This window comes from Streptomyces sp. NPDC041814, assembly GCF_055590565.1.
On sequence record NZ_JBVJAM010000002.1, the window covers coordinates 115,344 to 228,844 of the forward strand.

Genomic DNA, 113,501 nt, shown 5'->3' on the forward strand with positions numbered 1-113,501 from the left:
TAGGAGAGCCGGCGTGAGCTTGAGGATCGTTGTCTGTGTGAAGTACGTGCCCGACGCGACCGGTGACCGGCATTTCGCCGATGACCTGACGTTGGACCGTGAGGATGTCGACGGTCTGCTGTCGGAGCTGGACGAGTACGCGGTCGAGCAGGCGTTGCAGATCGCGGAGGCGGCCGATGACGCGGAGGTCACCGTGTTGACGGTGGGTCCGGAGGATGCCAAGGACGCGTTGCGCAAGGCGTTGTCGATGGGTGCGGACAAGGCGGTTCACGTCGAGGACGACGATCTGCACGGTACGGACGCGCTGGGCACGTCGTTGGTGCTGGCGAAGGCGGTCGAGGAGACCGGGTACGACCTGGTGATCTCGGGGATGGCGTCGACGGACGGGACGATGGGTGTGGTCCCGGCGCTGCTCGCGGAGCGGCTGGGTGTGCCGCAGGTGACGCTGCTTTCGCAGGTGTCCGTCGAGGGCGGTGTGGTGCGTGGGCGTCGTGACGGGGACAGTGCGTCGGAGGAGCTGGAGGCGTCGCTTCCGGCGGTGGTGTCGGTGACCGACCAGTCCGGTGAGGCCCGCTACCCGTCGTTCAAGGGGATCATGGCGGCGAAGAAGAAGCCGGTGAAGTCCCTGGACCTGGACGACCTGGGCATCGACGCGGACGAGGTGGGTCTGGCGGGTGCGTGGACCGCGGTCGACTCCGCGACGGAGCGTCCGGCCCGTACCGCGGGCACGATCGTGAAGGACGAGGGCGAGGGCGGCAAGCAGCTGGCCGAGTTCCTGGCCGGCCAGAAGTTCATCTGAGCCCCGGCGTTCCCTCCCACCCCCGCCTACCTCGCACACGCAGGAGATTGAAGTCCCATGGCTGAAGTTCTCGTCTATGTCGACCACGTGGACGGTGCCGTCCGCAAGCCCACCCTGGAGCTGCTGACGCTCGCCCGCCGCATCGGCGAGCCCGTCGCCGTCGCCCTGGGCAACGGCGCCGCGGACACCGCCGGTGTGCTCGCCGAGCACGGTGCGGTCAAGGTGCTGACCGCCGACGCCCCCGAGTTCGCCGACTACCTGGTCGTACCGAAGGTGGACGCGCTCCAGGCCGCCTTCGACGCCGTGTCCCCGGCCGCCGTACTGCTGTCCTCCTCCGCGGAGGCCAAGGAGATCGCGGCCCGCCTCGCGGTCCGCATCGGCTCCGGCATCATCACCGACGCCGTCGACCTGGAAGCCGGTGACCAGGGTCCGGTCGCGACGCAGTCCGCGTTCGCCGCCTCGTACACCACCAAGTCCCGTGTTTCCAAGGGCGTTCCGGTCATCACGGTCAAGCCGAACTCGGCCCCGGTCGAGCCGGCCGCGGCCGCCGGGACCGTCGAGACCCTCGCGGTCTCCTTCTCGGCGCAGGCCACCGGTACGAAGGTGCTGTCGCGTACGCCGCGTGAGTCGACGGGCCGCCCGGAGCTGACGGAGGCCGCGATCGTGGTCTCCGGTGGCCGTGGCGTCAACGGTGCGGAGAACTTCGCCGTCATCGAGGCCCTCGCCGACTCGCTGGGTGCCGCGGTGGGCGCGTCGCGTGCGGCGGTGGACGCCGGCTGGTACCCGCACACCAACCAGGTCGGCCAGACCGGCAAGTCCGTCTCCCCGCAGCTCTACATCGCCTCGGGCATCTCCGGCGCGATCCAGCACCGGGCCGGGATGCAGACCTCGAAGACGATCGTCGCCGTCAACAAGGACGCCGAGGCCCCGATCTTCGACCTCGTGGACTACGGAGTCGTCGGCGACCTCTTCGACGTCGTCCCCCAGCTCACCGAGGAGATCAACACCCGCAAGGGCTGATCGCCGGACGGTTCGTACGAGCAACGGCCCGGGGCCGCACGGTGCACGCACCGTGCGGCCCCGTGGCGTTCCCGGACACCGTTGACTCGGATGCGAGCGCCTTATAACTTCACTATACGGATTGTTGTTTCCGGGAAGCGGAAATGGCTGGAGTGTGGAGGGTGCGGACGATGGGTCAGCAGGAGAAGGTGGCGACGAGCCTCGCCGGTGCGGTCAGCGACGGGATCAGCGCGTCCCTCGCCCCGGTGGACGCCGAACTCGCCCGCCGCTACCCGGGCGACCCCGGCACCCGCCAGCCCGTGCACACGGTCTACGTACCGGGCGACACCTTCACGGCCGGCACCCTGCGCACCTGGGGCGACGAGGCGCTGAAGGCGCTCGACGAGCACGCCCCCGACGCGGCGGCCCTCGCCGGAGTGCTCGGCATCCCGGACGAGCTGGCCGGGCCCGTCCACGACCGGGTCCGGGCCAAGCTGGAGCGCGAGCCGGTCGAGGACCTGAGGATCGACTTCGAGGACGGCTACGGACCCCGTTCCGACGCCGAGGAGGACGAGGCGGCGGCCCGCGCGGCCCGGCTCGTCTCGGAGGCGTACGCCGACGGCACCGCCGCCCCGTACATGGGCATCCGGATGAAGTGCATGGAAGCCGCCGTCCGCGACCGGGGCATCCGCACCACGGACGTCTTCCTGACCGGCCTCATGCGGGCGGGCGGGCTCCCCGACGGGCTCGTCCTCACCCTGCCGAAGGTGACGTACCCCGAGCAGGTCGCCGCCTTCGTCCAGCTCCTCGAAGCCTTCGAGCGGGCGCACGGGCTGCCCGAGGGGCGCATCGGCTTCGAGATCCAGATCGAGACCAGCCAGTCCATCCTGGCCGCCGACGGCACCGCCGCCGTGGCCCGCATGATCGACGCGGCACGGGGGCGGGCGACCGGGCTGCACTACGGCACGTTCGACTACAGCGCCTGCGTCGGCGTCAGCGCCGCGTACCAGGCGAGCGACCACCCGGCCGCCGACCACGCCAAGGCCGTCATGCAGGTCGCCGCCGCGGGCACCGGCGTACGTGTCTCCGACGGCTCGACCAACGTCCTGCCCGTCGGCCCCACCCCGCAGGTCCACGAGGCATGGCGGCTGCACTACGGCCTCACACGGCGCGCCCTGGCCCGCGCCTACTACCAGGGCTGGGACATGCACCCGGGTCACCTGCCGACCCGCTACGCGGCCGTCTACACGTTCTACCGCGAGGGCCTGGAGCAGGCCGCCGCCCGGCTGGCCGCGTACGTCTCCAAGGCCGGCGGCGACGTGATGGACGAACCGGCCACCGCCAAGGCGCTCAGCGGCTACCTGCTGCGCGGCATCGACTGCGGAGCCCTGGACACCGGCGAGGTGGCGAAGCTGACCGGACTGACCCGCGCCGACCTCGACGCCTTCGCCTCGCCCCGGCGCGGCACCCTGACGGTCACGGCGCCGTAGCGGCCGGACGGGGCGTCAGGCGGGGACCCCGTCGCCTGCGGCGCTCATCGGCGGCTCGGGGGCGGGCGCCGACGCGCCCCGCTCCGGGACGAGGGACTCCAGGCCGGAGCGCATGGTGCGTCCCTCGTCCCGGAGCAGACGCGTGCCCCTCTCGCAGAGCCGGGCGTCGCCGAGCGCGCGGGCGCTGAACTCCTCCGGAGTGCCGCCGAACCACTCGCGCAGCAGCTTCGACCGGGCGACCAGTTCCGTGAGCACCTGCCGCTCCCCGGGATGGGCCCAGGGTGCGCCTGTGCCGTCGGCGAGCACGCCCAGGCGGTGGACATACGCGTGGACGCCGTTCAGGAGCTCACCGGACGGCATCTCCACGGGGAAGCGGTCGGCCGGCAGGAAGACCCGGTCGTACGCGCCCTCCGGGAGGAAGACGCCCTCGCTGTGATCGACGTGTTCCAGCTGGGCCGCGTCCAGCCACGTGACGAACAGGTCACGGGTCCGTCCCGGCGCGTGGAACGGCGACGCCGAGACGTAGCCGAGCGGGCTCACATGGGCGGAGACGCCGGACTCGATGCCTGTCACGCGCGCCATGACCATCGGGATCACCGCGGAGAGGCCCCGTTCCGCCATCTTGTACCGGAGCTGCCCCGGGCAGGCATTGGAGCCGATCGCCAGCACCGGGGTTCGCTCGTCGACCGGCGGCGCACCCGTGCCGGCGAGCACCTCGGCGAGCGGCACCCCGCTCCCCGGCACGTCGCACTCCACCGGCCACCGCTCCAGGCCCGTGTCCGGTTCCGGCGACAGCCGCAGATAGGTGTCCCCGAGCAGCAGGCCCGACTCGGTGGGCCATGCCCCCGGGTAGGTCAGCGGATGCTCGCGCGGTGCCGTGGCGAGACCGAGAGCCTCCAGTGTGCGTTCCCTCATCCGAATTCCGGACCTTCCCCGAGCGGCCGCATGGCGCGTCAGGGTACCAACTCCGTTCAGGCCGGAGGGATTTCGCCGGAACCACGGGCGATCAGCCGGGTCGGGAGCTCCACGCGCGCCGGGGGGTGGCCGGCCCCGTCCAGGCGCCGGAAGAGGTGCTCGGCGGCGGTGCGGCCCACCGCCGCCGCGTCCTGGGAGATGACGGTGATGCCGAGCAGGTCCGCCAGCTCGATGTCGTCGAAGCCGACCAGGGCGACCGGCCGCTCCCGGTCCGCGAGGACGCGCACCGCCGTCACCGTCACCCGGTTGTTGCCGGAGAACAGCGCCGTCACCGGCTCCGGACCCGAGAGCATCGCCTCGGCGGCGGCGCGGACGCGGCCGGGGTCCGTGGAGCCCAGCGAGACCCAGGAGTCCTGGACGGTCGTCCCCGCCTCCGCCATCGCCGCGTGGTAGCCGCGCAGACGCTCGGTCGCGGTGTGGATGCGCGGCTGGTCGCCGATGAAGCCGATCCGGCGGTGGCCGTGCGCGATCAGATGGGCGACGCCCTCCCGCGCCCCGCCGAAGCTGTCCGAGAGCACCATGTCCGCCTGGATCTGCCCGGCCGGGCGGTCCACGAAGACGGTTGCGACCCCGGCCTTGATCTCCGGCTCCAGATAGCGGTGGTCGTCGGCTGCCGGGATCACGATCAGTCCGTCGACCCGGCGCGCGCACAGGGCGAGGACCAGCTCCTGCTCGCGCTCCGGGTCCTCGGCGCTGGAGCCGTTGATGAGCAGCGCGCCGTGTGCGCGGGCCACTTCCTCGATCGCGCGGCTCAGCGGTCCGTAGAAGGGGTCGGCCAGATCCTCCAGGACCAGGCCGATGGAGGCGGTCCGGCCCTTGCGCAGCACCCGCGCGCTGTCGTTGCGGCGGAAGCCCAGCGCCTCGATGGCCTCCTGTACGCGGCGCTCGGTGTCCGGGGTGACCCCGGGCTCGCTGTTGACCACGCGCGAAACCGTCTTCAGGCCCACCCCGGCCCGGGCGGCCACGTCCTTCATGGTCGGCCGGTTGCCGTAACGGGGCTCGGGATGACGGGCGGTCTCGGCCACGGTGCGCTGTCCTGTCGTCGGTCGGCTGTCCCGGCGGGCCACGGCGGGCTGCCGTGGGGGTCCCGGAGGGTGTGGCGTCGAGCATAGGCCCTGGACAACGTTGTCAAGGGAATGGAGACTGGGCAGACTGTGCACCTGAGCCGCAGGTCCCGTCCACACCACCCGGAGCCACACCGATGCAGAACCACCTCGTCGCCGCCCTGGACATCGGGGGCACCAAGATCGCCGGCGCGTTGGTGGACCGGGACGGCGCGCTCGTGGCGCGGGCCCAGCGGCCGACGCCCGCACGGGAGAGCGGCGAACGCGTCATGGCGGCGGTCGGCGGCGTCCTGGCCGAGCTGGCCGCGTCCCCGTACTGGGGCGACGCGACGGCCGTCGGCATCGGCAGCGCGGGCCCGGTGGACGCCGCCGAGGGGACGGTCAGCCCGGTCAACGTGCCCGGCTGGCGGGGCTTCCCCCTGGTCGAGCGGGTCGCCGAGGCCACGGGAGGCCTTCCGGTCACACTGGTCGGCGACGGGGTCGCGATCACGGCGGCGGAGCACTGGCTCGGCGCGGCGCGCGGCCATGACAACGCCCTGTGCATGGTGGTCTCGACCGGGGTCGGCGGCGGCCTCGTCCTCGGCGGCGCCCTGCACCCCGGGCCCAGCGGGAACGCCGGCCACATCGGGCACATCAGCGTGGACCTCGACGGCGACCTCTGCCCGTGCGGGGCGCGCGGCTGCGTCGAGCGCATCGCGAGCGGCCCCAACATCGCGCGCCGCGCGCTGGACGCCGGCTGGCGGCCCGGCCCCGACGGCGACGCGACCGCGGTCGGCGTCGCGGCTGCCGCGCGGGCCGGTGACCCGGTCGCCCTGGCCTCCTTCGAACGGGCCGCGCAGGCCCTGGCGGCGGGCATCGCGGCGACGGCGACCCTGGTCGAGATCGACATCGCGGTGATCGGCGGCGGGGTGGCCGGCGCCGGCGACCTGCTGTTCGCGCCGCTGCGCCAGGCTCTGCGCCGGTACGCCACGCTCTCCTTCGTCCAGCATCTGACAGTGGTGCCCGCGGTCATGGGCAACGACGCGGGCCTGGTCGGTGCGGCGGCGGCCGCGCTGGCCGCCACCGCCCGGCCGCTCGTGGACCCGCTCAGCAGGTGATCCGCAGGTCCCCCCAGTCCGCGTGGTCCGAGTCGACGCCGTCGCCGCCGTCCGTGACCACCAGCCGGACGACCTGGGCCCCGGTCACGTCCGCCGAGAGGGGCTGCGGGGCCATCGCGTTGGTCAGGACTCCGGTGGACGCGGCCTTCTTGCCGTCCGCCCAGACCTCGAAGGTCACGCTGCCCTTGGTGCCTTTCTCGTCGTCCACTCCCACCTGCGCCGTCACGGCGGTGCACGCGCCGCCCGCGTAGTACTCGATGCTGCTCGCCGCGTGCGCGCCGAGCCCCTTGGCGTACACCTGGCCGCCGATGGTCAGCGGATGGCCGTCGCCCGCGGCGCTCTCGCCGTTGCTGGTGTCCTTCTCGACGGGGCCGTAGCCGTTGGAGGCGCTGAGCTGCGGCAGGTCGCTGAGGTAGCCGCCGCCGGAGGGGGGCGGCACCACCACATGGACGTTGAACGGGACGGCGGACCGGACCCGCTCACCGGTGGGGGAGCGGTACTGCGCGGTGAGCGTCAGGTCGTAGCTGCCCGGGGCCGTCCCCGCGGGGGCTGCCACCCGCCACCGGGTGGCCAGGGCGCCGCCGGTGGGCAGCGCGGGTGTCCGCGTGGGCGATGCGGACTCGACCCGCCAGCCGTCCGGGCCGGTGAGCGCGGCGGACACCGTGAGCGCGGGGGTGCGGCCCAGGTCGGTGACCTCGGTCGACAGGGTGGCGGTGCGGCCCGCCTCGACCAGCGGGCTGCCCTCCAGGGCGAGTCCGACGGCTGGCGGGTGCGCGGCCCAGCGGCTGTCGGCGGCGACGCGCAGCAGCACGGTGCCGTGGGCGGGGACGGTCGCCGAGATGCCGCCCGCGGTGTTGCGGGTGGTGCGCTCCCACAGGTCGCGCATGGTGTACCCGTCGGCGTCCGGCAGACCCGCCGCGGCGGCCGTGGTGGCGATCCGCTGCGCGCTGCCGGTCTCGTTGAACAGCGCCACGGCCCGGGAGCCGTCCGCCATCTCCTTGGCGACGACCCAGCGTCCGTCCTGCGAGGAGATCACCTCGCCCTGCTTGCCCAGTGGGTCCTGGTCGACGGCGATGACCTCCTTGTTGGAGAGGATGTCGAACGTCTCCTGGGAAGCGGTGCGCAGGTCGGAGCCGATGAGCAGCGGCGCCGCCATCACCGACCACATCGAGAAGTGGGTGCGGTACTCGGTGTCCGTCATTCCGCCGTTGCCGACCTCCAGCATGTCGGGGTCGTTCCAGTGGCCCGGTCCCGCCGCGGCGGCGAGCGGGAGGTTCTGCTTCATGATCGACAGCATGCTGCCCCAGCTGTCGTTGATGTCGCCCGTGGTGCGCCAGAGGTTGCCCAGGTCCGCGGCCCATTCCCAGGGCTTGTTCTGCCCCCATTCGCAGATGCTGTAGACCATGGGCCGCCCGGTCGCGACGAGCGCGTCGCGCATCGTCGTATAGCGCTCCTTCGCGTCCACGCCCTGGTTGTTGCAGTTGTCGTACTTGAGATAGTCGACGCCCCAGTCCGCGAACTGCTGGGCGTCGCTGTACTCGTGGCCGAGCGCTCCGGGAAGCCCGACGCTGTCGCAGGTCTTGGTCCCGGCACTGGTGTAGATCCCCAGCTTGAGGCCCTTCGCGTGCACATAGTCCGCCACCGCCTTGATGCCGTGCGGAAAGCGCACCGGATCGGCTTCCAGCTTTCCTTCCGCGTTGCGGTGCGGAACGGCCCAGCAGTCGTCCAGATTGACGTACTCGTACCCGGCGGCCTTCAGCCCTTTTTCGACGAAGATGTCGGCGATTCCCTTGACCATCGCCTCGTTGAATTCCGCGCGGCAATGCGTGGAGTTCCAGTTGTTGAAGCCCATGGGCGGGGTGAGGGCCAGTCCGTTCCCGGCCCGGGTCTGGGCTGCCGGTGCCGGGGACTGTGCGGCGGCGGGCACCGCGACCCCCGCCGTACACAGGAGGCCCGCGGCCAGGGCTCCGAGGATTCTGCGGTGGCTCGCTCGGGTGGGACGGCTTGGAAGATGACGCATCGTTACGTTCCTCCGTACTCGTGCCGGATCAAGTGGCGACATGTGCACGCCAGGACGAGCGAATACGTTAGAGCGTGTTGAAGTCTGTTGGAAGAGGGCGGGTCTCCGGTCGGCCGCATCTCGTCAAAACCCTTGACTGCGCCCCATGTTGGGGGTGAGATCCAAGCGCACGTTCGGTTGTGTTCGGTTGCCTTCCGGAGGACGGGGTCATGGCACACTCGTACAACAGATCGGATCTGCCCGGCAGTGTCACGGGGCATCGGATGTCCCGGCGGAGCCTGCTGCGCGGCGCGGCGCTCGGTGCCGGTGCGGTCACTCTTCCCGCCCTGCTCACCGCGTGCGGCGGCGGTCCCGGCGGGGACGGCAAGACCGTCACCCTGGGATCCAACGCGTCCGACCCCGTTCCCAAGAAGGCGTTCGCCGACGCGTTCAAGGCGTACGCGGCACAGTCCGACGGCCGGAAGGTGAAGGTCAACACGGTCGACCACAACACCTTCCAGGAAAACATCAACCGCTATCTCCAGGGCAAGCCCGACGACGTCTTCATGTGGTTCGCCGGGTATCGCATGCAGTTCTTCGCGAAGAAGGGCCTGCTGTACGACATCAGCGACAACTGGCAGCACTACACGGGATTCTCCGACGCCCTGAAGCAGCAGTCCAGCGGCGAGGACGGCAAGCAGTACCTCACCCCGTACTACTACTATCCGTGGGCCGTCTTCCATCGGAAGAGCCTGTTCACCGAGCGCGGCTATCAGGTGCCCGGAACGCTGGACGAGTACGTGGCGCTCGCCAAGCAGATGAAGAAGGACAAGCTGGACCCCATCGCGTTCTGCGACAAGGACGGCTGGCCCGCCATGGGCACCTTCGACTACATCAACATGCGCACCAACGGATACGAATTCCACAAGAGCCTCATGGCCGGTGAGGAAGCCTGGACCGACAAGCGCGTCCGGGACGTCTTCGACACCTGGCGGCGCCTCCTCCCGTACTGCCAGCCCGGCGCCAACGGCCGTACCTGGCAGGAGGCCGCCACCAGCCTTCAGAAGCGCGAGGCGGGCATGACCGTGCTCGGACTCCCGCACCCCGGGCAGCAGTTCCCCAAGGACGAACAGGGCGACCTGGACTTCTTCCCGTTCCCCGAGATCAGCCCCGAGCACGGCCAGGACGCCGTGGAGGCGCCCATCGACGGGTTCCTGCTGGCCAAGAAGTCCAAGAACCTGAAGAACAAGAAGACGCTGGAGAGCGCCAAGGACCTGGTGAAGTGGCTCGCCACCGGCAAGGCCGAGGACATCTACCTCAAGAGCGACCCCAACAACATCGCGGTCAGCGAGGAGGCGGACACCTCCGGGTACTCCGCGATCCAGAAGAAGGCCGTCGAACTCGTCTCGGGTGCCAAGCAGATCTCGCAGTTCCTCGACCGGGACACCCGTCCTGACTTCGCGTCCACGGTCATGATCCCCGCGATCCAGAAGTTCATCAGCAGCCCGAACGACGTGGACGGCCTGGTCAACGACATCGAACGGCAGAAGAAGACCATCTTCGCCTCGGACTGAACCGGGAGTACGCACCGTGCCGTTCATCTCGGGGAGGCGCACCGGGCGACGGGGCATGCGGCGGTACACCCGCCGCGACCTCGTCGTGCTCGGTGTGCTGCTCGGCCTGCCCGTCCTGCTCGACCTCGCCATCGTCTGGGGCCCGACCCTGGCCTCCGTCGTCCTCTCGTTCACCAGCTGGGACGGGATCGGCGACATCAAGTGGGTCGGGACCCGCAATTACTCGAACCTCTTCACGAACTACCCGCAGTTCTGGCCCGCCGCCCGGCACAACCTGCTCTGGCTCGCCTTCCTCGGCCTCGTCGCCACCCCGTTCGGGCTGCTCCTGGCCGTACTGATCGACCGGGGCGTGCGGTTCAGCCGCTTCTACCAGTCCACGCTGTACATGCCCGTCGTGCTCTCGCTCGCGGTGGTCGGCTTCATCGCCCAGCTCGTGTTCTCGCGGGACCAGGGCGCGCTCAACGCCGTCATCGGCGACACGGAGAACCCGACGGACTGGCTCGGCGATCCGGACCTCAACATCTGGATGGTCCTGCTGGCCGCCGCCTGGCGGCACACCGGCTATGTGATGATCCTCTACCTCGCCGGGCTCAAGGCCGTCGACCAGTCCCTCAAGGAGGCGGCGGCGATCGACGGGGCGAGCGAGGCACAGACCTTCTTCCGCGTCGTCTTCCCGACCCTGCGGCCGGTCAACGTCATCGTCGGTGTCATCACCGTCATCGAGTCGCTGCGCGCCTTCGACATCGTGTACGCGGTCAACCACGGCCGCAACGGCCTCGAACTGCTCTCCGTGCTCGTCACCGACAACATCATCGGCGAGGCGAGCCGGATCGGGTTCGGCTCCGCGATCGCCGTCGTCCTGCTGACCGTCTCCCTCGGATTCGTGGTGACGTACCTGGTCCAGGAGCTCCGAGGGGAGAAAGACCGATGACCACCACGCAGGCCACCCCCGTACGCCCGGCACCCGCCGCCCCCGTCGCGGCCCGCCGCAGGCTCCGCCCCGGCCGGCTCGGTGTGCACGTCTTCCTGACGGCGGTCTCGCTGGCCTTCCTCGCCCCGCTGCTCCTAGCGGTCTACGCCTCGCTGCGGCCGTACGACGAGACCTCCGAGTACGGCTACTTCTCGCTGCCGCGCCATCTCTCGCTGGACTACTACCGGCAGGCCTTCACCGACTCCGGGATGACGAAGTACTTCGTCAACACCCTGATCATCGCGGTGCCGGGCGTCCTGATCACCCTCTTTCTCGCCTCGTTCGTGGCCTTCGCGCTCGCCCGGCTCAAAATGCGTGGCGGCCTGGTCCTGCTGATGCTCTTCACGGCCGGCAACCTGCTCCCGCAGCAGGTGATCGTCACCCCGCTGTACGTCGTCTTCAACCGGATCCCGCTGCCGTACTGGATGTCCGACTCGATGACGATGTTCGACTCCTACTGGGCCGTCGTGCTGGTGCAGATCGGCTTCCAGATCGGTTTCTGCGTGTTCGTCCTGGCCAACTTCATGCGCACCCTCCCGCCGGAGATCCTGGAGGCGGCGGTCGTGGACGGAGCCGGGGTCTGGACGCGGTTCTGGCGGATCACCCTGCCGCTGTGCCGCCCGGCGCTCGCCGCGCTGGGCACGCTCCAGTTCACCTGGATGTACAACGACTTCCTGTGGGCGCTGGTCTTCATCTCCGACGGAGACAAACTGCCCATCACCTCCGCGCTGAACAACCTGCGCGGGCAGTTCTTCACCGACTACAACCTGCTCGCCGCCGGTTCGGTGATCGTCGCGCTGCCGACACTCATCGTGTTCCTGCTGCTCCAGCGGCACTTCATCGCCGGACTCACGCTGGGGTCCGGAAAGGGCTGACGGGGTGCCCGGCGAAACGGCCGGGCACCCCGTCACCACCCCCTACTCGCAGGCCACGCCGTCCCCGTCACGGTCGAGGTGACGGCCGTACCCCGGGTCGCCCCGGTGGATCGGGGCGGCGCCGGCCGCGCGGACGGCGGTGCAGTTCGCGTAGTACGCCGAGCCGCCCCCGCCCGAGCCTCCGCCATCCGAACCGGAGTCGTCCGAACCGGAGTCGTCCGAGGGGCCGGCCGGGGCCTCGGGGGCGACGGTGACCTTGACGGTCTTCGTCTTCGTGACGGTCGGCACCGCCTTGGGGCTCGCGGTGACCGTCTCGGTCACGGCCGGCTCCGGGGCGGGCGTGACCGACACCGTGGTGGTCACGGTCGGCGCCGGCGAGGACTTCGCCGCGGCCTCGCTCCTGTCCGCACCGGAGTCCCCGCCGGTGGCGCCCATGCCCACACCGATGAAGAAGAGAACGGTCGCCGCCGGGATGACGATCCGCTTCCTCGCCCAGCGGGGCGCGCCGCCCCCGGGGCCGCCGGGGCCCTGCGGGCCGAACGGGGACGGCTGCGGCGGCGGCCCCCAAGGCGGCGGCTGCGGCGGCGGGTTGTGCGACATGGGGCCCCCAAGGTTGCGTGGAGGGACGACCGTAACCAGGGCGCCGGACGCATGGGAGGGCAATCCTCCGCAAGTGATGGAGTTGTGACCATTGCGTGAAGCCGGAGGCCCGCCACGGTCTGCGCGGACCGGCCGTTGTCAGTGGCGGGTGCGATCCTGCATGCATGGACGAGATCATGCGACGGCGGGTGTACGGCGCCGACCACGAAGACCCCGACCCGGGCCCCCGGCCCGGCCGTGAGTACCGGGAACTGGTCGGCGGACCGCTCGACGGCCTGCTCCTCGACGTGACGGGGTGGACGGAGGTGGCCCTCGCGGACGGCTCCGCCCTGGTCACCGAAATCGGTGCGTACGGACCGGGCGGCCGCGCCGAGTACGGCCCGCGCCCGGACGAGCCGGACAAGTGGGACTGGCGGGGCGATACGCCGTAGCCCGGGAGGCGCCTGCCGGCCCGTCCGCGTAACGCATCGCCCCGGGCGGGTTTTCGCGGCAGGGTGTTGCGGGCAAGCCACAGGGGGCTGCTACGGAAGAGGGGGAACCGTGATCGTCTGGATCAACGGTGCGTTCGGCGCCGGAAAGACCAGCGCCGCGCGTGAACTGATCGATCTGATCCCGAACAGCACCTTGTACGACCCGGAACTCACCGGGACGGGGCTCAGAAGCCTGCTGCCCCAGAAGAAGCTGGCCGAGGTGGCGGACTTCCAGGACCTGCCGATCTGGCGGCGCCTCGTGGTGGACACCGCCGCAGCGCTCCTCGCCGAGCTGGGCGGGGTCCTCGTCGTACCGATGACGCTCCTGCGGCAGGAGTACCGCGACGAGATATTCGGCGGCCTCGCCGCCCGGCGCATACCGGTGCGCCATGTACTGCTCTCACCTGAGGAAACGATCCTGCGCGAGCGCATCGCCCACCGGGCCGAATTCCCCGGTGACGCGGAGGGCGTGGACCCGACCGGCCGCTGGGCGTACGACCGCATCGAACCGTACCGATCGGCCCTCGGCTGGATCACCGGGGACGCCCACCCCATCGACAACGGCGCGCTCACCCCGCGCGAGACGGCGGAGCGCATCGCGGAGGCCGTACGCACCGACGCCGCCCCCGCCTGCGAGATCGTCCAGACCCCCGAGCCCACGGCGGAGACCGTCGCCGCAGGGGTGCTGCTGTTCGACGAGCACGACCGGTTCCTGCTCGTCGACCCCACGTACAAGCCGGGCTGGGAGTTCCCCGGCGGCGTCGTGGAGGCGGGCGAGGCCCCCGCACAGGCCGGCATCCGGGAGGTCGCCGAGGAGATCGGCATCCAGCTCGACCGGGTGCCCAAGCTGCTCGTCATCGACTGGGAGGCGCCCGACCCGCCCGGGTACGGGGGTCTGCGCCTCCTCTTCGACGGCGGACTGCTGCCCCGGGCGGACGCGGAACGGCTGCTGCTCCCCGGCTCCGAGCTGCGCGGCTGGCGGTTCGTCACCGAGGCGGAGGCGGCCACCCTGCTGCCGCCCACCCGCTACGAACGGCTCTGCTGGGCGTTGCGGGCCCGCGAACGCTCAGCCGTGCTCAACCTGGAGGCCGGCGTCCCCGTCGGCTGAGGCCCGCAGAGTCGCGGCGGCGTCCTCGGTGAGGGGGTCGCCGTGGCCGAAGCAGACCGTGGCCGGTGCCAGCCGGGCCAGCCGCCGGAACGAGGCCACGGCCTGCTCCCGGTCGATGTTGAAGACACCCAGCATCACCTGCCCCACCCCGGCCACGCAGTCGCCGGTGAACAGCACGCCGTGCCGGGGGAGGTGCACACCGATGGAGCCCGGCGTGTGCCCGGGGGAGTGGACCACCCGCGCCCCGCCCCCGAACGGCAGCACCACCCCGTCGGACAGTTCGGTGTCGACCCGGGTCGGGGGCGCCGGAGGAACGGTCAGCGCGTGCTCGTACAGCGGGCGTTCCCAGTCCAGGAGCACCGGCTCCCCGACCTCCTCCTCGCCCCGGATCACCGGCGCGTCCAGCTGGTGCGCCAGAATCTCGGCACCGTGGCGGTCGGCCAGCTCCTGCGCGGCGCCGTAGTGGTCCCGGTGGCCGTGGGTGATGACGATCCGGGCGATGCCGGCGGGGTCGAGGCCGAGGCCGCGCACCGCCTCCTCGATGGCGGACGCCGCGTTCACGTCGCCCGCGTCGATCAGGGTCAGCTCCGCCCCGTCGCGCCAGAGATACGCCTGGCCGATCGGGAAGCGGAACATGTGCAACTGCGGAAGCACCTCTACGAGATCCATGCGGTGAACGTACGGCGGGCCGCCCGGTCATCGCATGGATCTACGCTCTCGGCGAGCTTCGCTCAACGCGTAGCCCGGTCGCGAGGCGGACTCAGACCGCCTTCGACGCCGCGTAGTTGCGCAGGAACAGCGCCTCGGCCACGGAGAGCCGCTCCAGCTCCTCGGGCGACACGCTCTCGTTCACCGCGTGGATCTGCGCCTCCGGCTCGCTGAGCCCGATCAGCAGGATCTCCGCTTCCGGGTACAGCCCGGCCAGCGTGTTGCACAGCGGAATCGATCCGCCCATGCCGGAGGACTGCATCTCCTGGCCCGGGTACGCGACCCGCATGGCGTCGGCCATCGCGGTGTACGCCGGGCTCGCGATGTCCGCGCGGAACGGCTGCCCCTGGCCGACCTGTTCGACGGAGACCTTCGCACCCCAGGGGGCGTGCGCGAGCAGATGTGCGGTCAGGAGCTTCGTGGCCTGCTCCGCGTCCTGGCCCGGCGGCACCCGCAGGCTGATCTGCGCACGGGCGCTCGCCTGCACGGACGGCGTCGCGCCGACCACCGCGGGGCAGTCGATGCCGATCACGGTCACCGACGGCCGCGCCCAGATCCGGTCGGCGACCGTGCCCGTACCCACGAGTCCCACCCCGTCGAGGACCTTGGCGTCCTTGCGGAATTCCTCCTCCGGGTACTGCAGCCCGTCCCACTGCTCGTCCGCGGTCAGACCGTCGACCGTGGTCGAGCCGTCCTCGGCGCGCAGCGAGGCGAGCAGCTGGATCATCGCGGCCAGCGCGTCGGGGGCGGCACCGCCGAACTGCCCGGAGTGCAGATTGCCCTCCAGGGTGTCCAGCTGCACCCGCAGCATCGTCATCCCGCGCAGCGTCGACGTCACGGTCGGCAGCCCGGCCCGGAAGTTGCCGGTGTCGCCGATCACGATGGTGTCCGCGGCGAGCAGTGCGGGGTGAACCTCGGCGTACCGCTGCAGACCGCCGGTGCCCTGCTCCTCCGAACCCTCCACGATCACCTTGACCGAGACGGGGACCCCGCCGTCCGCCTTCAGGGCGCGGAGCGCGAGGAGATGCATGATGAAGCCGCCCTTGCAGTCGGCCGTACCCCGGCCGAACCAGCGCCCGTCACGCTCCGTCAGCTCGAACGGCGGGGAGATCCAGGCGGCCTCGTCCAGCGGCGGCTGCACGTCGTAGTGCGCGTAGAGCAGCACGGTCGGCGCGCCCTCGGGCCCGGGCAGGAAACCGTAGACGGACTTGGTGCCGTCCGGGGTGTCGAGCAGGGCCACGTCCTGGAAGTCCTCGGCACGCAGCGCGGCGGCGACCCACTCGGCGGCGCCCTCGCACTCGCTCCTCGGATAGACCGCGGGGTCCGCCACCGACTGGAAGGCCACCAGCTCGGTCAGCTCCGCCTTGGCGCGGGGCATCAACGAGGCGACGGTCTCGGGAATCGGGTGGCCGGTCATGGGGCACGCTCCTGGTAGGTGCGACGTTATGTGTACGTTTCCGGTTACTCGCCCGCCTGGAGTGCGGCGTCGCGGGTACGTCGGAGACTCGGCCGATCCTCCCACAGCGGTTCTCGGCCACGACGCGCCGTAGGATGCCGTGAGCAGCTTGGGCCACTGGTGGGATCGGGAGCAGAAGCACATCGTGAGCAGCGAGAACGCAGACGCCGGACATGAGCACGAAGAGTCGTCCGTGTGGGACGTCGTCGTAGTCGGCGCCGGACCGGCGGGAGCCTCCGCGGCATACGCGGCGGCCGTCGCCGGCCGCAAGGTACTGCTCCTGGAGAAGGCGGAGCTGCCCCGTTACAAGACGTGCGGCGGCGGCATCATCGGATTTTCGCGCGACGCGTTGCCGCCCGGGTTCGAACTGCCCCTGAAGGACCGGATCCACGCGGTCACCTTCTCGCTCAACGGCAGACTGGCGCGCACCCGCCACTCGAAGCGGATGCTCTTCGGGCTCATCAACCGCCCCGAGTTCGACGCGGGGCTGGTCGAGCAGGCGCAGAAGGCCGGTGCCGAACTGCGCACCGGGGCGACCGTCTCGCGGGTGGAGCAGCACGGTGCCGCGGTGCCTGACCGGCGCACCGTCGCCGTGGTGCTGGCCGGCGGCGAGACCGTCCTGGCCCGCGCGGTGGTCGGCGCGGATGGCAGCGCCGGGCGGATAGGAGCCCATGTCGGCGTCAAGCTCGACCAGGTCGACCTCGGCCTGGAGGCGGAGATCCCGGTGCCGCCCACCGTGGCGGAGGACTGGGCGGGCCGCGTCCTCATCGACTGGGGCCCGATGCCCGGCAGTTACGGCTGGGTCTTCCCCAAGGGCGACACCCTGACGGTCGGCGTGATCTCCGCGCGCGGCGACGGCGCCGGCACCAAGCGGTATCTGGAGGACTTCGTCGCGCGGCTCGGCCTCGCCGGCTTCGAGCCGAAGATCTCCTCCGGCCACCTCACGCGCTGCCGCAGCGAGGACTCGCCGCTCTCGCGCGGCCGGGTGCTGGTGTGCGGTGACGCGGCCGGTCTGCTGGAGCCGTGGACGCGTGAGGGCATTTCTTTCGCACTGCGCTCGGGACGGCTCGCCGGTGAGTGGGCGGTGCGCGTCGCGGAGGCGCACGACGCGGTGGACGCCCGCCGCCAGGCGCTCAACTACGCCTTCGCCATCAAGGCCGGGCTCGGCGTCGAGATGAGCGTGGGCCGCCGCATGCTGAAGCTGTTCGAGCGGCGCCCGGGTCTGCTGCACGCAGTCCTGACTGGCTTCCGCCCTGCGTGGAACGCGTTCGCGGGCATCACACGCGGCACGACCTCGCTGGCCGAACTGGTTCGTTCGCACCCGCTGGCCCAGCGGGCGCTCTCGGCGATGGACCGTTAGAACGCGGGCTTTCGGGGGCTGGCGCGCCGTACGGTGCGTCAGCCCTTCTCGCTGATCAGGAAGACCGGGTGGTCGGGGCAGGCCGCCAGGATCTCGGCGTCCGTGGATTTCGCCGTGACGCCCCGGAAGTACTGGTTGACCTCCCAGCCCCACCGCTTCAGGTAGGTGCGGAGGACGGCCGCCTTGTGCGCGTCGTCCGCGATCTCCACGGCCGAGAAGGGCTGTGTCCGGCGGCCGCGGCGCAGTTCCCCGCCGCCCGCCGCCCGCATGTTGCGCACCCACTGCGAGTGGCCGCGGGCGGAGACCAGGTACCGCGCACCCTCGTAGGTGTGCGGGTTGACGGGGACGCGCTGCATCTGGCCGCTCTTGCGGCCCCGCACCGAGAGCTCCCGTGAGCCGAGCAGGCTGATTCCGTGGCGCGCGAGCCAGCCGACAAGGCTGTTGAAGCGGACGTTGAGCGGGCTGCCCTGCAGGTAGTACGGCTGCGTCTGCGACGAAGACATGGTGTGTGACCCCCACGGTTGAGAAAGCGTTTTGGAGAGCAGTGCTCTCGCTTGAGATCAGTGTGCACGGGAGCGGTGCACAAAAGCAAGAGCACTGCTCTCGTTATTGGTCGCCGCTCTGCGCGCATGGCAGACTGAGCCCCATGAGCGCTGTCCGGGGAGCCAGGGAGCGGGCCCGTATCGAGGTCACCGCCGCCATCAAGGACGAGGCGAGGAAACAGCTCGCCGCCGAGGGCGCGGCGAAGCTGTCGCTGCGCGCCGTCGCGCGCGAACTGGGCATGGTCTCCTCGGCCCTCTACCGCTACTTCCCCAGCCGGGACGACCTGCTGACCGCTCTCATCGTCGACGCGTACGACGCGGTCGGTGAGGCCGCCGAGCGCGCCCGGCGCGCCGCCGGGTCGTCCGGCGCCCCCGCCACCGGTCTCGCCCGCTGGGTCGCGGTCGCCTGCGCCGTACGCGACTGGGCGCTGGCCCACCCCCACGAGTACGCGCTCATCTACGGTTCACCCGTGCCCGGTTACTCGGCGCCGCAGGACACCGTCGGCCCTGCCGCACGCGTCGGCATGGTGCTCATCGGCATCGTGGAGGAGGCGCGCCGCGACGAGGGCCTGGCGCTGCCGCCGCTCCCGGACGAACTGCGCCCGGAGGCCGAACGGCTCGCCGCGGACGTGTCCCCGGGGCTGGCTCCGGCGGTGGCCGCCCCGCTCGTCGCGGCCTGGTCCCAGATGTTCGGGCTCATCTCCTTCGAGGTGTTCGGCCAGTTCAACCGGGTGGTGGAGGCCCGCGAGGTCTTCTTCCGCCACGCCGTCACGGAACTGGCCCGCACCGTCGGCCTCCTGGGCCGCCGCGGCTGAGCCGGTACGGCGTCAGGACCAGGTGATCGCGGAGTTCTCGCGCCAGATCCGCGCCGGTTCCTCGTCGCCCGTCACCGTGAGGGCCGACAGCGGGAGCCGGTTCCACAGGGCGAGGTAGAGCGTCCCGGCCGGCGCGCTCAGCTCGCAGTCCACGGCGGATGCCCCGCCCTGCCCCTCCTCCCGCACCGCCACCGGCGGCTCGGCGGACAGCCGTACGGTCCACACGGTGTCCGTGTCCGTCGCCCGGATCCGCAGCGTGCGCGGGGTCGCGGTGCGCACCCGGCTCTTCGGGCGGGCGTGCATCCCCCGCAGCAGTTCGTCGATGCCGTCCACCGCGTGTCCGGCGTCGACGGGGGAGAGGCCGCCACCGCGCGCGGACTCGGCGTCCACCCGGTGGATCGTCGTCTCATGGGCCTGGCGGCGGGCCCAGAAGGCGAGCGGCGACGGCGCCGGGAGGAACGACCAGCACTCCACGTCCTGCGGCGCGTTCTCCAGCGTCTCCACCAGGAGCCGGTGTCCTTCGCGGAAACGGGCAAGCAGCTCCGGGCCGTCCAGCCGCGGCTCCCCGCCGTCGGGGACGTACGAGGTGTGGCCCTCGCGCACGAAGGCCGCGGCCCAGGAGTGCACCATCGCGGTGTGCCGGAGCAGATCGCGCACCCGCCAGTCGGGACAGGTGGGGACCGGGGCCCCGGCCCCCGCCTCTTCGGCAGCGTCCGCCATCAGGCGGCCCTCGGCGGCCAGGGCCGCTATGTGATCCGTGATCTTCATGGACGGATTGTGCCAGCCGGCCGGGCGTCCCTGGGGGCGGTGCGTCAGGTCCGCCCGGTCAGGTGTGCGCCGCCCTTCGGGCCCCGTACCCCAGGGCCGCCGCGCCACCCGCCAGCACCGCCACCGTGGTCAGGGCCACCGGCAGCGAGAACCAGTCGGCCAGGAAACCGATCGCGGGCGGCCCGAGCAGCATGCCGCCGTAACCGAGCGTCGAGGCCGCGGCGACCCCGCCCGGTCCGGCCAGCTCGCCGGCCCGGCCGACCGCCACCGGGAAGATGTTGGCGAGGCCGATCCCGGTGACCGCGAAGCCGAGCAGCGCCAGCCAGGCCGTCGGGGCGAGCGAGCCCAGGAGCATCCCGGCGGCCGCCGTGGCGCCGCCCGCCACCAGCGTGCGGGTCTGCCCGAGCCGTTCGAGGAGGGCGGTGCCGCTGAGCCGGCCCGCCGTCATGGCCAGCGCGAACAGCGAGTATCCGGCGGCGGCGACCCCGGGACGGGCGTGCAGGTCCTGCTCCAGGTGGAGGGCGCCCCAGTCGGCCAGCGCGCCTTCCCCGTACGCGGTGCAGAGCGCGATCAGGCCGAACAGCAGCACCACCCTGCGTGCCCGCCCGGACAGCCGCTGTCCGGACCGGGTGGGCGGGGCGTCCGCCCGCTCCGGGGGTACGGGCGCCGGGTGCCGCAGCAGGACCGGGCCGGCGAGCGCGGTGACGACCAGTCCGATTCCGGTCAGAAGGGAGAGGTGCACGGACGGCGAGAGGCCGCCCGCGACGAGCCCGCCGAGCCCCGCGCCGAGCATCCCGCCGAGGCTGAACGCGGCGTGGAAGCTGGGCATCACGGGGCGGCGCAGGGCGGCGACCAGGTCCACCGCAGCGCTGTTCATCGCCACGTTCATCCCGCCGTACGCGGCACCGAAGACCAGCAGCACGAGCCCCAGCGACAGGGCCGAGTGCGTCCGGGCGGGCAGCGCGATGCTGAGCGAGAGGAGAACACCGCAGGCCACGGTCACCGCGTGGCTGCCGAACCGGCGGCAGAGCCGGCCGGTGAGCGTCATGGTGATCACGGCACCGGCGGAGACGCCGAGGAGTGCGAGGCCGAGGGTGGCGGCCGAGGCGCCGGTCTGGTGCTTGATGGCCGGGATACGGACCACCCAGCCGGCGAAGAGGAAACCGTCGAGGGCGAAGAACACGGTCAGCGCGGTACGGAGACGGGCCGACGAGAGCGGGGCGGTGTTGCCGCCAAGTCCCCCCGGGAGTGCCGTCCGCAGTTTGTTTAGTTGCGGCACAAACTCAGCATAGGGGTGGCCCGGCGGCCGGTGCAAGACGGCCGGCCCGCCCGGCCCGGAGCGCTCCGTTCCGGGGCGCGCCAGGGCCCGGCGCCCGGGGCGAATCGGCCACCACGGCGTCAAAGGCACCGCCGGGATCATGGGAGACTCGCCCCCATGAACGGCAAGGCGACCACCACCCGGACGAAGTTGGAGAGGGGCCGCAGCGCGCTCGGACCCGCCCTTGAACTGGTCCACACCGGGCGCGCGCCCACGCGCGCCGTCCTCACCTCCGAGCTGGGGGTCACCCGGGCGACGGCGGGCGCGGTCGCCGCCGAGCTGGAAGCCCTCGGCCTGATCCGGGTCGACTCCAGCCCCGGTTCGGCGGCGGGTTCGCAGGGCCGGCCCTCGCACCGGCTGGCCGTACGGGAGTCGGGCCCGGTGGCCGTCGCCGCCCAGGTGCACGCGGACGGCTTCCGCGCCGCGCTCGTCGGCCTCGGCGGCCGGCTCGTCGCGACCGCCCCCGGCTGCGTCACCATCACCGCCGACCCGGCCCAGGTCATCGGCGAGGTCGTGGACCACTGCGCGCGGCTGCTCCGGGACAGCGGACTGCGGTGCGTCGGGGCCGGGCTCGCGGTGCCGTCGGCGGTCGCCGAGCCGGAGGGCACCGCCCTCAACCCGCTGCACATCGCCTGGCCCGCCGGTGCCCCGGTCCGCGAGATCTTCGCCACCTGCGTACGCGAAGCGGGCATCGGGGGACCGGCGTTCACCGGCAACGACGTCAACCTCGCCGCGCTCGCCGAGCACCGGCACGGCGCCGGTCGCGAGGCCCAGCACCTGCTGTGCGTCGCCACCGGGCACCGGGGCGTGGGCGGAGCGCTCGTCCTCGACGGCCGCCTGCACACCGGGAGTTCGGGCCTCGCCCTGGAGGTCGGCCACCTCACCGTCAACCCCGAGGGCCGTCCCTGCCACTGCGGCGGGCGCGGCTGCCTCGACGTGGAGACCGACCCGCTCGCCTTCCTCACCGCCGCGGGGCGTACCCCGGGCCCCGAGGAGTCCCTGCTCAAGCAGTCCGGCGACCTGCTGCGCAACGAGTACGGGGACCCGGCCGTGCGCACCGCGGCCGAGGAGCTGATCGACCGGCTCGGCCTGGGGCTCGCCGGTCTCGTCAACATCCTCAACCCGGACCGGATCATCCTCGGCGGGCTGCACCGCGCCCTGCTCGACGCCGACCCCGAGCGGCTGCGGGCGGTGGTGGCCGACCGCAGCCTGTGGGGGCGCAGCGGGAGCGTGCCGATCCTGCCCTGCACCCTCGACCACAACAGCCTGGTCGGGGCGGCGGAGCTGGCCTGGCAGCCGGTCCTGGACGACCCGCTGGGGGCGCTCGCCTGAGAGGTCAGGCCCCTCGCGCCGACCCGCTCTCCACCGGCGGTTCGAAGGCGAACGCCCGCGCCGGATTGGCCACCAGCACCGTCCCCATCGCCTCGGCGCCGAGCACCTCCTCCAGGCGGGGCCGGAGCCGGCGCAGCAGGAACGGCATACCGGGGGTCTCCGGGACCGTCGTGTCGCCGCCCAGCAGCAACTGCCCGGTGAACCCCGCCCCGGCCAGCTCCGCCAGCTCCTCCGGAAGCCGCCAGTCCGTGGCGTGGTTGGCCCGCGACGGCCCGTCGAACGCCAGGAAGGCACCCGCCCGCGCCGCCTCCCGCTGCACCGCCCCGTCCGGGGAGCGGCCGAGGTGGCCGAGGATCACCCGGTGCGGCGGGACGCCCAACTCCCCGCACAGCAGCTCCAGGACGTCGAGCGCGGCCGTGCCCAGCTCCAGGTGGACGGCGATCGGCGCGCCCGTGCGGTGATGCGCCCCGGCCGCCGCGGTCATGGTGAGCCGGGCGTGCGCGTCGATGGTGTGGAAGGCGCCGGCCACCTTGATCAGGCCCGCCCGCACCCCGCTGGCGCCGATGCCCTCGGTCAGCTCCGTGACGAAGAGCGCGGCGAGGTCGTCCTTGACGCGGTCCAGCAGTTCCGGTGGGTAGTGCGCCGCCTGGTGCAGCCCCGTCGCGGCGACCACGTGCGTGCCCGTCGCCCGGGCCAGCCCGGCCAGCGCACCGGCCCCGCGCCCCATGCCGTGCGGCGTCCACTGCACCACGGCCCGGCCGCCCAGTGCGTGGAAGGCGCGCAGCCGCCCGGCCGCCCACTCCGGGTCGTCCAGCTCCTGGCCCGGCAGCACCGGGCTGCGCAGGAAGAGGTGGTCGTGGGCGTCGCAGACCCCCAGCTCCCCGGGTGCGATGTCCCCGAGGACGGTACGGACGACGGCTACCACTGGCGCCCCCTGGTGATCCGGTCCTGCTCGGGGCGGCTGAGGTGGAGCACCTGGTAGCGCTCGCCGGGCGCGGCCGGGGCCTCGTGGTCCCAGAGCGTGAAGTGCAGGAGCTCCCAGTGGCGGGGATCGGCGGCCAGCGCCGAGGCGACGGCGCCCGGTGCCTCCGCGAGCCGGCGGTTCTCCTCCAGCGCCGCCTCCACCGCGTCCGCCGGGGCGACCGACGGCGGTACGGGCGAGCGGTGGCGGGTCGCCGAGCGGGGGAGCGCCGACGACGCGGGCCCGTCCTCGTACGACAGTCCGGTCCAGTGCTGCACCGCGGGGCGGCCGAAGTCCTGGACCATGCCCTGGAATCCGGAGCCCCAGAGGAAGGCGTTCATGCCCTCGGGCCGGGTCCACAGGTAGAACGGCGCGTACTGGTTGACCGGCGAGTCCTCGCCCCGCTCCCGCATCAGGTACGCCTTCAGCCCGAGCCCCGGGAAGTCGTCCAGGAGATGGCCGCGGGTCGCCACCCGGCGGCGGATGATGTCCATGTCGTAATCGGCGGGCAGGGTGATCTCGTACTGCGTGGCATGCATCGAAGGGCTCCTCAGGACGCCGGATAGTCGGCGACGTGCGTGTCGGAGTGCCAGTGGATGGTGCTGCCGTCCCCGGCGGCCTCGACCACGGCGAGATGGGTCATGAACGTGCGCGGTGACGCCCCGTGCCAGTGCCATTCGTCCGGCTCGATCCATACGGTGTCGCCGGCCCGGATCGTCTCGACCGGGCCGCCCCTGCGCTGCACCAGCCCCTCGCCCTCGGTGACGTGCAGGACCTGGCCGTGCGGGTGGGTGTGCCACGCGGTGTGGCCGCCGGGTGCGAAGTGCACGCTGAACATCCGCAGCCGGGAGGGCGGTTCGGGGGCGGCGATCTCGTCCAGCCACACCGTGCCGTTGAAGTGTGCGGAGGAACCCGGTTCGGTGTCGGGGCGGTTCCTGGTGATGCGCATGTGCGGCTGCTCCTGAAGCGGTCGAAAGGTCAGGCGGGCGGGGCGAGCAGACTGAGCAGTCCCCGTGCGCCCGCGTCGAAGGCGTCCGTCGAACCCGAGGCGCGGGCCAGCACATAGCCGCCCTGCACCGTCGCGACGATCGAGGCGGCGATGTCCTCGGGCACCACGCCGGAGCCGAACTCGCCCCGGTCGACGCCCTCGCGGACGATGCCGGCGAGCCTGCCGCGCAGCCAGGCGATGGTCTCGTCCACCGGCTCCCGCAGCTCGTCGCTCGCGACGATGTCCGGGTCCATGGTCAGCCGCCCCACCGGGCAGCCGCGCAGCACGTCGCGCTCGCGCAGCAGATAGGCCGAGATCCGCTCGTACGCCGATCCGGGCGTGTCGAGCAGCTGGTCCACGGACTCCCGAAGCTCGTCGGCCGTGCGGCGGATGGCGGTCAGGGCCAGATCCGGTTTGCCGGTGAAGTGGTGGTACATGCTGCCCTGGCCCACACCGGCGTGCTGCTGGATGGCCTTGGGGCTCATCCCCACGTAGCCGCGCTCCCACAGGAGCTCCCGGGTGGCTTCGATCAGACGGTCCGGAGTGCTCATGCGGACAGTGTACATACTAGTAGGTACAGAAAAGGGGCCCGGCGCATACGTGAGCGGGGCATCCCAGGCAGGGATGCCCCGCTCCTGTCGTGGCCGGTCGGGTCAGCCCACCACGGCCGACCGGGACGCCGAGGGCGGTGAGCCCTCCAGATGCTTCAGGACGCTCAGGTCGAACGGCCCGTCCGTCGTCGCCCCGTACACCACGTGCGACGGCGGGGCGAGCGGCGCCGGTGCGGGAAGCGTGAACCACACGGCCTTCCCCGCGCCCTCCCGGGGGCGCACCCCCCAGCTTTCGCTGACCGCGGCGATCAGTGCGAGCCCGCGCCCCGACGTACTGGAGTCGTCGGCCTCGCGCACGGTGGGCAGCCGTGGATCGTGGTCGTGGACGGACACCGTGAGCCGGTCGAGCAGCAGCTCGATCTCGACGGTGCATGACTTGTCCGGCTGTGCGTGCCGGTGCACGTTGGTGAGGAGCTCGGTGACGCCCAGCGCTGTCTGGTCGATCAGAGAATCGAGATGCCAGTAGCGCAGTTGCGCCGAGATGATTCTGCGGACCTGACCGATCCGCGACGGCAGGGCTTGGAGCTCCACCGTGCAGTGCCTGCTTGGCTCGCTGATCACGGCTGCGACTCCCCGAAATAGGTCCGGAAGAAGACGAAGGAACGGATCCAGCACATGGCTTGCTGCTGAGTCCGGGCCGGCGGCCTGGATCACAGTGTCACCGCCGGTACACCATGAGTGACGTGACTCCAATGTCGCTCAGGGCATACGGCTCCGCAACTCGCGGTGTCCCGCGGCCCGCCGGACTCAGAAGCGGCGGCCCCCCGCGCTGTACAGCACCTCCAGGAACCGGTGCGAGGGCGCGGCGTCACCGGGTTTGCCGTCCGGCCGCCGCATTGTCAGCCGGTACCGCGTCCCGTTGACCCGCGCCACCGTGGCGTCCGCCCCCGCGAACCACGGTCTGCCCGCGCTCACCGTGCCCACCGGCGCGCTGTCGATCTCCCGCCCGTAACTCGTCAGGAGGGCCACCCGCCCGTCCTTCACGGTCACCTGCCCCGCCCTGGTGACCGAGCGCGCCCACCGGTCGATGCGCACACCGGTCGCGCTGAACTCCGTCACGCCTGTCGTGCCGAACTCCGTTTCCGACATGGCCCCTTCGCCCCCTTCGTCATGCCTCTGAGACGAAGTGTGCCCATCCCGGGGCCTGCACACCAGAGCGGGACGGTACGCAAACGGCGCATTCGGGCCGTGCGGGGGCGCAGGCGCCCGACCGCGACACCAAGGCACTGCTATGGACCATCAAAGTCAACGTTTGTGCAGGTGGGGGGCATATCGTGGGCCCGGCCGAGACCCGCCGTACGAGGAGAAGCGCGCAGATGGACACCACCGAGCAGGGGCACGGCGGCGCAGCCGTGCCGACCGTCGACGTCGACCGCTCCGACCCGGCCTACCGCGCCTGGCTCAAGGAAGCCGTCCGCAAGGTCCAGGCCGACGCCAACCGCTCCGCCGACACCCATCTGCTGCTCTTCCCGCTGCCGGAGAGCTGGGGGATCGACCTCTACCTCAAGGACGAGTCGACGCACCCCACCGGCAGCCTGAAGCACCGGCTGGCGCGCTCGCTCTTCCTCTACGGGCTCTGTAACGGCTGGATCAGGCCCGGCAAACCGGTCATCGAGGCGTCCAGCGGCTCGACCGCCGTCTCAGAGGCGTACTTCGCCAAACTGATCGGCGTTCCGTTCATCGCGGTGATGCCCCGCACCACCAGCCCGGAGAAGTGCCGGCTCATCGAATTCCACGGCGGGCGCTGCCACTTCGTGGACGACTCGCGCCGGATGTACGAGGAATCGGCGCGCCTCGCCGCCGAGACCGGCGGCCACTACATGGACCAGTTCACCTACGCCGAGCGGGCCACCGACTGGCGGGGCAACAACAACATCGCGGAGTCGGTCTACCAGCAGCTGCGGCTCGAACGCTATCCCGAGCCCACCTGGATCGTCGCCACCGCCGGCACCGGCGGCACCTCGGCGACCATCGCGCGCTACGTGCACTACATGCAGCACGACACCCGGATCTGCGTGCCCGACCCGGAGAACTCCTGCTTCTTCGACGGCTGGACGCACCACGACCCCGAAGCCACCAGCGACTGCGGCTCCCGCATCGAGGGCATCGGCCGGCCCCGGATGGAGCCCAGCTTCGTCCCGGGCGCCATCGACCGGATGATGAAGGTCCCGGACGCTGCGAGCGTCGCCGCCGTGCGCGCCCTGGAACGGGCCATCGGCCGCAAGGCCGGCGGCTCCACCGGCACCGGGCTGTGGAGCGCCTTCAAACTGATCGCCGAGATGGTCGCCCGGGGCGAGCGGGGCAGCGTCGTCACCCTGATCTGCGACCCCGGCGACCGCTACCTCGACAAGTACTACTCCGACGGCTGGCTGGCCGCGCAGGGCCTCGACATCGCCCCGTACACCCGGACCATCGACCGGTTCCTGGCCACCGGCGGCTGGCCGGAGGTGTGACCACTCAGCCGTACGGGCCCGCCGGGCGGTCCAGCATGGCGTCGAGCACCCGGCCGAACACCCGCTTCCCGGCACCGGCCAGCACCGGGTCGGCCCAGCGCGGCAGCAGCCGTACGCTCAGCTCCTCCACCCACACCACATGGGAGCCGGCCCGGTTCGGATACACATCGATCGACGCGCGGCCCAGCACCACCCGGCCGCGCTTCTCCAGCCGGCACATGCCCGCCCGGCTCCCCGCCGGCGGAGACCAGCGGACCACTTCCATCGGATCGTCGAACGCCAGCGGACCCACCCCGGTGCGCGCCACGAACACCGTCCCGACCCGGGTCGGCAGCCCCGTCGGCACCGTGATCGTGGTCAGCGGCACCTGCGCGGCATGCCGCTCCCAGTCCGTCACCCGGCGCCAGGACTCGGCTGCGGGCAAGGAGGAGAAGCGCTCGATCCGGAACACGGCCACACCGCGATCCTAGAGCGTGCGAGCGGTGCCGCGAACGGAGCGGAATGCTCAGCCCTCGGCGGGCGCGGTGTCGCCCGCCACCAGCAGCCCCGGCAGATACTCCTCGATCTCCGCCCGGTCACCCGCGGGCAGCCCCGCGTCCGTGACGAACGTGCTCACCTCGTCCAGCGAGGCGAAGGAGCTCAGACCGACGGTGCCCCACTTGGTGTGGTCGGCGACCACCACCACCCGGCGCGCCGACCGCACGAACCGGCGGTTCGTCTCCGCCTCCGCGAGGTTCGGCGTGGACAGCCCGGCCTCCACCGAGATCCCGTGGACCCCGAGGAACAGCACATCGAAGTGGAGCTCCGCGATGGCCCGGTCCGCGACCGGGCCGACCAGCGAGTCGGACGGCGTCCGCACCCCGCCGGTGAGGACGACCGTCGCGGCACCCGGCCGGCCGCCCGGAGAGCCGGGCCGCTGCGCCGCGTGGAACACGTCCGCGACCCGCACCGAATTCGTCACGACCGTCAGGTCCGGTACGTCCAGCAGATGCTGGGCCAGCGCGTACGTGGTGGTGCCCCCGGACAGGGCGATCGCACTGCCGGGCACCGCCATCGCGGCGGCGGCCCGGGCGATGTCCTCCTTGGCGGTCAGCTCCAGCGCCGACTTCGCCTCGAAACCGGGCTCGTGGGTACTCGCCTCGACCACCGGCACGGCACCGCCGTGCACCTTCTCGATCACGCCCTGCCGGGCCAGCGCGTCCAGATCCCGGCGGACGGTCATGTCCGAGACGTTCAGCTTCCGGGTCAGCTCGTTGACCCGCACCCCGCCGCGCCGGCGCACCTCGTCAAGGATCAGCGCGCGCCGCTGCTCCGCGAGCAGATTCTGATTCTCGCTCAACGCCGGGCCTCGCCCTTCCCTCTGGCCGTACAGGAGTCCGTATCGACGGACTCATCCTGCCACGCCCGGTGTCGCGGGCCCCCGCCCGGGGGAGATTCGTCAGTAACGGTGACCGGCCATCAGCCGCCTTCCCTCCTGCGAGAGCGAGACGCACGTGCCCCCTCCCACCCCTGCCCCGCGCAGCCCCGGCCCCGCGCTGGAACTACTGGTCCACGGGGTGGGCGGGACCACCCCCCAGGACATGCTGACCGACCCGCGCACGGTCCGGGTCACCGGCGACACGACTGCCGCCATCTACCGGCGCTCGGCCGACGTCGACGCCGAACAGCACCCCGAGCGGTACCGCGAGAAGCCCATCGCCGAGGCGTACTGCTGGTCCAACCTCACCTCCGGCAACGGCTCCCGGGCGCTGTGGCTGGTGCTGCTCCCGTTCATGGTGATCAACCTCGCCCACTGGATGCGCCCCACCGCACGGCGCCGCCCCCGCGCCGTCCGGCTCTACGGCGTCCTCGTGCGGCTCATCGCGCTCAGCCTCACCGTGCTGCTGACCGCCGCGGCCTGCGAGGTCGCCCTCGACCTCACCGCCTGGCAGTGCGCGGGCGTCGCAGCCTGCTCCGACAAGCGCTCCTGGCTCGGCTTCCTCTCCGCCGAGCAGGGCGGCTGGTGGTCCCAGCCCGGCCGCCGCTTGGCGCTGGCCGCGCTGGTGCCTACCGCGCTGGTCGGGCTGCTCTGGTTCCTGTCCAACCGCACCTGGAGCGCCTACGAGTCCCAGCGCCCGCTGACCGAGGCGGACCCGGACGACGAGGGCGACGACGGCCCCGCACCCGCCGCCGAACCCGTCCGCCCCGCCCTCGGACGGCCCGGATTCTGGTACGGGCGCCGTCTCGTCGCCCGGCTGCGCGCCGCCCACACCGCGGCCGGCTTCCTCACCGTCGCCGCCGCCGTCACCGAGGCCGCCGCCCGCCACGACCGCGCCCTCACCGGACCGGTCGCCCCGCTTCTGGGCCGGCTCATCGAAGGGGCCCTCGCCCTCGGGCTCGTCGCCGTGCTCTGGGTGGTCTGCCGCCGGGGCCGCAGCGAACGGCGCCTCGACAACCGGCTCGACCGGGCCGTCATCACCTGGCTGCCCGGCGCGGCGCTGGCCCTCCTCGTGCTCGCGGCCGTCCACGCCGCCTGGTCGCGCCCCGGCTGGACCTCCTCCGGGAGGCTGCCGGGCGACACCACGCTGTTCCGGGCGGTCAGCGTCGCCGAGGGCATTCTGGTGGTCCTCCTCGCGGCGATCTCCCTCTACCTGTACCGGCGCTGCCCGGAGCCGCGCACCGTCCTGCGCGGCCTCGGCGGACCGGCCGTCGCGATGCTCGCCTGCGCGCTCGGCGGCGTGATGACCGGAGGCGTAGCCCAGCGCGTCGCCGACTGGCTCGACGGGCCCGGCAGCCCGGGCATGGGGCGCAGCGCGCTGATAGAGGGGCCGCCGGTGCTGCTCAGCTGGCAGGCCTCGGTCATCCCCGTCCTCCTCGTGCTGCTCCTGGTCCCGGCCGCCGTACTCGGCCTGCGCACCTGGCTGGTCGCCCGGCGGCTGGAACCCGTGGTCGACGCCGAGTACGGCGAACGCTTCCCCGATCCCTCGCGGACCAAGCGGATCGCCCGCATCCGGGCCACCGCCGCGCTCACCGACTCGGCGCCCCGCGTGGTGGGGATCGTCTCCGGCGCCACCCTGGTCCTGGGCGCGGGGGCGGTCGCCGGGTCCTGGGCCACCGGTGAGGTCCCCGGACTCGCGCTGGACGGCAGCGGTCCGTTCCTCGAATCGGTGGCCGAGGCGGCGCAGTCCACCGGCTCCTGGCTCATCGGCTTCGGCTTCCTCGTCTTCGTCGCCTGCGGCAGGCGCGCCTACCGGGACCCGTCCGCCCGGCGCACGATCGGCATCCTCTGGGACGTCGGTACGTTCTGGCCGCGCGCCGCCCACCCCTTCGCCCCGCCCTGCTACGCGGAGCGCGCCGTGCCCGACCTGGCCTCGCGCATGTCCGGCTGGACCGGCCGCACCCGGGGCCGGCTCGTCATCTCCGGCCACTCGCAGGGCAGCGTCCTCGCGGCCTCCGCCGTCTGGCAGCTGCCCGCCCGCACCCGCTCCCGGGTCGCCCTGCTCACGTACGGATCGCCGATCGAACGGCTCTACGCCCGCTGGTTCCCGGCCTACTTCGGGGCCGGGCAGCTCCACGGGCTGCACCGCTCCGTGCACTGCTGGCGCAATCTGTGGCGGGCCACCGACCCCATCGGCGGGGAGATCCGGCTCGGCGAGGAATCCGGCCCCGAGGTCGACCGGGGCCCGCTCAGGGACCCGCTGGTCTACGGACGGACGCCCGAACACCCGCTGCCCGAACCGGTGCTCGGCCACTCCGACTACCAGGCCGACCCCGTCTTCGCCGAGGAGCGTGCCGCCCTCCTGGAACGGCTCGCCCCCGTCCTGCCCCAGCAGGCGGAGCCCGTCGGCGAGGACGTCAGGGCAGTTCCGGGAGGTCCTCCGGATACAGCAGAGTGAGGTCGTCCGTGCTCGGATCGGCGAGCTGGGCGACCCGGCCGGCGTGCCGCTCGACCATCGACTCGAAAGTCTGGCGAGCGGTGCGCCCGTTGCCGAAGGCGGGCCCCTTGGGCAGCTCCGCGAAGTACTTCAGCAGCGCCTCACCGGTGCCCGACGCCAGGCTGTACTCGTGTTCCTGGGACTGCTGCTCGACGATGCGCAGCAGCTCGGCCGGCTCGTAGTCGCTGAACGTGATGGTCCGCGAGAAGCGCGACGCGACCCCGGGGTTGACGGTCAGGAACCGCTCCATCTCCTGGGTGTACCCGGCGACGATGACCACCACCGCGTCCCGGTGGTCCTCCATCAGCTTGACCAGCGTGTCGATCGCCTCCCGGCCGAAGTCCCGGCCGGAGTCCTCGGGTGACAGCGCGTACGCCTCGTCCACGAACAGCACCCCGCCGCGTGCCCGGTCGAACGCCTCCTGCGTACGGATCGCGGTCGAGCCGATGTGCTCACCGACCAGGTCGACCCGGGACACCTCGACCAGATGGCCCCGCTCCAGCACCCCGAGCGCGGCCAGGATCTCGCCGTACAGCCGGGCCACCGTGGTCTTGCCGGTACCCGGTGAACCGGTGAAGACCAGATGGCGGCGGACCGACGCGGCCTTGAGGCCCGCCTCCCGGCGCCTGCGCCCCACCTCGATCATGTCCGTGAGAGCCCGCACCTCCCGCTTGACGCTGTCCAGGCCGACCAGCGCGTCGAGCTCGCCCAGAACCTCCCCGGACGTGCGCGCGGGCTCGGCGGGCGGCGCCGGGTCCGCCGGGCGCGGAGCGGGGACCGAACCGAGCAGCCCGGGCGAGGTCTGCGTGGCCGTCAGGACCGGGGCCGGCGGGGGAGTGGCGGCGCGCAGCCCGCTCTCGTCGCTGGTGCAGTCCTCCACGACCGGCCCGCTTCCCGTGCCGTTCCCGGGCCCGGTGCCCTCCGGGAACTCGTAACCGCCGCGCGCGCACCGCTCGGTGCGGCACCGGGTGAGCGTCGTCCGGCAGCCCTCCATCACATGGAAGCCGTAGCCGTCGCTGCCCGTGACCCGGCAGCCGTTGAACGTCCCCCGGCCCTCGGCGGACACATAGAACCCGGCCTCGGCGGGGGAGGTCACCGTGCACCGCTCGATGACGGGGTCGGCGCCCTTGGTGACGATCACGCCCGTCTGCGCGGCGTCCACGGTGCAGTTGTTCAGTGTGCCGCCGCTGCCGTGGTCCCGGAACCAGGCCCCGGTCGACGCCTCCCGGATGCGGCAGTCGTCCAGCTGCGCGGTCGCCCCGTCGCTGACCGAGACCGCGGTGTTCCGGATCTGGGAGAGATCGCTGTCCACGACATCGGCGCGCGACCCCCGGTCCAGGACGAACAAGGCGTCCGGCACGTCGTGGACGCGGCAGGAATCCAGTATCACCGTCGCCCCGTCGCTGACCCAGACCGCCGGGTAGTCGCCCGTACTGTCATGGATCTCGCACTGGTTGGCGTCCACCCGGGTGCCCGGGTCCCACACCGAGAGCCCGTTGCGCCCGAAGCGGCGCACCGTCGAGCGGGTCAGAGTCAGCACCGCCCGCGAACGCAGGTCCACCGCGTTCTCCGGGATGTCGTGGATGTCGCAGTCGGCCAGGGTGAGCACCGCGTCGGTGTCCAGCGTGACGCCGTCCGCCGAGGTGCGGTGCACCGTGCAGTCGGTGAGGTGGGCGGAGGCGCGGGCCGTCACCTGGATCCCGCTGCCCTTGATCTCGTACACCTCGCAGCCCAGCGCCTCCAGGCCGCTGCCCTCGCCGGTGACCGACAGGCCCGCGCCGGAGGCGTGGTGGACCCGGCAGCGCTCAAGCCGGGGATGTCCGCCGTCGCGCACGGCGACCCCGGACTGCCCGGCCGAGACGATCTCGCACTCCTCGAACACCCCGCCCGCGCCGTCGAGCACGGCGATGCCGACGCCCGCCGGATTGTCGACGGTGCACCGGCGCACGGTGGGGCGGGCCGCGCCGCGCACCTCGACACCGGCCGCCGAGCGGGTCACGACGCGGACGTCCGCTATCTCCGGTGCGCCGTCCTCGACCAGCACGGCCGGGGCCGCCGAATCCTGCCCCTCCACGTGGAGGTCCTGGACGACGGCGGAGGCGCGCAGCGTCAGCGGCACCCCGTCGGCGGGGGCGATGCGCACGGAGCCGACGGAGCCCTCGGGGCCGCGCAGCGTGACCGCGCGGGCGATGACCAGGTTCTCCCGGTAGGTGCCGGGGGCGACGGTGAGCACGTCGCCGTCGGCCGCCGCTTCGAGCGCCGCGGTGAGGGAGGCGTATTCGCCCGTGCGGCGCCGCCACCGCGATGTGCCGGTGTGCGTCACCTGGACCGTGCCCTGTGCCATGGCGCTGTCGTGCCCCCGCCTCGTGCGTGTGTGGTGCCCGTGTCACCGGCCTCGCGGCAGCGACCAGCCGGGGTCCGCCTGCCGGAGAGCGACGGGCGGGCCGGTCCACCGTAGCGCGCGCGGACTCCGGGAGTTGACCCGATGCGCAGCTCCCGGCACCCGCCCGGCCACGCTCTAGCTGCCGGTGCCCGTCCTGCCCCAGTCCGGGCCGACCGCCGCCCAGGCCCGGTCGATCCGTTCGTACCGTCGCCAGGTCATGCGCCGGAGGATCAGGCGACGGCCGCATTCGATCAGCAGGGCGGACAGCATCGCGGCCCCGAAGCCGGCGAGCGCGGCATGCGTGTGCGCCGTCGGTATGTCCATCGGCCGGAGCGCCGGGGCGCCTTCGCTGTCGGTCCAGATCCGGACCCGGGCCCCCGGCGACGCGTTGCGCGAGGCGGTCGTCACCGTCGCCGTGCGGGCCGCCCCGTCCGGGGTGTGCCACCGGGCCACCACCTCGGCCCGCCGCATGGAGCCGCCGGACATCTCGGGGTCGGCGGCATAGCGGGCGGCGGCCACCCGCCGCACCACGACGGCCGTGGTGAGGTGACGGTCCGCCCGCTGGGCGCGCACCGACGCCTGGAGCGCCGCGTCCGTCCGGGCCCCGCAGAGCCAGCCGACCGCCGGGGCCGCCAGCATCAGCATCAGGAACGCCGTCAGGGCGAGCCACGCCTCGCACCGGTCCGTCGCCCGGCGCAGCGGATTGCGGCGCCAGCGCCAGACGCCTGCCATCGCTCGCACAGTCCCCGCACCCCCTTCCGCCCCCGTCCCCGCCGGTACGGTGCCGTCCACGCGCGGTGCGGGCGGCCCACCGTACTCAACGCGCGGCGCGCCCCCGTGAGTTCCCGGCACCCCCGGGCCGGTCGCGCGGAGCGCGGAAAGGCGCACGGACCCGTGTTGCCGGGCACCCCGCCCCGGGCCGTGCGCCGCCTGATCCGAAGTGTCTAGTAGCCCCGGCCGCCCTGGTAGGGCCGGCCGTACGGGTCCTCGTACGGGGACTGGGCCGGGACGGGGCGGGCCGCGGCGGGGCGCATCGACTCGTAGCCCGAGGTCGGTGCCGGGCGCTGCTGCTGCGGCGGGGGCGCCTGGTACATGCCGCGGCCACCGGCGGGCTGCTGCGGGATGTACGGCGCCGGCGCGTGCTGGAGCTGCGCGGGCTGCATCGGTGTGTAGCCCTGCTGCGCCGCCGGCTGGGGGTAGCCGTAGGACTGCTGGGGCTGGGAGGAGGCCGCGGGAAGCGCCGGCAGGGCCGACGGGAGCGCCGGCAGGTAGCTGTTGCCGGTGTCGTAGGCGGCGGGCACTCGGATCGGTGCGATCTGAGGGGTGCCCCGCTCCGCGACGAGGGAGTCGTAGATCGGGGTGTCGGCAAACGACGGCGCGGCGTAGTAGCCGCCACCGTAGGTGGAGCGGGGGGAGGTCATGACACCTAAGTTAAGCCCACGATGTGCAGATTGGGGAGTCCCAATTTTGTGGTCATCGGATTTACCCTCGCCCTACCTGCCTGACCTGGCGAAACATCGTTGTCTTCCCGGGCCCGTACCCGGGGGAATCCCCCCTTGATTCACTGCCGATCTTGCACGGTTCGCGCCCCTCGCTGATTTCCGGAGTGCAATTCCCGTGGGTGTGCCCACCGGGCGCCAATGACGTGGGCGAGAGAACCGAGGCCGGGCCCCGAGCCTTACCCCTTGTCGACCGAAGGCGGCAACGCATCGAACCGGGACGGCACTTACGGTGGATGATCCGGCGAAAGCCACGTCCACGCACTTCGTTGACGCCAGGATGACGCCATGAAGAAACACGGTGTGCCTTCCGCCGCCCGGCCGGTGCTGGTGAGGATTCCGGTGGAGCCCGTCGAGGCCGCGATCGAGGCCGACGCCTTCGACGCCGCGTCGCGCAACAGACTGGCCGTCCGCGGCCCGTTGTTCGGCGTGGCCTCACAGTCCGAGGACGACGGACAGCGGTGGAAGGTGATCGTCCCGATCACGAGCGGCTGCCCCCAGCAGGCCAGGGACGACCTGCAGTCCAAGCTGTGGTTCCGGGCCAAGGACGAGACGGAGACCGAGACGGAGCGGCGGGCCCTGCTCGGCGCGGTCGCCCGGCTGGAGACCGGAAAGCCGTCCGAGGTCAGTGTCCTCGGCACGCGTTACCGTGTGGTGCGCGCCGAGGAGTACGCGGGCCTGGCCCCCGACGGCGGCGTGGAGCTGCCGCGCCCCACCGACCCCGAGCCCGCCCTGCCCGAGTGGTCCCGCGGCACGGAAACCGCCGGGGTCGACGACGGACTGGTCCTGGACCCGGATGCGCCCGTGACGCCCCTCCAGGCGGCGGAGATGCTGACCATGCGCTCCTTCGCGTACAAGGGGAGCCGGTACCCGGACAACGTCCTGCGCGACTCCGCGCGCGCCGTGGACACCCATCCCGACGTCCTGCTCCTGCCGACCTCCTTCGTCGTCGTGGAACGGACCGGCGACGAGCGCTGGGGAGTCGGTGGCGGCCTGCACGCCACCCCGCAGGACGCCCGGCGCGCCCTCGACTTCTCGCTGACCTGGTTCAGGCCCCGGCAGGCGGGCGCCATCCCGGTCACCGCCGGGCCGGATGTGGACGCCCGCAGCGTCGTCGCCGAGGGCACCCACCCCGACCTCGCGGACATGAGGGTCCTGGCCGAGGCGGCCGACCGGCTGCGCGCGGGCCGGCTCAACGAGGTCGTGGTCGGCGACACCGTGTGCCGGATCGCCCGCTCGCGGCGCCTGGTGCGCTGGGGGCTCGACGGGCCGGAGAGCCAACGGCCGTCCGACGTCACCATGGTGGAGCCGATGGCCCTCCACCCCCGTCTGGACGCGAAGGGCGTCGTCCACAACGGCGAGGAGGGCACGCGGCAGGAGGACACCGACGCCTGATCCGGCGAACGGAGGGGCGGGCGCCGCGTCCACGGGTCCGGGCGCCCGTATTCGTACCTCGATGGGTCCCACGGCGGGGCCGGCAGTAGGTTGACCCGGAAAGGTCTCGGAAGCGGACTCGTGATGGGGGCGAGCATGACCATGCAAAAGGGAACCAATGTCCCAGTGGCGGCCCAGGCCGTGCGTGTCGAAATGGGGTGGCGCCCCGCCCCGGGGACACCCGACGTGGACGCCTCCGCGCTTCTTCTCCTCGGCTCGGGCAAGGTGCGCAACGACGGGGACTTCGTCTTCTACAACCAGCCGTCCCACTCGTCCGGCGCGGTGCGCCACGAGGGCAAGCGCAACGCGGGCGGCGCGGCGACCGACACCCTCGCGGTCGACCTGGCACGGGTGGAACCGGCCATCGACCGCGTGGTGCTGGCCGCCTCGGCCGACGGTGGCACCTTCGGCCGGGTGAGCGGGCTGTACGTACGCGTCCTGGACGCGGCGAACGGCGCCGAACTGGCCCGCTTCGACAGCTCCGACGCCACCGTGGAGACGGCCTTCATCCTCGGCGAGCTCTACCGGCGCCAGGGCGCCTGGAAGTTCCGGGCGGTCGGCCAGGGCTACGGCTCCGGACTCGAAGGGCTCGCCACGGACTTCGGGATCTCCGTGGACGAACCCCAGCAGCCGCAGGCGGCCCCCCAGCCCCACCAGGCCCCCCGGGTCACCGCCACCCCGCCGCCTCCGCAGTACCCGCAGCCGCAGCAGCCGACGCTCGCCGCGCCCATGGCGCCCCCGATGGCCCCGCCGGTGCCCCCGGCCCCTCCGGCACCGCCCGTCACCCAGCCCGTCCGGCTGACCAAGGTGACGCTCACCAAGGAGGCGCCGTCCGTCTCCCTCACCAAGCAGGGCGGCACGTCCGGCGCCATGCGCGTCAACCTCAACTGGGAGGTGCGCAAGCAGTTCAAGGGCTGGGGCAGCAAGCTGGGCCGGGCCGTCGCCAACCACTCGGACCTCGACCTCGACCTCTGCGCCCTGTACGAGCTGACCGACGGCCGCAAGGGAGTCGTCCAGGCCCTGGGGAACGCCTTCGGCGCGCTCCACCAGCCGCCCTTCATGCAGCTCGACGGCGACGACCGCACCGGTGCCGTCGCCACCGGCGAGAACCTGACGATCAACCTCGACCACAAGGCCCAGCTCCGCCGGGTCCTGATCTTCGTCACCATCTACGAGGGCGCCCGCAGCTTCGCCGACCTGCACGCCACCGTCACGCTCCAGCCGCAGCACGGCGCGCCGATCGACTTCTCGCTGGACGAGTGCACGGTCCCGTCGACGGTCTGCGCCCTCGCGCTCATCACCAACACGGGGAACGACCTCACCGTGCAGCGCGAGGCCCGCTACCTGGTGCCGCAGCGCGGGGTCAGCCCGCAGCGCACCATCGACCACGCCTACGGCTGGGGCATGAACTGGACCCCGGGCCGCAAGTGACCCGGCACGGGTGCCGGTGAGTCACTGATCCGGTGCGGCCTCGGGACGGGCGTACGTACGCCCCTTCCAGGCCGCACCGCGCCCCCGGTAGTGCTGCACCGCCGAATCGACGGTCATCAGCAGATACAGCAGCGCAGTGAACGGCAGCAGCGGGGCCAGCCACAGCGACTGCCGGTAGTAGCCCAGCATCGGCATGTAGGTCCCTGCCATGACTGCCCAGGCGGCGCCCCCCGTCCACGCCGCCACCGCACTTCCGCCCAGCACCCCGGCGACCAGCGTCACCGGCGGCGCGAGGTAGACCAGCGCCAGCCCGAGCACCGTGCCGAGCAGCACCAGCGGATTGTGCCGCAGCTGCGCGTACGCGCTCCGCGAGACCATCCGCCACAGATCGGCCAGGCACGGATACGGGCGCACACTGTCCACCCGGTCCGCGAGCCCCAGCCAGATCCGGCCCCCCGAGCGCCGCACCGCCCGGGCCAGCGACACGTCGTCGATCACCGCCTGCCGGATCGAGTCCGGCACCCCCGCCCGCACCGCCGCCTCCGCCCGCAGCAGCACACAGCCCCCCGCCGCGGCGGCCGTCTGCCCCCGCTCCCGGTTGATCCACCGGAACGGATAGAGCTGCGAGAAGAAGTAGACGAAGGCCGGCACGACCAGCCGCTCCCAGACGCTCGCCACCCGCAGCCGCGCCATCTGCGAGACCAGGTCGAAGCCTCCCGTCTCCGCCGCCGCCACCAGTTCCCGCAGGCTGTCCGGCTCATGCGCGATGTCGGCGTCCGTGAGCAGCAGGTACTCCGGCTCCCGGGCCCGGGCCAGCGCGATCCCGTGGCGTACGGCCCAGAGCTTGCCCGTCCAGCCGGGCTCGGGCTCGCCCGGCGACACCACGGTCACCGGCAGACCCCCGTACCGCACGGACAGGGCGCGGGCGACGTCCCCCGTGCCGTCCTTGCTGCAGTCGTCCACGAGGAAGATCTCAGCGGTCCCCGGATAGTCCTGCGCCAGCAGCGACGGCAAGCTCACCGGCAGCATCGCGGCCTCGTCGCGCGCCGGGACGACGACGGCGACCGAGGGCCAGCGCTCCGGGGCCGCCCGGCTCGGCAGCCGCTGGTCGGTGCGCCAGAAGAACCCCTGGCCCAGCAGCAGCCACCCCCATGCGACAAGCGAACCCACGGCGATCCAGGCAACGGCGCTCATTGGCGGAAGTCTGCACCACTGAGCGGGGACCGCAAGGGCGGTCGACTATGGTGACCGGGTGAAGATCGCGCTCATGGACTCCGGAATCGGACTGCTCGCCGCCGCCGCCGCAGTACGCCGGCTGAGGCCGGACGCCGATCTGGTGCTCTCGTCCGATCCGGACAACATGCCCTGGGGCCGAGCCCCCGAGGGCGTCCAGGCCCACGCGCTCGCGGTGGCCAGGGCCGCCGCCGCGCACCGGCCCGACGCGCTGATCGTCGCCTGCAACACCGCCTCCGTGCACGCGCTGGAACTGCTGCGGGCCGAGCTCGAACCGGGCCTCCCCGTCATCGGCACCGTCCCCGCGATCAAGCCCGCCGCCGCGGCCGGCGGCTCCGTCGCGATCTGGGCGACCCCGGCCACCACCGGCAGCCCCTACCAGCGCGGGCTGATCGGCGAGTTCGCCGGGACCGCCGCCGTCACCGAGGTGCCCTGCCCCGGCCTCGCGGACGCCGTGCAGTACGCGGACGAGGACGCCATCGAGAAGGCGATCGCCGCCGCCGCAGCGCTCACCCCGCCCGACGTCCGGGCCGTGGTCCTCGGCTGCACCCACTACGAGCTCGTCGCCGAGCGCATCCGCGAGGCCGTCGGCGGCCCCGGCGGGCGCCCGGTCGTCCTGCACGGGTCCGCCGGGGCCGTCGCCGCGCAGGCGCTGCGCCGGATCGGGGCCGAACCCGCTCCGTCGGCCGAACCCTCCTCCTCCATCGCGGTCATCCTCAGCGGACGCGTCTCGGAGCTGCCGCAGGCGGCTCTGGCCTACCCGGAAGGGCGCGGACTGGCCGCCGTCGGCTCCGTCCGCTGACCTCGCGGCGGCCCGTACGGGGCTTTCGGAGCCCTCCCCGGACGCCCGTTCTTCAGTACGCTGCTCGGCATGAGGGAGCACCCCGGAGAACCGAAGCGCACCGGAACCGGTACCCACTCGCAGGTCTGGGTCGGCCGGGCCACCAACCGCACCCAGTGGGTCCTCGCGGCCCTGGGCGCCGCCTGCCTGGCCCTGGGCATCCAGCTCGCCGTCAGCTCCAACTGGACCTCCGGCATCGCCCCACTGCTGATGTCGGTGATCGGCTGCGTGGCCGCCGGCCTGCTCATGCTGTTCGGCACCCTCGCCTTCGTGAACGTCGCGGTACGCGTCGACGGCGACGCCCTGGAGGTCCGCTGCGGCCACATGGGCCTCCCGCGCCGCCGCATCCTGCTCACCCATGTGGTGGCCGCCGACTTCGCGCCCCAGGTGAACCCCAGGCAGTGGGGCGGGTGGGGCTACCGCTGGCGCCCCGAGAAGGGCACGGCCGTGGTCGTGCGCCGGGGCGAGGGCCTGGTGCTGCGGCTCGGCGACGGCCGAACCTTCACCATCACCGTGGACGACGCTGAGGCGGGCGTACGGTTCATCCGGGCCCGGCTGCACCTGCCGTCCTCGGGCTTCCCTGCCGGGGCCTGACCCCGCCCTCGTCCGCGCCGTCCGACCCGTCCGGCCCGCAGGGCTCGCCCGCGCCGATCGGCCGCCGCGCCGACGCCAGCCCGGCCAGCAGCCCCGCGCCCGCCGTCACCGGGGTGAAGCTCAGGGCGTTGCCCACGCTCGCCAGGAGGGCCAGTGCCGTGAGCGTGGCCCCCGCAGCCAGGACCACCGCCGTGGGCCGGGGCGAGCGCCACAGCGCGTACAGCAGCCAGCCGAACGCGGCGCCCAGCAGCACCACCCCCACGACCCCCTGCTCGGCGGCCTGCTGCCACGGCGCCGAGTGCGGCTTCCCGTCCGATCCGAGGCTCTGCTGCGCGGTCGGGCTCAGCTCGGCGAACCGGCCGGGGCCGATCCCGAGCACCGGGTGCTCCTCCGCCAGCCGGGCGGCGTCCTGCCACAGCTCGACCCGGTTCCGGGTGAGCTGACCCTCCAGCGAGACCGTGAGCCCCTCGGGCAGCACCTCCTCGGCCATGGCCCACGAGGCGCCGGCGGCCAGCCCGGCCACCAGCGCCAGGGTGCCGAGCCCCAGCAGCCGGCGGCGCGTCCGGGCGGCGGCCAGCGCACACGCCAGCACTCCGAGCGCCGCCGCGGACCCGGCCACCGAGCCCAGTGCGAGCGAGGCGGCCGCGGTGCCCAGTGCCAGCAGGCGCAGGGCAGCACGCGGCACCCGTTTCCCGGCCCCCGCCGCCGCGCAGCACGCCGCCCCGGCGGCGAGGACCAGCAGCGCCGCGGCGCCCGCGGTCTGCCCCGGCGCGTGCTCCGTGGTGGCCGTCGCGCCCGGCATGCCGTGCCGCCAGAGGAGGGCCAGGAGCAGGGCCGTCAGCGCGGCGCCCGCTGCGGTCGCCACCGGCAGCAGCGTGCCGCAGATGCGCCCGCAGGCGAAGCCCGCCGCTACGGCCAGCAGCGCGAGCAGCACCCCCTCGGGCCGGGTCTCCCGCCCCGCCGCGCTGATCAGCGACCAGACCGCGCAGGCGGCGAGGATCAGCGCGCCGGCGGCATCGGAGGCGTTTCCCCGCTCGGGCCCCCGCCCGGCTGATTCAGCCATCACGTCCGTCCCCCGGCCTGTGACCGTCCCGTACGCGAGGGCCGGAGCCGGCCCGTCGGCGGGGGACTGGCGCACAGGTTAACGGCCGCATCGGTCATATGGGCGGAAGATGCGGAGAAATGATGCGGTGGTCGGGATTCCGCCATCGGGACGGGGCTCCCGCGTGGCCCGGCCGTCACCGTAGACTCCGCCGGGTGAGCACCACCATCGCCCAGGTCGGCGAACCGCAGAGCCCTGCCCCCGCTCCTCGGCCGGGCGGGCTGCCGCAGCGCCTCGTGCGGCCCGGGGCCGCCGTCCTCTCCGGCGTGCTGCTGTACCTCAGCTTCCCGCCCCGGCCGCTCTGGTGGCTGGTTCTGCCCGGGTTCGCCCTGCTCGGCTGGGTGCTGTTCGAGCGTCGCGCCCGCGCCGCGTTCGGGCTCGGGCTGCTCGCGGGGCTCGGCTTCATGCTGCCGCTGCTGCACTGGACCGGCGAGGAGGTCGGCCCGGTGCCGTGGCTGGCCCTCGCCGCGGCCGAGGCGCTGTTCGTCGCGGTCGGCTGCATCGGCATCTCGGCGGTCTCGCGGCTCCCCGGGGGACCGCTGTGGGCGGCCGCGGTCTGGACGCTGGACGAGGCGGTCCGCGCCCGGGTGCCGTTCGGCGGCTTCCCCTGGGGCAAGATCGCGTTCGGCCAGGCGGACGGCGTCTTCCTGCCGCTCGCCGCGCTCGGCGGCACCCCGCTGCTCTCCTTCGCGGTGGTGCTCTGCGGCTTCGGCCTCTTCGAGGCGGTGCGCCGCTTCGCCCGCTACCGGTCCACCGGTGAACTGCGTCGCGGGGCGGCCGCCGTGGCCGCCGCGGCCGTCTTCGCCCCCGTGGCGGCGGCCTTCGCTTCGCTGCCGCTGGTGGACGACTCGGCCGAGGACGGCACCGCGACCGTCGCCGCGATCCAGGGAAACGTGCCCCGCCTCGGCCTCGACTTCAACGCCCAGCGCCGCGCGGTCCTGGACAACCACGCGAAGCGTACGGAGCAACTGGCCCGGGACGTGAAGGCCGGCAAGGTCCCGCAGCCGGACCTCGTCCTGTGGCCGGAGAACTCCTCGGACCTCGACCCGTACCGCAACCCGGACGCGCGGATCGTCATCGATGACGCCGTGAAGGCCATCGGGGCGCCGACCGTCATCGGCGCCGTGGTCGAGCCCGACACGGGCCCCCTGCGCAACACCCTGATCCAGTGGGAACCGGACAAGGGCCCCGTCGCCACGTACGACAAGCGGCACATCCAGCCGTTCGGCGAGTACATGCCGATGCGCTCCTTCGTCCGCGTCTTCAGCTCGGACGTCGACCGGGTGCAGCGCGACTTCGGCCCCGGCAAGAAGGTCGGCGTCTTCGACCTCGCGGGCACCTACACCGGGCTCGTCACCTGCTACGAGGCCGCGTTCGACGACGCCGTACGCGACACGGTCGAGCACGGCGCCCAGCTGATCGCCGTCCCCAGCAACAACGCCACCTTCGGGCGCAGCGAGATGACCTACCAGCAGCTCGCGATGTCCCGGGTGCGGGCGGTCGAGCACAGCCGGGCCGTCGTCGTCCCCGTCACCAGCGGTGTCAGCGCGATCATCCGCCCGGACGGCACGGTGGCCGAGAAGACGAAGATGTTCACCCCGGACGCCCTGGTGGACGAGGTGCCGCTGCGCTCCTCGCTCACCCCCGCGACCCGGATGGGACCGCTGCCCGAGGGCATCCTGATCCTGCTCGCGCTGGGCGCACTGGGGTGGGCGGGCGCCGTCGCGGTGCGCGCCAGGCGGATCCGCTGACCGGGTGGTACGCCACGTAGGGTCGGCACATGGCCATTCCTGACTTCATCCGCGAGATCCGTGCCACCGCCGGGCAGCAGCTGCTCCTGCTGCCCGGCGTCACCGCCGTCGTCTTCGACGCCGAGGGCAGAGTGCTCCTCGGCCGGCGCGCCGACACCGGCGAGTGGTCCGTGATCGGCGGGATCTCCGAGCCGGGCGAACAGCCCGCCGCAACGGCGGAGCGCGAGGTGTACGAGGAGACCGCCGTGCGCTGCGTGGCGGAGCGGGTCGTCCTCACCCAGGCACTGCCGCCCATCCAGTACGAGAACGGCGACCGCTGCCAGTTCCTCGACATCACCTTCCGCTGCCGCGCCACCGGCGGCTCGGCCCGCGTCAACGACGACGAGTCGCTGGAGGTGGGCTGGTTCCCCGTGGACGCGCTGCCCGACCTGGCCGAGTTCGCTCTGCTGCGGATCAAGCAGGCGCTGAGCGACGGGCCCACCTGGTTCGAGGCCGCCGCCCCGGAGCAGTGACAACAGCGTGGGAGCCGGGCGGCCGGCCCGGCTCCCCCGTCGTGAGGACCCCGGATCAGACGGTGCGCGCGGCGTCCCTGGGCGCCTCGGCCTCCGATCCGGCCCCGGCCCCGGCCCCCACCTCGGCGAGGTCCCGGTGGCGGGTCTCCTTCGCGCAGACCAGCGCCAGCACCGTGAGGAGCGCCGCGGCTATCACGTACAGCGCGATGGGCGTCGAGCTGTCGTAGTCGGCGAGCAGGGCCGTTGCGATGAGCGGTGCGGGCGCGCCCGCCGCGACGGACGAGAACTGCGCGCCGATCGACGCGCCCGAGTAGCGCATCCGGGTCGCGAACAGCTCCGAGAAGAACGCCGCCTGCGGCGCGTACATCGCCCCGTGGAAGAACAGCCCGACCGTGACGGCCAGCAGAAGGTTCCCGAAGCTCCCGGTGTCGATCAGCGCGAAGAACGGGAACATCCACAGGCCCACGCCGACCGCGCCCACCAGATAGACGGGCTTGCGCCCCACCCGGTCGGAGAGCGCGCCCCACAGCGGGATCACGGCGAAGTGGAAGGCCGACGCGATGAGCACGGCGTTGAGCGCCGTCTGCTTGCTCAGGTCCGCCGCGGTCGTCGCGTAGACGAGGATGAACGCGGTGATCACGTAGTAGCTGATGTTCTCCGCCATCCGCGCCCCCATGGCGACCAGCACATCGCGCCAGTGGTACCGCAGCACCGCCACGACCGGCATCTTCTCGGCGGCCCCCGCGGCGGCCCGGCGCTCGTCGGCGCGGGCCAGCGCCGCCTTGAACAGAGGCGATTCATCGACAGAGAGACGAATCCACAGACCGAGGATCACGAGCACGCCGGACAGCAGGAACGGAATGCGCCACCCCCACGACTCGAAGGCCGCGTCCGAGGTCAGCGCGGTGAGCCCGGAGAGGACCCCGGTCGCCAGCAGTTGACCGGCAGGCGCACCGGTCTGTGGCCACGACGCCCAGAATCCGCGTCGCTCCGCGTCCCCGTGCTCCGACACCAGCAGCACGGCCCCGCCCCACTCACCGCCGAGCGCGAAACCCTGCACCAGCCGGAGCAGGGTCAGCAGCACGGGCGCGGCCACACCGACGGTCGCGTGCGTCGGCAGCAGCCCGATCGCGAAGGTCGCCCCACCCATCATCAGCAGGCTCAGCACCAGCAGCTTCTTGCGCCCGAGCCGGTCCCCGTAGTGGCCGAACACCAGCGCCCCGACCGGCCGCGCGGCGAAGCCGACCGCGTACGTCAGGAAGGACAGCAGCGTGCCGACGAGCGGTTCGGAGTCCGGGAAGAACAGCTTGTTGAAGACCAGCGCGGCCGCCGACCCGTACAGGAAGAAGTCGTACCACTCGATGGTCGTACCGATGAGGCTGGCGGCGACGATGCGCCGGAGGTTCGACGGTGCTGGTGGGGAGGTTGCTGGGGCGGCCATGGGCACCACTTCCGGACGTTTGGCGGGGACGTTGCTGTGTCGCCATACCGTAGGAAGAGCCAGGTCAGGGGCGTATGTGGCCGGACACCATAGTTCGGGTTGCCGGTGTGCGGGCCGGTGCTACGGGGAGGGGACGCGAGCCCGTTTCCGCTTCGTGGGGTGGGCGGGAGAGGGCCGTCCGAGTCGCGCTGTCCGGTAAGTTTCGCGAGGGCGGTGCTGACTCCCGTGCTGGTTCGGTGCTGACTACGCTGCGTTGCAGCCGGGCAATTCGGTGCGGAGCGGACGGCTGAAGCTTCCGTTTGGACGCGTCCTTGCTGCAGATCCGTGAGGCGCGTGTCTCAGCCTCGAAGGCAGCTGTAAGGACGGTGTCGCCGCCACTGTCACAGGTATGGGCCGTCCGGGGGACGGGCGGGTGAAGTCCTCGGAATGGAGACTGCGAAGACCGGTTTCGGAGGGCTGGAGAAGGGCTGGAAAAGGGAGCGGCGCAACGCGCGGGCGAATCGGAGCCGGAACCCCCAGCCGCTGACGAAGTTGAGTTCGTGAGGCAGACGCTGGCGGTTTCCCGTCCCACATGGCACAGGTTGTAGAGACCGTCTTTGGGTGTCCATGTCAGTTCATCGTGGGTGCGTAGTAGCAGGTCAAGGCATCGCAGCTCGGAGGAGTCGGCGTAGTTGGTGACAGGCGCGTGACACCGCCGGTGATAGAGCCACACCCCGCTGGGGCCACATCCTGGGGGACCCCTGCCCGGGTCTATGAGACGAAGCTGCACCGGAGCGTTCCGGTGCAGCTTCGCCATAGGACCAACTGCGCCGACGCGCACGATGCGGTTGGCGCCTCATGCGTCTGCGTGCCTGTGACCATTTCGAAGGCGCGCTGATTTTGCGATCGCACCTTGCCCACTCGTCCGTAAGAGAGGTGCGCGCTCCTCCTGGAACGGCCGGTCATGTGGGGGCGGGACCAACTAAGCGGATCGACCAAGGGTTGTCCCGTAAACGATCTTCGGTGGGCCGGGGAGTGGCTGCTCGTCGGGCGGTCGGTTCGTTCAGCCCATCAGGGTGAGGTTGTACAGGCGCGCGATGCCGAGCATGGCGTGGTGTACGCCGTCGGCCTTGAGGCGGCAGTCGTGCAGGATCTTCCAGCCCTTCATGCGGGCGAAGGCATGCTCGACGCGGGCGCGAACGCGCTTGTGGGAGCGGTTGTGTTGCTGCTTCCAGTCCGGGAGATCGACCTGGCCTTTCATGCGGCGGTGCGGCATCACAAGGCCGGTGCCGGGGTAGCCGCCGTCAGCGATGGTCATCGTCGTGCCGACAGCCTCCTTGGCTCCAGATTCCGTCCATGCCCTGCAGTCGTTGCGGTTTCCGGGCAGCGGTCGGCCGACCACCACGACGAGCCGGGTGTCGGCGTCGATGACGACCTGGTGGTTGGTCGAGTAGCGGTAGTTCTTGGACTGCTCGGCCACCGTGTGGTCGCGGGTGGGCGCGAGGGTGCCGTCCACGCTGAGCACGGTGTTCTTCGCGAACCGTTTGCGCGTCTGGAGCGTCGGCCTGGGGCCGAGGTGATGGATGATCCGGTCGGCCGCCGACTTGGAGACACCGAACAGTGGCGCGTGCTGGCGCAGCGTCAAGCTCGTGCGCCAGTAGGCCGTAACCAGCAGCACCCGGTCCTCCAGCGGCAGGCTCCACGGACGTCCGCGCCGCGGCTCGTCGGCGAACTCCGCGAACCGCTCGAGGACCGCGTCCTCGGTCATCGCGGTGTAGACGGGCTTGAGAAGTTTGGCGATCTTGTCCCAGTCCTGGCGGGCGGCATAGCGGAAGGAGTTCCGCAGCAGGTGGACCACACGCAAGTCTGCACGATCGTCTTCGGTCAGACGGTCTCGACCGCGTCGGGCAGCCCCTTCAGTCCGTCGCAGACCAGCATGAGGACGTCGTTCACGCCGCGGTTCTTGATCTCGGTGAGGATGTGCATCCAGTGCTTGGCACCCTCGCCGCCGTCGCCGGCCCACAGCCCGAGGATGTCCCCTCGGCCCTTGGTCGTGACGGCCAGGGCCACGTAGACGGGCCTGTTCGCCACGGCGCCGTCACGGATCTTCACGTGGATCGCGTCGATGAAGACCACCGGATAGACCGCGTCCAGGGGCCGGTTTCGCCACTCGGCCATGCCTTCGAGGACCTTGTCGGTGATCGTGGAGATCGTCTGGCACGACACCTCGGCGCCGTAGACCTCGGACAGGTGGGCCTGGACCTCACCGGTCGTCAGGCCCTTCGCGGCGAGCGAGATGACCATCTCGTCGACGCCGGAAAGGCGTTTCTGCCGCTCCTTGACGATCTTCGGCTCGAAGGATCCCTTGCGGTCTCGGGGCACGGATATCTCCACCGGGCCAACATCGGTCAGCACGGTCTTGGCCCGGGTGCCGTTGCGTGAGTTGCCGCCGTTCTTCCCGGCGGGATTGTGCTTGTCATAGCCGAGGTGGTCGGTGGTCTCGCCCTCGAGAGCGGACTCCAGAAGCCGCTTGGTCAGCTGCTGGAGCAGCCCGCCCTCGCCGGTCAACTGCAGGCCCTCGGCCTGAGCCCGACTCACGAGGTCATCGATCAGCCGGTAGTCCATCGACGTCGGCACCACAGCCTCAGACGGCTCGACGGTCTCGGCCTCGGTCACGTTGTTGCTGGTCATCGATGCATCTTCCATGATCGGGAGTCACACCGAACGTTTTACAGTCCCACCTTCCGCGCCAGCGGCTCGGTGACCGAGGTCAAGCGGTGCGCCGCGTCGTAACCGTAGGTGGTGACATGGCCGTTGGCGTCTTCCCTGACCGGCTTTGACGTCAGCGCTGGGCCAGTACTGGTTCACGGAAGTTCCACCTCGGTGAGCAGCGCGAGTTGGATTCGCCGACTCGGAGCTCGGGGGGCGCGAGGCGAATGGGCTCGTGCACGCTGGCAATGACAGCCGTCTTGGGGCGGCTTCGATTGAACTGGTGGACGGACCAGGGTGAGTGTCTTCTCCCAGTTCGGGCCGACCTGGGTCGGGCGATTGGCCCGAACACCGGACCATCGGCCGTCGCGGCGTGATGGATCAGGCGACGGCCGTACTTCCGCTGCGTGACCTCAGCTCTTCAGGCACGCGGCCTGGCCAGGTGCTTGAGGGCTGAGGCTCAGGTCAAGGGGCCCGGTCCGGCTCCTCGCAGGAAGAGGTCGACGACGTCCTGGGCCAGGTGGTCGGCGGCGGCCGGGGTGCAGTTGTCCTGTGGGGGGTGGACGGTGGCGGCGAGTTCCATGAAGGCGGTGGCGAGGAACCCCGGGTCGGCTTCGCGTAGTTCGCCCGTGGCCACCGCCTGGGTCATGAGGTCGGTGACGGGCTGGATGAGGCCGCGTACATAGGCGTGGGAGACCGTGGCGCGCTGGTCGTCGTCGAGGTGGCGGGTGGCGTAGTAGATCTGGTTGCTGAGTGCGGAGTTGTAGGTGCCCGTGGCGTAGGAGGTGGCGAGGGCGAGGAGCTTGTCGCGCAGGGTGCCGGGGGTGGCGAGTGCTCCTTGGAGGAGGGTCGAGGCTTCCTTCGTGTAGTGGTCGGCCACTTCCATGAACAGGGCGGGCTTTCCGCCGGGGAAGTGGTGGTAGAGGCTGGCCTTCTTGACGTCGACGGCCTTGGCGATGTCGTCGAGGGAGACGCCGAGGTAGCCGTAGTCGGCGAGGCGCTGGGCGAACTCGTCCCGGGCGCGGGCGCGGGTGTCGGTCTGGCGGGGCATGGTGATCAGACTCCTGTACGGGTACGGCGGGTCAGGGCGAGGTGGGCCGCTGCGGCGCCCACCACCAGGATGACGAGCGCGACGAGGGTGCCCGGCAGCAGGTCCTGCTCGTTCCAGGGTGAGGTGAGCAGGGTGCGCATGGCTTCCAGTGGCGGGGTGAGCGGGTTGATGTCGGCTGCGTCGGCCATCCAGCCGCCGAGCTGGTCACGCGGGACGAAGGTGGCGGTGAAGAAGGAGAGCGGGAAGAAGACGAGGGTCACGGAGCCGACTGCCGAGCTGTTGCAGGTGTGGAGGCCGACCGCGGCGGCCAGCAGCAAAAATCCCGTCCCCAGCAGGACGGTGGCGCCGATGAGAGCCAGGACGGCGGGGGCCCCGGAGACGGGGTTCAGGCCGAGCAGCAGGCCGAGTCCGGTGAGTGCGGCGGCCTGTACGGTCAGGACGACGGCTCCTGCCAGGGCGGGCGCGGTGATGAGGGCCCAGCGGCTGACCGGGGTGAGCCAGAGCCGTGCGTGATAGCCCGAGCTGATGTCGCTCACCAGCAGTTGTCCCGCGGTGGCGCCTCCGGTGAAGGCGGTGGTGAGCAGGCACAGCGGCAGGACCACGTCGATGTAGCGGCCCCCGGGAGTGGTCGCGGCCGTGACCGAGGACAGCTGCCCTTCATAGATGATCATGAAGAAAGCGCTCGTGAGCAGCGGCGAGAGAAGCAGGGAGGGTGTGCGGAGACAGGATTTGAGGGAGCGGGCGGTCAGTGCTCCCAGGGCCGCCCATGACTTCGGCGCTGTGGGCGGGCCCGCGGGGCCGGCGGTGGTGATCGTGTTCATGCGGCGGTGCCTTCGGGGGTGAGGGCCAGGCGGAGGAAGACGTCTTCCAGGCTGGGTTCGTCGACGGTCAGGGATTCGGCGTGCAGGCCGGCGGAGGCCAGGGTGAGCAACGCCTCCCCGTCGGCTCCGGGGCGGGTGAGCCGGACGCTCACCGCGTGAGGGGCAGCTTCTGACGCGTGGAGCTGCTCGCCCCGGGCTGCGAGCAGCTCCCGGGCCTGTCCGGCGGCGGTGGTGTCGCCGAAGCGCAGGGTCAGGACGCGGTCGCCGGTGTCCTCCTTGAGGACGTCGGGAGCGGCGGAGGCGATGAGGCGTCCCTCGCGGAGGATGCCGACCCGGTCGCAGAGCTGGTCGGCCTCTTCCAGGTACTGGGTGGTCAGCAGGACCGTGACGCCGTGGTTGGCGGCCAGTGCGCGGATCTCGTCCCACAGGTCTCGGCGGCTGGCCGAGTCGAGCCCTGTGGTGGGTTCGTCCAGGAAGAGGACGTCCGGGCGCTGGACCAGAGCGACGGCGAGGTCGACGCGGCGGCGCTGGCCCCCGCTGAGCTTGCCGACCGGGGTGTCCGCGAAGTCCTGCGCGTCGAAGGCGGTGAGGAGCTCGGCGCAGCGTGCGCGTGCCTGCCGGGCGGTGAGTGACTGGAGTCGTCCTTGCAGGCGCAGCAGTTCGCGGGCGGACATCAGAGGGTCGAGGGCAGTGCCCTGGAGGACGACTCCCGTGCGGCGGCGGACCGTTCCAGGGTCACGGGTGATGTCGGCTCCGGCGACCAGGGCGGTGCCCCGGGAGGGGCGGAGCATGGTGGTGAGCATCCGGACGGTGGTGCTCTTGCCCGAGCCGTTGGGGCCGAGCAAGCCGTAGACCTCTCCGGGGTTCACTTCCAGGTCGAGTCGGTGGACCGCGGTGTGCTCGGCGAAGTCCCGGCTGAGCCCGACGGTACGGATGGATGGGGTGGCGACGTTGTCCATACCGCAAACCTACCTATCGATAGGTAGGTTTGCACCTCGGCAACCAGGGCTCAGGTGACAAATGGAACCGCGGCGCTACGCGGGGTCGTTCTGACGGCCCTGCCCCGAGCTTTCCCGGTCTGGAGGAAGGTCAGGGCCTGCACGGGGTCGGAGGGTGTCGGCTCGTCCTTGCCTCGGCATGATCGCCGTGGTGATGAAGAGTCCCGAGTGGGGCCCGGACGCTTTGACGTCTAAGCCCCACAAGGGCGGGATGTCAGCGCTTCATGAGGGCGAAGACGCCCCAGCTGAGGTACTCACGTCCGTAGCGTGCGTAGTGGGCGGGCTCAGTGGTGAGTTCCTCCCGTACCTCGGTCGCCATGTCGTCGTCCGGGTTCTCGTCTAGCCAGCGGCGCATGCTGAGCCACTGGGCCGCAGCGTAGCGGTCCCAGCTGTTCTGGTCGGCCAGCATCATTTCCACGACGTCGTACCCGAGTTCCTGGAACTGCTCGATCAGAGCGGGGAGGAGAAGGAAGTCGGCGATGGACGTGGCGTGGCAGGCCTTGGCGGTCTCCTCGTCCGGCGGGGTCTGCCGCCAGAAGGGTTCGCCGATCAGCATCATTCCTCCCGGGCGAAGGCTGCGCTGGAGCAGCTCGGTCGTTCCGGGGACGCCGTTGCCGATCCAGGTGGCGCCGACGCAGGCGGCCAGATCGACGGGCTGGTCGGCGACGTGGCCAGCGGCGTCGCCGTGGAGGAACTCGACCTGGTCGGCGACGCCGAGTTCGGCGGCGCGGGCCTGGGCCTGTGCGGTGAAGAGCGTGCTGATGTCGACCCCGGTGCCCGTGAAGCCCAGGTCGCGTGCCCAGGTGCACAGCATCTCGCCCGAGCCGCTGGCCAGGTCGAGGACCCGGGTCCCGGCGGGGAGGCGGAGTGATGCGCCCAGGGTGGCGAACTTGTCCGCGGTCAGCGGGTTGTGGATGCGGTGGTTGCTCTCGCGGATGGTGAAGATGCGGGGAAGGTCCATGATCGGATTCCTTTGCGTCATGCCTTGAAGTGGGGGGACCGCTTGAGGGCGCGAATATGGCGCGAGATCTCCTTCAGCGGCCGTTCCAGCTCGGCGCGCCGCCGCGCGTCGGTGCGGGCGGCGGCATGGGCGTTCTCGCGCTGCAGCCGGTGGTAGCTGTCCAGGCGCCGCTGGGTGAGGTGACCGTCCTCGATGGCGGCCAGCACGGCGCACCCCGGTTCGGTGGTGTGGGCGCAGTCCGCGAAGCGGCAGTCGCGGGCCAGCTCGCCGATCTCGGCGAAGACATGGTCCAGGCCGTCGTCGGCTTCGTGCAGGCCGACGCCGCGCAGGCCGGGGGTGTCCAGCAGGACCCCGCCGTGGGGCAGCGGCAGCAGTTCCCGCCAGGCGGTGGTGTGCCGGCCCTTGCCATCGCTGTCGCGTACCGCGCCGGTGGCCAGGAGGTCCTCGCCGAGCAGGCGGTTGCCGAGGGTGGACTTGCCCGCGCCCGAGGGCCCGAGCAGGACGACCGTGCCCGACAGGACCGCGGTCAGGACGTCCAGGCCCTCGCCTGTCGTGGCGCTGGTGACCAGCACCTCCACGCCCGGGGCGGCCTCGGCCACCTCGGCTGCCGCGGAGGCGGGGTCGGCGCACCGGTCGGCCTTGGTGAGCACCACCACAGGGGTGGCCCCGCTGTCCCAGGCCAGGGCGAGCATCCGCTCGATCCGCCCGAGCTTGAGCGGGTCGGCGAGGGAGACGGCCACCGCCACGGTGTCGACGTTCGCGGCCAGTACCTGGGCGTGGGAGGTGCGCGAGGAGGTGGAGCGGACCACGGCGGTCCGGCGCTCCAGCACCTCCACGATCGTGGCGGAGGTGACGGTGCCGGCCGGCCGGACGGCCACCCAGTCACCGGTGCACGGCGTCAGCCGGTCACCGGTGCCCGAGGAGGGGAGGACCATCGCGCGAACGGGGCCGGTCTCGGCAACGATGTCGCACAGACCGCGCTCGGCCCGCACGACACGGCCAGGGACCAGTCCCTCGTCCCTCGACGGGGCGAAGGACCGCTCACGCTCCGTGTCCCAGCCGTAGTCGACCAAAGTCAGGACACGCGAAGGCTGGGGGAGAGGAGATGGGTGTGAAGCGTGTTGGTGATACAAAGTGGAGACCCTTGAGAGGGGGTCTCGCCGGACGGCAGACGTGCCGGAAGCGCTCCCGTAGAAGGGAGGTTGGCAGAGGAAAGGTCAGGCCGAGACCCGAGAGATGCGAACGAGTCGGGCACCGCACGCAGCGGTGGTCGCCACGACCGTCATCGCGCATCTCCTCCGATCTCCAAGAGTGGCCTGTTCGCCACTTCGACATAAACCGTAGCATCTTCTGTGAGCCTCTGAGTCTGCCCCGGGCGATGCCGGACTGTCTCGCGCAGGGACGAGAACAGAGCAGACGTCGCCGACTCGGGTCCGGCACGACGTCTCTTCGCTGTTCACCACGGTGCAGGCCCGATAATCCGTTGACGCCGCTTCATGGGCCATTGTTATTGTCGGGCGTTCCGTCGGAACTACTCGGCTTTCTGTGCCCCGAAAAGGAGTGAGTTTTGTGCCCCCGGCCCTTGCCGCGCGCGCCTCGCTGCACGGCTCCAGCCGTCCCGTCCACCTGACTCGTCCCACTCCGACGGCTACCGGACGCGGCTTTCAGGTGCTGTGACCTGCCCACGCACCCCGTAGACCCCGCGCACCGCGGCATGCGGGGGCGTCCTTTGGCGAGGCCGCTCGGCCTGCTCTTGCTGTCATGACCGACTTCTCAGCAAGGAGCCCTCCGGGTGTCCAGTACCGACAAGACTTCCTACAACACCCCCAACACCGTTCTGGCCGGCACTTTCACCTGTGCCTGGTGCGGCCTGACGGTGTCCGCCGCCACGGTCGACGGCACACGGCGAAACCACTGCCCGTCGTGTGTGCACTCCCAGCACGTCCTCGACCAGGTCGAGGGAGGCCCCAGCGACTGCCGGGGCCGGATGTCGCCGATCTCCGTCGCCGTGCTGCGTACCGGCGAATGGATGGTCATCCACCGTTGCGTGCGCTGCGACGAGCTGACCTCCAGTCCCATCTGCGCCGACGACAACCAGCTCATCCTGATGCGCATGGCCGTGCGGCCGCTGGCACAACCACCGTTCCCGCTCGAAGCATTCGGCGACCTGTAGACCGGAAGGAGAAGACCCCCGTGCCGAGACGAGCGAACAACTCGGGCAGACGTACGCAGAGGACGCGACGGCCACAGCGGCACAAGGATGTCCTGCACCGCCGGGGAGGGCACCGGTGGCACGACTTCAGGTGCGTGGGCTGCCGACTGGACGTGTCCTTGGACGCGCCCGGCACCACCCACCGCAATCACTGCCCGAACTGCCTGGTCAGCCTGCACGTCGACCGCCGGATCCCGGGTGACCGGGCTGCGGCCTGCCGTGGGCGGATGGAAGCACTGAGTATGTCCGTGCGGCCCGACGGTGAGTGGATGATCATTCACCAGTGCCAGTCCTGCGGTGAGCTCAGCGCGAACCGGATCGCGGGCGACGACAACGCACTGACGCTGGTACGCCTCGCGCTGAAGCCGCTGCGGGACAGCAGCATCGCCCGCCGAACGCTGCTCCAGTTGTGACCTGACCCGCACCTCGTGGCGTCGTGTCGCAAGAACCGGGCAAGTGCCGCCTTTTTCACGAGGGCGTTCTGCATCCGCTCCAGCCGGTGACATCGAGTCCGCACAAAGAGGCGGAGCGTACGAGCGCGGACGTGCTCGTACGCTCCGCCTCTTTGTGCGTGCGCCCTCACTGACGAGGGCCGGAGGTCCCCTTGATCTGCGGCGGCGGTGCTACCAGATCCTGATCCTCGTGATCTTGTGGATCGGGCCGCTGGTGATGTTCCCGTAGCGCCACTTGTCAACGGTGTAGCTGCCCGTCGACGCGCCCAGTGTGGGCACGTACTCGAACGTGACCTTGTTGGTGCCGGTCCAGATCGGCTCCACGCCGTGGATTGCCACGCTTTCCACCCCCGCGTTGGCGAAGCAGAGGGAGCCGCGCGGGTCGCGTCCCGCGAAGTGGTGTAGCCGTCACGGCTGAGGCGTACGCCGGGGGCGTGTGCTGCGTCGGGTTCTGCTCCCTGCCCGCAGGGCGGGCCACCGTGCAACTCTCCGAAGTGAACGCCCAGTTCAACTCGGGAGGTACAGGGTGGCCCTGTCTCAGCATGACTTACTGCGGTTGCTGGAGTTACTACGTTCGGCGGACGGTCTCGAACTCGTCCGCGGTGTGGCCGAGCGGATGCTGCAGGAACTGATCGAGGCCGAGGCGACCGCGCGGATCGGCGCCGAGTGGAACGAGCGCACCGACACCAGGACGACGTTCCGCAACGGCCATCGGGACAAGACGCTCAGCACTCAGGCTGGCGACCTTGAGCTGGGGATCCCCAAGCTGCGGTCCGGGAGCTTCTTCCCGGTGCTGCTCGAGCGCCGACGCCGGATCGACCAGGCCTTGTACGCGGTCATCATGGAGGCCTACGTCCGCGGCGTGTCCACCCGGTCGGTCGACGACCTGGTCAAGTGCTCGACCCTGGCCTTGCAGTAGGTCGCGTCCAGGTAGACGTAGGGGAACCGGACGTGGTCCAGCGGCCGGGTGCGGAACGCGGTCAGCTGGCCGTCCAGGTCCTGGCAGATCCGGGAGACCTCGCTCTTGGAGATCCCCGTGTCGGCACCAGATCGTGTCCCGGGCCGTGGTCATCGCCACCGGGGTCACCGAGGACGGCGGCCGCGCGAGGTGCTCAGTGACTGCGGTCCCCGCAGTGTGAGGATGCGGTCGCCCCGCACCCTGCTGCTCGACGCCTTCCCGGCGCGCGGCCTGACGGGACGACTGAGTGGGGAATCTGTGACGGTCGAGTCCCCACTCAAGGTCATCGGCACCGGAGCCGACGTCCGGACGTCACCCGGACCTTGCCCCTGTCGAAGGCATCACGCCCGTCGCGGGCGGCCCCGCTACTGCGCGGGCGGCTCCACGGCCTGGTCGGGGCCCGAGAGGGAGGCGAGGGCTGCGTCGAGGCGGCGGGTGGCTTCCTCGGCCACGGGTGCCATGGCGTCGAGGCCGGTGAGAGTGACCATGGTGCCGGGGTCGACGGCCTGCACGATCACGCGGTCGCCGTCGGCCCGGATGACCACGTTGCAGGGCAGGAGCAGCCCGATCGAGCGGTCGACTTCCAGGGCTTGGTGGGCCAGGGGCGGGTTGCAGGCGCCGAGGATCAGGTAGGGCTCCATGTCGTGATCGAGCTTGGCCTTGAGGGTGGCCTGCACATCGATCTCGGTCAGGACGCCGAATCCCTGTTCGGCCAGGGCGTGGCGGACGTCCTGCTGTACCTGATCAAACGGTGCTTTCGCGATCACGGTGCGGTCGTACGGCATGGGGACTGCCTCCTCCAACTATTGGCACGCGCGGTTCTGGTACCCGGCAGGGGCCCGGCGCTGTGGCAACTGCCACTCCCTGAAATATACCCCGGGGGGTAACCCTGTTAGGGTGGATTGCATACCCCAGGGGGTAATGTTCCTACGGAAGGAGTACCGAGGTGTTCTTCGTTGACGCGATCGAGCTGGAAGGGCTGGGCAACCGCAGCTACCTCGCCGGCGGCGAGTCGGCGGCGGTGGCGGTCGACCCGCCCCGGGACATCGACCAGGTGCTGGCCGCGGCCGCCCGGCGGGGAGTGCGCATCTCGCACGTGGTGGAAACCCACGTACACAACGACTACGTCACCGGCGGTCTGGAGCTGGCCCGGATCACGGGTGCTGTCTACCTGGTGCCTGCCGGCGCCAACGTCTCCTTCGCCCGGACGCCGGTCTCCGATGGCGACGCTGTCGACGTCGACACCGACGCCGGGCTGACTCTGGCCGCCGTCGCCACGCCCGGGCACACGCCGCACCACACCGCCTATGTCCTGCAGGAGAGGGGCCGGCCCGTCGCCGCGTTCACGGGCGGTTCCCTGCTCATCGGAACCGTTGGCCGCCCCGATCTTGTCGAGCCGCGGCTGACCGAACGGCTGGCCCGCGCCCAGTACGCCTCGGCGCACCGGCTCGCCGACGCCCTGCCCGACGACACGGCGGTCCTGCCCACCCACGGGTTCGGCAGCTTCTGCTCCTCGGCGCAGGCGGACGGCGACACCACGACGATCGGCAAGGAGAAGGCCGCCAACACGGCTCTGACCGTGGACGTGGACACTTTCGTCGCCGAGCTGCTCGCGGGCCTTGACGACGTGCCCGCCTACTACGCGCACATGGGACCGGTCAACGCCACCGGCCCCGCCCCGCTCGACATGACGCCGCCTGCCGTCGCCGACCCGCGGGAGATCGCCGCCAGGCTCGCGGCAGGCGAGTGGGTCGTGGACCTGCGCGGCCGGATCGCCTTCGCCGAGGGGCATGTGGCGGGCTCGTTCAACTTCGAGCTGGACGGCAAGCTGGCGACCTACCTGGCCTGGATGATTCCGTGGGGCAAGCCCGTCACCCTGCTCGCCGAGACCGCCGAGCAACTGGCCGCGGCCCAGCGCGAGCTGGTCCGGGTCGGCATCGACAGGCCGGCGGCCGCCGCGACAGGCGGCCCCGCCGCGTGGCTGCCGGACGGTGAGAGCCCGGCTTCGTTCCCGCGTGCCACGTTCGCGGAACTAGCGGCCCAGGACCTCGACCGGATCGTGGTCCTGGACGTGCGCCGTGACTCCGAGCGCGCCGACGGCTGGATAGCCGGCTCGGTCCACATCCCGATCCACCAGGTGCACGGCCGGCTCGGCGAGGTGCCGGACGGCACGGTCTGGGTGCACTGCGCGGGCGGCATGCGCGCGGGAATCGCCGCCTCCCTGCTGGACGCCGCCGGACGGCAGGTGGTGGCCGTGGACGACGGCTTCGACGCCGCCGCCGACGCCGGACTGTCCGTCGTCACCGGCTGAACCTCAAGGGACCCAGAAGAAAGGCACAACCGACGATGTTCCTCTTCAACCGCAAGGCGCCGCGCCTCTCCGTGGGCGAAGCGCGCATCCGCACCGGCGGTGATCGGCCCGAGGCTGTCCTGCTGGATGTGCGGCAGAAGCCCGAGTGGAAGGCCGGGCACGCCCCGGACGCCGTGCATGCCCCGCTGACGGGACTGGTCGCGGGCGCGGCCCTGCCCGCGTCCGCGCGGGGACAGGCGGTGGTGGTGATCTGCCGCAGTGGGCACCGTTCCCAGCAGGCCGCGAAGCTGCTGGTGGAACGGGGCGCGGACGCGGTGGACGTGAAGGGCGGCATGAACGCGTGGGCCGCCGCCGGATACCCGGTCGTCGACGAGCGCGGGAACAGCGGCTCGATAACGTGAGCACCCTCATACTCGCCCTGGTCGCCGGGTCCGTCATCGGTCTGGCCCTCGGAGCCCTGGGTGGCGGTGGCAGCGTGCTCGCGGTCCCTGCCCTGATCTACCTGCTCGACTTCTCCCCGGCCTCGGCGACCACCGCCAGTCTGATCATCGTCACCGCGACCTCGGCCACCGCCCTGTACGCCCATGCCCGGGACGGCAACGTCGCCTGGAAGACGGGGGCACTGTTCGCGGCGGCGGGCGTCGTGCCCGCCTTCCTCGCCGGAGCTGCGGCAGACCACCTTCCGGCCGCCGTGCTCACCGGAGCCTTCTCAGTCGTCGCCGCTCTGGCAGCCCTGCGGATGCTCCGCCCCGCCACATCCGAGCCGCCCGGGCGGGTGCGTCCCGTCAAGGCGGTCGGCGCAGGCGTCGGACTCGGTGCCGTGACGGGATTCCTCGGCGTGGGCGGCGGGTTCCTCGCGGTCCCGGCCCTGGTGGGCGTGCTCGGCCTGCGGATGAAGCAGGCGGTGGGCACCAGCCTGCTGGTCATCACCGTCAACGCGCTGGCAGCCCTTACCGCGCGGACGGGGACGGGCGGGGACCTGCGTTGGGAGGTGATCGCTCCCTTCACCGGGGCGGCGATCCTTGGCGCTTGGGACGGCAAACGCCTCGCATCGAAGATCACCGGGCAGACCCTGCAGCGCATCTTCGCGTATGTCCTGCTGGCCGTGGCGGCCGTCATGCTCATCGACGTGGTCGCCTGAGCCGGCCGTCTTCGCCGTCCAACGGGTCAGGCGAAGGACAGGAACAGCTTCTCCAGTCGCCCGCGCATCTCGTCGCGGTCCTCACCGCTGCGGCTGCCGTCCTCCGTCTCGGTCAGGCACCGCTGGAGCCCGGTGGCGATGATCGCGAACCCGGCCTGGTCCAGTGCCCGGGACGCAGCCGCCAGCTGCGTGACGACCTCCTGGGTGCGGGGCCGGTGATGGCGGGCGCAGCGGCGGAGCGGCAACCGGAGTTCCATCGGCCTATCGGTCGGGTCCACCTCACGCTCCGTATTGACTGAACCCGGGCGTCTGCCAAGTTCGGCCGTTCGGCATGACGGCGAAAGCCTCGTAGCCGTCGAGGGTTTCCAGCCAGTCCCGTCCGCCCGTGCCCCTGGCGAAGGCTGCGGTGGCGTAGGCGTCGGTCATGGTCAGCGTGGGTCCTATGACGGTGAGGGCAGCGAACTCCGTGGCGGGTGTACCGGTGTGAGGGTCGAGGATGTGGGCGCCGCGTTCAGCGGTGCCCGAGGTGGCGATGGCCATGGTGCGATCGGCGGTGATGACGGTGGCCAGTTCGCCTGGGCGCAGTGGGTGGGCGATGCCGACGCGCCAGGGGCTGCTGGTGGTCGCTCGGCCGCGGAGCTGGAGGTCACCGCCGCCGTTGACACAGGCGTTGTGCGCGCCTGCAGCGTGGAGAATACGGGAGGCGGCTTCGGTGGCCCAGCCCTTCACGAGCCCCGAGGGATCGAGGACGCCGCCCGAGGTCGTGCTGAACCAGCCGTCGGTGGCACGGGTGGCCTGTGCGCAGAGGGCCAGCACTTCATGGACTTCGGGCGGGCAGTCGCCGAGCCGGATCTCGCCGCGGTCGAGGCGGCTGATGCAGCTGTCGACGCGGTAGGTGGAGAACACGGCGTCGACCCGGTGGAGCAGTTGTACGGCCCCCTGGACGGCGTCGTGGATGGCCGGGGTGGGCTCGTCCCGGATATCGAAGGAGAAGACCGTGCCCATGACGTGCTCGACGTGACGCAGCGCGGGCGTGGAGTCAGGCATGGGCCTGATCCAGTGCGCTCTGCAGGGACTGGATGTAGCCCTGGCTGGTGTAGCTGGCGCCGGAGACGACGTCGATGTGCGCGCTCTGTGCACCAAGGGCTTCCCGGGTGAGGCGGGGCAGGGCGTAGGCGGCGAGCTGCTGGTCGCGACCGTTGCTGTCCGGGGCCTGAAGAACCTTGACTGTGGTGATCCTTCCGTGGGAGAGGGTCGCCGCGACCTGCACGGTCCCGTACTGGGTGTCGACGGGATCGCCGGTGAACGTTCCGGTGCCTGTGGATGCGCCCGGCGAAGTGCTTGGGGAGGTGTGCGGAGACGACGAGGGCGTTGACGGCGGGCTGCCGGCGACGACGGGGGGATGGTGGGGTTTGAGGGAGAGCAGCGCGATGACCAGGGCGCTGATCCCGGTGGTGGCGAGGACTGCTCTGCGCATGGCTTCTCCTCAGTACGCGAAGGACTCGTGGTGGATGCGTCGTGCGGGTACGCCGGCTTCCCGTAGGGCGCTCCTGGCGGTTTGTGTCATGCCTGGCGGGCCACAGACGTAGACGTCGTGCGAGACCAGGTCCGGAACCAGCGCGCTCAGCCCGTGGGCGGTGAGTGGGGATGGGCGTCCGGTGGGTTCGTCGACGAGGTAGTGCACGGTGGCCTGCCGGTGTGCGGCTATGGCGTCGATTTCACCGCGCAGGGCGAGGTCGTCGGGCCGACGGGCCCTGTAGACGAGGGTCACCTGTCCCGGCAGCGTCTCGAAGAGGGTACGCAGGGGTGTGATGCCGACGCCGCCGGCCAGGAGCAGGACCTTGGGTGTGCTGCGCCGGTTGGCGGTGAAGGCGCCGTAGGGCCCCTCGGCCCAGACACGGGTGCCCGGAGTCAGGTGGGCCAGTGCGGCGCTGTGCCCGCCTGCGGTCTTGACCGTGATGCGCAGGTGGCGGGGGTGTGCGGGGGCGGAGAGGGAGTAGGGGTTCGCTGTCCACCACAGACCGCGGGTCATGAAGCGCCAGCGCAGGAACTGTCCCGGTTCACCCCCCAGCTCGTCCAGATGTTCGCCAGTGAGGTGAACGGACACCACGCCCGGTGCCTCGGGGTGTACCGCGCTGACGCGCATCCGGTGACGCAGCCCTCGCCGGACAGGGACGGCGAACCGGTACCGGACGAGAAGGGCTGCTACGCCGAGGAACAGCGTGTACCAGGCGAGCTGGACGGGGCGGTTGCCGACGAAGTCCGCTCCATTGGAGAGCTGGTGTCCGAAGGCGAGGAAAACGGCGAGGTAGGTGGCGAAGTGCAGGTAGTGCCAGGTCTCGTAGCTCATGCGGCGGCGCGCGGCGCGCGCCGACAGGATCCCGGTTGCCAGGAAGAGCAGGAAGGCTGCCGTGGCTTTGAGGAGGTCGGGGTAGTGCAGGACGAGGGTGGAGGTCTGGCTGACCACGCTGGTGTGTGAGGTCAGGGAGTAGCCCCAGATGATCAGCAGGGTGTGAGCGAGGACCAGGGAGATGGTGCAGCGCCCGCCCAGTGCGTGCCAGCGGGCGAGCCGATCGGTGCCGATCGTGTGGTCCAGCATGGGAACGCGGGCCATCAGAGCAAGCAGTACCGCACAGGCGTAGCCGGCCAGGAGCCCTGTGATGCGTCCCGCCCCGGTGAGCCACCCCGCCGGCCCGATGACCGAAGCTGTGTCGCTCCACCACAGCGCCAGTACCCCTGCGGCGCCGGCCCAGATCACCAAAGGCGCTAGGAACGGCACAGGACTGCGGTGCGGACGCCGGTGGCGCATCCTGCGGCTCACAGGGGGAGTGGTGAGGGTGCTGGCCATTGGGTTCCTCCGGCAGGGACTCGCTCCGGCGATGGGCGGCCAGCATCACAGCCCAACCTCTGCGTACCTTCTGAAACGGGCCTGCCTGCGGCTCTCGGCACCGATTCAGAGGAAACTCAGAGGTACGCCTCACGCGGTCACGGCCCGTGCCGGGGGATGCTGGAAGGACCATGGACGAGCCGCTTACGACATCCCTTCTGCACCGCCCCGACGGCACCCCCGTGCGAGTCCTTGTCGTCGACGACGAACCCGACGTCACGGACGTGCTGTCCGGGGTCATGACGGCGGAGGGCTGGCAGGTCCGTACAGCAGCGGACGGCGCGAGCGCGCTCGCGACGGCCCGCGATTTCCGGCCCGACGCAGTGGTCCTGGACTGGATGCTGCCCGACCTCGACGGCCTGCAGGTCCTGCGCGCGCTCAGACGCGAGGCGCCCCGTGTGTGCGTGCTGTTCCTGACCGCCCGTGATGCGGTCGAGGACCGCATCACGGGAATCACCGCGGGTGGCGACGACTACGTCACCAAGCCCTACAGCCTGGAGGAGGTCCTGGCACGGTTGCGCGGGCTGCTCCGACGGGCGGGCATGACCGCCGAGCCGGGAGCACACCGGTTGACGGTGGGGGACCTGAGCATGGATGAGGAGGCCAGGGAGGTCAGGCGTGGTGAGGTCACCGTCGACCTGTCCCGCACCGAGTTCGAACTCCTGCGTTTCCTCATGCGCAACCCACGCCGGGTGCTCTCCAAGGACCAGATCCTCGACCGGGTCTGGGCCTACGACTTCGGCGGCCGCGCCCACGTCGTCGAGCTCTACATCAGCTACCTGCGCAAAAAAATCGACGCCGGACGCACCCCCATGATCCACACCGTTCGCGGCGTCGGATACGTCCTCAAGCCGGGCACCCCATGAGGCGTCCGCTGCCCCGCACCCTGCGTGTCCAGCTCACCGCCGGCCTCGTCGCCCTGCTCGCACTCGCCTGCCTGGCCGTCGGAATCTCCACCGCCCTGGCCCTCCGAGGCTTCCTGATGGGACGCCTGGACGAACAACTCTCCACCTCGGGAGGCAGGTTCGCCGCCAGCCTGGAACACGAGGCCGAGCCCGACAACGACAACCGTCCCGACACCCGGGGCCAAGCCGAATCCACCTTCGGCGCACGGCTCCTGCACGGCACCGTCACCCAGGCCGCCGTCGTCGATGACGCCGGCGACCGACCACTCCGGCTCACACCAGGGGACCGCAGTGCCCTGGCGAAGCTCCCCGTTGACGGAAACGGACACAGCATCCGCCTCTCTGCTCTGGGGGCCTACCGCGTCACGGCCCTCCATGGCGACGACCAGGACACCTTGATCACCGGCTTGCCCCTGCACCCGGTGGAGGAGACAGTGCACCGCCTCGAAGCGGTTGAAGCCGTGCTGTTCGGAGCGGCCCTCGTGGTCACCGGCCTCGCCGGAGCCCTGTGGGTGCGGTTCTCTCTGCGTCCCCTTCAACGAGTGACCGCCAGAGCCGTGGAGGTCGCCGGACTACCGCTCGCCAGCGGCGAGATCGCCATGCCGGGACCGCTCCCGGACACAGACCCGCGCACCGAGGTCGGCCAGGTCGGCACCGCCCTCAACCACATGCTCCGCCACGTCGAGGACGCCCTCACCCGCCGCCAGGCGAGCGAGGAACGCCTCCGCCACTTCGCCGCCGACGCCAGCCACGAACTACGCACCCCTGTCGCCAACATCCGAGGCCACGCCGAACTCGCCCTGCGCCACCGCGGCCCGGTGCCCGGCGAAGTCCGACACGCTCTGGAGCGCATCAACGGCGAGTCTCAGCGCATGACACGCCTCGTCGACGACCTGCTCCTTCTCGCCCGTCTCGACGCCGGACGCCCCCTCCAACACCAGCCGGTCGACCTGACGCTGCTGATCCTGAACGCAACGGACGACGCACGCGCCGCCGGCCCCGACCACCGATGGTTCCTCGAACTCCCGGAAGAGCCGGTCACCGTCACCGGTGACGCCCACCGGCTCCAGCAGGCCATCGGCAACCTCCTCGCCAACGCCCGCACCCACACCCCCCCGGGCACCGAGGTGACAGTTACCGTCACCACCGACACCACCGACACCACCGGCGTCTGCGTGAGTGTCCGTGACAACGGGCCGGGAATCCCCGAAGAGTTGCAACCCGAGGTGTTCGGACGCTTCGTCCGCGCTGACCAGGCACGATCCCGCAGTACCGGGAGCACGGGGCTGGGCCTGGCCATCGTCCACGCCGTCATCACCGCCCACGGCGGCAGCGCCACCGTAACCAGCAGGCCGGGACGCACCACCTTCCGGCTGATCCTTCCCGGCTGACACCGTCCGGCCGTGCGCGGGATTCCGTCACCGCGCCGATCGTGTCGCCGTCCATCCGCTCGCCTCGCTTCATCCAGGGCATGGGCGAGTATCCGGACGCCCGGACGAGTCGTCGGCGGGCACCACGGCGAAGACGCCTTGTCCCCGTTCAGCCCCGTGTCGGAGCGGCAGCTCCGTTCATGCCGGGCTGGTCGATCATCAGGCGCAGCCGGTGCAGCCCGCGACGGGTGTGGCTCTTGACCGTCCCCAGCGGCACCCCGGTGCGTTCCGCGATCTGAGCTTGTGTCAGGTCCTCGTAGAAGGCCAGGCACAGTACCTCGCGCTGGGTGTGCGGCAGTCGGTGCAGGGCATCGACCAGCAGCACGCGGTCCAGCACGTCGTCCGGTGCGCTTTGGGCCGGCACGGCGGGCGCGGCACCGTTCGTGGCCGAGTCGACGACGGCCAGACGGCGCGTCCTGGCAGCGAGCGCGTCGATGATCTTGCGACGGGTGATGCCGACCAGCCAGGCACCGAGCGCGCCGCGATCCGGCCGGAAGCCGTGTCGGCCGCGCCAGGCGCCAACGAAGACCTGCTGGGTCACGTCCTCGGCCTCGTGGACGTCTCCGAGGGAGCGGGTGGCCATGGAGTGCACGAGCGAGCCCCAGTGCCGGTAGATCGCGGCGAACGCTTCCTCGTCGGCGGCGGCGAGGCCCTGGGCCAGATCCTTCTCGTAGCGTGCCCCCTCCTCGGGCGGGGTGGGAGCGGGGGTCGGTCGCGTGGTCGTGTTCATGGCCTGATTTCTCCTGCCGTGCCGGATGCGGGGACGAAAGGTCCTGCGCCGAACGCCAAGTTCGCCGGCCCGCCGTACGTGGCCGCCGTGTGACCATCAGTCTTGGACGCACAAACGACGCAAGCAACATGCGTCGTTTGTGCGTCGTACAGTGCATGTATGGACACGACGAGGGGCAGCGGCGAGGGTGGGGAAGGCGAAGGCGGTTTGGAGGTCGGAGGGCTGACCACCGGCGAGGTGGCCAGGCGTCTGGGGGTTGCTCCCACCACGGTCCGTACGTGGGACCGCCGGTACGGGCTCGGCCCCGAGGCCCGCACCAGCGGCCGGCACCGGCGCTGGACCGCACGGGACGTGGCGCGGCTGGAGCGGATGTGCGCATGGACGGCGACCGGACTGCCACCGGCCGAGGCGGCGCGCCTGGCGCGCACGGAGGAAACGCCGACGGCGGTCCCGCCCCGGGGCGTGTCCGCGAGCGCGCCCAGGCCCCCGGCCGGCGCCCGAAGCCGGGCGGGGAGCGGTCTGCGACTCGGCGACGTACGTCAGGAGTGCCGGGGAATCGCCCGAGCGGCCCTGCGTCTCGACGCTGTCGCCCTGGACCGGCTGTTGCTCAGCGCGATCACGGAGCACGGGCTGGTCGCGGCCTGGACCGAGGTGATCATGCCGACGCTCCAGGCAGTCGGCCGCAAGTGGGAGACCTCGGGCGAGAAGTACGTCGAGGTCGAGCACTTCCTCTCCTGGCACGTCTCCGGCGCCCTGCGGCGTTCCGCGCTCCCGACGGCCGCCGACCGGCGTGGCGCAACCACGGTGCTCGCGTGCGTGCCGGGGGAGATGCACACGCTGCCGCTGGAGGTGTTGTCCGTCGCGCTGACGGAGAGGGGTGTGCCGGTGCGCATGTTCGGCGGTGCGCTGCCCGTCGAGTCGCTCGTCTCCGCGGTGCGCAGGACCGGGCCGGCCGCCGTGGGGCTGTGGGCCCAGTCCCGGACCACCGCCAGCCGGCCGCTGGCCCAGCACGTGGCCGCGATGGAATGGGGCGTGCGGGGGGCTCGCCGCGGGCCGGTCGTCCTGGCCCTCGGACCGGGATGGGCCGGGCAGGCGCCGGCGGGCGTGGCGCGCCCTGGGGGACTTGCCGAGGCCGTCGCCGCCCTGGAGGCGGTGGCCGCCCAGTGACGTCTCGTCGTCAGGGTCGCTTGGTCGTGGCTCCTGGGATCGGTCGGCTGAACGTGGTCCGCTGGACCAGCGGCCGCCTCGGCGCCATCCGTAGCCGACGGGCCGCGCCCGGTGCCCCGACCGGGGGCCCGGCCCGTGCCCGGCGGGTCCGTGAATCCTGGGCGACGGGCTCCGTACAGGGCGCGCCGGCATCGGGAGCGCGCGCCGCGCGGGAGGTGTCCGCCGAGCTGGGGCGGCAGGGGTGAGGCCGACGCACATCGTGACCCGCCGCATCCGTGCACGGCACGGGGCCCGTAGTACTGACCGACGGGAGTCCTCGTCGCAGGCGTATCCGGGAGTGAGATGTGGAACTGAGCGGCACCCGTGTCCTGGTGGCCGGTGCCACAGGCGTTCTCGGCGGTGCGATCACCGCCGAAGTCGCCGGCCGGGGTGCGCGAGTGGCCCTTGCCGGACGCGCCCCGAGCCGCTTGGCCCGCGCGGCCCAGGCGTACCCAGGCGCTCCGACAGCGCACTTCGACGCCTATGATCCCGCCTCGTGCGTTCGCGCCGTACGGGACACGTCGGCTGCCTTCCTCGGGCTGGACGCCGTCGTCGTCGCGTTCGGCGCGGTGGCCTTCGGCGCCGCGCAGGAGGCCGGTGACGAGGTCGCGGAGTACCTGCTGGCGGTCAACCACCTGGCACCCACCGCCTTCTTCCGTGCCGCGCTCGACGTCCTGCGTCCCGGTTCGGGGGTCGCCGCCGTCACCGGAGTGGTGGCCGAGCGACCGCAGCCCCGGATGCCCGACTACAGCGCCTCCCAAGCCGAGTTGAGGGCCTGGCCGGAGGCCGTACGCCGGGAGACGAGGAGCGCCGGTGTCGGAGTGCCGGAGGTCCGGCCGGGGCATCTCGACACGGGCTTCGCCCAGCGTTCGGTGGCAGGCACCGCGCCGCCGCTGCCCCGGGGCGGTGACCCGCGACAGGTGGCCGCCGCTGTCGCGGACGCGCGGGCGGCGGACGCCGAACTGGTGCGCGCGGGCCCGGACGGAACGCCCGTCGTGGAAGGGCGAGCCCGGTGACGCTCCCCTTCGCCGACAGGTCCGACGTGATCGTCGTCGGAGGTGGTGCAGCCGGTCTCAGCCTCGCGCACCGGCTGCTGGAGACCAGAACCGCCACCGTCACCGTGATCGAGCCGCCGGATGGTCCGCTTCGCCCGGCGAGGCGCACCTGGTGCTACTGGCACGCGGGAGTAGACGGCCTCGAAGAGGTCGTCGGCGCGTCGTGGGACGTCGTGCGCGTGTACGGCGCCGACGGCCATCCGGTCGCCGTCGAACCGGCCCCGTTCACCTACCGCATGGTGCGCTCCACCGATTTCGAAAGGCTGGTCCACAGCCACCTGGCCCGTTCGGAGGGCGGGCGGGTGCTGCGCGCGACAGCGGAAGCGGTGCACAGCGTGGACGGCGGCGCGGAGGTTCGGTGCAGGCTGCCCGAGGGCGGGACCCGGACGCTGCACGCCCGTCACGTGTTCGACTCCCGGCCGCTCACCGCCATGCCGCCGGCGCGCACGCAGTTGCTGCAGCACTTCCGCGGCTGGTTCGTCCGCACCGAAACCGAGCGGTTCGATCCCGCGGTCGCCGATCTCATGGACTTCCGGGTTCCCCAGCCCGCTCACGGGCTCGCCTTCGGCTACGTCCTGCCTCTGGCACCCGACCGGGCACTCGTGGAGTACACCGAGTTCTCCGCCCGAGCACTGACCACCGGGGCCTACGAGACGGCACTCGGTCACTACTGCCGCGACATCCTCGGCCTCGGCGCGTTCACGGTGGACGACACCGAACAGGGAGTCATCCCCATGACCGACGCCCGCTTCCCGCGCCGGGCCGGGGCTGCCGTGTTCCGGATCGGGACGGCGGGCGGTTCCACCCGTCCCGCCACCGGCTACACCTTCGCCGCCTCGCAACGGCAGAGCGGAGCTGTCGCCGCCGTCCTGCGGGACGGGCACGGGAGGGTCCCCGCACCCTACGGACGGCGCACGCTGGCCATGGACGCGATACTGCTGCGCGCCCTGGACACCGGGCGGATCAACGGCCCGGACTTCTTCACCGACCTGTTCCGCCATGTCCCGGCCGAGCGGCTGCTGCGGTTCCTCGACGGCACCACCTCGATACGGGAGGAGTGGAGCATCGGACTGCGCACCCCTGTCCGGCCGATGCTCCTCACGGCAGTCGAACTGCCCTTCCTTCCCCGCCGGTCCCGGCCCGTCCCGCGAAGGGGAGAGAGCAACCGATGAGCCTCCTGCGCGACCACGATCTGGCCCGCGCCTTCGATCACGCCTCGCATACCTATGACGGCCTCACCGCCCTCAACCCCGGCTACCGTGCCGGTCTCCTGCGCTCCGCCCGCCGGCTCCGCCTTCCCGACGGCGGAGCCGGGTTGCATCTGCTGGACCTCGGATGCGGCACCGGCGCCTCCACCCGGGCCTTGCTCAGAGCCGCGCCCGGTGCCCGGATCACGGCGGTGGACGCCTCCGCGGGCATGCTGCGCCGCGCGCTCGCCAAGCCGTGGCCCGCCCGCGTGCGCTTCCTCCACCTGACCGCCGAGGAACTCGCGAAGGCCGAGGAGGGTCCTTTCGACGCGGTGTTCGCCGCCTACCTGTTCCGCAATGTCACCGACCCGGACGCGGTTCTGCGGACGGTGCGGACGCTGTTGCGGCCGGGCGGGCGTCTGGCCGTCCACGAGTACACCCTCAGCGGCTCGCGGGCGCACCGGGCGATGTGGACCGCGGTCTGCCGCGGCATCGTCATCCCCGCGGGCACCCTGACCGGCGACCGAGTCCTGTACCGCCACCTCAGGCACAGCGTCATCGCCTTCGACACCGCCCCCGCCTTCGCCGGACGCCTGACCCGAGCCGGTCTGACCTCCGTGCGGACCTTCCCCGTCGCCGGATGGCAGAAGGGCATTGTCCACACCTTCCTCGCAGGCAACGGCGGCCCGACCACGACAAGGGAGCGAACCCAGTGACAGCCCGCAGCACCGTCCCGGCCGCGCGGGGCCGGGACCGCAAGGCCGAGATCCTGTTTCCCGCACCCGGCTCGGACCGCTTCCGGCGGGGGGACGAGCCGTCCGTCGCCGTGATCGGGGGCGGAATCGCCGGACTGGCCGCGGCCACCCTGCTTGCCGAACGCGGCGCCCGCGTGACCCTGTACGAGAAGGGCAGCGCACTCGGCGGCCGGCTCTCCGGCCGGCGCACCACGCTCGCGGACGGCTCTCCGGTCACCATGACCCGCGGGTTTCACGCCTTCTTCCGCCAGTATTACAACCTTCGTGGTTTGCTCCGCCGCACGGACCCCGCGCTGTCACGGCTCACGCCGCTGCCCGACTACCCCCTGCGGCACAGCGGCGGCCTGACCGACAGCTTCGCCCATGTCCCAAGGACACCGCCCTTCAGTGCACTCGGATTCGTCGCCCTCAGCCCCACGTTCGGCTGGCGCGACCTGGCAGCCATGGATGCCCGCGCCGCGCTCCCGCTCCTGGACGTGCGCGTTCCCGAAGTGTACGAACGCTTCGACGACCTGAGCGCCACCGCGTTCCTGGAAAGCGTGCGCTTCCCGGAGGCCGCGCACCATCTGGCCTTCGAGGTGTTCTCGCGCAGCTTCTTCGCCGACCCCCGCGAGCTGTCCGCCGCCGAACTGCTGCTGATGTTCCACATCTACTTCCTCGGATCGGCCGAAGGCCTGCTCTTCGACGTACCGACCGAGCCCTTCCCCCAGGCACTCTGGGACCCGCTCGGCGACTACCTCCAGGGCCTCGGCGCACTTGTGCGCACCGATACCCCTGTACACGGGATCATTCCCCGCGACGGCGGAGGAGCGGACGTGCGCACCGAGGCAGGCACCGACCGCCACCAGGCCGTCGTGCTGGCGCTCGACACCGCTGGGCTGCGGCAGACCGTCGCCGCGTCACCCGGTCTGGGCACGTCCACCTGGCGGGACAGCATCGCAGCCCTGCGCACCGCGCCGCCCTTCCTCGTCTCGCGGCTCTGGCTCGATCGGCCGGTGCGCGCCGACCGGCCCGGGTTCCTCGGTACCAGCGGCTACGGCGGGCTGGACAACATCAGCACCCTGGAGCGGTACGAGGGCGAGGCCGCCCGCTGGGCAGCGCGTGCCGGGGGCTCGGTCGTCGAACTCCACGCCTACGCCGCCGATCCCGCGGCGGAGCGGAAGGACGTGCAGGACGGGTTGGTCGACCAGTTGCACGAGGTGTATCCGGAGACCCGCGAGGCACGCATCGTCGACGCCCGGCACGAGTGGCGCGCCGACTGCCCGTTCTTCGAGAGGGGTTCCCACCGCAGGCGCCCCACCGTGCGCACTCCACACCCGTGGCTGACTCTGGCCGGTGACGCGATCCGCTGCGACCTGCCCGTCGCCCTCATGGAACGGGCCGCCACGACCGGATTCCTGGCCGCGAACGCCCTCCTCGCCGACCGGGGCGTCCGGGGACAGGTGCTGTGGACGGTCCCCCGGGCGGGCCGTTCCCCCCTGCTCCGGGCCGTCGGAGCGATCGCGGGGCGTCGCACGTCCGGTTGACCGGTGGCCCGCCACGCGCCGGGGCGAGGAAGGCCACCGGTACGGTCAGCCGGGAAAGAGTCCGGTGCTGCGCAGCGCCCAGCGTCGCTCGGCATAGGCCAGGTCGTCACGCCACAGGCGGCCGGCCGTGCGGCGCATCAGCGGGCGCAGTGCAGGAGCGGCGGCGCGGGCGAGAGCGAAGCCGGAACGGTCCGAAGCGGCCACGGTCGCCTCGACCACGGCGGTGCGCGGACGTTCGTGGTCCGGTCGGGTCAGCGGCGTCGCGTGCGTTTCCACCACGGACGAGGACCCCTCGCCCTCGGTGATGCGCATGACGACCGTGCGGGGTCCCGGAGCGGTGAACTCGGCCCGCACAGGGACCACCATGCGCCCGGCGACCCGGAAGGAGACGTCGACGACGAACGCGTCGTCCTCGTCGCCCCGCGGCTCCCGCACCACCGACAGATCGACGAACGAGTACGGGTGGAACCACGAGCCGTGCCACGGGTCGAGCCGGTTGGCCACCACGTCCTGCGGTTCGCACCGCCCCACCGCCGTGAACACCGCGTCCACCCCCCTGCCCCTCGGGGGCCGCGGAGGAACCAGGGGGAGCGCCGTGGGCTCCTCGCCGCCCACCTCGTCCAGCCGGGCCCAGACCAGGACTCCGTCGTCGTGGACGGGGAAGGGCTGCCAGCCCGCGGTCGGAGAACCGTCCAGGGCGAGGCCGTGCCAGTGGCACACGAGCGTGCCGCACACCACCCGGCTGTCGCGCAGGGGTGCGCCGAGATGCGGGCAACTGCCCGGGCCCGCATGCAGTTCACCGTCGTCCGAGCGCCACAGGACCACCTCCGCCCCACCGACCGCCGTGCCGTAGGGCCTTCCCGGACGTACCTCTCGGGAGGCACCGACGACGAACCAGTTGCCGGACGGGCGGGCGGACGCACGTTTCAGGGCCTCGGCGATCAGCGCCGGCCGCGCCTGACGCCAGGTCGGTGCCTGCCTCGCCCAGTCCGGGCCGGAACGCCTGCGCCGCAGGGGCGGCGACCAGCGCCTCCCGCTCCTTCGCTCGCTCACCGTACAGACCCCTTCCGGTCGGCCGCCGCCCCCGCTGCCCCGGCCGCGCGACGTGGGGTGCGTGCACGCCACCGCGCACCGGCCACGCGCAGCACACCCGCCGCGGCGGTGGCCGCGCGACGCGGGCGGCCCACCACCGCACGACGATGCAGAACGCTGTAGTCCTGCCTGGCGATCGCGTCGAGAATCCCGCCGTAAAGGGTGAACGCGGCGTGGATACAGGGGCGTACCCGCGGATCGAGCATGCCGATGCCCGGCTCCGCCGTCCGGTATACCTTCCGCGTCATCGCCGCGGCGTCCACCAGGGCCGCCCGGATGCGCGCGTCGCGCTGCCCGGTGAGCCGGCTCCACTCCAGCAGCTGCCGGTCGACGCCGTGGGCGGCGAGCAGGTCGCCGGGCAGATAGACACGGCCGCGGTCGAGGTCCTCGCCGACGTCCCGCAGGAAGTTGGTGAGCTGGAAGGCCACACCGAGGGCCGCCGCGTGGGGTGCCGCTTCCTCCCGCGGCGTGACCGTGCCGAGGACCGGGAGCATCTGAAGACCGATCACGGCCGCCGAGCCATGGACGTACCTCTGCAGATCGGCGTAGGTCGGATAGTCGGTGACCGTCAGGTCGGTGCGCATCGAGGACAGGAAATCGGCGAAGAGCACATGCCCGATGTCGTAACGCGCTGCGGTGTCGGCGACGGCGCGCACCACCGGTTCGTCGCCGGTTCCGGTACGCAGCCCGTCGGCGAGGTCGTTCTCCAGGAGGCGCAGCAGCCGGTCGCGCTCCTCGGGCGTCCGGTGCCCGTCGAGGTCGTCGACGATGTCGTCCGCCCAGCGGGCGAAGCCGTACAGGGCGTGCACGGCGGAGCGGCGTTCGAGCGGCAGCAGACGCGTGGCCAGGAAGTAGGTCTTGCCGTGGCGGGCGTTGAGCCGCCGGCACTGGGTGTAGGCGGCGCGCAGCGAGGGATCGGTGATCCCCGCCGCGTCCAGTTCATGACGGGTCATCAGTACCTGCCGGGGCCGGGACGGTGGATTCGCCGGCGGGGGCCGGCAGCGGACGCGCGCGTACGGGCCGGGGGCCGGCGCCGTCGGTGATGCGAGCGGCCGCGAGTTTGCCGCTGATGAGGACGGTCGGAACGCCCACGCCCGGAGTGGTCCCGCATCCCGCGAGCACCACGTTCTCCACCCCCCGTACGAGATTGCGGGGGCGGAACGGCCCGGTCTGGGCGAACGTGTGGGAGACCGAGAAGGGGCTGCCCGCGGCATGGCCCCGCGCTGTCCAGTCGAGGGGGGTCACCAGGACCTCTTCCTGGATGCTGTCGGTGAACCCGTGCAGGCCCCGGCGCTCGAGTTCGCCGGCAAGACGATCGCGGTAGCGCGGGCCGAGGCTCCGCCACGCGGCGGCCGGGGGGCCGACCGTGGTGTTGGGGCAGGGGGCCAGGACGTAGTGGAGGTGACGTCCTGGTGGTGCCAGGGACGGGTCGTGGGCGGTCGGCCGGGTGATGAGCAGAGAGGGGTCGCTCATCAGTTCGCCCGTCCGGGTCAACTCGTCGAACGTGCGCTCCCATGCCTCACCGAACGAGATGGTGTGGTGGGCAAGCTGCGGCCAGGTGCGGTCGGTGCCCGCGTGCAGGATCACGGCGGACGGCGAGTGGCGCAGCCGGGCCGGACGCAGTGGCCGGCGCCCCAGCAGCCCGTAGGCAGTGGGGAGTTCACATGTCAGGACCACCGCGTCGCAGGAGATGCGCTCGCCGGAGGCCAGCCGAATGGCGCGCACCCGGCCGGCCGAGCGCTCCAGCGCACTCACTTCGGCGCTCCAGCGCAGATCGGCACCGGCGTCCGCCGCTGCGTCGGCCATGGCGCGGGGGAGTGCATGCATGCCGCCCTTCGGGAACCAGACGCCGGCCACGGTGTCCATGTAGGCGATCACGGCGTAGGCCGCGAGCGCGCGGGCCGGGGCCACTCCCGCGTACAGCGCCTGGAAGGAGAAGACGCGGCGCAGACGGTCGTCGGCGATGAAGCGGCCGATGCGGCTGTCCAGCCGGCCGAACCCGCCCAGTGCGGCCAGCCGGGCCAGATCAGGGTGCAGCAACCGGAAGGGGGAGTCGAAGTTCGTATCGATGAAGCGGCGCATCTGCGCCCGGTACAGGCGTTCCAGCCACTGCCGCAGATCACGGTAGCCCGTGGCCGCCGCCGGCCCGGCGAACCGCCGCACTTCCGCCTCCATCGCGGCGCCGTCGGTGCGCACGTCGAGTGAGGACCCGTCCGCGAAGATCGCCCGGTAGGCCGGATCAAGAGGCATCAGCTCGACGCGGCGGTGGAGGCTGTCCCCGACGGCGGCGAACGCCTCCTCGGCCAGATGCGGCATGGTCAGGACCGTGGGACCGGTGTCCATCTCGTACCCGCCCACGCGCATGCGACCGGCCCGGCCGCCGGGGCCGTCGTCGCGTTCGACGACGGTGACGCGGCGCCCCGCACCCAGCAGGTGCAGAGCACAGGCCAGTCCGGACAGCCCTGCACCCACCACGACGACGTGGTCGGTCGGCCCCGGCACCCTCTTCACGCCTTCTCCTGAACTCGGCGCGGGCGCGCACCCGTAGCGCTTCGGACCAGCGCGTCGAACTCCTGGCGCACGGCCGGGTGCGCACCGGCACGTTCGAAGTGATCGCGGCTCATCGCGGTCAGCTCCTCGATCTTCTTTTCCACCAGGTCCCGGGCGCCGGTGCGCCTCAGGGCCGCCCGCACGTGCCGAACGGCGTACTCGGATCTCGGGTCCGAGTCCGGAGCCAACGCGGCGGCGGCCTGATGATCGTCGGCGGCCTCCGCGAGTCGTACGGCGAGCGCGAGCAGATAGGTGAGCTTGCGGGACCGCAGGTCGTCGTCCGCCGGCTTGCCGGTCAGGGCTGAATCACCGAACGCGCCCAGAAGGTCGTCGTGGAGTTGGAAGGCCAGCCCGGCGCAGCGGCCCGCCGCCAGCAAGGTGTCCAGCACATGATCATCCGCCCCGGCCAGCGATGCGCCCAGCGCCAGGGGCCGGGCGACCGTGTACAGGGCACTCTTCAAGGTGGCGATGGCCAGCGCCTCGTCGACACCGGACGAGCGAGCGGCCTGAGCATGCAGGTCGCGGTACTGTCCGGCGACCATCTCGGTGCGCATCGCCCGCCACTCCTCGTGCAGCCGCCTGCCGTGAGGTGTACCGAGTGCCGTCTCCGTGAGCAGGTCGTCCGCCCAGGCGAGCGCCAGGTCGCCGACGAGGACGGCGGCCGACGTCCCGAACGACTCCGCGGAGCCGTGCATGCCCGCAGCCCAGTGCCTGCGCGCCAGCTGCACATGCATGGCGGGGGCACCTCGGCGTTGCAGCGAGCCGTCCATCAGGTCGTCGTGCACGAGTGCGCACACCTGGAGCAGTTCCAGGGCGGCGCCTGTCCGCAGGACCGCGGTGGCGTCACCGGATCCGCCCGCGGCGCGCCAGCCGCAGTGTGTGAACGCCGTGCGCAGCCGCTTGCCGCCCCGCTCGACCAGCGCGGCCAGGCGGTCGGCCAGCTCACGGGCGAAGACGGGATCGACGGCACGGGAATGGCGCAGTCGTTCGTCGAGAACGTCCATGAGGACGCTGCCCATCGCATCGGCGCCGACGGCCTTGGGGAGAGGACCGTCGTCGGTCTCGGCCGGCGGTGCCACCACCGGCGGCAGTCCAAGCATGCACAACCTCTTCTCACTCCCAGTCATTCGCACATCAGTGCTTCCGCCGGATGGATCGGTGCGGATGCGCCGCCTCCCGCCGAAACGACGCTGGTGTCGGACGAATTCGTCACGGCGGTCCGTGGAGAGGGGCTCATGGCGGCTGGTCACCGCGCGCGTGTTCCTGTGCGCGTACTTCCGCGAGGTCGGTCAGCCGGTCGAGTTGCCGTACCGGCCGGGCGACGCGGTGGTTGCCGGCCAGCAGATCCCGGTGCCGGTCGAGGAACGCCCAGTAGCCGGCGGTGTACGGGCAAGCGCGCTCACCGGTCCGGTCGCCCGGTCGGTAAACGCAAGGACCGCAGAAGTCGCTCATACGGTTCACATAGGCGCCCCCGGAGGTGTAGGGCTTGGTCGTCATCCGGCCGCCGTCGGCGTACTGGGACATCCCGACGACGTTGGGGAGCATCACCCAGTCGTAGCCGTCCACGAAGCAGCGGTGGAACCAGTCCGTGACGGCGGCGGGGTCCCAGCCCCGTTGGAGCGCGTGACTTCCCAGGACCATCAGCCGGGGGATGTGGTGAGTCCATCCTGTGTCGCGCACCTGGGCCAGGACGGTACGCAGGCAGTTGGCCCGTACGGCGTCGGCGTCCAGGTCGTTCCACCAGCCGGGCAGCGGGGCGGTGTGCCCGAGCTCGTTGGAGTGCCGGTAGCTGTCGCCGAAGTACCAGTACAACTGCCAGACGTACTCGCGCCAGCCGGCGATCTGCCGAACGAACCCCTCCACGCTGTTCAGAGGTGCCCGGCCCGTGCGCCACGCCGCTTCCGCCTGCCCGACGCACTCGGCGGGGTCGAGCAGGCCGAGGTTGAGGGAGGAGGAGAGCAGGCTGTGGCTCATGACGGGGTCGGATGCGAGCATGGCGTCCTCGTGCGGCCCGAACGTGACGAGCCGGTCTTCGAGGAATCGCCGCAGGGCCCGCAGCGCCTCCCTGCGGGTCGCGGGGAAGAGGCGCGGGCCGTCCCTTCCCACGAATGAGACGTCCCCGTCCCTCTCCCATCGGTCCAGGTCGTGGCGGACCTCGTCATCGATGGCGTCCTCCCGCGAGCCCGTCGGCGAGATTAATGAGAGGGCCCGGATAGTCGAGCCGTTCGCGTTGCTCGGGCGGGAGCTGCCAGGGTTCGTGCACCTTTCTTCCCTCCAGGTCCGTGAGTTCGGGGACCCAGCGGCGCACGTAGATGCCGTCCGGATCGAAGCGTTTCGCCTGGAGGAGGGGGTTGAGGACGCGATGGGGCCGTGTGTCGGTGCCGGCGACCCACTGCCAGTTGAGCTGGTTGTTGACGATATCGCCGTCCACGAGCAGGTCCAGGAAGTGGCGCGCGCCGATCCGCCAGTCGATGTACAGCGTCCTGGTCAGGAAGCTCGCCACCAGCAGGCGCGCGCGGTTGTGCATCCATCCCTCGTGCCGCAGCTGGCGCATGGCCGCGTCGATGATCGGGTAGCCCGTGCGTCCCTCCCGCCATGCGGCGATGTCCTCGGTCGCGTCATCCTCGTTCCGCCACTGGTCGTGGTGGGTGCGGTAGTCCTGGCCGGAGACCTCGGGCCGTGCCGCCAGCACCTGATGGGGGAAGTCCCGCCGGCACACCTGGCGTACGAACTCATCCGCGCCGGGACCGCTCTCCTCGCGGGCGCGGTGGACGAGCTCCACCGGGGACAGGGCTCCGAAGTGGAGATACGGCGACAGCCTGGACGTCGCGTCACCCGCGAGGTCGTCATGGCGGTCCTCGTACCGGGACAGTCCGGAACGCGTCCACCGTGAGAACCGGTCGCGGCCGGGCGTCTCCCCACCGCGCAGAAGACCGGGCGACGTATCGCTCACGCCGGCCCGTTGCGGCAGGGGCTCACCGCGCGCCGCGTCGGGGACGCGCACGGACCGGGGCGCGGAGAAGGGCGCCCTCAGCGAGGCGTCGAGGTCGTTGAGGCAGTCGGCGAGAAAGGCTCGCCGGTTGGGGGCTTCGAACCCGTCGCGCGGATCCCGGAGTCGAGGACGAACAGCGGCGATGTACCCGGACGCGCCGGTCACCAAGCAGAGCATTCCCTCTACGTCCTGCTGTCCGTTCATCGCCGCACATCCCCTCTTCCGGCCCGTCCGCGGCACCGTGCCCCTCGATCGATCACGGACCCCACAACATGACCGTGCCTGTCGCGGCGAGGCGGCCCGCGACCGTGACGAGGAACCGGGAAGCGCCCGCTTCCGCCTTCGTCTCGATGCGCGCGCCGTGCAACGGCACCCGCGTACGCACGTCAGCTTCGAGCCCCACCACCGCGCTGGCCGACATGCCGCTGCTGAGCAGGACCGCTTGTCGTCCGGCCTCCAGAACCGCGGCGAGGGGCAGATGCTCCGGCCGGCCGGCCAGGAGCACCGGGTGCCCGGGATCGCGTGGGGCGATCACGAGGTGTCCTCGGGGCGCCCGCGCCAGCATCACGTCGCTTTCGGCAGCGGCGCCGACGGCTGCGGCCGAGGGATGGAGGAGGCCTGGTTCCGCCGGTTCGTCCCAGGGCGCTGCCGTGTCCGCCGAGCGGACGAGCCGCATGGTGCACGACCCGAACGGCTCGCCCGCGTGGAGGTACTCCGCCGTGACACGGTGCGCGACGAGCGCACCCGCATCGGTCACAAGGTCGCTCACGCTCACCCGTACGGCCACGTCGGTGGCACTGCCGCGCTCCAGGGGGCGCGCCCGCAGACGCAGGCCCAGGCTCACCGACACGGCTTCGAGCGTCGCGCGACCCACTGCGGGACGACCGAGTTCCACAGCGGTGGCCAGTTGCCGGGTGGACTCCAGCATGATCAGGGGATGGTGCGGTACGGCGGTCACCGCACGGTCGTTGAGGGGGTGGAGGCGGGGCCACTGGCACCGGGCCGCGTAGCACCGGCTGCTCAGGCGGTCCATGGACACCACGAGCAGCGACGCCATCGTCTCCAGGCCCAGCGTGCCCCAGGTCAGTGGAATCGCCTCGGTCGCCGAAGGCGGTGCCGGGCGGGCTTCGTCTCCGCCCCGGTGCGGACCGAGCGCGCCGAACGCCTGCTCTGTCGCCATCTCGTGCATGAGCGTCTCCTAGCCGGAAGACCTCGCGGCGCAGGCCGCCCGCGCAGGGTCGTCACTCCGTACTTCGCGTTCGGCAGCTGCGGCGGATGCACCGTTCCGTCCCACAACCGGGCGGAAGTTCGCATCGGCTGCCCGGCAGGCGCCGTCACAGAGGCGAGCGGCCCCGCGGAGGAGACGGATACGGATCCGCACTCGTGGGCCGTGGCGATCGCGCCGGGCAGTTGAATGAGGCGCGCGGACCGGGCGCGCACGTACCGGTTCGGAGCGTGGAGCAAGCGGCACGTGCACGGAAGCGGGCCGACGCTCGTTGCCGATGTCGGCCGACCGGCCGCAGACCGGCGGTGCTCCGCGGCCCCTCCTCCCCTGGCCGCCACGCCCAGGGATCAGCACCGACCCGGTGTATGCATCCATTGCGTACAGATGGGTGGAAATAGGTGCATGAAGCTAAAAGAGGAACTTCCCGTCGATCACCATCTCGCCACGGTCTACCGCTACGGCGCGGGCTTCTGCGGCATCGTCCTGCTGGTCTTCGCCGCTCTCGGCTTCGCCGATGCGCTGAGCCCTTTCGACACGGGGGGCGACACGATCGCCGGCATGAGTACCAACGTCGCGCTCAGCACCATTTCCGCCGTCGTCGGTGTGGCGCTGCTCGCCGGGGCGGTCATCGGCGGGAACTTCGCCTCCGTCCTCAACATGACAGTCGGCGGCCTGTTCGTGCTGAGCGGCTTCGCGCACATTTTCGTCCTGGACCGGCCTGCCAACGTCCTCGACTTCGGCATGACCAACGTGATCTTCAGCTTCGTCATGGGACTGGTCATCGCCACGTTCGGGATGTACGGCCGTGTCTCCAGCAAGCTGTCTCACGACAACCCGTACTGGCGGCGTCGCCACTTCGAGCAGGCGCCGTCGGAAGGCGAGCCGGGCTCCGCGCCTGCCCTGTGCGAAGCCGGAGACGAGCTCGACGCCCGCCCGCCCCGCTGAGGTCGCACGCCTGGCGCCGAGCTCCGCGTGCGGGCGCGGCGGGGTGGCTGGTGCAGTTGGGCGTACGCGGCTCAGGGGCATGCCGAGACCTACGAGCTCACTCGAAGACGAGAGGGCCGGAATCCGCCATGTCTCCGGCCCTCGTGGGCCAGGGCCGAGCCCCCGCCCTCTCGTCGCTGTCTCTCCGGTCAGCGACGGAGGTGCGGCTTACGCGGTCGGGGCCCCGAGGTCGCTTCGTGCGACGATCGCGGGCATGACATCCCCCGCGATCCCGCCGACTCCCGGCGATTCCCCCGAAGGCGTGAACGACGCCCCGGCCATCGCCGTTCTGGCGGCGCTCCTGGACCGTTCGGTGCTCCAGATCGCGGAGGCGGCGGCCGATGCCCGCTGGTACGACCGGGAAACGATCCGCGCGGCCGCCGACGTATGGGACAACAACCTCTTCCCGCTCTTCTGGGCCGCGCACTCGGCCCGTGCGCACAAGCGCGAACGGCGGGCGCTGGCCGCCCTGAAGTGGATGGCCGGTATCAGCGAGCGCCGGCGCGGGTGGATGAGGGAACAGGCCGCCGTCGCCGGGTACGACATCGGCCCGCTCCTCTCCCGGGCCGAGCCGTACGTCCCCGGCCGGGACTATCGCGGACACGTCATGGCACCCCTGCCCCGGGCGCTGACCAGGGCATGTGTGGAGGAACTGCTCCCCGACTACGACCTGGCGGCGGCCGAAGTGAGCCATCTGCGAGTGGAACGCGCCGGACGGGAGCTGACCGCCCTGCTCCAGCTGGCCGTTCCCCGGAGATTCGCCGTCGAGGAGCACGCAGGCGCGGACCCCGCCCTGCTGAACGTCGCCCTGGACCGCGTCACCGAGGCCGCCTTCGACCTGTCGGACAGGCAGGGCGCGGTCCTCGCCCCCCGGGCCGACGGCATCGGCGTGTCCCTGGGGGCGGGTGGCCGCCTCCGCGCGGAAGCCGCCGAGTACTGGTGCGACGACCGTTCCTGGCACCGCTCCGCCGCCGGCCGGCGCGCCGACGCCGTGACGCCGCCGCGCGGTGACCGGTCGGGGCGGATCGACCCGCCGCCGCGGGACGGGGAGCTGGGGGCCGACGCGCATGCCGCCGCCGTGCTGCTGCGGCACGTCATGTGGGAGATCCGCTCGGTGCGGTATCCCGGCCACGCCGACCATGTCCCCGTACGCGCGCTGTGCCGGGTCTTCGAGGGGGCGGGGGCGGCGATCGTCGCCGCCGGCTCCGCACCGCGCGCGGACCGGGAGGCGGCCTTCCGGGACCTGATCCGTGCCTGGGCCGACCGGGGCGGCCCGGTCCTCTCCCGCACCTTCGCGGGAATCCTCAGGTCGAAGGGGCGCGACGACCTGATCGAGGCCGACGAGGATCCCGTACGAACGCCCTCCCCGCTCACCGGAACGCCCCGGACCCCGGAGCCGCCGCGGGACGCCGCCCTAGTCATGGCCGCCTGGACGGCCGCCCGCTCCGGCCACGGCACGGAGCACCCCGCCGAGGCCCAGCTCCAACTGGCCCTCCCGGCCGCGCCCGACGAGCCGTGGCGGCTGCGCACCCTCAGCTGCGCCGAGCCCCGCGCCTTCCGCGTCGCCCACGCCGCGTTCCGCGGCCCCGGCGCGCTCGCGCGTACGGGGAACGCCACCGGACCCAGCAGCATCGACTTGCACCGGGGCGCGCTGTACGTCGCCACGGAGGAGGGCTGGAGCGCGGCGGCCGGCTGACGAACGGGGCGGGCTCCGTGCCTCAGAAGCCCGCCGGTGAGGGGCTGTTCACCAGGTCCTCGCTCGCCGGGCACCGGGTGCCCGCGCCGTGCATGAAGACGGACGTGACGGCGGCGGCAGCGGGCTCCACGCCCAGCTTGGCGTGCAGCGCCTGACCCAGGGCGCCCTGCAGCAGCGCGCTGTAGAGGTCGAGGAGCGTGTCCGGGCCGAGGTCCGTGCGCCAGGTGCCGTCGGCCGAGCCCCGGACGAACAGCGCGGTGAGGGGCGCCATGAGTCGGCGGGCGGTCTCGTCGGGCACGGCGGGCTTGCCGTGGATGCGCATCAGGGCCTGGTACTTGGCGGCCTGGCCCATCGCGATCCGGCTCACCCGCGCCAGGCCCTCGGGCACGGCGACACGGTCCAGGCCGGCGTCCGCCAGCTTGCCGATCAGTTCGGCGCACGCCTCCTGGGACAGGGCGTCCAGCAGGGTCTCGCGGCTGGGGAAGTGGCGGTACAGAGTGGTGCGGCCCACGCCGGCGGCCGCCGCGACGTCCGCCATGCTGACGCTCTCGCCCCGTCGGGCGAGCAGCGTCGCGGCGGCGTCGAGGATCGCGACCGCGACGCGGTCGCGAAGGTGCACGTTTCTTGTCATCAATCCAAAAGATACTGGCCTACCGGCGCTGGTACATTCATGTTCCACAACGGATCGCATGAATCCCGCCCGGTGAGTCGTCCGTCGTGGACCGTGCCCCGGTGGAGCTCTGACCGCCCGATGGAAGGGCGGATTCCGTATCCATGCCCGCCGGAGCGCACCGTTGCCACCAGCCGGAGGTCACGGGGGGTGGACAGATCGAGCGGGCGCCGGGTGGCCCCGCAGCTTCTCCGAAAGGTGAGTCATGACCACGTTGCAAAAAGACGAGTCGAGCCCTCCCGGGGGAGGGGGCGCCTCCAGTGACAAGCTGGACAGCAAGGTCCTCCTCGTGGCCGGAGTGGTCGTGCTCGGCGGGATCATGTCGATCCTGGACATCACCGTGGTCTCGGTCGGACTGCAGACGTTCCAGAAGGAGTTCGAGGCGACCTCGGCACAGGTCGCCTGGACGATGACCGGCTACACCCTGGCACTGGCGAGCGTCATCCCGCTCACCGGCTGGGCCGCCGACAGGTTCGGGACAAAACGGCTCTATCTGCTCGCGGTCGCGTTGTTCGCGGCCGGGTCGGCGTTGTGCGCCGCGGCCAACTCCCTGGAGATGCTGGTCGCGTTCCGGGTGATCCAGGGCCTGGGCGGCGGCATGCTCATGCCGCTCGGCATGACGATCCTGACGCGTGCCGCAGGCCCCGAGCGGGTCGGCCGCGTGATGGCCGTACTCGGCATTCCCATGCTTCTCGGCCCCATCTTCGGCCCGATTCTGGGCGGCTGGCTGATCGACATCGCCACCTGGCACTGGATCTTCCTGATCAACCTGCCGATCGGTGCGATAGCGCTCGTGTACGCGGCGCTCGTGCTGCCCAAGGACAATGTGGAGCCGTCCGAGACCTTCGACTGGGTGGGCGTGCTCCTGCTCTCGCCCGGCCTGGCGTCCTTCCTGTACGGCGTCTCCTCCATCCCGGAGACCGGCACCGTCTGGGCCGCCAAGGTCCTCGTTCCCGCGATCATCGGTCTGGTGCTCGTCGCCGCGTTCGTTCCCTGGGCGCTGCGGCCCGCCAACATCCACCCGTTGATCGATCTGCGGCTCTTCCAGAACCGTGACCTGAGCGTCGCCGTGATCGCCATGTCGCTGTTCGCGATGGCGTTCTTCGGCGCCAGCCTGCTGTTCCCGCTCTACTTCCAGCAGGTGCGCGGGGAGTCGGCACTCGACTCCGGCGTGCTGCTCGCCCCGCAGGGAATCGGCGCGATGATCACCATGCCGATCGCCGGCATGCTCGCCGACCGCATCGGACCCGGCAAGATCGTCATGACCGGTATCGCGGTCATCACCATCGGCATGGGCATGTTCACGCAGCTCACCGCCGACACGTCCTACACGTACATCATCGCCGCGCTCTTCATCATGGGCCTCGGCATGGGTGCCTCCATGATGCCGATCATGGCGTCGGCGCTGGCCACCCTGAGGGAGCACACGGTCGCCCGTGGCTCGACGCTGATGAACATCGTCCAGCAGGTCGCCGCCTCGATCGGCACCGCCCTGTTCTCGGTGCTCCTCACCAACGGCCTCAAGGACATCACCGCGAGGACCCCGGACGGCATCAAGGACCAGATGGGCGACGCGTTCGCCTCGGTGTTCCTGGTGGCGGCGATCCTCATCGCCGTATGCCTCATCCCGGCGCTGCTGCTGCCGCGCCGGAAGGTGAAGGCGGCGGACCCGACCGCGATGGTCGGTCACTGACCGCCCGCTCGCGGACCACTCGCCGCCGCCGGATCGAAGACGCCGAAGCCGTCTTCGACCCGGCGGCGGTGCGTTTGCGGGCCGGTGCGGCCCCGGCCGGTCGCTTGACCGTCGCGGGGCGGGGTAGCGAAACGGCATGGGCACTGAGAACACATTCGCCGGTGGGGGTTACGTACAGCCCGAGGTCGACGTCCGGGCGCTGACCCGGGTGCTCGACGGGGAGTACGCCGGGGTCCGCGACCTCGTGCGGAGCAATCTGGTCGCGTACGCCTCCGTGCTGGAGGAGGCCGAGGAGCTCGGGACCGACGCGTATCGCGAGCGGGTGCGGGAGATCGTGGTCGAGATGGCCGCGACCGGGCAGACCGGGATGGGGTTTCCCGAGGAGTACGGCGGGGGCGGGGACATCGGGGCGTCCATCGCCGCGTTCGAGACGCTTGCCTTCGGGGACCTGTCCGTGCTGGTCAAGGTGGGAGTGCAGTTCGGGCTCTTCGGCGGGGCGATCCTCCAGCTGGGCACCCGTCGCCACCACGAGGCGTATCTGCCGGACCTGATCACCGGCCGCCTGATGGGGTGCTTCGCGATGACCGAGACCGGGCACGGCTCCGACGTGCAGTCGCTCGGCACGGTGGCGCGGTACGACCCCGGCACCGGGGAGTTCGTCCTGACCACCCCGGACGACGAGGCGTGCAAGGACTACATCGGCAACGCCGCCCGGCACGCGGAACTCGCGGTCGTCTTCGCCCAGCTGGAGGTCGGCGGAAAGGCCGAGGGGGTGCACGCCTTCGTCGTGCGGGTCCGGCAGGACGGCGAGGTGGTGCCCGGCGTCCGGATCGAGGACGACGGGCGCAAGATGGGCCTCAACGGCGTCGACAACGGCCGCATCCGCTTCGACGGGGTGCGCGTGCCGCGCGAGGCGCTGCTCAACCGGTTCGCCGACGTCACCGCCGAAGGCGTCTACGAGAGCCCGGTCGAGAACCCCGGACGGCGGTTCTTCACCATGCTCGGCACGCTCGTGCAGGGCCGGGTCAGCGTCGCCGGAGCCGGGGTCGGCGCGGCCAAGGTGGCCCTCGCCGTCGCCACCAAGTACGCCGTGCGGCGGCGGCAGTTCGCGGCAGCCCCGGACAAGGAGGAGCGGCTGCTGCTCGACTACGGACTGCACCAGCGCCGCCTGCTGCCGCTCCTCGCCCGTACCTACGCGCTGCACTTCGCGCAGGACGCCCTACGGACCCGGCTGCACGACGTCTTCTCCGGCACGGGGGACGACCCGCGGGCCCGGCGTCTCCTGGAGTCCCGGGCCGCAGGCACCAAGGCGCTCGCCACCTGGCACGCCACCCGGGTCGTCCAGGAGTGCCGCGAGGCGTGCGGCGGCGCCGGCTACCTCAGCGTCAACCGGTTCGCCGCGCTCAAGGCCGACAGCGACATCTTCACCACGTTCGAGGGGGACAACCACGTCCTGCTCCAGCTCGTCGCCAAGGGCCTGCTCACCCACTACGCGAGCGAGTTCGAGGACCTGGACCAGCTCGGGACCGTCCGCCATGTGGCCGGGCTCGCCGTCGAGACGGTCCTGGAGAAGACCTCCGCCCACAAGCTCCTCGAACGGGTACGGGACCTGCTGCCGGGCGGTGACGAGTGGGACCGGGAGGCCGGGCTGCTCGACCCGGAGTACCAGCTCGCCATGGTCCGCTTCCGTGAGGAGCACATGCTCGCCGGGGTGGCCCGCAGGCTGAAGCGCGGAATGGACGAGCACGAGGATCCGGGCACCGTCTTCTCCCGGGTCCAGGACCACGTCATCGCCGTCGCCCGCGCGCACGTCGAACGGCTCGTCCTTGAGGCCTTCACGGACAAGGTGCGCACCCTGCCCGACGGCGGCAACAAGGAGGCGCTGCGCCTGCTGTGCGACCTCTTCGCGCTCTCGGTCATCGAGGCGGACCGGGCCTGGTTCATGGAGCACGGCCGGCTGACCGTCCAGCGCTCCAAGGCGATCAGCCGCGAGGTGAACGACCTCTGCCGGAAGGTCCGGCCGCTCGCGGCCGGCCTCGTGGACGCGTGGGGCATCCCGGAAGAGATGCTGCGCGCCCCGGACCTGGTCCGCTAAATGCGCACGGCGGTCGTCGCCAGGGTGACGTACTCCATGGTGAACCGGCCGCCCAGCGCGTCGATGGCGTCGCCGACCGCCGTCAGGATCTCCGTCAGCCCGTCGGGAGGCAGCCGCGTGAGGCCCCCGGTCGTCGGGAGCAGGGCCAGCCACTGGTCCCGGGTGTAGGGGCGTTCCCAGTCGAACCGCCACTGCTCCGGTTCGCGGAAGTGCCCGGTCGCGCGGATCTGTTCGGCGGTCCTCGCGTACCCCGCCCGGTACGCGTCCAGTGGGCGCCGGGCCGGCTGACCGCTGAACGGTGAGTCCGGCGCCACCCGGCGGAAGGCTTCCGCGAACGGCTGCGCCACCTCGGCGGGCGGTTCGAAGACGTGCCCGAAGACCGCCAGGCGCCCGCCCGGCCGCAGCACCCGGGCCGCCTTGTCCGCGCCCACCGCCGGGTCCACCCAGTGCCACGACTGGGCGGCGGTCACCGCGTCGAACGTCCGGCCCGCCGGGTCCCACGCCTCGAAGGTCGCCTCCTCCACGCGGACACCGTGCGCGCGGGCCAGGCCGGCCATCCGGCCATCCGGTTCGACGCCGAGCACCGCGCAGCCGGCCGCCCGGAACTGGCGGGCCGCGATCCCGGTACCGCAGCCGACGTCGAGCACGTCCGGGCCGGGGCTCCCGGCGACCACCCGGGCCACCAGGTCGTCGGGATAGGCGGGGCGGGCCTCGTCGTAGCGCCCTGCGTCCGTGCCGAAGGACTCCGCGGTGCGCCGGGACTCATGGGGCCGGGGAGCGGGCTGTTCCCGCGGTAGAGTGGGCATGCGGTCACCTTAGTGGGCAAGCGCCCACACGCCAAGGTGCGGCAGAGCCGTGGACGACGTGAGGAGTGGGTACGTGCCGACCGGAGTGCACCTGCGCGACGCCCGGCAGCAGCTGTTCGACGCCGCCGAGCGCGTCCTGCTGCGGGACGGCGCGAACGGCCTGACCAGCAGGGCCGTCACCGACGAGGCGGGCTGCGCCAAGGGCGTCCTGCACCGGCACTTCGCCGACTTCGACGCCTTTCTCACCGAGCTCGTGCTCGACCGGGCGGCGGACCTGGACGCGCGGGCGCGGACGCTGGGAGAGCGCGCGGGCACCGGTACCGTGGCCGGCAATCTCACCGACGCGCTGACCGGTCTCTTCGGCCCCGTGCCGGTGGCGATCATCCCCCTCATCACCTTCCGGGACGAGCTGCGCGCGCGCCTGCGGCAGGCGACACCCGGGGGCGGCATCGCGGTTCTCGCGCAGATCACGGCGGCGGTCTCCGGCTACCTCACGCAGGAGCGCGCGCTGGGCCGGGTGGCGGCCGGGGCCGACATCGACTCGCTCACCCTCTCCCTGGCCGGGGGCGGCCACCTGCTCTTCGCGGACCGTGACCCCGGGCCACCGGACGCGGCGGCGGTCGGCAAGCTGGTCACCACGGTGCTCGCGGACGTCGTACGAGGGTGAGCGAGGCTGTCCGGATACCCACGGCGGCTGAGTATCACCGCTCAGTCGGACGGCCGTTCGGCGCGGAACGATGGAACTCCGCCCGAGTGAACCGGAGATCCCGATGCTCAGCCGCCTTGCCGGTCAACTGGTGCCCGCCTTCGGGCGGTTGACGCTCACCGCCGACGCGGATGCCGTCCTGCCCCCGGTTGGCATCATCGCCGCCAACCACACCTCGCTCGCGGACCCCGTGATCGTCCTGGCCGCGCTCCGCCGCCTCGGCGCCCGGCCCGTCGTCATGGCGGCCGCCGGGCTCTGGCGCGTCCCCGTGCTCGGCCGCGCCCTGGCGCGTGAGGGGCACATCCCCGTCCACCGCGGGGACCCCCGCGCGGGCCGGGCCGTCGTCCTCGCCCAGGAGGCGCTGGAACGGGGCCGGCACATCCTCATCTACGCCGAGGGCGGGCTGCCGGACCGGGCGGACGCGGCCGAAGCGGCGCCGGGCGCCTTCCACCGCGGTCTCGCCCGGCTCGCGCACCGTACCGGTGCTCCGGTCATCCCGGTGGGCCAGGCAGGGGCCCGCCGCGTCACCTCCGGCTCGGCCGCCAAACAACTCGCGGGCCTGGCCACCGCCCCGCTGCGCCGCCCCCGGCTGCACGTTCACGTCGGGCCGGCGCTGCGGCTCGACGGCGACGGCCCTGCGGCCACCGCCCAGGCCCGGCTCGCGGTCACCGCCGCCTGGCGGACGGCGGCCGCCCGGCTGGGCGAGCCCGCCGCCGTGACCGCGTAAACGGGCGGCCGGAAAACGGCGGTCCGGGAAACGGCGGCTCAGAGATCGGCTCCCACCGCGCTCAGGAAGGTGCGGAACTTCGCGGCCGTCTCGGCGGTCTCGGCCTCGGGTTCCGACGCGGCGACGACGCCCGCGCCCGCGTAGAGGCGCAGCGTGCGCTCGTCGGCCTCGGCGCAGCGGATGGTGACGACCCATTCCCCGTCGCCGTTCGCGTCGCCCCACCCCACCATGCCCGTGAAGTAACCCCGGTCGAACGGCTCGGTCTCGGTCAGCACCTGCCGGGCCGTCGCCGTCGGTGTCCCGCACACCGCCGGGGTCGGGTGCAGGGCGCAGGCCAGGGCGAGCGCGGAGGTGTCCGGGTCGGCGAGCGTGCCCGTGACCGTGGTGGACAGGTGCCACATGGCGGCGGTGCGGATCAGTGTCGGCCGGGGCGGCACCGTCATCCCCGAGCAGTACGGGGCGAGTGCCTGGTGCACGGCGTCCACGACGACCGCGTGCTCGTGGAGGTCCTTCGCGGACTCCAGGAGCGCGGCGGCCCGGCGGACGTCCTCGGCCAGATCGTCGCTGCGTGGGGCGGACCCGGCGAGGGGGTTGGCGACCAGTTGGCGGCCCCGGCGCGACACGAGGAGTTCGGGGCTGGCGCCGATCAGGGTGCGGTCTGGGCCGGTGGGGAGCGCGAAGGTGTAGCCGGCGGGGTCGCGCCGGGCCAGGCGCTGGAGCATCGCGGGCACGTCCAGCGGTGCGGGCGAGGTGAGTTCGAGGGTGCGCGCCAGGACGACCTTGCTGAACTCGCCGCGCCACATCCGCTCCACGGCCGACGCCACGCCCTTCGCGTAGACCTCGGGCTCCGGGACCGGCCGGATCTCCCAGCCGGGGGAGTCCGTCCCCGGTGAGGGCAGGGCGATGAGGGGGTCGGAGGTGAGCGGCGGTGCGATGCGCGGCGCGGCGGGCACGCTCAGGGCGGCCGGTTCCGTGTGGTCGAACGGGATCGCGCCCATCACCACCGGCGAATCCTGTCCGGCGTCGGCGGCCGCTGCCAGGGTGTCCGCGACACGCCGCTCCACCGGCTGTGCGCCGTGCGGCACTTGGAGTGCGGTGCCCCGGGCGAGCAGGGTGCGCCCGGGGGTGGCGAGGAAGCGGTCGCCGGGCGCGTAGGCGTCCAGGAGAGAGGTGGCCGCCCCGGTGGCCGGGTGGGCCGTGGGTATGGGCGCGGCGACTCGGGATGCCGTCGACACGGGGACTCCGTTCTCGATGGCCCCGTGGGCGGGGCCAGGGATGAGGGTGCGCTGGGGAGCCGCGCCGGTTCGGCGCGGCGGCACGCCTGCGGCGGGCCTTCATCCGGAGCGACACCTACGGTAGGTTAGGTGAGGGTAACCTAAGTTTGAGCGTTCGCGCAGGAGGGCGGCGGGGTTCGGGTCGTGAGGCTGGTGCCTGAACTGCGCTTTCGGGGGGCCCGGTTGACGGACGGACTGCCTGTGTCGCGCGTGTCGATGTTAGGTTAGCCTTGCCTCGGCTGGAGGGGGGATGTGGCCGATTCCGTCATCTGCGCCGCAGGCCGTCGTGCCCGTCGGCGGGCCGCGCGCGCCCTCGCGCGCCCGGTGAACGGCCCTGCCCCGGTCGGGTGTTCACGCGTGCGTCGCCGCCCCCGGCCCCGTAGGCACCGTCACTCTCGCTCCGACCCGTCGTCGGCGCCGACCCACTGAGGAGTACTCCGATGAGCCAGACCTTGTCGCCCGACCGTGTCAGGGCCGACATCGCCGAACTGCTGGGCTGCGAGCCCGGTGAGATCGCGGCCGACGAGAACCTGGTCGACCTCGGTCTCGATTCGATGAGGATCATGGCCCTGGTGGAGCGCTGGCGCGCGGCGGGGGCGACCACCCTGGAGTTCCCCGACCTCTTCGAGCTGCCCGAACTCGGCCACTGGCAGAAGCTGTTGGCGGGTGAGGCCGCATGAGCCGCACCGACCACCGCGCACGCCACCTGGACCGGATCGCCGAGGTGCGCGCCGGACTGCACGCCGAGAAGGTCGGCTACCCGATCGGCATCCGGGAGGCCGAAGTCGTCCGCACCACCGCCGTCGGCGCGGGCCTGGTCAGGGTGACGCTGGGCGGGCCCGGCACCGAGGGGTTCGAGGCCCACGCACCCGACGAGCACGTGAAACTCATCTTCCGGGAACCGGACGGCACCCTGCGCCTGCCCGAGCGGAACGGGGTGATGCTGCGCTGGCCGAGGCCGCTGCCCACCTCGCGCGAGTACACCGTGCGCCGCTACGACTCCCTCACCGGCGAGCTCGACATCGACATCGCCGTCCACGAGGGCGGGCTCGCCTCCTGCTGGGCCGACAAGGCGCAGCCCGGCGACATCATTCACATCGCCGGACCGCCCGGCGGGCTGATCGTCCCGCACAGCTACGACCGCTATCTGCTCGTCGGCGACCTCACCGCCCTGCCCGCCGTCGCGCGATGGCTGGAGGAGCTGCCGAGGACCGCCAAGGGCTGGGCGTTCGTCGAAGTCGCCGACGCCGCCGAGGAGATCGAGCTCTCCGCGCCGGAGGGCGTCGAGGTGCGCTGGCTGCACCGCGACGGCGCGCCCGCCGGCTCCGGTGGCGCTCTGACCCGGGCCGCGATGTCCGTCACCGTTCCCGAGGGGGAGCGGGCGTATGTCTGGGCGGCCGGCGAGGCCGGGCAGATCAAGCCGCTGCGCCGCTGGGTCCGCGACGAACTGCGCCTGGACAAGGCCGACTACGACATCACCGGCTACTGGAAGCGCGGCGTCGCGGACTTCGACGAGGACCACGAGCACGACCACTGATCCATCGCGGGAACGGGGGGTGCGCAACCCGCGAGTTGTCCCCCCGAAAGGCCATCAAGTAAGGTGAGCCTTACCTAAGTAGCAAGGAGCTTCGGAATGTCCATACGCAGATCGTCCGGCCTGGTCGGCGCCGTCGCGCTGGCCCTCGTCCTGGCCGGATGCGGGTCATCCTCGGACGGGGACTCGGACTCCGCCTCGGGCAGGACCCGGGTGTTCACCGCGGACAACGGGAAGATCACGATCCCGGCGAACCCGAAGCGTGTGGTGGCCACCGGCTATGCCGTGCCCGCGCTCATCGAGGCCGACGCACCGCTGGTCGGCATCTCGTCGTGGAAGCGCGGCGAGCCGATGATGGACAAGGAAGACCTCGCCACCTACAAGAAGCTCACCAAGGTGGCGGGCGAGCAGGCGGCCGAGACCAACTACGAGGCCATCGCCGAGGCCGAGCCCGACCTGATCGTCATCGGCGTGCCGGCACCCGTGCTCGGCGACATCGACATGAAGCGGCTGAAGTCGATCGCCCCCGTCGTCGCGATCGGCCCGAGCCTCCCGTCCGCCTGGCGCGACCTCTCCCGCAAGCAGGCCGACGCGGCCGGCGCGCTGGAGCGGTTCGACGCCCAGAAGAAGACGTACGACACCAAGGCAGCCGAACTGGCCGCCAGGTACAAGGACGTCCTGCCGAAGCTGAAGCTCGGCCACGTCGGCGCGTACGGCGACGCCGCCAAGGGCACCTTCCAGCGCGAGTTCAACGGCTCGTGGGGCACCAACATCGCCGAGGACCTGGGCGCCACCTACTACGGCAAGGTCAAGAAGGCGGGACCCGGGTCCGCGGCCGTCAGCGAGTACCCCTCCATCGAGGAACTGCCCGACGCCTTCCGCGAGGCCGACGTCCTGACGTACTCGGTCAACGCCGACGGCAGCGTCCCGCCGTCCGTCAAGTACGTCCTGGACTCCAAGCTCTGGAAGAACCTCCCCGCCGTCAAGGCCGGCAAGGCCTTCCCCTACCGCTACACCGAGGCCGCCACCTACGGTGAGGCCCTGCTGACCCTGGACGCGATCGACCAGTCGCTCGCTCCGCTGCTGAAGCGATGACCGTCGCGGGCCGCGCGTCCGAGGCGGCCGGAGAGCGCCGGCGGGCCGTCCCGCGGACCGCCCTGCTCATCGGCGGACTGATCCTGCTGGCCGCTCTCGCCGTCCTCAGCATGGGCGTCGGGGCCCGCCACGTCGCCCCCGGCGAAGTCGTGCGCGCACTCTTCGACTACCAGGGCACCGACGACCACGTCGTCGTACGGGACGTGCGGGCGCCGCGTGCGCTGCTCGCCGTCGCCGTCGGCGCCGCGCTCGCCGTGGCCGGGGCGCTCATCCAGACGCTCGCCCGCAACCCGCTGGCCGAACCCGGCATCCTCGGGGTCACCGCGGGCGCCGGGTTCGCCGTCACCCTCGGGTCGGCGGCCGGCCTGGCCGGCGGCCAGGCCGGCGAACTCGGCTTCGCCGTCCTCGGGTCCGTGGCCGCAGCGCTCCTGGTCGCCGCGGTCGGCCGCACCTCACCGCTGCGCCTGGTGCTCACCGGTGTGGCGGTGACCGCGGTGCTCAACGGCGTCGCCCTCGGGCTGCGCCTCATGCTCCCCGACACCTTCGACCTCTACCGGTTCTGGTCGGTGGGGACGCTCGCCGGACGCGAACAGGCACCCCTGTCCTGGCCGTTGACCGCCATCGCGGTGTGCCTGGCCGGTGCGCTGCTGCTGAGCAGGGCGCTCAACGCCCTGACCCTCGGCGAGAACGTGGCACACACGCTGGGGGCCTCCGTGGGCCGGGTCCGCGTCACCACGCTCGTCCTCATCACCGTGCTCAGCGGCGCGGCGACGGCGGTGGCCGGGCCCATCCTGTTCGTCGGGCTGATCGTGCCGCACCTGGTGCGCAAACCGGCCTCCGGATCGGTGCCCTGGCTCATCGCCTACACCATGGTCCTCGGCCCCGTCCTGCTCCTCGCCGCCGACATGGCCGCGCGGGTCCTGCTGCCCACCGGCGAGGTGCCCGTGGCCATCGTGACCGCCTTCCTCGGCGGCCCCATGCTGATCTGGGCGGTCCGCCGCTACGGGGCGGGGTCCCTGTGAACGTGCTGAAATTCCGCTTCGAACGGCGTACGGCGGTACTCGTCGCCGTACTGGCCGCCCTGATGCTGGGGCTCGGCCTGCTCGGGCTGTGCTACGGGGCGTCATGGGCGCCGCCCGGCAAGGTGATCGCCGTCCTCACCGGCTCCGAGCACTCCGTGGTCATCAGGGACTGGCGGCTGCCGCGGGTGCTGGCCGGCCTGGTCTTCGGCGCCGCGCTCGGCGTCTCCGGCGCCCTCTTCCAGAACCTCACCCGCAACCCCATGGGCAGCCCCGACGTCATCGGTCTCGACGCCGGTGCCTACACCGGCGCCCTCGTCGCCCTCACCGTCCTGTCGGGCACCTCCGCGCAGCTCGCCGTCGGCTCCGTGACCGGCGGACTCGTCGTCGCGGCCGCCATCTACCTGCTGTCGCTCGACACCGGCTTCTCCGGCCTCCGGCTCGTCGTCATCGGCATCGCCGTCAACGCGATGGCCACCGCGGTCAACTCGTGGATCGTGCTCCGCGCCGACCTGGAGGTGGCCATCGCCGCCGTCGGCTGGAGCGCCGGCTCCCTCAACGGCGTCGGCTGGGACGACCTGGGCATCCCGTTCGCCGTGATCGCGCTGCTGCTGCTCGTGATGACCACCCGGGCCCACGCCATGCACCAGGCGGCGCTCGGCGACCCGGTCGCCGTCACGACCGGCGTCGGACTCGACCGGCTGCGGCTGCTGATGGTCCTGGTCGGCGTCGGCTGCACCGCCACGGTGACCGCCGTCGCCGGGCCCATCGCGTTCATCGCGCTGGCCGCGCCGCAGATCGGCCGGCGGCTCGCGGGCGCCGCCGGCATCCCGCTGCTCCCGGCCGCGCTCACCGGTGCGGTCCTGCTCCAGGGCGCGGACCTGCTGGCGCAGATGTTGCTGGCCCCGGTGGCGCTGCCGGTGGGCGTCGTGAGCACCGCGATCGGCGGTTGCTATCTGATCTGGCTGCTGACCAAGGAGGTGAGGCGCGCGTGACCGCACGCCTGACAGCGCGGGAGATCACCCTGCGCTACGGAGAGCGCGTCGTGTCCACACGGCTCACCCTCGACATACCCGACGGCGCGTTCACCGCCATCGTCGGCCCCAACGCCTGTGGGAAGTCCACGTTGTTGAGCGCGCTCGTACGGCTGCTCAGACCGCACGCCGGACAGGTGGAGTTCGACGGCCGCGAGGTCGGCGCGTTCGGCACCAAGGCGCTGGCCAAGCAGCTCGGCTTCCTGCCGCAGGACCCCACGGCGCCCGAGGACATCAAGGTCCGGCAGCTGGTGGCCCGGGGCCGCTTCCCGCACCAGTCGCTGCTGGGCCTGTGGTCGGACGGCGACCAGGAGGCCGTCGACGGCGCGATGGCCGCCGCCGGTGTCGCGGACCTGGCGGACCGGCCCGTACAGGAGCTGTCCGGCGGGCAGCGGCAACGCGTCTGGATGGCGATGGTGCTCGCCCAGCAGACGCCCTACATGCTGCTGGACGAACCCACCTCGTTCCTCGACATCACCCACCAGTACCAACTGCTCGGCCTGCTCGCCAGGCTGCGCGACGAGGGCCGCACCGTCGTCGCGGTCCTGCACGACATCAACCAGGCATGCCGGTTCGCCGACCACCTGGTGGCCATGAAGGCCGGGGAGGTGGTCGCCGAGGGCGACCCCGGGGACATCGTGGACGCCACGCTGGTCAAGGACGTGTTCGACCTGCCCAGCGTCGTCGTCCCGGACCCCGTGACCGGCACTCCGATGGTCGTACCCACACTGCGAGGAGAGTAAGTTGACCACCGCGAGCGTGCCCCCGGACGGCCTCCTTCCGCTCACCGGCGCCCAACTCGGCATCTGGAACGCCCAGCGCATCGAACCCGACTCGCCGTACTACGTGGTCGGCGACGTGATCGAGATATCCGGTGAGGGACCCGTCGACACGGACGCGCTCGCGCAGGCGGTCCGGGCCACCACCGAGGAGGCCGAGAGCCTGCGGCTCAGGGTGTACGAGACGCCCGACGGCCCGCGCCAGGCGGTCGGCGCCGGCCCCGTCGCCCTGCCGCCGCTCGTCGACGTCGGCGCCGAGGCCGACCCCCCCGCCGCGGCCCAGGCGCTGGTCGACGCCGAGCGCGCCCGGCTCGCCGAGGCGTGCCGGGGCATGACGGACCGCCCGCTGTACTCCCGTACCGTCATCAGGCTCTCCGACCGCGAGGTCTGGTACACCCAGCTCGGCCACCACCTCGTCTTCGACGGCTACACGGCCGCCCAGCTCGCCCGCCGCACCGCCGCCCACTACACCGCCCTCGTCCGGGGCACCGAACCGCCCCGCCCGGCGTTCGGCGCGTTCGCGGCGCTCGTCACCGAGGACACCGCGTACCGCGAGAGCGACCGGGCCGCCGAGGACCGCGCGTACTGGGTCGAGCGGTTCACACCGCTGCCCGACGTCGACGCCCACGACGGGCCCGGCACGGCCGGTGCACCCGCCCGCACGCTCACCGCGCGGGCCGTCCTCGACCCCGGGGAGACCGCCGCCCTGCGGGCCTTCGCTGACGCCGAGGGCGTCTCCTGGGGCGAGGCCCTGATCGCCTGCTACGCCGCCTTCCTGCACCGCGTGCTCGGCCGCACCGACGTCGTCTTCGCCCTGCCCCTGATGTGCCGGACCGGCTCCACCGCGCTGCGCACCCCCGCCATGGCGGTCAACGTGCTGCCGATGCGGGTCACCGTCCGCGGCGGCGACCGGCTCGGCACGCTGAGCCGCCGCGTCGCCACCGCCATGCGCGAGATGCGCGACCACCAGCGCTACCGGGGCGAGGACCTGCCCCGCGACCTCGGCGTGCCCGGCGCCGGAGCCCTGCTGCACGGACGCGGCATCAACCTCAAGGCGTTCGACCTGACACTCGACTTCGCCGGGGCGGCCGGTGTCATGCGCAACGTGGCGGGCGGACCGCCCGAGGACATGGGCCTCAGCGTCCTGCCCACCCGTGACGGCGGCCTCCTGCTCGGCTTCGAGGTGGACGCCCGTGCCAAGGACCAGGCCGCCGTCGACCGCCTGATGACCGGGCTGCGCGCCCTGCTCACCGGGCTCATCGAGGGCCTGCCCGTCGCCCGCGTCGCGCTCACCGGCGACCCCGCCGCCCAGCTCGCCGAGTGGAGCCCGCCCGCCCTGCCCGGCACCCCCCTCGACGTGCCCGCCGCCTTCGACGCCATGGCCGCCGCCGGACCGGGGAACACCGCGCTGGTCTGCGGCGGCGACCGGCTGACCGCCGCCGGACTCGCCGACCGGGTGCACCGCGTGGCCCGCGCCCTGCGTGCCCGGGGCATCGGCGCCGAGGACGTCGTCGCGCTCGCCCTGCCGCGCTCGGCCGACGCCGTCGTCGCCCTGCTCGCCGTGCTGGACGCGGGGGCCGCCTTCCTGCCGCTGGACGCCGCGCACCCGCCCGAGCGGCTGCGCGAACTCATCGCGGACACCCGGCCCGCCCTCGTCCTCACCGACGGCACGGTCGACGGGCTGCCCTGGAAGGCCCTGCTGGACGAGGCCGCGGACCTGTCCGGCGCCCCGCTGACCACCGCCGAACTCTCCCACCCGCGCGACCCCGGGCACCTCGCCTACGTCATCCACACCTCCGGATCGACCGGCCGCCCCAAGGGCGTGCTCGGCCGCGCGGGAGGGCTCGCCGCGCTGCTGCACCACCAGCGCTCCACGGTCGTCACGGAGGCCGAGCGGGCCACCGGCCGCCGACTGCGCGCCGCGCACACCTACTCCTTCGCCTTCGACTCCGCCTTCGAACACCTCGTCTGGCTGCTCTGCGGGCACGAACTCCACGTGTACGACGCCGAGACGGCCCGCGACGCGGACGCCCTGCTCGCCGCGTACGCCCGCGACGGCATCGACGTCATCGACACCACCCCCTCGATGGCCGCCCCCCTCATCGACGCCGGCCTGCTCGACCTGCCTCCGGCGCTGCTGCTCCTGGGCGGCGAGGCCACCCCGCCCGCCCTGTGGCGCCGCGTCGCCGCGTCCGGGATCGCCGCGCGCAACATGTACGGGCCGACCGAGGCCACCGTGGACGCCACCACCGCCCGCATCGACGGCGGCGAACCGGCCATCGGACACCCGCTCGCCGGCACCCGGGTCTACGTGCTGGACAACGCCCTCCAGCCCGTCCCGCCCGGCACGGCCGGCGAACTCTACCTGGCCGGACCGCACCTGGCCCGCGGCTACCTCGGCCGGCCCGGGGCCACCGCCGAACGCTTCGTCGCCGACCCCTTCGGCGGCCCCGGCGAGCGGATGTACCGCACCGGCGACCGGGCCCGCTGGGTGCCCGGCCGGGGCCTGGAGTACGGCGGCCGGGGCGACGGACAGGTCAAGATCCGCGGCCACCGGGTGGAGACCGGCGAGGTCGAGGAGGCCCTTGCCGCCCTGCCCGGGGTCACCGCCGCGGCCGCGCGGGTCCTCTCCTCCCGGCTCGTCGGCTACATCGTGTCCGCCTCCGTCACCGGCGACGAGGCACGCGCCCGGCTCGCCGAGCGGCTGCCCGACCACATGGTCCCCGCCGCTGTCGTGGTCCTCGGCTCCCTGCCCGTCACACCGAACGGCAAGCTCGACCGCGCCGCGCTGCCCGCGCCCGCCCTGCCCGGCGGCGGCCGGGAACCGGGCACCGAACGCGAACGGCTGCTGTGCACCGTCCTCGCCGACGCGCTCGACGTCGAACGGGTCGGCGTGGACGACGACTTCTTCGCCCTCGGCGGCGACAGCATCACCGCGATCACCGTCAGCAGCAGGCTGCGCGCCCTCGGCCTCGGGCTGCGCCCCAAGGACCTGCTGGCCCGCCGCACCTTCGCCGCGCTCGCCGCCTCCGCCGAAGCGCTCGACGGCACGGCAGGACCGGCGGACGAGCCGGTCGGCCCGGTGCCCGCACCGCCCATCGTGCGCGCCCTGCTCGACCCGCACCCGGACGTCGACACGGTCGCCGGATACGCCCAGTGGACCGCCCTGTACGTGGACGCGCTCACCCCGGACCGGCTGACCCGGGGTGTGCAGGCCCTCATCGACCACCACGACGCGCTGCGGCTGCGCGTGGCCGGCGAGCCGGAGATCCTGCCCCGGGGCACGGTCCGGGCCGCCGTCGAGGAGGCCACCGGCGAAGAGGTGGCCGCCCTCGCCCGGCGGCTCGCCGGACAGCTCGACCCGCGCACCGGCGACCTGGTGCGCGCCGCCCTGCTCCGCACGGAGGAGGGCACGGCGGACCGGCTGGTCCTCGTCGTGCACCACCTCGCCATGGACGGCGTGTCCTGGCGCGTCCTCCTGCCCGACCTGCACACCGCCTGCTCCGGCGGCGCCCTCGACCCCGTCGGCACCTCCTGGCGCCGCCACGCGCAGGTCCTCGCCGAACAGGGCAGGACCGGCGCCCGGCGCGGTGAACTCGCCCACTGGCGTACCGCACTGGGCTCCGCCTCCCGGCTCGGGGCACGCCCCCTGGACCCCGCACGCGACACCGTGGCCACGGCGCACCGCACGGTCACGACCGCCTCGCCCGAGGCCACCGAGGCCCTGCTCAGCACGCTGCCCGCCGCCTACCGGGCCGGTGTGGACGAGATCCTGCTCGCCGCCCTCGTCCTCGCCCTGCGCGGCTGGGGCCTGCGCGACGACGCCGTCACCGTGACCATGGAGGGTCACGGGCGCGAACACCTCGACCTGGCCCGGACGGTGGGCTGGTTCACCAGCGAGTACCCGGTCCGGGTGCCCGCCCACGACGACGTCCGCGCCACGCTGCGCGCCGCCAAGGAGGCCCGCCGCGCCGTCCCCGGCAACGGCATCGGCTACGGGGTGCTGCGCCACCTCGACCCGGAGGCGGCTCCGGAGCTGGGCGCCGTACCGCCGCCGGACGTGCTGCTCAACTACCTGGGCAGGTTCGCCCCGTTGACCGCCGACGGCTGGCGGCTCCCCGAGCACGACGCGTTCTCCGTGACCGAGCCCGACGCCAAGGCCCTCGAACAGGTGCTGGCCCTCAACTGCTTCGTCCATGAGGGAGACACCCCCCGGCTCGCCGTCGAGTGGACCGCCGCGAGCGAGGTCGTGGGACCCGACGCCGTGGCGGCCCTCCAGGACTGCTGGGCCGCCGCGCTCGACTCGCTGGCCGCGCACGCCCTGCACACCACCGGCGGGCTCACCCCCTCCGACCTGCCGCTGGTGGCCCTCGACCAGGACGCGATCGACGCGCTGGAGCGCACGGGACGGGTCAGCGACGTGCTGCCCGCCACCCCGCTCCAGCTCGGTCTGTCCTTCCACACCATGGTCCGCGACGACACGGACACCGACGTCTACGTCGTCCAGGCCGTCACCACCCTCTCCGGGGAGCTGGATCCGGACCGGATGGCCCGCGCCGCCCACGAGCTGCTGCGCCGCCACCCCGCGCTCCGCGTCCACCTGGGCACCGTCGGGGACGAGGTGGTGCAGGTGATCCCGGCCGACGTCGCCCTGGAGTGGCGGCGGGACGACGACTGCGCCGAAGCGGCCCGCGCCGACCTGGCGCGCCCCTTCGACCCGGCGCGGCCGCCGCTCATCCGCTTCCTGCTCTCCCGGGTGGGGCCCGCCGAGCACAAGCTGGTGATCACCAACCACCACGCCCTGCTCGACGGCTGGTCGATGCCCCTCGTCGGCCGCACCCTCCTCGCGATCTACGCCGAACTCGGCGGCGGACCCGCCGCACCCGCCTCCCCGCCCCTGTCGGAGTACTTCCACTGGCTGGCGGACCGGGACGAGGAGGCGTCCGCAGCCGCCTGGCGCGAAGCCCTCGCGGGCGTGGACGACGCGACCCGGCTGGCCCCCGCGAGCACCGGGAACGCCGTGGAACGGCCGGGCCGGGAGACCGTCGAGCTGGGCCGCGAGTTCAGCGACCGGCTGCGCGCCTTCGCCCGGGAGCGCGGCATCACCCTGACCACGGTCCTCCAGACCGCGTGGGGCCTGCTCCTCGGCAGGCTCACCGGCCGCCGCGACGTCGTGTTCGGCTGCCCGGTCTCCGGCCGGCCCGCCGAGGTCGACGGCGTCGAATCGATGATCGGCCAGCTCGGCACCACCGTCCCCGTCCGCGTCCGGTACGCCCCGGACCGCACGGCGGCGGACGTCATGGCGCAGGTGCACGCGGAGAGCGTGGCCCTCGCCGAGCACCACCACGTCGGACTGCCCGGCATCCAGCGGGCCGCGGGCATCGGCGAACTCTTCGACACCATGCTCGTCATGGAGAACTTCCCGCTCTCCAGCCGCACCCGCACCCCGCTCGCCCCCGGGCTCGACCTCACCGGCGTCGACATCACGGACGCCACGCACTACGCCCTCACCGTCATCGTGATCCCGGGCGACGAGATCACCATCGGCCTCGGCTACCAGCCCGGCGCGTTCGACCGGGAGACCGTGCGCGACTACGGCCGCTGGCTGCGCAACCTGCTCCACGAGATCACCGGGGACCCGGACCGGGCCGCCGTCGCGCTGCCCGCCCTCGACGCGGGCGAGCGCGCCCGCATGCTGCGTACGGGCACCGGGACCGTCGCCGCGAAGGAACGCGGCCACTGGCTGGACCAGTTCGCGGGCTGGGTCCGGCGCAAGCCCGGCGGCGAGGCGCTGGTCTGCCGCGACCGCAGCCTCTCGTACGCGGAACTCGACCGGCGGGCCAACCGCCTCGCGCACGCGCTCATCGCGCACGGCGTCCGGCCGCAGGACCCCGTCGCGGTCCTCGTCGGCCGGGACATCGAGATGACCGTCGCCCTGTTCGGCATCGCCAAGGCGGGCGCGGTGTACGTGCCGATGGACGCGGCCTACCCGCGCGAACGGCTCGCGTACATGTTCGACGACATCTCACCGGCGGCCGTCGTGACGACCGGCGCCGAACTGCCCGTCGACCGCGCGATCCCCGTCCTGCGCCTGGACGACCCGGCCACCCTCGCCTCCGTACCGGACACCGACCCGGCGGACGCCCGCGCCCGGCTCACCGACGACGCGCTCGCGTACGTCATCTACACCTCGGGCACCACCGGCCGCCCCAAGGGCGTCGGCGTCACCCACCGGGGCGTGCCCGATCTGGTCGCCCTCCAGGAGGAGGTCGTCGGCGTCACCGAGCACGACCGCTATCTGCACTTCGCGTCGACCGGCTTCGACGTGGCGTTCTGGCAGACCATGGTGCCGCTGCTGTCCGGCGGTACGTCCGTCATCGCACCCGAGGAGGTGCGCGTGCCCGGCGACGAACTCCTCGACTACATCGCGGAGCACCGGGTCACCGGCGTGAACCTGCTGCCGTCGTTCCTCGCGGCGATGCCCGACGACCGCACCGTCGACCCCGACGTCCTCTTCGTCGTCGGCGCCGAACGGCTCGACCCGGAGCTCGCCCACCGCTGGGGCCGGGGCCGCCGGGCGCTGTTCAACGCCTACGGGCCGACCGAGGTCACCATCAACTCGACCACCTGGCGCTACGACCCGGACGACGCAGGACCGCTGCCCATCGGCCGCCCGGACCCGAACGTCCGCGCCTACGTGCTCGAGGGCGGACTCCAGCCCGTCGGCGTCGGCGTCACCGGAGAGCTGTACCTAGGCGGCCCGAGCGTGGCGCGCGGCTACCTCGGCCGCCCCGGCCTGACCTCCGGCGCGTTCGTCGCCGACCCGTACGGCCCGCCCGGCACCCGCATGTACCGCACGGGCGACCTGGTGCGATGGCGCCACGACGGGCAGCTTGTCTTCCTCGGCCGCGCCGACCACCAGATCAAGGTGCGCGGATTCCGCGTCGAGCTGGGGGAGATCGAGACCGCGCTCACCGCGCACCCCGACGTCCGCGCCTGCGCCGTCGTGATGCGCGAGGGCCGGCTCGTCGGCTACGTCATCCCGGCCGACGACGCCGACCTGGACACCGCCGGGGTGCGCGCGCACCTCGCCGAGCGGCTGCCCGACCACATGGTCCCGACCGCGCTCGTGCCGCTCGGCCGGCTGCCGCTGAGCCCCAGCGGAAAGCTCGACGCCTCGGCGCTGCCCGCCCCCGCCACGCTCTCCGCCGCCCGGCGCGAACCGGCCACCGAGGCGGAAGCGCTGCTGCTCGACGTCTTCCGGGACATCCTCGGCCGCGACGACATCGGCCCCGACGACAACTTCTTCGACGTCGGCGGCGACAGCATCGTCTCCCTCCAACTGGTCTCCCGGGTGCGCCGCCAGGGCCTCGGGCTGAGCCCGAAGGACGTGTTCGACGGCGAGACCGTCGCCGGGATCGCCGCCCGGGCCCGCGCCCTGGACGGCGAGGCCGCCCCGGCCGTCGGGGACGCCCCGCTGACCCCGGTCATGCGGGACCTGCTGCACCGCGCGGGCAGGGCCGCCGACGGCTTCTGCCAGTGGGTGGAGGTCTGCGTTCCGCCCGGCGGCGACGAGAAGGGCTGGCAGACGGTGCTCGACGCCCTGCTCGCCCGCCACGACGTGCTGCGCGCCCGCCTCGGCGACGCCGCCCTGCACATCCCCCCGGCCGGTGAGCTCACCGGCGCCGACGTCCTGACCCGCGTCCCGGCCGACGGCGACCCGCGCGCCGCCGCCGACGCCGCGACCGCCGCCGCACGCCGCGCCATGGACCCGCGCACCGGACCGATGCTGCGCGCGGTCTGGGTGGACGCCGGGCCCGAGCGTCCGGGCCGGCTCGTCCTGATCGCCCACCACCTGGTGGCCGACGGCGTCTCCTGGCGCATCCTCCTGGACGACCTCCGGCACGCCCACGAGGGGGGCGAGCTGACCCGGCACGGGCAGTCCTTCCTCGGCTGGGCCCTCACCCTGCGCGAGGCCGACCGGCGCGCCGAACTCCCGCACTGGCGGCGGATGACGGCGACCGAGCCCCTCGCCCGGCCGCTCGACCCCGCCCGGGACACCGTGGCGACCGCCGCGCACCACGAGATCCGGCTCGACGCGGACACCACCCGCGCCCTGGTCACCACCCTGCCCGCTGCCCACCGCGCCACCCCGGACGCCGTCCTCCTGACGGCGCTCGCCCAGGCGGTACGGGACTGGCGCGGCACACCGGAACTGCTGGTCGCCCTGGAGAGCCACGGCCGCCCCCGGGAGGTCGACCTCTCCCAGACCGTCGGCTGGTTCACGGCGGTCCACCCCGTCCGGCTCGACGCCTCCGACGACGTGCGCGCGGTCCGGGACCGGCTGCGCGCCCAGGGCGACGGCCTCGGCCACTCCATCCTCACCACGGCGGGCCTGCTCGACCCGGTCCGCCCGGAGGTCGCCTGGAACTACCTCGGCCAGTATCCCGGCGCCCCGGAGACCGAGACGCCCTGGCAGCCCGCCCCTGACGCCGACCCGCTCGGCTCCGACGGCTCCGGCCCGATGCCCCTCCCGTACAGCCTCATGGTCAACGCCCTGGTGCGCGACGACGCGCTCGGGGTGCGGATCACCTGGCCGGGCACACTGTTCGACGGGGCGGAGATCGAGGAGCTGGCGGAGCACCTGAGGGCCGCGCTGCTGCGGGTCGCCGCCGCGCCGGAGACCGTCGCGCTCGGCGACCGGCCGACAGCCGCCGTACAGCCGCTGAGCCCGTTGCAGGAGGTGATGCTGCGGCACTCGCGTACCGAGCGCCCCGATCCGTACACCGTGCAGTCGGTGTTCTCGCTCGCGGGCCCGCTCGACACCGGGGCGCTGCGCGGCGCCGGTGACGACCTGCTGGCCCGGCACCCCAACCTGGGCGCGGTGTTCCCGGCCTCGCTCGCGGTCATCCCGGACGCGCCCCGGCCGGAGTTCCGTGTCACCGACGCACCCGCCGACGAGGTGCTGGCCGCCGACCTCGCCGAACCCTTCGACCTCGCGCGCGGCCCGCTCTACCGGATCACCGTGATCCGGCTCGGACCCGAGCGCGCCGACCTCGTCCTGACCAGCCATCACGCCCTGTCCGACGGCTGGTCCGCCCCGCGCATCCTGGGAGAGCTCTTCGCCCTGTACACCGCGCGGACCGAGAACCGCGCGCACGGACTGGCCGCCCCCGTCCCGTTCGCGGACTACCTCGACTGGTGCGCGGAGTACGAACCGGACCTCGACGCGTGGGCGGCCGAGCTGGACGGGCTCCCCGAGGGCGACTACCTGGGCGGCGACGGGAGCGGCCCGGCCTGGCAGGAGCCCGAGGTCATCGACTTCGACGCGGCGCTCGTGGCCGGGCTCACCCGGCTCGCCGCACGGCACGGGCTCACCCCGAACACCCTGGTGCAGGGCGCCTGGTCGGTGCTGCTGGCCCGGCGCTCCGGGCGGCGTGACGTGTGCTTCGGCGCCATGGTGTCGAGCCGGCCCCCGGCCCTGGAGGGCGTCGAGGAGATCATCGGCCTGCTCGCCAACACCGTGCCGGTACGGGCCAGGCTCACCGGCACCCTGGCCGCCGCGCTCGCCGGTCTCCAGGCCCGCCAGCGCGACCTGGTCGAGCACCACCACGTGGCCCTGTCCGACCTGGAACGGCTCACCGGGCGGCGCAGACTCTTCGACAGCATGGTGGTCTTCGAGAACTACCCGGTCGATCCGGACCGCCTGCGCGAACCGGCGCCCGGACTCACCGTGCTCTCCACGCGCTTCCGGGAGTCCACCCACCACCCCGCCACGCTGACCGTCATGCCGGACGGCGACGGCTGGACCGGGGTGCTCGCCCACCGGGCCGGCACGGACACCGGCGGGCTCGCGGACCAACTGGTGGACCTGCTGCGGAACATGGAGCGGAACCTGGACGCGGATGTGCGCGGCCTCCTGGAGGACCGGTGACCACCGCGCCCGCCCCGCCCGCCGAGCGCGTGGACCGGGACCTGCTGCGGATCGCGTTCATCCTGGTCCTCGGCACGTTCATGGCCTCGCTCGACGCCACCATCGTCGGCGTCGGACTCGACCGGCTCACCGAGGAGTTCGGCGCGTCCGTCGCCGAGATCCAGTGGGTCTCCAGCGCTTATCTGCTCGCCGTCGTCGCCGCCGTCCCCGCGTCCGGCTGGCTGGCCGGCCGGTTCGGCGGCCGGCGGGTCTGGCTGGCGGCCATCGGAGTGTTCCTGGCCGGCTCGGTGCTGTGCGCCTTGGCCTGGTCGGCGCCCAGCCTCATCGTGTTCCGGGTGATCCAGGGGCTCGGCGGCGGGTTGCTCCCCGCGACCGGGCAGGCGCTGCTCGCCCGGATCGCGGGCCCCGGGCGCACCGGCAAGGTGATCAGCGTGGTCGCCGTCGTTCCGCTGCTCTCCCCGGTGTTCGGGCCGCTCGCCGGGGGCTCCGTGCTCGCGGTCGCTCCGTGGCCCTGGCTGTTCCTGGTCAACCTCCCGATCGGCGCCGCGGCGGTCCTGCTGGCCCGCCGTCACGTGCCCGTGGTGCCCCCGGCGTCCCAGCGGGCCGCGTTCGACCTGCGCGGGGCGCTGCTGCTCTCACCGGGCCTCGCGGTGCTGGTGTACGGGCTGACCGAGATCGCCCACGACCGCGCCGTCCCGGCCACGATCGGCGTGGGGGCGGGGGTGGTCATGCTGGCCGCGTTCACCGTGCACGGGCTGCGCACCCGGGCCACCCCGCTCGTGGACCCCCGGCTGTTCGCCCGGCCGCCCTTCGGGGCCGCCGCGCTCGCGCTGGTGGTGCTGGGGGCCTCGGTGTTCGGCACGACGTTCCTGCTGCCGCTGTACTTCCAGTCGGGCCGGGGCATGTCGGCCTGGGAGGCGGGACTTCTGCTCGCGCCCCAGGGGCTGGGCGCGGCCGCCGGTTCGGTGCTCGTCAACCGGACCATCAGCAAGGTGGCGCCGAGGACCCTGGTCGTGACCGGCATCGTGCTGATCGTCGCCGGGACCGCCCCGTTCACCCTCCTGGGGCACGGGGTCCCGGACGCGGTGGTCGCCTCGGCGCTGGTGGTGCGCGGCTTCGGGATGTCGATGGTCGGGGCGCCCGTGATGAACATCGTCTACGGCCGGATCGAGCCGGAGCAGTTGCCCCGGGCGGCCGGGGCGCTCAACCTCCTGAACACCGTGGGCGGTTCGGTCGGCACGGCGGCGGTGGCGGTGATCCTGGAGAACCGGCTCGCCGCGACCGGCGCGGACGTCCCCGCGGCCTTCGGCGACACCTTCTGGTGGGTGCTCGGCTTCTGCCTGTTCGCCGCGGTGGCGGCGACGCGGCTGCCCCGTACGAGGCCCCGGCAGGCGTGACAGGCGCCCATGGGTGTGCCCCCGGCCTCGGCGGATTCGCGGGGCCGGGGGCACACCCGGGTGAGGGTCAGGGGCGGCCGGTCAGGTAGCCGCCCATGGAGGTGAAGTACTCCGTCGCGGGCAGCTCGCGGCCGTCCTCGGTGCGGACCCGGGTGATGGCCAGGCCGTGGTTGCGGCCGGTGCGGGCATCGGCGCCCGCGACGATGACCACGCCTTCGCCCTCGCGGTAGAAGATCCGGCCGGGCGTTCCGCCGTACCGGCCCTCGGAGACGACACTGGCCAGGATCTCGATCCGCTTGCCCCGGTGGAAGGTGAAGGCGCTGGGGTACGGGGCGGACTGGGCGCGCACCAGGCGTTCCAGGTCCTCGGCCGGCCAGTTCCAGTCGATCCGGATGTCCTCCTCGGCGCGCTTGTGGAAGAAGGTGGCCTGCGAGCGGTCCTGCGGGGTGAACTCCGTCTGCCCGTCCGCGATCAGGGCCAGCGCCTTGGTCGTGACGGGGGCGATGAGGTCGACGGTCTTGTGGAAGAGATCGGTGGTGGTGTCCCTCGGGCCGACCGGGACGGACTCCTGCCGGACGATGTCGCCCGCGTCCAGCTCGTCGTTCATCATGTGCGCGGTGACACCTACCTCGCTCTCGCCGTTGATGAGCGCCCAGATGAGCGGCGAGAAGCCCGCGTACTTCGGCAGCAGCGAATCGTGGACGTTCAGGGTGCCCCGGCGGGGGAGCGCGAAGATGCGCGGCGGGATCCAGGTACGCCAGTTGTTGGCCACGATGACGTCGGGGTCGGCCGCCTTCAGGCGCTCGTACAGCTCGTCGTCGTCCGGGCGGTTGCGGATCAGGACCGGGACCCCGTGCTCCTCGGCGAGATCGGCGACGGAGTCGCTCCAGATCCTCTCGTACGCGTGCTCGCTCCTGGGGTGGGTGACGACCAGCACCACGTCGTGCTCGGAGTCCAGGAGGGCTTGCAGGGTGCGGTGCCCCCAGGTCTGGTAACCGAACATGACGACCCGCATGGGGGTTCCTCCTCGACGTAGAAGACTGAGCCAAGCAAGTAAAGCAAGGCTTACCTTATCTCGCAACGGACGTGCGAAGTGCTCCAGTTGGGGCGGACCCGTGTCGGGAGTGTCCGGATCGCGCCGGTCGACAAGCGTGGACGGATTAGCTTAGGCTCACCTAAGTTCATCGGGGCGCTGTTTCGGCGTGCCCGCCCCGCGCCCGTTCCCCGCATCCGACAGGCGGCTTCCCCGCACGATGGGAGTGACATGTCACAGGCTCGTCCTGGCGACGCAGCACCGGTCCACGACCTCATTGGCATCGGCTTCGGCCCGTCCAATGTGGCCATGGCGATCGCGATCAGCGAGCACAACGCGCGCTCCGGGACGCGGGAAGCGGTGACGGCCCAGTTCTTCGAGCAGCAACCGGCCTTCGGCTGGCACCGGGGCATGCTCATCGACGACGCCACCATGCAGGTCTCGTTCCTCAAGGACCTGGTGACGCTCCGCAACCCGGCCAGTGAGTTCAGCTTCCTCTGCTACCTCAAGAGCAAGGGACGCCTGATCGACTTCATCAACCACAAGAACCTCTTCCCGCTGCGGGTCGAGTTCCACGACTACTTCGAGTGGGCCGCCTCCCAGGTGGACGACCTCGTCTCCTACGACCACGAAGTCGTCGGTGTGACCCAGGTGGCCGAGGACGGCGTCGTGGAGTATCTGGACGTCACCGTCCGGTCGGGGGAGGGGCTGACGGTCCACCGCGCCCGCAACCTCGTCATCGGCACCGGGCTCCGCCCGCTCCTGCCGCAGGGCGTGGAGCGCGGCGACCGCGTCTGGCACACCTCTGAACTACTCACGCGGGTCGCCGAGTTGGACGGCACCTCACCCTCCCGCTTCGTCGTCGTGGGCGCAGGGCAGAGCGCCGCCGAGAACGTCGCGTATCTGCGCCGCCGCTTCCCCGGTGCCGAGATATGCGCGGTCTTCTCCCGCTACGGCTACAGCCCGGCCGACGACAGCGCCTTCGCCAACAAGATCTTCGACCCGGATGCGGTGGACGAGTTCTACGCGGCGCCGGAGAACGTCAAGCGCCGGCTGATGGACTACCACGGCAACACCAACTACTCCGTGGTCGACATCGATCTGATCGATGACCTGTACCGGCAGATGTACCAGGAGAAGGTGCTCGGCACCGAGCGGCTGCGCTTCCTCAACGTGTCCCGGCTCACCGCGGCCGAGGAGACCCCGGACCAGGTGCGCGCCACCGTGACCTCCCTCGTCACCGGCGAGGAGACCGTGCTCGACGCCGATGTCGTGGTGTTCGCCACCGGCTACAGCCCGGCCGACCCGCTCGGCCTCCTGGGCGAGGCCGCCGCGCACTGCCTGCGCGACGAGGAAGGCCGGGTCCGCGTGGAGCGCGACTACCGCATCGCCACCGACGCCGCGCTGAACTGCGGCATCTACCTCCAGGGCGGTACGGAGCACACCCACGGCATCACCTCGTCCCTGCTGTCCAACACCGCGATCCGGGTCGGTGAGATCCTGGACTCGCTGCTGGACCGGAGCGTCAAGTCCGCACCGGACGAGGCCCGTCCACTCGCCGAGGGGCCCGGCGGCACCCGCTAGGCGGCCGACGAAGACAGCAGGACCGGGCCCCCAGGAGGTGGGCCCACCCGAAACCGACGCACACCCGACGCGGCCGTTACCGGCGCGTGGGCCCGAGGAGGAACCGCCCGTATGAGCACCAACCCGTTCGACGACCCCGAAGGCCGTTTCCTGGTCCTGGTGAACGACGAGGGCCAGCACTCCCTGTGGCCGTCCTTCGCCGAGGTGCCCGGCGGGTGGACGGTCGCCTTCGAGGAGAACACGCGGGACGCGTGCCTGGAGTACGTCGAGGCCAACTGGACCGATATGAGGCCCCGTTCGCTCGCCGCGTCGATGGACGCCTGACGCCTGACACCCGTGGCCACGGCCGCACCCCGCGGCCGTGGCCACCCGCGGGCCCGCCTCGAAGCGGCTTCTCAGCCGACCTCGATGAGCAGGTCGCCGGCCTCCACCTGCTGGACCCGGCCGATCGCCAGGCGGCGCACCACACCGGCGGACTGGGCGGTGATCGACGCCTCCATCTTCATCGCCTCGATCGTCGCGACCGTCTGCCCGGCGGACACCGACGCGCCCTCCTCCACCTGGAGCGTCACCACCCCGGCGAACGGCGCCGCGACATGCCCCGCGTTCGTCCGGTCCGCCTTCTCCGCCGCCTTCACCTCGGTCGCCACCGACCTGTCCCGCACCGACACCGGCCGCAACTGCCCGTTGAGCGTCGCCAGCACGCTGCGGAAGCCGCGTTCGTCCGCCTCGGAGATGGCCTCCAGCTCGAACAGCAGCGTGACCCCGGGCTCCAGTTCGACCGGGTGCTCGGTCTCCGGCTCCAGCCCGTACAGGAAGTCCGGCGTCGGCAGCACCGAGGTGTCGCCGTACGCCTCCCGGTGCGCGGTGAACTCCTTCGTCGGGCCGGGGAACAGCAGCCGGTTCAGCGTCGCGCGCGGCGATGCGCGCAGCGCCTGCCGGTCCTCGTCCGACAGGTGCGGGGTCTTCGCCTTGTCCGGGCGGCCCTTGAGGGCCCGGGTGCGGAACGGCTCCGGCCAGCCGCCCGGCGGGTCGCCCAGCTCACCCCGCAGGAACCCGATCACCGAGTCCGGCACGTCGAACTTGCCCGGGTCCGACTCGAAGTCCGCGGCACTCACGCCCGCACCCACCAGATGCAGCGCCAGGTCCCCGACCACCTTCGAGGACGGCGTCACCTTCACCAGCCGGCCCAGCATCCGGTCGGCCGCCGCGTAGCAGTCCTCGATCAGCTCGAAGCGGTCCCCGAGGCCCAGCGCGATGGCCTGCTGCCGCAGGTTGGACAGCTGGCCGCCCGGGATCTCGTGGTGGTAGATCCGGCCCGTCGGCGAGGCCAGCCCCGACTCGAACGGGGCGTACACCTTGCGGGTCGCCTCCCAGTACGGTTCCAGATCGCCGACCGCCTGGAGCGAGAGGCCCGTCGCGCGCTCCGTGTGGTCCGTGGCCGCCACCAGCGCGGAGAGCGGCGGCTGGCTCGTCGTTCCGGCCATCGAGGCGACGGCCGCGTCCACCGCGTCCACCCCGGCGTCGATCGCGGCGATCAGCGTGCCCAGCTGCCCGCCCGCCGTGTCATGGGTGTGCAGGTGCACCGGCAGGTCGAACCGCTCGCGCAACGCCGTCACCAGGGTGCGCGCGGCCGGCGGACGCAGCAGCCCCGCCATGTCCTTGATGGCGAGCACATGGGCGCCCGCCTCCACGATCTGCTCGGCCAGCCGCAGGTAGTAGTCCAGCGTGTACAGGGTCTCGCCCGGGTCCGACAGGTCGGCGGTGTAGCACAGTGCCACCTCCGCCAGCGAGGTCCCCGTGGCGCGTACCGCGTCGATCGCCGGACGCATCTGCGACACGTCGTTGAGGGCGTCGAAGATGCGGAAGATGTCCATCCCGGCCGAGGCCGCCTCCGAGACGAACGCCTCGGTGACCTCCGTCGGATACGGGGTGTAGCCCACCGTGTTACGGCCCCGCAGCAGCATCTGCGTACAGATGTTGGGCACCGCCTCACGGAGCTTGACCAGCCGCTCCCACGGGTCCTCCGCCAGGAACCGCAGCGCCACGTCGTAGGTGGCGCCGCCCCAGCACTCCAGGCTCAGCAACTGCGGCACGGTGTGCGCCACGTGCGGCGCGACCGCCAGCAGGTCCCGGGTGCGCACCCGGGTGGCCAGCAGCGACTGATGGGCGTCGCGGAACGTGGTGTCCGTGACCGCGACCGCCGGCTGGGCCCGCAGCTCGGCGGCGAACCGCTCCGGACCCAGCTCCGCCAGGCGCTGCCGCGAACCGGGCGGCGGCGTGCCCGGCGGCAGCGCGGGCAGCTTGTCCGCCGGGTCGATGACCGAAGGCCGGGGCCCGTACGGCCGGTTGACCGTGGTCTCCGCCAGATAGCTGAGCATCCGGCTGCCCCGGTCGGCCGAGGGGCGGGTCCGGATCAGCTCCGGGTGCTCGTCGATGAACGAGGTGGTGAGGCGCCCCGCCCGGAACTCCGGGTGGTCCAGCACCGCGCCCAGGAACGGCAGGTTCGTCGCCACCCCGCGGATGCGGAACTCGGCGATCGCCCGGCGCGCCCGGCGGGCCGCGTTGGCGAAGTCGTGGCCGTGACACGTGAGTTTGACGAGCATCGAGTCGAAGTGCGCCGACACCTCCGCACCCGTGTGCACGGTCCCGCCGTCCAGCCGCACCCCCGGACCACCGGGGGAGCGGTACGCGGAGATGGTGCCGGTGTCCGGACGGAAGCCGTTGACCGGGTCCTCCGTCGTGATGCGGCACTGCATCGCCGTGCCGTTGAGGGAGATGGAGTCCTGGGTCAGCCGCAGCTCGGAGAGCGTCATTCCCGCTGCGATGCGCAGCTGCGCGATCACCAGGTCGCGGCCGGTGACCTGCTCCGTCACGGTGTGCTCGACCTGGATGCGCGGGTTCATCTCGATGAAGACGTGGTTGCCGCGCTCGTCCACCAGGAACTCGACGGTGCCCGCGTTCACGTACCCGATGTGCCGGGCGAAGGCGACCGCGTCGGCGCAGATCCGCGCCCGCAGCTCCGGGTCCAGATTCGGGGCCGGTGCGATCTCGACCACCTTCTGGTGGCGGCGCTGCAGCGAGCAGTCCCGCTCGTAGAGGTGCACCACATCGCCCTCGGCGTCGGCCAGGATCTGCACCTCGATATGGCGGGGGTTGATCACCGCCTGCTCCAGGAAGACCGTCGCGTCACCGAATGCGGACCGCGCCTCGCGCATCGCCGCGTCGATCGCCTCGCGCAGCTCACCGGCCTCGGCCACCCGCCGCATGCCGCGCCCGCCACCCCCGGCGACCGCCTTCACGAACACCGGGAAGCCGATCTCCTCCGAGGCCGCCACCAGGGCGTCCACGTCCTCGGACGGCTCGGACGACCTCAGCACCGGCACACCGGCCTCCCGGGCCGCCGCCACCGCACGCGACTTGTTGCCCGTCAGGTTCAGCACCGACGCCGGGGGCCCGACGAAGGTGATGCCGGCCTCCGCGCACGCCGCCGCCAGATCCGGATTCTCCGACAGGAAGCCGTAACCGGGGTAGATCGCGTCCGCCCCCGCCTTGCGGGCCGCCTTCACCACCTCGTCCACCGACAGATACGCCCGCACCGGATGCCCCGGCTCACCGATCCGGTACGCCTCGTCCGCCTTGGCCCGGTGCAGCGAGTTGCGGTCCTCGTGCGGATACACGGCCACCGTGGAGATGCCCAGCTCGAACGCCGCACGGAACGCGCGGATCGCGATCTCCCCGCGGTTGGCGACCAATACCTTGTCGAACATCAAACTCCCCAGTCGTGTCGCGGCTGTGTGGCGTCGAGGACGGGCGGTACGGCACGGACACGCTGCTCCGCGTCGGAGACCGTACGGCGGTGGCGAGGTGCTCCGTGACCTGCCGGATACGGAGCGTTCGACACCGTACCGGAGACTTCCCCCGAGATCGCGAGCGCAAAAGATGGCTTGCGTCACGCCCCAAAACGTCCCCCGGACGCAGTCCCGCCGCCGTGATGTTTTGCCGCCTCCCGGCAGCCGGGCCATGCTGGTGGGCATGGCCGACCACGTCGGCCCCGAACCCGTCGCCGCTGTCCGGCGCGCCCTCCGGCTGCTGGAGGCCGCAGGCGCCCACGGGGGCGAGGCCACCGCGCAGCAGCTGGCCCGGGAGGCAGGTCTTCCCCCGGCCACCGTGCACGCGCTGCTGCCCATGCTGGTCGCCGACGGCTACCTCAGGGAGCTGGAGGACCACACCTACGTCCTCGCGGACGACGCCCCGGGCGGGGGTCCCGGCACGCAGCCGGTGCCCGCGCGGGTCCGGCCCGCCCTCAGCGCCCTGCGCAACGACCTCTCGGCGGCCGCCTATCTGACCCTCTACGTGGACGGCGAGATCCGGGTCATGGAGATCGTGGACAGCGCGCGCACCCCGCGCGTGGACCTGTGGGTGGGGCTTGAGGACGCCGGCCACGCCACGGCGCTCGGCAAGACCGTCCTGAAGGAGCTCGACGACGAGGCGCGGGACGAGTACTTCTCCCGCCACGACCTGACCGGGCTCACCCCTCGGACCATCACCCGCCGCGACGAGCTGGTCCAGCAGCTCGACGGCTCGCCCGCGCCGGTGGTCATGGACCGCGAGGAGTACGTGCGCGGCACGACCTGCGTGGCGGTCCCGGTCTACAACGGCGAGCAGATCGGCTCCCTCGGCATCTCGTTCCGGTCCGACCGGATGTACCGGACCTCCCGGGTCCGCGCGGAGCTCCTTTCGGCCGCCGTCAGTGTGTCCCGCAGGCTCACGCTGCCCGGCTGAGCGGCCCCGCGTTCAGTCCAGCCGGGTCAGGTCCGGCCGCAGCCGCTGCCACACCG

Annotated in this window: 96 protein-coding genes and 5 pseudogenes (1 of these 101 only partly in view); 50 read left to right on the top strand and 51 right to left on the bottom strand. The window is 72.3% G+C overall.

The window, feature by feature from the left end:
* The first annotated feature begins 13 nt into the window (after positions 1–13).
* The 3 genes from ACZ6C6_RS05910 to ACZ6C6_RS05920 all read left to right on the top strand — a co-directional run bounded on the left by ACZ6C6_RS05910 (position 14) and on the right by ACZ6C6_RS05920 (position 3,288).
* Positions 14–799, top strand: coding sequence for an electron transfer flavoprotein subunit beta/FixA family protein (locus ACZ6C6_RS05910; RefSeq protein WP_469199508.1), 786 nt, complete (start codon positions 14–16; stop codon positions 797–799).
* Between the two features lie 57 nt (positions 800–856).
* On the top strand, positions 857–1,819 hold the full coding sequence (locus ACZ6C6_RS05915) for an electron transfer flavoprotein subunit alpha/FixB family protein (RefSeq protein ID WP_469199510.1): 963 nt from the start codon (positions 857–859) through the stop codon (positions 1,817–1,819).
* Between the two features lie 170 nt (positions 1,820–1,989).
* Positions 1,990–3,288 (top strand): DUF6986 family protein, encoded by a 1,299-nt coding sequence (locus tag ACZ6C6_RS05920; RefSeq protein WP_469199512.1) that lies wholly within the window; start codon positions 1,990–1,992, stop codon positions 3,286–3,288.
* Between the two features lie 15 nt (positions 3,289–3,303).
* On the opposite strand, the gene ACZ6C6_RS05925 is transcribed toward ACZ6C6_RS05920, so the two are convergent.
* Both ACZ6C6_RS05925 and ACZ6C6_RS05930 read right to left on the bottom strand, forming a co-directional pair.
* Positions 3,304–4,203: a hypothetical protein gene (locus tag ACZ6C6_RS05925; RefSeq protein WP_469199514.1), complete on the bottom strand. Its 900-nt coding sequence runs from the start codon at positions 4,201–4,203 to the stop codon at positions 3,304–3,306.
* 56 nt (positions 4,204–4,259) lie between these two features.
* Complete coding sequence (locus tag ACZ6C6_RS05930) at positions 4,260–5,288, bottom strand: LacI family DNA-binding transcriptional regulator (RefSeq protein ID WP_469199516.1); 1,029 nt, start codon at positions 5,286–5,288, stop codon at positions 4,260–4,262.
* 176 nt (positions 5,289–5,464) lie between these two features.
* On the opposite strand from ACZ6C6_RS05930, the gene ACZ6C6_RS05935 reads away from it, so the two are divergent.
* Positions 5,465–6,424, top strand: a complete 960-nt coding sequence (locus ACZ6C6_RS05935) for an ROK family protein (RefSeq protein ID WP_469199518.1) — start codon at positions 5,465–5,467, stop codon at positions 6,422–6,424.
* Here the strand turns inward: ACZ6C6_RS05935 and ACZ6C6_RS05940 are convergent.
* On the bottom strand, positions 6,414–8,444 hold the full coding sequence (locus ACZ6C6_RS05940) for an NPCBM/NEW2 domain-containing protein (protein ID WP_469199520.1): 2,031 nt from the start codon (positions 8,442–8,444) through the stop codon (positions 6,414–6,416). The two genes, ACZ6C6_RS05935 and ACZ6C6_RS05940, sit on opposite strands and share 11 nt — an antisense overlap.
* Positions 8,445–8,707: 263 nt before the next feature.
* Here ACZ6C6_RS05940 and ACZ6C6_RS05945 point away from each other — a divergent pair, with 263 nt between their 5' ends.
* Genes ACZ6C6_RS05945 through ACZ6C6_RS05955 form a run of 3 tightly spaced genes read left to right on the top strand, consistent with a single transcriptional unit; the run spans position 8,708 to position 11,842 of the window.
* Positions 8,708–9,997: an ABC transporter substrate-binding protein gene (locus tag ACZ6C6_RS05945; protein WP_469199522.1), complete on the top strand. Its 1,290-nt coding sequence runs from the start codon at positions 8,708–8,710 to the stop codon at positions 9,995–9,997.
* Between the two features lie 16 nt (positions 9,998–10,013).
* Entirely contained in the window at positions 10,014–10,928 is a 915-nt protein-coding gene (locus ACZ6C6_RS05950; RefSeq protein ID WP_469199523.1) for a carbohydrate ABC transporter permease, read from the top strand.
* Positions 10,925–11,842 (top strand): carbohydrate ABC transporter permease, encoded by a 918-nt coding sequence (locus ACZ6C6_RS05955; RefSeq protein ID WP_469199525.1) that lies wholly within the window; start codon positions 10,925–10,927, stop codon positions 11,840–11,842. Before ACZ6C6_RS05950 ends, ACZ6C6_RS05955 begins: the two co-directional genes overlap by 4 nt.
* Positions 11,843–11,884: 42 nt before the next feature.
* Here the strand turns inward: ACZ6C6_RS05955 and ACZ6C6_RS05960 are convergent, their stop codons facing one another.
* Positions 11,885–12,442: an excalibur calcium-binding domain-containing protein gene (locus tag ACZ6C6_RS05960; RefSeq protein ID WP_469199527.1), complete on the bottom strand. Its 558-nt coding sequence runs from the start codon at positions 12,440–12,442 to the stop codon at positions 11,885–11,887.
* 164 nt (positions 12,443–12,606) lie between these two features.
* Between ACZ6C6_RS05960 and ACZ6C6_RS05965 the strand changes: the two genes are divergently transcribed.
* Complete coding sequence (locus ACZ6C6_RS05965) at positions 12,607–12,873, top strand: hypothetical protein (RefSeq protein WP_469199529.1); 267 nt, start codon at positions 12,607–12,609, stop codon at positions 12,871–12,873.
* Positions 12,874–12,982: 109 nt separating this feature from the next.
* Positions 12,983–14,020 carry an NUDIX hydrolase gene (locus ACZ6C6_RS05970; RefSeq protein WP_469199530.1) on the top strand — a complete coding sequence of 346 codons (1,038 nt, stop codon included), beginning with the start codon at positions 12,983–12,985 and terminating at the stop codon, positions 14,018–14,020.
* On the opposite strand, the gene ACZ6C6_RS05975 is transcribed toward ACZ6C6_RS05970, so the two are convergent.
* Together ACZ6C6_RS05975 and ACZ6C6_RS05980 are read right to left on the bottom strand one after the other, a co-directional pair.
* A complete protein-coding gene (locus ACZ6C6_RS05975; RefSeq protein ID WP_469199532.1) occupies positions 13,979–14,689 on the bottom strand; it encodes an MBL fold metallo-hydrolase in 711 nt (236 codons plus the stop codon). The two genes, ACZ6C6_RS05970 and ACZ6C6_RS05975, sit on opposite strands and share 42 nt — an antisense overlap.
* A 91-nt stretch (positions 14,690–14,780) precedes the next feature.
* Positions 14,781–16,145 (bottom strand): M20/M25/M40 family metallo-hydrolase, encoded by a 1,365-nt coding sequence (locus ACZ6C6_RS05980; protein WP_469199534.1) that lies wholly within the window; start codon positions 16,143–16,145, stop codon positions 14,781–14,783.
* A gap of 184 nt (positions 16,146–16,329) precedes the next feature.
* On the opposite strand from ACZ6C6_RS05980, the gene ACZ6C6_RS05985 reads away from it, so the two are divergent.
* Complete coding sequence (locus ACZ6C6_RS05985) at positions 16,330–17,544, top strand: geranylgeranyl reductase family protein (protein ID WP_469199536.1); 1,215 nt, start codon at positions 16,330–16,332, stop codon at positions 17,542–17,544.
* Between the two features lie 38 nt (positions 17,545–17,582).
* Here ACZ6C6_RS05985 and ACZ6C6_RS05990 read toward each other — a convergent pair whose 3' ends face one another.
* Positions 17,583–18,047, bottom strand: a complete 465-nt coding sequence (locus tag ACZ6C6_RS05990) for a nitroreductase/quinone reductase family protein (protein ID WP_469199538.1) — start codon at positions 18,045–18,047, stop codon at positions 17,583–17,585.
* 143 nt (positions 18,048–18,190) lie between these two features.
* On the opposite strand from ACZ6C6_RS05990, the gene ACZ6C6_RS05995 reads away from it, so the two are divergent.
* Complete coding sequence (locus ACZ6C6_RS05995; protein ID WP_469199540.1) at positions 18,191–18,901, top strand: TetR/AcrR family transcriptional regulator; 711 nt, start codon at positions 18,191–18,193, stop codon at positions 18,899–18,901.
* Positions 18,902–18,913: 12 nt separating this feature from the next.
* Here ACZ6C6_RS05995 and ACZ6C6_RS06000 read toward each other — a convergent pair whose 3' ends face one another.
* Positions 18,914–19,669: a maleylpyruvate isomerase family mycothiol-dependent enzyme gene (locus ACZ6C6_RS06000; protein WP_469199542.1), complete on the bottom strand. Its 756-nt coding sequence runs from the start codon at positions 19,667–19,669 to the stop codon at positions 18,914–18,916.
* 58 nt (positions 19,670–19,727) lie between these two features.
* A complete protein-coding gene (locus tag ACZ6C6_RS06005; protein WP_469199544.1) occupies positions 19,728–20,948 on the bottom strand; it encodes an MFS transporter in 1,221 nt (406 codons plus the stop codon).
* A 156-nt stretch (positions 20,949–21,104) separates the two neighbouring features.
* Here ACZ6C6_RS06005 and ACZ6C6_RS06010 point away from each other — a divergent pair, with 156 nt between their 5' ends.
* Entirely contained in the window at positions 21,105–22,319 is a 1,215-nt protein-coding gene (locus ACZ6C6_RS06010) for an ROK family protein (RefSeq protein ID WP_330311002.1), read from the top strand.
* A gap of 4 nt (positions 22,320–22,323) precedes the next feature.
* Here the strand turns inward: ACZ6C6_RS06010 and ACZ6C6_RS06015 are convergent, their stop codons facing one another.
* The 6 genes from ACZ6C6_RS06015 to ACZ6C6_RS06040 form a co-directional block, all read right to left on the bottom strand.
* Positions 22,324–23,244, bottom strand: coding sequence for a phosphotriesterase family protein (locus ACZ6C6_RS06015; RefSeq protein ID WP_469199546.1), 921 nt, complete (start codon positions 23,242–23,244; stop codon positions 22,324–22,326).
* Positions 23,238–23,819, bottom strand: coding sequence for a DUF4865 family protein (locus tag ACZ6C6_RS06020; protein WP_469199548.1), 582 nt, complete (start codon positions 23,817–23,819; stop codon positions 23,238–23,240). The genes ACZ6C6_RS06015 and ACZ6C6_RS06020 overlap by 7 nt, the downstream gene beginning before the upstream one ends.
* A gap of 11 nt (positions 23,820–23,830) precedes the next feature.
* Positions 23,831–24,229, bottom strand: a complete 399-nt coding sequence (locus ACZ6C6_RS06025; RefSeq protein WP_469199550.1) for a (R)-mandelonitrile lyase — start codon at positions 24,227–24,229, stop codon at positions 23,831–23,833.
* Between the two features lie 29 nt (positions 24,230–24,258).
* On the bottom strand, positions 24,259–24,834 hold the full coding sequence (locus ACZ6C6_RS06030; RefSeq protein ID WP_469199552.1) for a TetR/AcrR family transcriptional regulator: 576 nt from the start codon (positions 24,832–24,834) through the stop codon (positions 24,259–24,261).
* Between the two features lie 87 nt (positions 24,835–24,921).
* A complete protein-coding gene (locus ACZ6C6_RS06035) occupies positions 24,922–25,440 on the bottom strand; it encodes an ATP-binding protein (RefSeq protein WP_469199554.1) in 519 nt (172 codons plus the stop codon).
* Positions 25,441–25,626: 186 nt separating this feature from the next.
* Positions 25,627–25,968 carry a hypothetical protein gene (locus tag ACZ6C6_RS06040; protein WP_469199556.1) on the bottom strand — a complete coding sequence of 114 codons (342 nt, stop codon included), beginning with the start codon at positions 25,966–25,968 and terminating at the stop codon, positions 25,627–25,629.
* A gap of 227 nt (positions 25,969–26,195) precedes the next feature.
* Here ACZ6C6_RS06040 and cds1 point away from each other — a divergent pair, with 227 nt between their 5' ends.
* Positions 26,196–27,332 (top strand): L-cysteine desulfhydrase Cds1, encoded by a 1,137-nt coding sequence (gene cds1, locus ACZ6C6_RS06045; RefSeq protein WP_469199558.1) that lies wholly within the window; start codon positions 26,196–26,198, stop codon positions 27,330–27,332.
* 4 nt (positions 27,333–27,336) lie between these two features.
* Here cds1 and ACZ6C6_RS06050 read toward each other — a convergent pair whose 3' ends face one another.
* Together ACZ6C6_RS06050 and ACZ6C6_RS06055 are read right to left on the bottom strand one after the other, a co-directional pair.
* On the bottom strand, positions 27,337–27,789 hold the full coding sequence (locus ACZ6C6_RS06050; RefSeq protein ID WP_469199560.1) for an SRPBCC family protein: 453 nt from the start codon (positions 27,787–27,789) through the stop codon (positions 27,337–27,339).
* A 48-nt stretch (positions 27,790–27,837) separates the two neighbouring features.
* Positions 27,838–28,671, bottom strand: coding sequence for a DeoR/GlpR family DNA-binding transcription regulator (locus tag ACZ6C6_RS06055; RefSeq protein WP_469199562.1), 834 nt, complete (start codon positions 28,669–28,671; stop codon positions 27,838–27,840).
* Positions 28,672–28,912: 241 nt separating this feature from the next.
* On the opposite strand from ACZ6C6_RS06055, the pseudogene ACZ6C6_RS06060 reads away from it, so the two are divergent.
* Positions 28,913–31,194, top strand: a pseudogene (locus ACZ6C6_RS06060) (hypothetical protein); the annotation flags it as partial.
* Here the strand turns inward: ACZ6C6_RS06060 and ACZ6C6_RS06065 are convergent.
* The 3 genes from ACZ6C6_RS06065 to ACZ6C6_RS06075 all read right to left on the bottom strand — a co-directional run bounded on the left by ACZ6C6_RS06065 (position 31,167) and on the right by ACZ6C6_RS06075 (position 35,050).
* Positions 31,167–33,590, bottom strand: a complete 2,424-nt coding sequence (locus ACZ6C6_RS06065; protein WP_469199564.1) for a right-handed parallel beta-helix repeat-containing protein — start codon at positions 33,588–33,590, stop codon at positions 31,167–31,169. The pseudogene ACZ6C6_RS06060 and the gene ACZ6C6_RS06065 overlap by 28 nt on opposite strands.
* 174 nt (positions 33,591–33,764) lie before the next feature.
* A complete protein-coding gene (locus ACZ6C6_RS06070; protein WP_469199566.1) occupies positions 33,765–34,361 on the bottom strand; it encodes an Rv1733c family protein in 597 nt (198 codons plus the stop codon).
* A gap of 212 nt (positions 34,362–34,573) precedes the next feature.
* On the bottom strand, positions 34,574–35,050 hold the full coding sequence (locus ACZ6C6_RS06075) for a DUF6643 family protein (protein WP_469199567.1): 477 nt from the start codon (positions 35,048–35,050) through the stop codon (positions 34,574–34,576).
* Between the two features lie 366 nt (positions 35,051–35,416).
* On the opposite strand from ACZ6C6_RS06075, the gene ACZ6C6_RS06080 reads away from it, so the two are divergent.
* Positions 35,417–36,523 (top strand): DUF5954 family protein, encoded by a 1,107-nt coding sequence (locus ACZ6C6_RS06080; RefSeq protein WP_469199569.1) that lies wholly within the window; start codon positions 35,417–35,419, stop codon positions 36,521–36,523.
* Positions 36,524–36,646: 123 nt separating this feature from the next.
* Positions 36,647–37,993, top strand: a complete 1,347-nt coding sequence (locus ACZ6C6_RS06085; RefSeq protein ID WP_469199571.1) for a TerD family protein — start codon at positions 36,647–36,649, stop codon at positions 37,991–37,993.
* Positions 37,994–38,014: 21 nt separating this feature from the next.
* Here ACZ6C6_RS06085 and ACZ6C6_RS06090 read toward each other — a convergent pair whose 3' ends face one another.
* Entirely contained in the window at positions 38,015–39,187 is a 1,173-nt protein-coding gene (locus ACZ6C6_RS06090; protein ID WP_469199573.1) for a glycosyltransferase, read from the bottom strand.
* 58 nt (positions 39,188–39,245) lie between these two features.
* Here ACZ6C6_RS06090 and ACZ6C6_RS06095 point away from each other — a divergent pair, with 58 nt between their 5' ends.
* Positions 39,246–40,028 carry a glutamate racemase gene (locus ACZ6C6_RS06095; RefSeq protein ID WP_469199575.1) on the top strand — a complete coding sequence of 261 codons (783 nt, stop codon included), beginning with the start codon at positions 39,246–39,248 and terminating at the stop codon, positions 40,026–40,028.
* Between the two features lie 69 nt (positions 40,029–40,097).
* The gene (locus ACZ6C6_RS06100; RefSeq protein WP_365685482.1) at positions 40,098–40,661 is read left to right on the top strand and encodes a hypothetical protein; all 564 of its coding nucleotides are present in this window, start codon (positions 40,098–40,100) and stop codon (positions 40,659–40,661) included.
* Here ACZ6C6_RS06100 and ACZ6C6_RS06105 read toward each other — a convergent pair.
* Positions 40,609–41,724, bottom strand: a complete 1,116-nt coding sequence (locus ACZ6C6_RS06105) for an O-antigen ligase family protein (protein ID WP_469199577.1) — start codon at positions 41,722–41,724, stop codon at positions 40,609–40,611. The two genes, ACZ6C6_RS06100 and ACZ6C6_RS06105, sit on opposite strands and share 53 nt — an antisense overlap.
* Positions 41,725–41,918: 194 nt before the next feature.
* Between ACZ6C6_RS06105 and lnt the strand changes: the two genes are divergently transcribed.
* On the top strand, positions 41,919–43,514 hold the full coding sequence (gene lnt, locus ACZ6C6_RS06110; RefSeq protein WP_469199579.1) for an apolipoprotein N-acyltransferase: 1,596 nt from the start codon (positions 41,919–41,921) through the stop codon (positions 43,512–43,514).
* A 29-nt stretch (positions 43,515–43,543) separates the two neighbouring features.
* Positions 43,544–44,026 carry an NUDIX hydrolase gene (locus tag ACZ6C6_RS06115; protein ID WP_469199581.1) on the top strand — a complete coding sequence of 161 codons (483 nt, stop codon included), beginning with the start codon at positions 43,544–43,546 and terminating at the stop codon, positions 44,024–44,026.
* A gap of 55 nt (positions 44,027–44,081) precedes the next feature.
* On the opposite strand, the gene ACZ6C6_RS06120 is transcribed toward ACZ6C6_RS06115, so the two are convergent.
* From ACZ6C6_RS06120 to rsgA, 8 genes are all read right to left on the bottom strand, one after another.
* Entirely contained in the window at positions 44,082–45,467 is a 1,386-nt protein-coding gene (locus tag ACZ6C6_RS06120) for an MFS transporter (RefSeq protein WP_469199583.1), read from the bottom strand.
* A gap of 1,042 nt (positions 45,468–46,509) precedes the next feature.
* Positions 46,510–47,292, bottom strand: a complete 783-nt coding sequence (locus ACZ6C6_RS06125) for a transposase (protein WP_469200841.1) — start codon at positions 47,290–47,292, stop codon at positions 46,510–46,512.
* A gap of 38 nt (positions 47,293–47,330) precedes the next feature.
* On the bottom strand, positions 47,331–48,137 hold the full coding sequence (locus ACZ6C6_RS06130; protein ID WP_469199584.1) for an IS256 family transposase: 807 nt from the start codon (positions 48,135–48,137) through the stop codon (positions 47,331–47,333).
* 478 nt (positions 48,138–48,615) lie between these two features.
* Positions 48,616–49,206 carry a TetR/AcrR family transcriptional regulator gene (locus ACZ6C6_RS06135; RefSeq protein ID WP_469199586.1) on the bottom strand — a complete coding sequence of 197 codons (591 nt, stop codon included), beginning with the start codon at positions 49,204–49,206 and terminating at the stop codon, positions 48,616–48,618.
* A gap of 5 nt (positions 49,207–49,211) precedes the next feature.
* Complete coding sequence (locus ACZ6C6_RS06140; RefSeq protein WP_469199588.1) at positions 49,212–50,027, bottom strand: ABC transporter permease; 816 nt, start codon at positions 50,025–50,027, stop codon at positions 49,212–49,214.
* Positions 50,024–50,986 carry an ABC transporter ATP-binding protein gene (locus ACZ6C6_RS06145; RefSeq protein WP_469199590.1) on the bottom strand — a complete coding sequence of 321 codons (963 nt, stop codon included), beginning with the start codon at positions 50,984–50,986 and terminating at the stop codon, positions 50,024–50,026. The genes ACZ6C6_RS06140 and ACZ6C6_RS06145 overlap by 4 nt, the downstream gene beginning before the upstream one ends.
* Positions 50,987–51,239: 253 nt before the next feature.
* Complete coding sequence (locus tag ACZ6C6_RS06150; protein ID WP_469199592.1) at positions 51,240–51,986, bottom strand: SAM-dependent methyltransferase; 747 nt, start codon at positions 51,984–51,986, stop codon at positions 51,240–51,242.
* Between the two features lie 17 nt (positions 51,987–52,003).
* Positions 52,004–53,059, bottom strand: a complete 1,056-nt coding sequence (gene rsgA, locus ACZ6C6_RS06155; RefSeq protein WP_469199594.1) for a ribosome small subunit-dependent GTPase A — start codon at positions 53,057–53,059, stop codon at positions 52,004–52,006.
* Positions 53,060–53,778: 719 nt separating this feature from the next.
* On the opposite strand from rsgA, the gene ACZ6C6_RS06160 reads away from it, so the two are divergent.
* The gene (locus ACZ6C6_RS06160; protein WP_469199596.1) at positions 53,779–54,159 is read left to right on the top strand and encodes an RNHCP domain-containing protein; all 381 of its coding nucleotides are present in this window, start codon (positions 53,779–53,781) and stop codon (positions 54,157–54,159) included.
* Positions 54,160–54,179: 20 nt separating this feature from the next.
* Positions 54,180–54,611: an RNHCP domain-containing protein gene (locus ACZ6C6_RS06165; protein WP_469199598.1), complete on the top strand. Its 432-nt coding sequence runs from the start codon at positions 54,180–54,182 to the stop codon at positions 54,609–54,611.
* A 210-nt stretch (positions 54,612–54,821) separates the two neighbouring features.
* Here the strand turns inward: ACZ6C6_RS06165 and ACZ6C6_RS06170 are convergent.
* Positions 54,822–55,016: pseudogene (locus ACZ6C6_RS06170) on the bottom strand (beta/gamma crystallin domain-containing protein); the annotation flags it as partial.
* A gap of 160 nt (positions 55,017–55,176) precedes the next feature.
* On the opposite strand from ACZ6C6_RS06170, the pseudogene ACZ6C6_RS06175 reads away from it, so the two are divergent.
* Positions 55,177–55,551: pseudogene (locus tag ACZ6C6_RS06175) on the top strand (transposase); the annotation flags it as partial.
* Here the strand turns inward: ACZ6C6_RS06175 and ACZ6C6_RS06180 are convergent.
* Positions 55,551–55,697, bottom strand: a pseudogene (locus ACZ6C6_RS06180) (transposase); the annotation flags it as partial. The pseudogenes ACZ6C6_RS06175 and ACZ6C6_RS06180 sit on opposite strands and share 1 nt — an antisense overlap.
* 276 nt (positions 55,698–55,973) lie before the next feature.
* A complete protein-coding gene (locus ACZ6C6_RS06185) occupies positions 55,974–56,393 on the bottom strand; it encodes a DUF302 domain-containing protein (protein WP_469199600.1) in 420 nt (139 codons plus the stop codon).
* Between the two features lie 161 nt (positions 56,394–56,554).
* Here ACZ6C6_RS06185 and ACZ6C6_RS06190 point away from each other — a divergent pair, with 161 nt between their 5' ends.
* The 3 genes from ACZ6C6_RS06190 to ACZ6C6_RS06200 are packed head-to-tail and all read left to right on the top strand — an operon-like array spanning position 56,555 to position 59,060.
* Entirely contained in the window at positions 56,555–57,919 is a 1,365-nt protein-coding gene (locus ACZ6C6_RS06190; protein ID WP_469199602.1) for an MBL fold metallo-hydrolase, read from the top strand.
* A gap of 35 nt (positions 57,920–57,954) precedes the next feature.
* Positions 57,955–58,320 carry a rhodanese-like domain-containing protein gene (locus ACZ6C6_RS06195; protein WP_469199604.1) on the top strand — a complete coding sequence of 122 codons (366 nt, stop codon included), beginning with the start codon at positions 57,955–57,957 and terminating at the stop codon, positions 58,318–58,320.
* Positions 58,317–59,060, top strand: coding sequence for a sulfite exporter TauE/SafE family protein (locus ACZ6C6_RS06200; protein ID WP_469199605.1), 744 nt, complete (start codon positions 58,317–58,319; stop codon positions 59,058–59,060). The genes ACZ6C6_RS06195 and ACZ6C6_RS06200 overlap by 4 nt, the downstream gene beginning before the upstream one ends.
* Positions 59,061–59,086: 26 nt before the next feature.
* Here the strand turns inward: ACZ6C6_RS06200 and ACZ6C6_RS06205 are convergent, their stop codons facing one another.
* From ACZ6C6_RS06205 to ACZ6C6_RS06220, 4 genes are read right to left on the bottom strand one after another with little or no spacing between them, the layout of a single operon-like run.
* Positions 59,087–59,317 carry a metal-sensing transcriptional repressor gene (locus tag ACZ6C6_RS06205; protein WP_469200843.1) on the bottom strand — a complete coding sequence of 77 codons (231 nt, stop codon included), beginning with the start codon at positions 59,315–59,317 and terminating at the stop codon, positions 59,087–59,089.
* Positions 59,318–59,339: 22 nt separating this feature from the next.
* Positions 59,340–60,107, bottom strand: coding sequence for an FAD:protein FMN transferase (locus tag ACZ6C6_RS06210; protein ID WP_469199607.1), 768 nt, complete (start codon positions 60,105–60,107; stop codon positions 59,340–59,342).
* Positions 60,100–60,537, bottom strand: coding sequence for an FMN-binding protein (locus tag ACZ6C6_RS06215; RefSeq protein ID WP_469199609.1), 438 nt, complete (start codon positions 60,535–60,537; stop codon positions 60,100–60,102). Before ACZ6C6_RS06215 ends, ACZ6C6_RS06210 begins: the two co-directional genes overlap by 8 nt.
* Positions 60,538–60,546: 9 nt before the next feature.
* Positions 60,547–61,908 carry a ferredoxin reductase family protein gene (locus ACZ6C6_RS06220; RefSeq protein ID WP_469199611.1) on the bottom strand — a complete coding sequence of 454 codons (1,362 nt, stop codon included), beginning with the start codon at positions 61,906–61,908 and terminating at the stop codon, positions 60,547–60,549.
* Between the two features lie 170 nt (positions 61,909–62,078).
* On the opposite strand from ACZ6C6_RS06220, the gene ACZ6C6_RS06225 reads away from it, so the two are divergent.
* A complete protein-coding gene (locus ACZ6C6_RS06225) occupies positions 62,079–62,813 on the top strand; it encodes a response regulator transcription factor (RefSeq protein ID WP_469199613.1) in 735 nt (244 codons plus the stop codon).
* A complete protein-coding gene (locus tag ACZ6C6_RS06230; RefSeq protein ID WP_469199615.1) occupies positions 62,810–64,243 on the top strand; it encodes a sensor histidine kinase in 1,434 nt (477 codons plus the stop codon). Before ACZ6C6_RS06225 ends, ACZ6C6_RS06230 begins: the two co-directional genes overlap by 4 nt.
* Positions 64,244–64,391: 148 nt before the next feature.
* On the opposite strand, the gene ACZ6C6_RS06235 is transcribed toward ACZ6C6_RS06230, so the two are convergent.
* Complete coding sequence (locus ACZ6C6_RS06235) at positions 64,392–65,012, bottom strand: RNA polymerase sigma factor (RefSeq protein ID WP_469199617.1); 621 nt, start codon at positions 65,010–65,012, stop codon at positions 64,392–64,394.
* A gap of 159 nt (positions 65,013–65,171) precedes the next feature.
* Here ACZ6C6_RS06235 and ACZ6C6_RS06240 point away from each other — a divergent pair, with 159 nt between their 5' ends.
* From ACZ6C6_RS06240 to ACZ6C6_RS06260, 5 genes are all read left to right on the top strand, one after another.
* The gene (locus ACZ6C6_RS06240) at positions 65,172–66,179 is read left to right on the top strand and encodes a MerR family transcriptional regulator (RefSeq protein WP_469199619.1); all 1,008 of its coding nucleotides are present in this window, start codon (positions 65,172–65,174) and stop codon (positions 66,177–66,179) included.
* A gap of 344 nt (positions 66,180–66,523) precedes the next feature.
* Positions 66,524–67,234: an SDR family NAD(P)-dependent oxidoreductase gene (locus ACZ6C6_RS06245; protein WP_469199621.1), complete on the top strand. Its 711-nt coding sequence runs from the start codon at positions 66,524–66,526 to the stop codon at positions 67,232–67,234.
* Positions 67,231–68,445 (top strand): lycopene cyclase family protein, encoded by a 1,215-nt coding sequence (locus ACZ6C6_RS06250; protein ID WP_469199622.1) that lies wholly within the window; start codon positions 67,231–67,233, stop codon positions 68,443–68,445. The genes ACZ6C6_RS06245 and ACZ6C6_RS06250 overlap by 4 nt, the downstream gene beginning before the upstream one ends.
* The gene (locus ACZ6C6_RS06255; protein ID WP_469199624.1) at positions 68,442–69,176 is read left to right on the top strand and encodes a methyltransferase domain-containing protein; all 735 of its coding nucleotides are present in this window, start codon (positions 68,442–68,444) and stop codon (positions 69,174–69,176) included. Before ACZ6C6_RS06250 ends, ACZ6C6_RS06255 begins: the two co-directional genes overlap by 4 nt.
* Positions 69,173–70,741 carry an FAD-dependent oxidoreductase gene (locus tag ACZ6C6_RS06260; RefSeq protein WP_469199626.1) on the top strand — a complete coding sequence of 523 codons (1,569 nt, stop codon included), beginning with the start codon at positions 69,173–69,175 and terminating at the stop codon, positions 70,739–70,741. The genes ACZ6C6_RS06255 and ACZ6C6_RS06260 overlap by 4 nt, the downstream gene beginning before the upstream one ends.
* Before the next feature lie 45 nt (positions 70,742–70,786).
* On the opposite strand, the gene ACZ6C6_RS06265 is transcribed toward ACZ6C6_RS06260, so the two are convergent.
* The 7 genes and pseudogenes from ACZ6C6_RS06265 to ACZ6C6_RS06295 form a co-directional block, all read right to left on the bottom strand.
* Positions 70,787–71,794, bottom strand: a complete 1,008-nt coding sequence (locus ACZ6C6_RS06265; protein ID WP_469199628.1) for a DUF5914 domain-containing protein — start codon at positions 71,792–71,794, stop codon at positions 70,787–70,789.
* Positions 71,791–72,786 (bottom strand): phytoene/squalene synthase family protein, encoded by a 996-nt coding sequence (locus tag ACZ6C6_RS06270; RefSeq protein ID WP_469199630.1) that lies wholly within the window; start codon positions 72,784–72,786, stop codon positions 71,791–71,793. Before ACZ6C6_RS06270 ends, ACZ6C6_RS06265 begins: the two co-directional genes overlap by 4 nt.
* A complete protein-coding gene (gene crtI, locus ACZ6C6_RS06275; RefSeq protein ID WP_469199632.1) occupies positions 72,773–74,344 on the bottom strand; it encodes a phytoene desaturase family protein in 1,572 nt (523 codons plus the stop codon). Before crtI ends, ACZ6C6_RS06270 begins: the two co-directional genes overlap by 14 nt.
* Positions 74,341–75,483, bottom strand: a complete 1,143-nt coding sequence (locus ACZ6C6_RS06280; RefSeq protein WP_469199634.1) for a polyprenyl synthetase family protein — start codon at positions 75,481–75,483, stop codon at positions 74,341–74,343. The genes crtI and ACZ6C6_RS06280 overlap by 4 nt, the downstream gene beginning before the upstream one ends.
* A 133-nt stretch (positions 75,484–75,616) precedes the next feature.
* Positions 75,617–76,567: pseudogene (locus ACZ6C6_RS06285) on the bottom strand (cryptochrome/photolyase family protein); the annotation flags it as partial.
* Positions 76,542–77,579 carry an FAD-binding domain-containing protein gene (locus tag ACZ6C6_RS06290; RefSeq protein ID WP_469199636.1) on the bottom strand — a complete coding sequence of 346 codons (1,038 nt, stop codon included), beginning with the start codon at positions 77,577–77,579 and terminating at the stop codon, positions 76,542–76,544. The pseudogene ACZ6C6_RS06285 and the gene ACZ6C6_RS06290, both read right to left, overlap by 26 nt.
* Before the next feature lie 52 nt (positions 77,580–77,631).
* On the bottom strand, positions 77,632–78,564 hold the full coding sequence (locus ACZ6C6_RS06295) for a hypothetical protein (RefSeq protein ID WP_469199638.1): 933 nt from the start codon (positions 78,562–78,564) through the stop codon (positions 77,632–77,634).
* Positions 78,565–79,002: 438 nt separating this feature from the next.
* Here ACZ6C6_RS06295 and ACZ6C6_RS06300 point away from each other — a divergent pair, with 438 nt between their 5' ends.
* Together ACZ6C6_RS06300 and ACZ6C6_RS06305 are read left to right on the top strand one after the other, a co-directional pair.
* Positions 79,003–79,545: a DUF4383 domain-containing protein gene (locus ACZ6C6_RS06300; protein WP_469199640.1), complete on the top strand. Its 543-nt coding sequence runs from the start codon at positions 79,003–79,005 to the stop codon at positions 79,543–79,545.
* Positions 79,546–79,798: 253 nt separating this feature from the next.
* Entirely contained in the window at positions 79,799–81,280 is a 1,482-nt protein-coding gene (locus tag ACZ6C6_RS06305) for a hypothetical protein (protein WP_469199641.1), read from the top strand.
* A gap of 22 nt (positions 81,281–81,302) precedes the next feature.
* On the opposite strand, the gene ACZ6C6_RS06310 is transcribed toward ACZ6C6_RS06305, so the two are convergent.
* On the bottom strand, positions 81,303–81,911 hold the full coding sequence (locus tag ACZ6C6_RS06310) for a TetR/AcrR family transcriptional regulator (protein ID WP_469199643.1): 609 nt from the start codon (positions 81,909–81,911) through the stop codon (positions 81,303–81,305).
* Between the two features lie 244 nt (positions 81,912–82,155).
* Between ACZ6C6_RS06310 and ACZ6C6_RS06315 the strand changes: the two genes are divergently transcribed.
* Together ACZ6C6_RS06315 and ACZ6C6_RS06320 are read left to right on the top strand one after the other, a co-directional pair.
* Positions 82,156–83,643, top strand: a complete 1,488-nt coding sequence (locus tag ACZ6C6_RS06315) for a DHA2 family efflux MFS transporter permease subunit (protein WP_469199645.1) — start codon at positions 82,156–82,158, stop codon at positions 83,641–83,643.
* Positions 83,644–83,779: 136 nt separating this feature from the next.
* Positions 83,780–85,738, top strand: a complete 1,959-nt coding sequence (locus ACZ6C6_RS06320; protein ID WP_469199647.1) for an acyl-CoA dehydrogenase family protein — start codon at positions 83,780–83,782, stop codon at positions 85,736–85,738.
* Here the strand turns inward: ACZ6C6_RS06320 and ACZ6C6_RS06325 are convergent.
* A complete protein-coding gene (locus ACZ6C6_RS06325) occupies positions 85,735–86,544 on the bottom strand; it encodes a class I SAM-dependent methyltransferase (RefSeq protein ID WP_469199649.1) in 810 nt (269 codons plus the stop codon). The genes ACZ6C6_RS06320 and ACZ6C6_RS06325 overlap by 4 nt on opposite strands.
* Positions 86,545–86,617: 73 nt before the next feature.
* Between ACZ6C6_RS06325 and ACZ6C6_RS06330 the strand changes: the two genes are divergently transcribed.
* Entirely contained in the window at positions 86,618–87,211 is a 594-nt protein-coding gene (locus tag ACZ6C6_RS06330; protein ID WP_469199651.1) for a TetR/AcrR family transcriptional regulator, read from the top strand.
* A 103-nt stretch (positions 87,212–87,314) separates the two neighbouring features.
* Positions 87,315–87,977 carry a lysophospholipid acyltransferase family protein gene (locus ACZ6C6_RS06335; protein ID WP_469199653.1) on the top strand — a complete coding sequence of 221 codons (663 nt, stop codon included), beginning with the start codon at positions 87,315–87,317 and terminating at the stop codon, positions 87,975–87,977.
* Between the two features lie 38 nt (positions 87,978–88,015).
* On the opposite strand, the gene dhbC is transcribed toward ACZ6C6_RS06335, so the two are convergent.
* Complete coding sequence (gene dhbC / locus ACZ6C6_RS06340) at positions 88,016–89,212, bottom strand: isochorismate synthase DhbC (protein ID WP_469199655.1); 1,197 nt, start codon at positions 89,210–89,212, stop codon at positions 88,016–88,018.
* Positions 89,213–89,691: 479 nt separating this feature from the next.
* On the opposite strand from dhbC, the gene ACZ6C6_RS06345 reads away from it, so the two are divergent.
* The 8 genes from ACZ6C6_RS06345 (at position 89,692) to ACZ6C6_RS06380 (ending at position 106,043) form a co-directional block, all read left to right on the top strand.
* On the top strand, positions 89,692–89,931 hold the full coding sequence (locus tag ACZ6C6_RS06345; RefSeq protein WP_469199657.1) for a phosphopantetheine-binding protein: 240 nt from the start codon (positions 89,692–89,694) through the stop codon (positions 89,929–89,931).
* A complete protein-coding gene (locus tag ACZ6C6_RS06350; RefSeq protein WP_469199659.1) occupies positions 89,928–90,788 on the top strand; it encodes a siderophore-interacting protein in 861 nt (286 codons plus the stop codon). The genes ACZ6C6_RS06345 and ACZ6C6_RS06350 overlap by 4 nt, the downstream gene beginning before the upstream one ends.
* Before the next feature lie 96 nt (positions 90,789–90,884).
* The gene (locus ACZ6C6_RS06355) at positions 90,885–91,880 is read left to right on the top strand and encodes an ABC transporter substrate-binding protein (protein ID WP_469199661.1); all 996 of its coding nucleotides are present in this window, start codon (positions 90,885–90,887) and stop codon (positions 91,878–91,880) included.
* Positions 91,877–92,902, top strand: coding sequence for a FecCD family ABC transporter permease (locus tag ACZ6C6_RS06360; RefSeq protein ID WP_469199663.1), 1,026 nt, complete (start codon positions 91,877–91,879; stop codon positions 92,900–92,902). Before ACZ6C6_RS06355 ends, ACZ6C6_RS06360 begins: the two co-directional genes overlap by 4 nt.
* On the top strand, positions 92,899–93,894 hold the full coding sequence (locus tag ACZ6C6_RS06365) for a FecCD family ABC transporter permease (RefSeq protein ID WP_469199665.1): 996 nt from the start codon (positions 92,899–92,901) through the stop codon (positions 93,892–93,894). The genes ACZ6C6_RS06360 and ACZ6C6_RS06365 overlap by 4 nt, the downstream gene beginning before the upstream one ends.
* Positions 93,891–94,676 (top strand): ABC transporter ATP-binding protein, encoded by a 786-nt coding sequence (locus ACZ6C6_RS06370; RefSeq protein ID WP_469199667.1) that lies wholly within the window; start codon positions 93,891–93,893, stop codon positions 94,674–94,676. The genes ACZ6C6_RS06365 and ACZ6C6_RS06370 overlap by 4 nt, the downstream gene beginning before the upstream one ends.
* A gap of 1 nt (position 94,677) precedes the next feature.
* The gene (locus tag ACZ6C6_RS06375; RefSeq protein WP_469199669.1) at positions 94,678–104,646 is read left to right on the top strand and encodes an amino acid adenylation domain-containing protein; all 9,969 of its coding nucleotides are present in this window, start codon (positions 94,678–94,680) and stop codon (positions 104,644–104,646) included.
* Positions 104,643–106,043 carry an MDR family MFS transporter gene (locus ACZ6C6_RS06380; RefSeq protein WP_469199670.1) on the top strand — a complete coding sequence of 467 codons (1,401 nt, stop codon included), beginning with the start codon at positions 104,643–104,645 and terminating at the stop codon, positions 106,041–106,043. The genes ACZ6C6_RS06375 and ACZ6C6_RS06380 overlap by 4 nt, the downstream gene beginning before the upstream one ends.
* Positions 106,044–106,110: 67 nt before the next feature.
* Here the strand turns inward: ACZ6C6_RS06380 and ACZ6C6_RS06385 are convergent, their stop codons facing one another.
* A complete protein-coding gene (locus ACZ6C6_RS06385) occupies positions 106,111–107,058 on the bottom strand; it encodes a methionyl-tRNA formyltransferase (protein WP_469199672.1) in 948 nt (315 codons plus the stop codon).
* A 249-nt stretch (positions 107,059–107,307) separates the two neighbouring features.
* Between ACZ6C6_RS06385 and ACZ6C6_RS06390 the strand changes: the two genes are divergently transcribed.
* Positions 107,308–108,660: a lysine N(6)-hydroxylase/L-ornithine N(5)-oxygenase family protein gene (locus tag ACZ6C6_RS06390; protein WP_469199674.1), complete on the top strand. Its 1,353-nt coding sequence runs from the start codon at positions 107,308–107,310 to the stop codon at positions 108,658–108,660.
* A gap of 111 nt (positions 108,661–108,771) precedes the next feature.
* Entirely contained in the window at positions 108,772–108,984 is a 213-nt protein-coding gene (locus tag ACZ6C6_RS06395; RefSeq protein WP_469199676.1) for an MbtH family protein, read from the top strand.
* Positions 108,985–109,055: 71 nt separating this feature from the next.
* Here the strand turns inward: ACZ6C6_RS06395 and ACZ6C6_RS06400 are convergent, their stop codons facing one another.
* Positions 109,056–112,430 (bottom strand): pyruvate carboxylase, encoded by a 3,375-nt coding sequence (locus ACZ6C6_RS06400; RefSeq protein WP_469199678.1) that lies wholly within the window; start codon positions 112,428–112,430, stop codon positions 109,056–109,058.
* 265 nt (positions 112,431–112,695) lie between these two features.
* Here ACZ6C6_RS06400 and ACZ6C6_RS06405 point away from each other — a divergent pair, with 265 nt between their 5' ends.
* Complete coding sequence (locus ACZ6C6_RS06405) at positions 112,696–113,445, top strand: IclR family transcriptional regulator (RefSeq protein ID WP_469199680.1); 750 nt, start codon at positions 112,696–112,698, stop codon at positions 113,443–113,445.
* Positions 113,446–113,457: 12 nt separating this feature from the next.
* Here ACZ6C6_RS06405 and ligD read toward each other — a convergent pair whose 3' ends face one another.
* Positions 113,458–113,501, bottom strand: partial view of a non-homologous end-joining DNA ligase gene (gene ligD / locus ACZ6C6_RS06410; RefSeq protein WP_469199681.1) — the 3' portion only. It continues 925 nt past the right edge of the window; the window shows 44 of its 969 coding nt (coding positions 926–969); the start codon falls outside the window, past its right edge; it ends in the stop codon at positions 113,458–113,460.

Coding starts and splice junctions, on each gene's coding strand:
- ACZ6C6_RS05915 (WP_469199510.1), top strand. CDS start 857: ATGGCTGAAGTTCTCGTCTATGTCGACCACGTGGACGGTGCCGTCCGC.
- ACZ6C6_RS05920 (WP_469199512.1), top strand. CDS start 1,990: ATGGGTCAGCAGGAGAAGGTGGCGACGAGCCTCGCCGGTGCGGTCAGC.
- ACZ6C6_RS05925 (WP_469199514.1), bottom strand. CDS start 4,203: ATGAGGGAACGCACACTGGAGGCTCTCGGTCTCGCCACGGCACCGCGC.
- ACZ6C6_RS05935 (WP_469199518.1), top strand. CDS start 5,465: ATGCAGAACCACCTCGTCGCCGCCCTGGACATCGGGGGCACCAAGATC.
- ACZ6C6_RS05940 (WP_469199520.1), bottom strand. CDS start 8,444: ATGCGTCATCTTCCAAGCCGTCCCACCCGAGCGAGCCACCGCAGAATC.
- ACZ6C6_RS05945 (WP_469199522.1), top strand. CDS start 8,708: ATGTCCCGGCGGAGCCTGCTGCGCGGCGCGGCGCTCGGTGCCGGTGCG.
- ACZ6C6_RS05955 (WP_469199525.1), top strand. CDS start 10,925: ATGACCACCACGCAGGCCACCCCCGTACGCCCGGCACCCGCCGCCCCC.
- ACZ6C6_RS05960 (WP_469199527.1), bottom strand. CDS start 12,442: ATGTCGCACAACCCGCCGCCGCAGCCGCCGCCTTGGGGGCCGCCGCCG.
- ACZ6C6_RS05965 (WP_469199529.1), top strand. CDS start 12,607: ATGGACGAGATCATGCGACGGCGGGTGTACGGCGCCGACCACGAAGAC.
- ACZ6C6_RS05975 (WP_469199532.1), bottom strand. CDS start 14,689: ATGGATCTCGTAGAGGTGCTTCCGCAGTTGCACATGTTCCGCTTCCCG.
- ACZ6C6_RS05980 (WP_469199534.1), bottom strand. CDS start 16,145: ATGACCGGCCACCCGATTCCCGAGACCGTCGCCTCGTTGATGCCCCGC.
- ACZ6C6_RS05990 (WP_469199538.1), bottom strand. CDS start 18,047: ATGTCTTCGTCGCAGACGCAGCCGTACTACCTGCAGGGCAGCCCGCTC.
- ACZ6C6_RS05995 (WP_469199540.1), top strand. CDS start 18,191: ATGAGCGCTGTCCGGGGAGCCAGGGAGCGGGCCCGTATCGAGGTCACC.
- ACZ6C6_RS06000 (WP_469199542.1), bottom strand. CDS start 19,669: ATGAAGATCACGGATCACATAGCGGCCCTGGCCGCCGAGGGCCGCCTG.
- ACZ6C6_RS06010 (WP_330311002.1), top strand. CDS start 21,105: ATGAACGGCAAGGCGACCACCACCCGGACGAAGTTGGAGAGGGGCCGC.
- ACZ6C6_RS06020 (WP_469199548.1), bottom strand. CDS start 23,819: ATGCATGCCACGCAGTACGAGATCACCCTGCCCGCCGATTACGACATG.
- ACZ6C6_RS06025 (WP_469199550.1), bottom strand. CDS start 24,229: ATGCGCATCACCAGGAACCGCCCCGACACCGAACCGGGTTCCTCCGCA.
- ACZ6C6_RS06030 (WP_469199552.1), bottom strand. CDS start 24,834: ATGTACACTGTCCGCATGAGCACTCCGGACCGTCTGATCGAAGCCACC.
- ACZ6C6_RS06040 (WP_469199556.1), bottom strand. CDS start 25,968: ATGTCGGAAACGGAGTTCGGCACGACAGGCGTGACGGAGTTCAGCGCG.
- cds1 (WP_469199558.1), top strand. CDS start 26,196: ATGGACACCACCGAGCAGGGGCACGGCGGCGCAGCCGTGCCGACCGTC.
- ACZ6C6_RS06065 (WP_469199564.1), bottom strand. CDS start 33,590: ATGGCACAGGGCACGGTCCAGGTGACGCACACCGGCACATCGCGGTGG.
- ACZ6C6_RS06070 (WP_469199566.1), bottom strand. CDS start 34,361: ATGGCAGGCGTCTGGCGCTGGCGCCGCAATCCGCTGCGCCGGGCGACG.
- ACZ6C6_RS06075 (WP_469199567.1), bottom strand. CDS start 35,050: ATGACCTCCCCCCGCTCCACCTACGGTGGCGGCTACTACGCCGCGCCG.
- ACZ6C6_RS06080 (WP_469199569.1), top strand. CDS start 35,417: ATGAAGAAACACGGTGTGCCTTCCGCCGCCCGGCCGGTGCTGGTGAGG.
- ACZ6C6_RS06085 (WP_469199571.1), top strand. CDS start 36,647: ATGGGGGCGAGCATGACCATGCAAAAGGGAACCAATGTCCCAGTGGCG.
- ACZ6C6_RS06090 (WP_469199573.1), bottom strand. CDS start 39,187: ATGAGCGCCGTTGCCTGGATCGCCGTGGGTTCGCTTGTCGCATGGGGG.
- ACZ6C6_RS06100 (WP_365685482.1), top strand. CDS start 40,098: ATGAGGGAGCACCCCGGAGAACCGAAGCGCACCGGAACCGGTACCCAC.
- ACZ6C6_RS06105 (WP_469199577.1), bottom strand. CDS start 41,724: ATGGCTGAATCAGCCGGGCGGGGGCCCGAGCGGGGAAACGCCTCCGAT.
- ACZ6C6_RS06115 (WP_469199581.1), top strand. CDS start 43,544: ATGGCCATTCCTGACTTCATCCGCGAGATCCGTGCCACCGCCGGGCAG.
- ACZ6C6_RS06120 (WP_469199583.1), bottom strand. CDS start 45,467: ATGGCCGCCCCAGCAACCTCCCCACCAGCACCGTCGAACCTCCGGCGC.
- ACZ6C6_RS06130 (WP_469199584.1), bottom strand. CDS start 48,137: ATGACCAGCAACAACGTGACCGAGGCCGAGACCGTCGAGCCGTCTGAG.
- ACZ6C6_RS06135 (WP_469199586.1), bottom strand. CDS start 49,206: ATGCCCCGCCAGACCGACACCCGCGCCCGCGCCCGGGACGAGTTCGCC.
- ACZ6C6_RS06140 (WP_469199588.1), bottom strand. CDS start 50,027: ATGAACACGATCACCACCGCCGGCCCCGCGGGCCCGCCCACAGCGCCG.
- ACZ6C6_RS06145 (WP_469199590.1), bottom strand. CDS start 50,986: ATGGACAACGTCGCCACCCCATCCATCCGTACCGTCGGGCTCAGCCGG.
- ACZ6C6_RS06150 (WP_469199592.1), bottom strand. CDS start 51,986: ATGGACCTTCCCCGCATCTTCACCATCCGCGAGAGCAACCACCGCATC.
- ACZ6C6_RS06185 (WP_469199600.1), bottom strand. CDS start 56,393: ATGCCGTACGACCGCACCGTGATCGCGAAAGCACCGTTTGATCAGGTA.
- ACZ6C6_RS06195 (WP_469199604.1), top strand. CDS start 57,955: ATGTTCCTCTTCAACCGCAAGGCGCCGCGCCTCTCCGTGGGCGAAGCG.
- ACZ6C6_RS06205 (WP_469200843.1), bottom strand. CDS start 59,317: ATGGAACTCCGGTTGCCGCTCCGCCGCTGCGCCCGCCATCACCGGCCC.
- ACZ6C6_RS06210 (WP_469199607.1), bottom strand. CDS start 60,107: ATGCCTGACTCCACGCCCGCGCTGCGTCACGTCGAGCACGTCATGGGC.
- ACZ6C6_RS06215 (WP_469199609.1), bottom strand. CDS start 60,537: ATGCGCAGAGCAGTCCTCGCCACCACCGGGATCAGCGCCCTGGTCATC.
- ACZ6C6_RS06220 (WP_469199611.1), bottom strand. CDS start 61,908: ATGGCCAGCACCCTCACCACTCCCCCTGTGAGCCGCAGGATGCGCCAC.
- ACZ6C6_RS06225 (WP_469199613.1), top strand. CDS start 62,079: ATGGACGAGCCGCTTACGACATCCCTTCTGCACCGCCCCGACGGCACC.
- ACZ6C6_RS06230 (WP_469199615.1), top strand. CDS start 62,810: ATGAGGCGTCCGCTGCCCCGCACCCTGCGTGTCCAGCTCACCGCCGGC.
- ACZ6C6_RS06235 (WP_469199617.1), bottom strand. CDS start 65,012: ATGAACACGACCACGCGACCGACCCCCGCTCCCACCCCGCCCGAGGAG.
- ACZ6C6_RS06240 (WP_469199619.1), top strand. CDS start 65,172: ATGGACACGACGAGGGGCAGCGGCGAGGGTGGGGAAGGCGAAGGCGGT.
- ACZ6C6_RS06255 (WP_469199624.1), top strand. CDS start 68,442: ATGAGCCTCCTGCGCGACCACGATCTGGCCCGCGCCTTCGATCACGCC.
- ACZ6C6_RS06270 (WP_469199630.1), bottom strand. CDS start 72,786: ATGACCCGTCATGAACTGGACGCGGCGGGGATCACCGATCCCTCGCTG.
- ACZ6C6_RS06280 (WP_469199634.1), bottom strand. CDS start 75,483: ATGCTTGGACTGCCGCCGGTGGTGGCACCGCCGGCCGAGACCGACGAC.
- ACZ6C6_RS06290 (WP_469199636.1), bottom strand. CDS start 77,579: ATGAACGGACAGCAGGACGTAGAGGGAATGCTCTGCTTGGTGACCGGC.
- ACZ6C6_RS06295 (WP_469199638.1), bottom strand. CDS start 78,564: ATGCACGAGATGGCGACAGAGCAGGCGTTCGGCGCGCTCGGTCCGCAC.
- ACZ6C6_RS06300 (WP_469199640.1), top strand. CDS start 79,003: ATGAAGCTAAAAGAGGAACTTCCCGTCGATCACCATCTCGCCACGGTC.
- ACZ6C6_RS06305 (WP_469199641.1), top strand. CDS start 79,799: ATGACATCCCCCGCGATCCCGCCGACTCCCGGCGATTCCCCCGAAGGC.
- ACZ6C6_RS06310 (WP_469199643.1), bottom strand. CDS start 81,911: ATGACAAGAAACGTGCACCTTCGCGACCGCGTCGCGGTCGCGATCCTC.
- ACZ6C6_RS06315 (WP_469199645.1), top strand. CDS start 82,156: ATGACCACGTTGCAAAAAGACGAGTCGAGCCCTCCCGGGGGAGGGGGC.
- ACZ6C6_RS06320 (WP_469199647.1), top strand. CDS start 83,780: ATGGGCACTGAGAACACATTCGCCGGTGGGGGTTACGTACAGCCCGAG.
- ACZ6C6_RS06325 (WP_469199649.1), bottom strand. CDS start 86,544: ATGCCCACTCTACCGCGGGAACAGCCCGCTCCCCGGCCCCATGAGTCC.
- ACZ6C6_RS06335 (WP_469199653.1), top strand. CDS start 87,315: ATGCTCAGCCGCCTTGCCGGTCAACTGGTGCCCGCCTTCGGGCGGTTG.
- ACZ6C6_RS06345 (WP_469199657.1), top strand. CDS start 89,692: ATGAGCCAGACCTTGTCGCCCGACCGTGTCAGGGCCGACATCGCCGAA.
- ACZ6C6_RS06350 (WP_469199659.1), top strand. CDS start 89,928: ATGAGCCGCACCGACCACCGCGCACGCCACCTGGACCGGATCGCCGAG.
- ACZ6C6_RS06355 (WP_469199661.1), top strand. CDS start 90,885: ATGTCCATACGCAGATCGTCCGGCCTGGTCGGCGCCGTCGCGCTGGCC.
- ACZ6C6_RS06360 (WP_469199663.1), top strand. CDS start 91,877: ATGACCGTCGCGGGCCGCGCGTCCGAGGCGGCCGGAGAGCGCCGGCGG.
- ACZ6C6_RS06385 (WP_469199672.1), bottom strand. CDS start 107,058: ATGCGGGTCGTCATGTTCGGTTACCAGACCTGGGGGCACCGCACCCTG.
- ACZ6C6_RS06390 (WP_469199674.1), top strand. CDS start 107,308: ATGTCACAGGCTCGTCCTGGCGACGCAGCACCGGTCCACGACCTCATT.
- ACZ6C6_RS06395 (WP_469199676.1), top strand. CDS start 108,772: ATGAGCACCAACCCGTTCGACGACCCCGAAGGCCGTTTCCTGGTCCTG.
- ACZ6C6_RS06400 (WP_469199678.1), bottom strand. CDS start 112,430: ATGTTCGACAAGGTATTGGTCGCCAACCGCGGGGAGATCGCGATCCGC.
- ACZ6C6_RS06405 (WP_469199680.1), top strand. CDS start 112,696: ATGGCCGACCACGTCGGCCCCGAACCCGTCGCCGCTGTCCGGCGCGCC.